The organism is Janthinobacterium sp. SUN206, assembly GCF_030587305.1.
GTDB classification, from domain to species: domain Bacteria; phylum Pseudomonadota; class Gammaproteobacteria; order Burkholderiales; family Burkholderiaceae_D; genus Janthinobacterium; species Janthinobacterium kumbetense.
The window spans coordinates 2,744,168-2,855,608 of sequence record NZ_JAPWIB010000001.1 but is presented as its reverse complement, the minus strand read 5'-3'; the positions used below and the strand labels follow the sequence as shown (position 1 = coordinate 2,855,608).

Below are 111,441 nucleotides of genomic sequence, written 5' to 3'. Positions count from 1 at the left end.
ACGTGAATACACGCACCGCGTGCAAGTCGGGATGGTGGGCGTCAACGTGCCGATCCCCGTGCCGATGGCCTTCCACAGCTTCGGCGGCTGGAAGCGCAGCCTGTTCGGCGACCACCATGCGCATGGCCCGGAATCGGTGCGTTTCTACACGAAACAGAAGGCCGTCACCCAGCGCTGGCCGGCATCGACGGCGGCAGGGGCGGAATTCGCCATGCCGACCTTGAAGTAAGGTGCGATGGCGGCGCGCAGCATCAGCGCGTCAGGGCGCCGCCACGTGGCCGTAGCAGCTTTTCAGCTTTGCGTAGTCATAGAAGATGCTGTCCGGCGCGATGCGGGCGCCGTCGCATGCAGGCTGGAAGCTGGTTTCCTTTTCGTTGTACAGCAGGCGCACGATCAGTTGTCCTGCGCTGTTGCGGTACACATCCCACTGCATGTTGGCCGCCAGCGGCGAGACGTTCTGGCCGCGCCATTGATTGCTTTGATAACTGTCGCTGGCCGATACCGGCAAGGGGGCCAGCGCCTGTTGCAAGCCCATGGCCGAAGCGAGCGGAATGATCATCTCGGCGTGCGTGAAGCGCAGCTTGGCCGCGTGGCGCAAATCTCCCCTGGCCAGCGCATCGACTTCCTTGAAAAAATCGTCGCGCAGGGCCAGCGCGAAGCGCCAGGTCACGCCGCTGCTTTCCGTGGTGGCCGGCCCTTTCTGGTAAAAATCCTCGTGGTCGGCGATATAAGCATAGTAGCGCGCATCCTCGGCGGGCATGTAGCGGCTGAAATCGGCCGGCATTTCATGGCGCATGCCGGCGGCGATCGCGTACAGCTCATACAGTTTCGTGGCGGCCGCATTCAGGCTGCGGATGATGGTCTTTCCGCTGCCCGTCATGGTGCGCGTGAGCTGGCCGTCCGCGCTGGTGAAAGTGTAGCTGCCCGTATCCGCAAAACTGGCGGCGCCGCGCTCAAGCTGGTCGAGGAAGGCGGGTGCAAACAGCCGTTCGAGCACCTGGCGCGCATGCGCGGCCGCTTCCGGTTTTCTGGCCGGGGCATCCATCAGGGCGTGCAGCTGCTTGGTTCTTTCATAGTACTGGTAGGCCTGGCTGGCGGCATAGGTGGCGTAATGCGGGTTGGCGCGATCGGCGACAAAATCCGTCTGCGGCGCCAGCTTGTGCGCATACAGCAGGAAGCGGTTAACACCATCGGACTGCGCCACTGCCTTGCGTCCCTGCGGATACGGCGCCGGCGCGGGCGGCAGGTATAGCAAGGGCGCCAGCGCGGGCGCGTGCTCCAGCAGCGACTGCGTAAAAAAGCGTGCACTGTCGCGCGCGCGGTCCACGCCGGAATGGATGGTGACGAGCTGGCGCGGCGCCGTCGCGGCGTCTTGCCCCACTTGCGCGAACAGGGTGGGCAGGCGCGCCAGCATGCGCACGGCCAGTTGTTGGTGTTCCTCGATGCCAGTCCGTGACAGATTGCCGTAGCCGGGCCGCTCGATGCCGGCCACGCCGTAACCGAGCAAGGCGTTCGCCTGCATCAGGGCCAGGATGTCGGGACCCAGTTCGCGCCCCAAGGGCGTGAGCGCATCCTGCGCGGCGGCCTGCCGCCACATCGCATACAGGGCCGCGTCGCTCTTCATGCCGGTCAATCCGCGCGCACCGTGGCGCGCCACCAGCTGCGTGAAGATGGGCTGGAAACCGGCCGGTGGTGCGGCATAGGTGGCCGGGTCCTGCTGCGGCGCATACGGCGCCTTGGTCTGGTAATGGCCTTCGGCGGCCAGGGCGGGAGCGGCGCAGATGGTGAGGGCCAGCAGCATGCTGGACAGGGGGAGCGGTGGGGGCATGGTGATCCGTAGGTGACGTGATTGGTTCTTACGTGCAAGCCTAGCAGCAAACGTCCAACAGGCGGGCACGGCTGCCCGCCTGCATTCGTACTTACTGCGCCACGTGGCCGTAGCAGGTCTTCAGCTTCGCATACACATAGAAATGGCTGCCGGCGGCAAAGCGGGCGCCATCGCAGGCGGCCTGGAAGTCCGTTTCCTTTTCGTTGTACAGCATTTTCACGAGCACATTGCCGCCGGCGTCGCGGTACACATCCCACTGCATGTTGGCCGCCATCGGCGCCACGTACAGGCCGCGCCAGCTGCTGTTGTCATAGCTGTAGGTCTGCGCCGCCGGCAGCGCGCCGACGACGTTCTTCAGGCCCATGGCAGTGGCCAGCGGAATGATGGCTTCCGCATGCGTGAAGCGCAGTTTGGCGCCGTGCGACAGGTCGCCGCGCGCGATGGCGTCCACTTCCGTGAAAAAGTCGTCGCGCAGCGCGCGCACGTAGTTCCAGGTGACGCCGGCGCTTTCCGTGGTACCGGGGCCCTTGTTGTAAAAATCCTGGTAATCCTGCACGAATGCCTGGTACTTGGCCGCGTCCGACGGCATGTACTGCACGAAATCGGCTTTCACTTCGTTCGTCAGGCCGGCCATGATGGCGTACAGGTTGTACAGCACCGAGGCGGCATCTGCCAGGCCCTTGATGGTGGTGCCGCCGTCGCCCGTGACGGTGTTGGTGAACTTGCCGTCGTCGCTGGTAAAACTGTAGGTACCCGTGTTGGCGAAGCGGTAAGTGCCGTTGTCGATCTTGTCGACGAAGGCCTTGGTGAACAAGCGTTCCAGTACTTCGCGGCCCAGGGTACGCGCCGTGGCATCCGTGTCGATGGCCGTGTATTTGGCCAGGAAGCCGGGGCTTTCCAGGTAGGCCTGATAGGCCTGGCTATCCTGGTAAGTCTGGTAATGGCGGTCGAGGGTATCGGTGACGAGGTCCGTCTTCGGCACCAGCTTGTGCGCATACAGCAGGAAGCGGTTGGTGCCATCGGGCTGCGCCACGGGCTTGCCGGCCGGGTAGCCGGTCGGGGCGGGCGGCAGGGTAATCAGCGGTGCGACGTTTGGTGCCGTGGCGGCCAGCGACTGCGCAAAGTACGCGGCGCTGTCCTTGGCGCGGTCCACGCCGGAACTGACGGTGACGATCTGGCGCGGTGCGCTGGCGGCATTGCTACCCAGTTGCGTGAACAGGGCAGGCAGGCGCGCGAGCATGCGCACGGCCAGCTGCTTGTGTTCATTGATGCCCGTCTGCGACAGGTTGCCGTAGCCTGGCGCCGTGATGCCGTCCACGCCGTAGCCGAGCAGCGCGTTGGCCTTCATCAGTTTCAGGATGTCGGCGCCCAGCTTTTGCCCCAGCGGCGTGAGCGCATCGTCGGCTGCAGCCCGTTGCCAGACGTTGTAGAAGGCGGCGTCATACTTCATGCTCGACAGGCCGCGCGAACCGTGGCGGGCCACCAGTTCGGTGAACACGGACGCGTAGCCGGCAGGTGCCGCTTCATACGTGGCCGCATCTTGCTGCGGCGTGTAGGGCGTCTTGGTCTGGTAGTAGGTGGCGGGGGCGGCCGGCGTCACGGGCGGCGTTACCGGGGGCGTGACGGGGACGGGCGGTGTATCGTCGCCGCCGCCACAGGCGGTCAGGGAAAGCATCAGGAGGGACAGGGGGAGATGGCGTGCGCGCAGCATGGTGTTTCCTTCAGGTGTGGTTAGCCCGGGCGCGCCGTGCAGATGGCGCACCCGGGACAGACAGGCAGGGGAATGGGTATTACAGCTTGAGGGCTTTGGCCAGGCTGTTGGCGCGCGCATCGCGCTCGCTCAAGGGCGCCAGGCCATGGCGTTCCTCGATGAACTTCAGGATCGACACGGTTTCATACTCGGTATGGTCGATATGCCCGCCTTCGCTGAAGGGCGAGATGACCAGTGCGGGGATGCGCGTGGCCGGGCCGAAGCGGTCGCCTTTCGGTGGCGCCACGTGGTCCCAGAAACCGCCGTTTTCATCGGTGGTGACGATGATGACGGTGTCCTTCCATTGCGGGCCTTCCATGATGGCGCTGATGATGGCCACGCCTTCGTCGTCGCCGGCCGCCACGCTCGATTTATCCATCCCCGGATGCATGTTCTTCTTGCCCATGGGTTTGTAGAACGAGACGGGCGGCAGCTTGCCTGCCTGGACGTCGGCGAGCATGTCGGAGCGGTCCTTCAGGTGCGTGGCGCGCTGCTGCGGGCTGTCGATGAAGCGCTTGAAGTAGGTGAACGGCTGGTGGTGATACGAGAAATCGTCGGCCTTCTTGCCTGACTTGGTCGAGGCGACGGCGATGTCGTAGCCGTCCGCATAATAGACCCAGGAGATGCCCTTGTCCGTCAGGCGGTCGCCGATGGTGGGCATGGTTTGCGGCGGCAGGAACGTCTGTTTTTTTGTCGGATCGAACAGCAGCGGGCCCTGCATGGTGTTGACGGCGTAGCCGTCCTGCGTCACTTCCGCTTCCTCGCCCTTCTTGTGGCCCGTGCCGCGCTCATCCTGGGAGACGATGGACTTGGGCGCGTTCGGGAACACGGGCGTGCAGGCGCAGGTCAGCCACATGTGGTTGAGGAAGGAGCCGCCGTAGGCGGACTGGAAGAAGCGGTCGGCCAAGGTGTAGCGCTGTGCCAGCGCCCATAGTTTGAGCTTGCTGCCGTCGAAATAGCCCATGGGCAGGGCGCCCGTATTGCCCTCGACGACGAAGCGGTCATTCTTGCCGTCGTTGATCTGGCGCTTGTGCGTCCAGAACGCGTGCACGGGACTGGCCGTCTTGTCGCCAAGCGAGACGCTCGGCTCCATGCGGAAGGGCGCGTTGGCGATGTCGGCCTTGAAGCGCTGGTCCAGGCCGCCCTTGTCGAGTGCCACGGCGGGCAGCATGGCATAGGGCTTGCCATCGGGGCCGGTCTGCGTGGTGGTGTCGGGCGAGTGGCCATTGGCGATGCCGTCGGCACCGGGGAAGGTGCCGAACAGGTGGTCGAAGCTGCGGTTTTCCATGTACACGACAACGATCTGACCGATCTTCGCCAGCTTCGGATCGGCGGCGACTGCTGCGGCCATATTGCGCTGCGTGCCGACTTGGGTGGTGCAGGCTGCCAGACCGATGGCCCCGGCGCCGAACAGGGCGATTCTTAGAACGTGGTTCAACATAACAGTCTCCTTGATGCGCCTCCGTGGACGGGGCGCTTTTTTTAGTGGTGTGGCCAGAACTGGCTTGTTTGAAGAAATTGCACACGTGTGCAGCGCGCGTGTGCAAACAGTAACCCGGATTTTTTTTGATGTCAACAAGTACAGGCGGGGGACGAAAAAGTGTGGAAAACGGGGAACGGCGGGCGGTGGCGGGCGGGCAGACGGCGTTGCGCCATCTGCCGCATCGAATGATTTAGCGCGTCGTGCCGCGCCGCACCAGGGTGACGGGCACTTCCTTCAATCGGCCCGGCATGGCAAATTTTTCCATGCGCTCGACCAGGCTCTTGACGGCGCGGCGCGCCAGTTCGCCCGCGTCCTGGCGGATGGTGGTCAGCTGGTAGGCATCCAGCGCGGCCATGGGAATGTCGTCGAAGCCGATCACCTGCAGTTGCGCGGGCACGTCGATGCCATACTTGCTGCGCGCCGCGTCGATGAAGCCGCAGGCGATCAGGTCGGTGGCGCAAAAGACGCCGTCAGGCAGCTTGCCCGAGGCGAGCAGGGCGTCGGCCGCTTCCTGGCCCGCCTGGTAGCCGATGGCGTCGGCCAGGTATTCGCCGGCCGTGCAGCGCTTCTTCGCCAAGGCCGGCGCCAGGTGGTCGAGGAAGGCCTGGCCGCGCGCGATGCCGCTGAAACTGCTGGCGCGCGTGTTGATGAAGGCCAGCCGTTTGGCGCCGCTGTCGAGCAGGGTGCTGGCCGCCAGTTCGCCGCCGTGGCGGTTGTCACTGTTGACCACGTCCACGCCTTTCAGGTCGCGCGCGCGGTTGATCATGGCCACTGGCACTTGCCGCTGCAGGTATTCCGTGGCGACGGCGGACGGCGGCGAGCCGGACGTCATGATGACGCCGGAAATCTTGTAGCTGAGGAGGATGCGCAGCAATTCGCTGAGGCGCTCGGGGTCTTCCGCATTCATCAGCAGCGGCACCAGCGCATGTTCGCTCAGGCTGCGCGTGACTTCGCCCAGCAGGGCCACGCGGAACGGGTCCGTGAAGCCCGTGATGACGACGCCTACCAGGTTGCTTTGTCCCTGGTTCATGCTGCGCGCCAGGATGTTGACCTGGTAGCCCAGCGATTGTGCGGCTTCCATCACGCGGGCCCGCGTTTCGGGCGCCACGCTGGCGCCGGGTGTGAACGTGCGCGAGACGGCGGAGCGGGAGACGCCGGCCCGTTTGGCGACGTCCACCGAAGTGACCCAAGACTTGTCTTTTTGTTCCATTGACGGTGTAGATGAATGAGAGGCCGATGCACGATGCGGTGCGGCGCAATGCCGCGCCATCATCTTAGCCGAAAATCCCGGCCGCGGCGCGAACTGAATGCCAGTTCCGCGCCATGGCCAGCGTGCCGGCCCTCAGCCTCTCGATCGCCTTACCACTTCGGCGTGTACTTCAGGGTGAACTGCACGTTGCGCGGGTCGCCATAGTAGTTATTCGACCCGGTGGTATTGTAGGCCGGGATGATGTAGCTCTTGTCGAAGACGTTGTTGACATTGAGCGACAGGGCCACTTGCGGCGTGGCTTGCCAGGCCATGCGTGCATTCCAGATCGAGACGCCGGCAACCTTGAAGGTGCTATTGGTATCGAGCGTATGGCTTTGCGTGTTGACGCCGGCGCCCACGCTGAATTTGTCCCAGGCGCCGGGCAGCGTGTAGCTGGACCACACGCGCAGCATGTGCTTGGGCGTCCAGGTGGAAAAGACCTTGCCCTGGTTGTCCGGGTCGTTCAGATAGGTCGTCGTCGTATAGGCGTAGCCGGCCGACAGCTGCAAGCCGCGCGCCACTTCGCCCGACACTTCCGCTTCCAGGCCCTGGCTGCGCACCTTGCCCGAGGCGCGCGAGCAGTACTCGTTATCGCACACCATGCCCGCGTCATAGTCGAACACGGCACGGTTCTTGTGGTCGTAGCGGAACACGGCCAGCGAGGTGTTGAGCTTGCCATCCATCAGCTCACCCTTGATGCCCGCCTCGTAGTTGGTGCCCGTGATGGGCTTGAGGACCTTGTCTTGCGCATCGCGGATACTTTGCGGCGTGAAGATGTCGGCATAGCTGGCGTAGGCCGACCATTGCGGATCGAGCGCGTAGATCAGTGCCGCCGATGGCGTGAACTTGGCGGTGGTGTTGAGTTGCTCTTCAGGACCTTCGGGTGTCGCATACACGAAGTCGTACCAGCTGAAGCGTCCACCCAGCACGGCTTTCAGCTTGCGGGTCAGCTGGCCGTTCCAGCTGCCATACAGGCCTTTCTGGCGTATTTCGTAGGTGCTGACGGGACGCACGCCCTTCGGGCGCGCGGCGATGCTGTCGAGGTCTTGCCATGGGCGGTTGTGCCTGATGTTGAAGACGTCCGCACCAGATTCCCAGGCGCGGGCGTAGACGTCGTCCGACGCCATCGTGACATAGCTGGCGCCCACGAGGACTTCCTGCGCGATGCCCAGGCCGTCGAATTTGCCGCGCACGTAGGTATCGATGCCGCGCTTGCGGTTGTCGAAATCCATGCCAAAGTCGGCATAGCTCGCGCCGCTGCCGTCGGGATTGATGGGCAAGGCCACGCGCTGGTGCACGGAGCCGGTGTTTTCCTTTATGTTCACGGCGGATGCCTTCAGGCTCCACTGGCTGTTGAAATGGTGTTCCAGATCGAGATACACGTTGGTTTGTTTGGCTTCGCTGCGGTTCCAGTCTGCGCCAGTGAAGGTGGAGCGGGGCAGGTTCAGCGCGCTGCCGTCCGCGTAGCGGGGCAGACCGATGAAGGTCGGGCGGCCATGGTCGTTGACGTTGCTGATGGCCAGGCCCAGGGTGGTGGCCGGTCCCAGGTCGTAGTCGAGCGCCGCGTACAGGGTACGGTTCTGGCTCCACACCTGGTCGACGAAGGAATGGGTATCGTCTTCATCGACGATGGCGCGTCCGCGCAGGCTGCCGTCCGCATTCAGGGGCATGCTGACGTCGAGCTGGGCGCCGTAATGGTCCCACGAGCCGGCGCGCGCCGTCATGCTGACACTGCGCGCGGCGGTCGGGCGCTTGCGCACCAGGCTGACGGAGCCGCCGGGACTGCCCGTGCCGACCAGCATGCCCGAGGCGCCGCGCAGTACTTCCAGGCGGTCGTAGATGACCATGTTTTCCTGGCCCCAGTTGCCCAGCGCATAGGTGTTGCGGTCGATGGGCACGCCATCGTATTGCCATTGATCGATCTGGAAGCCGCGCGCCGTGATCACCACGCCCGGTCCCACGCCATGCACGCCCACTACGCCGGTGACGTTGTTGACGGCTTCGCGCAAGTCCGTGATGCCCTGGTCGTCCAGGCGCTGGCGCGTCAGCACGCTCACGGATTGGGGGATGTCCTTCATCGATTGCTCGCCCTTGCCGATGGTGAGCTTGCGCGCCGTGTAGGAGCCGCTGCCTTCCGTGGTGGCGCCTTGCTCGGCCTGGCCAACGATGGTAATCGAGGGCATGGTGCGTTCGGCCGCTGAAGCCGCGCCGATCGCCGCCGTGGGCGGGGACGCCGGCGCGGCCACCAGCACATAGCCGGTCGGCGTCTTGCCGATGGCGTAGCCGCTGCCGCGCAGCAGGACGGCGAAACCGTCATCGATGGCGTAGCTGCCTTGCAAGCCTGCACTTGTCAAGCCCTGCACCCGGGATGCATCGATGACGATGGACACGCCCGCCTGCTGCGCATAGCGGTTCAGGGCGCCGGCCAGCGGGCCGGCGGGGATGGCGTAGCTGGCGACAGCCGGGGCAGCCTGGGCGACTGCCTGGGCGTGCAGGCAGTCGCTTGCCAGCAGCATGGCCGCCAGGGCGAGCGGACGCAGGCGCGTGCGCAGGGTGTTCGGGGAGGAAACGGCAACGACTTGAGCGTACATGGTGACAGCCTTTTTTGAATGATCTCAGCTGCCTTGACGCACGAGATGCGCAAAGTGGAACCGCGAACGCACAATTTCTTATTTATTTTTTGCGGAGCCGCTGGCGGGGACATCAACCATCACCAGGTAGCGCGTCAGCATGCGGATGCGCAGTTGCGGGAAATTGTCGATCAACAGCTGCAGCGCCTTGTCCGTGTCGTCCAGCGGCAGCACGGCGGCCACGCGGATGCCGGCGATCTGCGCGCGGTCGTAATGCAGCTGGCCCGGGCGGTGGCGCGCCAGCTCGTCGAGCACCTCGGCCAGCGGCAGGTCGTCGACCACCAGTTGGTGCGCGCGCCACGCTTCCTGCACGCTGGCTGCATCGATGGCCGTGATCGGCCCCACGCCATCGTCCGTGATGCGCGTGCGCTGGCCCGCCTGCACCACGACGGCCGGATGTTGCGGCACTTGCGCCAGCACCTTGGACTCCAGCATGCTCAAGATGGTGGCGCCGTCTTCCCTGCGCACGCTGAAACGCGTGCCCAGGGCGCGGATCGCCGCCTGCCGGCTGTCGATGATGAAGGGGCGCTGCGCATCTTTCGCCACGTCGACGAGAATATCGCCCTGCACCAGTTCCACATGTCGTTCGCCCGCATTGAAATGCACGTTGACGGCGCTGTTGCCGGCCAGGGTGATCCGGCTGCCATCGGCCAGGGTGTGCGTGGACCATTGTCCCGTGGGGCTGCGCAGGTCGGCCAGCAGGTAGGCGGGGCGCTCGCTGAAGACCAGCGCCCCGGTCAGCGTCAGCACGGCCACGGCGCTGGCCGCGGCCAGCTGGCGCAGACGCTGGCGGGGCTTGGGTGCGATGGCGGCCAGGGCGGCGCGCGCGGGGCGATGGTCGCCGCCGGCCGGCTCGCGCACGGCGTTCAACTGACGCAGCAGGTTTTCCATGCCGGCGGCCGCCGTCGCGTGCAGCGGATCGGCGGCCTTCCATGCTGCGAAGCCGGCCTGCGCGGAGTCGCGCTCGGCCGGGTCGTCGGCGCTCAGGCGCACGATCCACCGTGCGGCCTGTTCGGCGGCGATATCCGTGCGGGGACTATTCATGCCGCCAGGGCCGGGCAGGCGTGGCGGCAGGCCAGCAAGGCTTGCACCAGGTATTTTTGCACCATGCGCGTGGAGACGTTCAGTTGTGCGGCGACGGCGGCCTGCGGCTGCTCTTCCAGGTAGTGCAGCAAAAAGGCGTCGCGCGCCTTGGCGGACAAGCCGGCCAGCGCCGTGGCGATCTGCTCGAGCGCCTGCACGGCCATCAGGACTTCATCCGGCGAGGGCGCGCCGGGCAGGCTGTCGGCCAGCAGGGCCAGTTCCGCCAGGTAGCTGCGCTCGAGTATCTGGCGGCGCGCGCGGTCGAGCAGCAAGCGCTTTGCCGTCGTCGACAGGTAGGCGCGCGGCTCGCGCATGCCGAACAGCGCGTCGCGCGAGGCGATGATGCGCACAAATGTATCTTGCGCCACGTCGGCCGCGCCATGCGGGCAACTGAGTTTTTTGCGCAGCCAGCCGACCAGCCAGCCGTGATGCTCGCTGTAGAGCGACTGCATTTGCTGTTGCAGGCTGGGCTGGATGGCGGACATGGGCGACGAATAATATAAATGAGAATTATTCTCATTGTAAGCGCCAGCGGCGGATTGCCACAATCCCCGATTGCATGTGGATGGGGCTGGTGTTGCGTACAGGCCGCACGCGCGGTGATGGCGGAAATGAAAAAACCCGCCGCTGCACGGGGCAGAGGCGGGTTCTTCAATACTGCAAATTCTTGGTGGTGATAGGTGGACTTGAACCACCGACCCCAGCATTATGAATGCTGTGCTCTAACCAACTGAGCTATATCACCAAACAGACCGGTCAGACCGGATGCTCGTTTTGACCAGGGGAAACCTGATCGATGTTCTTTGGTGGTGATAGGTGGACTTGAACCACCGACCCCAGCATTATGAATGCTGTGCTCTAACCAACTGAGCTATATCACCCAACAGCCGAGCATTATCCAGTCTTCCCTTTTTCTTGTCAATGCCGGCGCAAAAAAATGTGCGTTTTTTTCACGCGCCGGCGCTGGCGTGATTATTTTTGTAACGCCGTCAGCAAGGGCTGGATTTGCGCCAGCATGGCCGCGGCCGGATCGGGCCCCAGGCAATCGATGACGATGCGTTCCGGCATGGAGCGTAGCCAGGTCAGCTGACGCTTGGCCAGCTGGCGCGTGGCGATGATGCCCGTTTCGCGCAAGGCGGCGCGGTCGATACGGCCGTCCAGGTAATCCCAGGCCTGGCGGTAGCCCACGCAGCGCATCGAGGGCAAGCCCGGATGCAGGTCGCCGCGGCGGCGCAGCTGCTCCACTTCATCGAGCAGGGCGTCGTTTTTCAGCATGAGGTCGAAGCGCGTGGCGATACGCGCGTGCAGCACGGCGCGGTCCGACGGTTCCAGCGCGAACGATTGCAATTGAAATGGCAGCACGGTTTTTTCGCGGCGGTCCAGCAGGGCCGACATGGGCTGGCCGGACAGCGCGATGATTTCCAGCGCGCGGCCGATGCGCTGCGCGTCCTGCGGCGCCAGGCGCGCCGCCGTGACGGGGTCTTGCTGCGCCAGGCGCGCATGCATGGCGGGCCAGCCGATGGCGGCCGCGTCCTCTTCCAGCTGGGCGCGCAAGGCAGGATCGGCGCCGGGCAAGTCGTCGAGGCCATCGGCCAGGCCCTTGAAGTACAACATGGTGCCGCCGACGAGCAGCGGCAGCTTGCCGCGCGCCGTGATCTCGGCCACCAGGCGCAGGGTATCGTTGCGGAACTGCGCCACGGAGTACGCGTCGAGCGGGTCGATGATGTCGATCAAATGATGCGGTACCTGGGCCAGTTCTTCCTTCGATGGCTTGGCCGTGCCGATATCCATGCCCCGGTAGACGAGGGCGGAATCGACGGAGATGATCTCGGACGGGATGGCTTGCGCGATGGCCAGCGCGCTGGCCGTCTTGCCGCTGGCCGTGGGGCCCATGATGGCGACGGCCAGGGGGAGGTGTGGGGTGTTTTGCATGTTGGTTTTGTATGATGTGGTGCAAAAGAGACTGGCAAAACGTTCAGGGCAAGGCGCATTGTCGAAGACAGTACGACCAGTACGGCGAGGCAGTGCAACGCCGCCATGGACGTTTTTCAGGTTCTTTTATTGGCCGCGCAGGAACAGTTTATCGAGCGCGTTGATCTCGACCTGCACCCACGTCGGCCGGCCATGGTTGCACTGGTCCGCGCGTTCCGTGCTTTCCATCTGGCGCAGCAGGGCGTTCATTTCCTGTACCGATAAAATCCGGTTGGCGCGCACGGCCGTGTGGCAGGCCAGGGTGCCCAGCAATTCGTTCTGGCGCTCGATCAGCACGCGCGAGCCGCCGTATTCGCGCACGTCGCGCAGTACGTCGCGCGCCAGCGTTTGCGCGTCGGCGTTTTTCAGCAGGGTCGGCACGGAACGCACGGCCAGGGTGGTGGGCGACAGGGCGGCGATGTCGAAGCCCAGCGCCTTCAAGGTGTCCTGGTTTTCATTCGCCGTCGACACTTCGATGGCGTCCGCATAAAACGTCACGGGGATCAGCAAGGATTGCACCTGCATGTCCTGGCCGGACACCTGCGCCTGCAGCGCGTTTTTCAGCTGTTCGTACAGGATGCGCTCATGCGCCGCGTGCATGTCGACCAGCACCAGGCCCTTGGTATTTTGCGCCAATATATAAATGCCGTGCAGCTGGGCCAGGGCAAAGCCCAGCGGATATTCTTCGCGCGCCATCGCTTCGGGCGAGGCGATGTAGGGCTCCGCCTGCGTGATCGGCGAGGAGGCGGCGCCGCCGAACAGGGCGCCGTAGGCCGCCGTGTCCTGGGCTACGCCTGGTGCGTCGGCAAAAAACGGGCGGGCCGCGCCGGGCGAGGCGGGCGCGAAGGTATTCGTGAATTGCGCGCCGAACGACGTTTGCGTCTGTTCGCGGCGCCAGATGCCAGGTCCACCCAAACCTGCGCCCGCGGTATCACCGCCGAGGCTGGAGGCGGCCGGCAGGGGCGCCGGCACGCTGCCGAAGGCCGTGGCTGACGTTTGCGCCAGCGCGCGCTGCACCGCGTGGAAAACGAATTGGTGCACGGAGCGGCTGTCGCGGAAACGCACTTCGATCTTCGACGGGTGCACGTTGACGTCAACCAGCGCCGGGTCGAGGTCGAGCGCCAGCACGTAGGAGGGAAAACGGTCGCCGTGCAGCACGTCCTGGTAGGCCATGCGCACGGCGTGCACCAGCAGCTTGTCGCGCACGAAGCGCCCGTTGACATAAAAGAACTGGCCGTCGGCGCGCGCCTTGGACGCCGTCGGCAAGCCGGCAAAGCCGTGAATGCGCAAGGTGCCGGCCGATTCGTCCAGCGCCAGGCGGGCTTCGGCGAAGTCATTGCCCAGGATGTGGGCGCTGCGCTTGGCCAGTTCGCTGATATTCCACTGGTCGATGGTGCGGCCGTTGTGCGACAGCGAGAACGATACGTCCGGCCGCGCCAGGGCGATGCGGCGCACGACTTCGGCGCAGTGGCCATACTCCGTCTGTTCCGATTTGAGGAATTTGCGCCGCGCGGGCGTGTTGAAATACAGGTCTTGCACGTCAACCGTGGTGCCGTGCGCGCCGGACGACGGCGAGACGCTGCCATTGTGCGAGCCGACGATTTCCCACGCGTGGGCCGCGTCGGCCGTGCGCGACGTCACGGTGACGGCGGCGACCGACGCGATCGAGGCCAGCGCTTCGCCGCGAAAGCCCAGGGTACCCACGTTTTCCAGGTCGTGCAGGGACGCGATCTTCGACGTGGCGTGGCGTGCCAAGGCCAGCGGCAGCTGATCTTTGTCGATGCCGCGCCCGTTATCGGTAATCGCGATGCGTTTCACGCCCCCTTCTTCCAGCCGCACCGTGATCTGCGTGGCGCCGGAGTCGAGCGCGTTTTCCAGCAGCTCTTTGACGACGGCGGATGGCCGTTCGACCACCTCGCCGGCGGCGATTTGCGAAATCAACTGGTCAGGCAGGGCCTGGATCGGGCGGTGGGGCGTGATGGGAGCGTTCATCCCCTGATTATAACGGGTTGCGAATTGCCGGGCACCGGCTACTTCGCCACCTCCCGCACCGGTATCGGCGCATTGCACACGTCGACATGGCCGGCCGTGACCTTGCTCCACGGGCCGCCGCGGTGGCGCTGGGCTTCCAGCACGGCCTGGTAGGCGGCGCTGTCGGTACGCATCACTTCCAGGTTGCTGCGCTGCGCCAAAGGCACGCTGGCGGCCAGGCGGATGGCCTTGATCGGCACGTTTTTCTCGGGGCTGTCATAAAAGCCCATGGGGCCCGTGCCGCGGGGCAGGGTGGACAGCAATGGCATGCCGGAGACGACTCTGCCGACGACGGTGATGTCGCGGTCCAGGTGGCGCGGCGATTGGCCGATGACGGCGTACAGCTCCGTGCCGCCGCCGCTGTCGCTGGCGCTGTCGCGCCCCACGCCCACGGTGGCATAACAATGCGTGAGCCAGGCCGTGCCGGTTTTCGGATCGCGCGCGGACGGGAAACCGTTCGAATGGCCGACTTGCGGCGCATAGCCATCGACGTCCGGCAGGCGCGTGAAGTTCTTGACGTTTGTCAAAGGTACCGTAAATTCGCCGGGCAGGGTGCGCTGGGCATGCTGGATCGGTTTTGGATTTTTCTCGTTCGGATCGCCCCACTGCGCCACCCAATTGTCCTGCGCGCGCGTGATGGCCAGGCCGTCGTAATACTGCTCGGCGACCAGGGCCTTGATGTTGGCCACGTGTTTCGGCGCGAAGTCCGGCGCCAGTTCGATCACCACGCGGCCGGCGGGAATGTCCAGGTACAGGGTGTTGTCCGGGTCCAGCGCACGCCAGTCGGACGGCTTCGAAGCCTTGATCACGTCGGCCAAGGTCGCTTTGGCGGGCAGTTCGGCGGGCGCCTTGATCTGGACGGGCGCCGCGTGGGCAGTCAGATGTGCAAGGCCCAGTACGGTGGCCATGGTCAGGCCGCTCAGTGGGTGTCGATACATGTTTTCTCCTGGTCGGCGCGGGTTGCGCCGTGCAGAAAGTGTATACCGGAATGCCAATATTTCGTTGGAAAAACATTGCATATGGTAATCCTGACAGTTGCCTGCCGATAAGGCGTTTCCTTAACCTTTACTTAAAATGCCACGCCGCCAGGGGCGCTGCCGAATTAATCACGAAATATCGGCCCGGGGACTGCCGTTGCGCTGGCCGGGTGGTGTATGATTCCGCCGCTACCTTTAGGGAAAAATATATGGATTTTGTGCAATTCCTCGACATGATCGTGCATGTCGACAAGACGCTGGGTCTCTTGATCGAGCAGTACGGTACCCTCGTGTATGCAGTGCTGTTTGCCATTATTTTTTGCGAAACAGGCCTCGTGGTGCTGTTTTTCTTCCCTGGGGATACCTTATTGTTTATCGCCGGCGCGTTTTGCGCGACGGGACAGATGCACCTGGGCTTGCTGATAGCCTTGCTGGTGACGGCCGCCGTCACGGGCAACACGCTCAATTACTGGATAGGCGAGGCCATCGGGCAAAGGGTGTTTACCCACGATTACCGCTGGATCAACAAGGATGCCATGCGCCGCACGCATGAATTCTTTGAAAAGCACGGTGGCAAGACCATCATCCTGGCCCGTTTCGTGCCGGTGGTGCGCACCTTCGCGCCGTTCGTGGCCGGCATTTCCGACATGACGCATGCGCGCTTCCAGATGTACAACGTGACGGGCGCCCTGTTGTGGGTGGTCGGTCTGGTGACGGCCGGTTACTTCTTCGGCAATATCCCATGGATCCGCGACCACCTGACCTTGATCGTGCTGATCGGAGTCGGCGCCGCCGTCGTGCCGGTGGTGTTGGGCGGCATGTGGAAACTCTACAAGCGTATGGTCGGCAAGTCGGCGTAAGGCCGCATGGATCCGGGGCCAGTGCGCTGCGGCACAGCCCGCAGCCGGCCCCGGATCCCGTTTTTCTCTGTCTTGTTTCTGTTTTGCTCCCGCCCTGATTCAAGTTTTGTTGCTTTCCAGCCGTAAACCAGAGGGTATTCTCACTTTCTGGATTTCCATGCGACATTTGAGCGCCCTGTTAGCTTGCAGCCTTGCCGCGATGGCGGCCATGGCAAGCGCCAAAGATGCCCCCGCTTCGGCGAGCGCCGCTGCATCCGCGCCCATGTCGGCGTCGGCGCGTGCGGCCGCCATGAAAACCCTGACCGAATCGGTGAAGGGCAAGGAGGCCAAGGCGCCTGTCGTCGTCGCGCCGACGGCGCGCGAGAAGGAAGAAGCGGCCGAAGTCGACTTGTCCGAACGCATCGCGGCGCGCCTGGCGGAAATGCGCGCCACCCAGGCGGCCCGCGCCGCCGCCCGCGCCAAGCGCGCCGCCGTGGTGAAGGCCGCGCCGCCGCCACCGCCACCCGTGCCGCGCGGTACGCACTGGTCGTACGAGGGCGACAGCGGCCCGTCCAACTGGAGCAAGATCAATGTCGACTGGGCCAAGTGCGGCAATGGCAACCGCCAGTCGCCGATCGACATCCGCGATGGCATGAAGGTGGAACTCGAGCAGATCAGCTTTGACTACCACCCGTCGTCGTTCAATGTAGTCGACAATGGCCACACGGTGCAGGTGGGCGTCAGCGGCGGCAATTACATCACGGTGCAGAACCGCATGTTCGAGCTGCAGCAATTTCATTTCCACCGGCCGTCCGAAGAGCGCATCAACGGCAAGGCTTTCGAGATGGTGGTGCACCTGGTGCACCGCGATGCGGAAGGCCGGCAAGCCGTGCTGGCGTTGTTGCTGGAGCGGGGTGCGCCGCAGGCGACCATCCAGACCGTGTGGAATAATCTGCCGCTGGAAAAATTCGAGACCATGCAGCCGACCATCCTGCTCGACCCGGCCGAGATGCTGCCGACGCGGCGCGATTACTACACCTACATGGGGTCGATGACGGAGCCGCCTTGCAGCGAAGGCGTGTTGTGGATGGTGATGAAGCAGCCGGTGCAGGCTTCGCCGGCGCAGATGGCGCTGTTCAGCCGTTTGTATCCCTTGAATGCGCGCCCGATTCAGCCTGCCAACGGCCGCATCATCAAGGAGTCGAATTAAGAGCGCCTGCGAAAAGCCCATGGCGTTGTTACCCCGCCTCGTCGTACATGCGTACTGCCTTCGGCGAGGCGCCTAGCCCTGGACTTGTTCAGTCACTCTTATGTAAATTCAAGGCGCTGGCGGCCGGTCCATTCGGCGCCGGCAGCCAGCAGATCGGGCTGGATCAGGGCTGGCTCGATGCAGAGGAAGCGCTGGTACTCGTCGTCGGCCAGGTCGGACAGGGCGGCCGCGTCTTGCGCACCGGGGTTCCACACGACGGCATCCGTAAAGCCCTGCTGTTCCAGGCGCAGGGTATGGCTGCCGGATTGCAGGCTCAAGGCGCCCGGCAACTGGTAGTAGATGCGGTCCAGTTTGTCCTCGAATTGCAGCACCTCTTCCGCCTGCAAGGCGTCTTGCGGCGTCTCGTCCGAATAGCGCACGCGTTGCAGGCCGCCAATGCGCGCCTCGCTCAATTGATCAATCGCAAAATAGCTGTGCAGGGCGGCCGAGAACGGAAACGCCTGTTCGCCCGTGTTGTGCACGGACAGGTGCAGTTCCAGCGATTGCGCCTTGACGGCCACGCGCAGGTGCAGGGTGAAGGCATAAGGCCAGGCGGCGGCGATCGCTTCCGGCAAGTCAGCCTGGGTCAGGACAAATTGCGCCCAGGCTGCGCCATCGGCGTCGCCCGTCGATTCCAGCTGCCATGTCGCCACGCGCGCAAAGCCGTGGCGCATGCCCGTGCCGCGCGCGCCGAACTGGGGGAAGATCACGGGCACGCCGCCACGGATGGCGCGGCTACCATCGAGGCTCGATGCACGGCTGCAGAACAGGCGCTCCTGGCCATCGCTGGTCCGCCACGAGACCAGGTGGCCGCCGTACAGGGTGACGGTCGCCTGCGCGCCGTCGGCGGCGCGGATGGTCACGGCTGGTAGCTGGCCAAAAGTGCTGTTGCTCATGCTAGGCTTTCATGTCAGGTCAGGCGGCTTTTCGCCAGCGGCGGATTCTTGGCAAAGTAATTCTTGATGCCCGTGACGATGGCGTCGGCCATCTGGTCCTGGTAGCCGTTGTCGGTCAGCTTGGCTTCTTCTTCCGGGTTCGAGATGAACGCCGTCTCGATCAGGATGGAGGGAATGTCGGGCGCCTTCAGCACGGCGAAGCCGGCCTGCTCGACGGAACCCTTGTGCAGGCGGTTGATGCCGCCGATTTCGCGCAGCACGGCCTTGCCCAGCTTCATGCTGTCATTGATCTGCGCCGTCGTCGACAGGTCGAGCAGCACGCTGGCCAGCTGCTTGTCGTGGTTCTTCACGTTGACGCCGCCGATCAGGTCGGCCTGGTTTTCCTTGTTGGCCAGCCAGCGCGCGGCCGTCGAGGTGGCGCCCTTTTCGGACAGCACGAACACGGACGAGCCGCGCGCCGTCGGCTGGATGAAGGCGTCGGCGTGGATGGAGACGAACAGGTCGGCCTGCACCTTGCGCGCCTTTTCCACGCGCATGCCCAGCGGGACAAAGAAGTCGGCGTCGCGCGTGAGCATGACGCGCATGTTGGGCTGCAGTTCCAGCTTGGTCTTGAGGCGCTTGGCGATGGCCAGTACCACGTCTTTTTCGCGGCTGCCCCGGCTGCCCATGGCGCCCGGGTCTTCGCCGCCGTGGCCGGGATCGAGCGCGATGGTAATCATGCGCACCACTTTCTGGCCCGGCAGCGGGCGCGCTTCGGGGCGCTGCTCCGGACGGACGTCGGGTACGGGCGGCACGATGGGCGCTACCGGCGGCGCCACGGCGGCCACGGGCGGCTTGCCGCTCTCGGGCAGGGGCAGCGCGGGCGGCGGCGTATGCGTGCCGGCCATGGGCGGCTTGGCCGGGTCGCTCGACCAGTCGCCCTTTTCGATCATCTGCGCGATCAGGTCCGGCTCGCGCACGGGATACAGGTCGAAGATCAAACGGTGGTTGTAGGAGCCGGCCGGCGGCAGGGTAAACAGCTGCGGCGTGACTTCTTCCTTCAGGTCGAACACCAGGCGCACCACGTTGGGCCGGTTCTGGCCCACGCGCACCTGCTTGATATACGGGTCGTTCGACTGGATCTTCGCCACCAGGCCCTTCAGGGTGGGATTGAGTTCCAGGCCTTCGATGTCGACCACCAGCCGTTCCGGATCCTTGACGATGAAGTGGGTCGCCTTGAGGATGCTGTCATTTTCCAGGGTGACGCGGGTGTAGTCCTCGGCCGGCCAGACGCGCACGGCGAGAATTTGCGCCGCCATCGCCGACATGGGCGCGAACACGGACAACAGCAGGGTGCCGCCGGCCTTGAGCACCGTGCGCCGGGTGATGGGCGAGGAGATCAAAGGTTCGGGGCGAATTTGAGACGGTGAAGGCATGACAGACCCAATTCAGAAGACGCTTGCAATTCTACATCACGTCCTGTACCCGCAACGTTCAAATAAATATTCAGGTCCGCCGGCGGCAGCACCGGTTCGGCTTTCTCCGGCCATTCGACGATGCAGATATTGCGGCCGTCGAAGTCTTCGCGAAAACCGGCGTCGAGGAATTCCTCGGCGCTGCCCATGCGGTACAGGTCGAAGTGGATGACGTTGACGCTCTGGCCATCGAGCTGCACCGTGTACGGTTCGGACAAGGTGTAGGTGGGGCTTTTCACGTGGCCAGCATGGCCTGCCGCGTGCAGCAGCGCGCGCGTGAGGGCCGTCTTGCCGGCGCCCAGGTCGCCGTGCAGGTAGATCGCCAGGCCCGGCGCCAGCGCGCGCGCCAGCGCGGCACCCAGCGCGGCGGTGCCGGCTTCGTCGTGGAGGTGGGCTTTGAAGTGTTCGGTCATTATCTTCTGTATCGCATAAAATGGAGGCTGCTGTCATTGTAACCGCCCGCGCGCCTGCCGTTTTCCGTAAAGTCCCCTATGTCCGCCACCGTCACCGATCTCGCCTCCTTGGCGCGCACCATTAAAGAATGGGGGCGCGAGCTGGGTTTTGCCGAGGTGCGCATCGCCGACGTGGACCTGTCGCACATGGAAGCGCCCTTGCAAGCCTGGCTCGATGCAGGGTATCACGGCGAAATGGATTACATGGCCAGCCACGGCATGAAGCGCGCCCGCCCGGCCGAACTGGTGCCGGGCACGGTGCGCGCCATCAGCGCGCGCATGAATTATTTGCCACCGGCGCTGGGGCCCGACTGGCGCGAACGCGAGGCGGCGCGCGACGCCGATCCCGCGGCGGCCGTGATCTCCGTGTATGCGCGGGGCCGCGACTACCACAAGGTGATGCGTTCGCGCCTGCAGCAGCTGGCCGAGCGCATCAAGGGCGAAATCGGCGACTTCGGCTACCGCGTCTTCAGCGATTCGGCGCCCGTGATGGAAGTCGAGCTGGCGCAAAAGGGCGGCTTGGGTTGGCGCGGCAAGCACACCTTGCTGATCAACCGCCAGGGCGGCTCCTTCTTTTTCCTTGGCGAGATCCTCATCGACGTGCCGCTGCCCGTGGATCCGCCGGAAACGCCGCGCTGCGGCCAGTGCTCGGCATGCATCACGGTGTGCCCGACGCAAGCCATCCTGGGGCCGCACAAGCTCGATGCGCGCCGCTGCATCTCCTACCTGACCATCGAATTGAAGGGCGCCATTCCCGTGGAGATGCGGCCTTTGATCGGCAACAAGGTGTACGGCTGCGACGATTGCCAGACCGTCTGCCCGTGGAACAAGTTCGCTCAGCGCGCCGTGGTGCCCGATTTCGACGAGCGCCACAGCCTGGGCAGCGCCGGCATGGTGGAGCTGTTCGCCTGGACGGAAGAAGAATTCAACCGCCGCATGGAAGGCAGCGCGATTCGCCGCATCGGCCACGAACGCTGGCTGCGCAACCTGGCCGTCGGCATGGGCAACGCGGCCGCCAAGGCCCGGGGCCAGGCCGACATCGTCGCGGCCCTGCTGTCGCGCCGCGAGCACCCATCGGCCATCGTGCGGGAGCACGTCGAGTGGGCGCTGGCCTTGCACGGCGTCGTTTAACCCCCTATCAAGCCTGCTTCAGGCGCAGCGCCGACCAGTTTGCATCGATGGCGATCATTGCCACGCTGTCGAGTCCCATGGTTTGCGCAAAATTGCGGATATCGTCGCGGTGGATGTCGCTGCCCGCCTTCACGCCACCCTTGCGGTACGCCACCCAGACCGCGCCGCCGGGCGCCAGGCGCGCCTGCGCCACCGGCAGGAACCGTTCCAGTTCCGCGCGGCTGCGCGCGAACAGCACGATCCAGTCGGCGCTTTCTCCTTCACTCACCCGCCGCTCGGCCGGCAGCTGCGCCAGCAGGGCATCGTGCTCGCCGCCGTCATTTAGCACGGCCAGGGCTTGGGCATTTTTCACATACATTTTGTCAGCGGTGGTTTTGTCAGGCATGGCAGGGACGTGTCGATTGAAGAAAGACGAGCATAACAAATTTCTCCTTGACTTATCGATATATCGTTATAAAATGTCGATACCTACTAACGATATATCTTTAAAGAGAAAACATGAGAAACTCACACCACGCAGAACACGGCCACGGCGGCCACCATCATCATCACGGTCATTGTGGCCAGCACCACCATCACGGCGAACACCGCCACGAACACTACCTGCACGGCCGCGGTCCGCGTGGCTTCGACGAGCGCGGCGACGGCATGGGCCCTGGCGGCCCCGGTGGCCGGGGCGGGCGCGGCGAACGGGCCGAGCGCGTCTTCGGCCGCGGCGACCTGCCCCTGATCGTGCTGGCGCTGATCGAGATCAGCCCCCGCCACGGCTATGAAATCATCAAGGCCATCGAAGAGCGTTGCGGCGGCGCCTATGCCCCCAGCCCGGGCGCCGTGTATCCGACCCTGACCCTGCTGGAAGAGCAGGACCACGTGACGTCCTCCGAAAGCGCCAGCGGCAAGAAGCTCTACACGATCACGGACCTGGGCCGCGCTTACCTCGACGAGAACCGCGCCCAGGTGGACGGCATCCTGGCGCGCCTCGACATGTTTGCCCGCGTCCAGGCGCGCAACGCCTTGCCCGAGCGCGTGCGCCAGGCCATGCACACCCTCAAGCATGCGCTGTTGCTGAACAAGACCAACTGGAGCGACGCGGAAGCCGAGCGCGTCTCGGCCGTGCTGGAACAGGCGGCCAACGCCATCGTCGACGGCCACTGAGCCTACTTTACAAGGATAAGCCATGACTACTGCATCACCAGCAACACCACGCCCGCATGTCATCGAGCGCGTGCGGCATGACTTGAAACTGCGCGTGCTCACCGTCGTGCGCACCGAGCAGCTGACGCCGCACATGCGCCGCATCACCCTGGCCGGCGACGACCTGGACGGCTTTGTCTCGCCGGCGCACGACGACCACGTGAAGCTGTTCTTCCCCGCCTCCGGCGAAACGGTGCCCGTGTTTCCCGTGCTGGGCAATGGTTCGAATCCCATCCAGTACGCGGAAGGCGCGCGTCCCATCGCTCGCAACTACACGCCGCGCCGCTACGACGCGGCGCGGCGCGAGCTGGAAATCGACTTCGTGCTGCATGGCGACGGCCCCGCAGCCAGCTGGGCGGCGCAAGCTGCACCCGGCCAGACCCTGGGCGTGGGCGGACCGCGCGGCTCGATGCTGGTGCCGCTTGATTTCGACTGGTATGTGCTGGTGGGCGACCAGACGGCCTTGCCGGCCATTGCCCGCCGCCTGGAGCAGCTGCCGGCCACGGCGCGCGCGACGGCCGTGATCGAGATCGTCGAAGACGGCGAACAGATCGCGTTGGAGTGCGCGGCGCAGCTGGATGTGCGCTGGGTGGCGCGCCATGGCCGCAAGGGACCGCTGCTGCTGGAAGCGTTGGCGCAGGTCGCCTTGCCGCAGGATGGCGATGGCTATGTGTGGGTGGCGTGCGAGCATGCGCAGGTGCAGGGCTTGCGCGGGCATTTCATCGACGCCGGGGTGCCGAAGCAGCATCTGCACGTGGCCAGCTACTGGAAGCATGGCGTGGAAGAGCACCATGAGCATCACGACGACTGATTAGATACTTGAAACCTCGATCCGGGGTCTGACCCCGGATTTCAGTCTACTTCAACAACCCCGCAAGCTCCACCGCCGTCTTGACCTGCATCTTGTCGAAGATATGCGCGCGGTGGACTTCCACGGTGCGCATGCTGATGCCCAGCTTGTCGGCCACCACCTTGTTCATCTTCCCCGCCAGAATCAGGTCCAGCACTTCGCGCTCGCGCGTCGACAGGGTGGCCAGGCGCGCGTGCACGGCAGCCAGTTCGCCTGCCTGGCGCGAGTTGGTCAGTCCCTGCTGCACGCGGTCCATCAGGTCGTTGTCGTTGAACGGCTTTTCAAAGAAATCGAAAGCGCCCCGTTTCAGGCTGTCGACGGCCATCGGCACGTCGCCGTGGCCGGTGAGGAAAATCACGGGCAGGCGCGCTGTCAGGTCGCGCTTGACCAGCTGGTCGAACAGGGCGATGCCGTTCATGTCGGGCATGCGCACGTCAAGCAGCACGCAGTCGCCGGCGGCGTCGAAGCTGCCGTCCAGGCTATCGAGGAATTGCTGGGCGCTGGCGTAGTTGCGCGCCTCAATGCTGCGCGAGGCGGCCAGCCAGGACAGGGAGTCGCGTACGACCTCTTCGTCGTCAATAATGTGCAGCATGGTGTCTCCGGATTGTCGTTATGCGTTATTCGTTAAGGCGAGTGCGGCGCGCGCGGCGCGGCCGGCACGCTGAATGTAAAGATCGTACCGCCAGCGGGGTTGGCGCCGAAGGTCAGCGCGCCGCCGTGAAATTCGATGGCGGTGCGGCAGATGTTCAGGCCCATGCCCATGCCTTCGGACTTGGTCGAGAAAAACGGCGAAAACAGCCGCTCGGCCACGTCCTGCGGGATGCCATGTCCATGGTCGATCACGTCCACCGTCACCATGCCTTGCTGCGCGTCGTGGCTGGCCCGCAGGCGCATGATACGCCGTCCCGGCGCCGCATCCTGCATAGCCTCGATGGCGTTGCGCGTCAGGTTCAGCAGCACTTGCTCGATCATCACGGGATCGGCACGCAGCAGCGGCAGGTCCGGCGGCAGCTCTTCCTGGATGGTGACATAGTATTTGCGCGCCTGCAGGTCGATCAGCGCGCGGATGCCGTCGATCAGGGTGCGGATGGCGATATCCTGGCGCTGCGGCTCGCTCTTGCGCACGAAATCGTGCACGCTGCGGATGATCTGGCCGGCCCGCTGCGCCTGCGCGCTGGCCTGTTCCAGCGCCGGCTTCAGGGTATTCGGCTCGACGGGCGCGCCGCTGTCGATGGCGCGGCGGATCAGGTTCAGCGCGCCCGTCGTGTAGCTGGAAATGGCCGCCAGCGGCTGATTTAATTCATGCGCCAGCATCGACGCCAGCTCGCCCATGGTGGCCAGGCGCGAGCTCGTTTGCAGCTTTTCCTGCTGCTGGCGATTCAGTTCCTCGACCCGCTTGCGGTCCGAGATGTCGAGCACGGAACCCATCCAGCCCGTCTGCTGGCCGTTCTTGTCCACCAGCGGGGCCTCGAAGATCAGCACGGGCACGCGCGTGCCGTCCGGGCGCTGGAAATAGGTCTCGAACTGCGGCGTGGGATTGCCGGCCAGCGCCTTGACGAAGCGCTGCTGATATTCTTCCAGCGCCTCGGGCACCCAGTAGGGCATGGGGGGCAGGCGCCCCAGGATTTCCTCGGGCGGATAGCCGACGATCTGGCAAAACGCGGGATTGACATAGGTGACGCGGCCTTCCAGGTCGCGCGCGCGCATGCCCGTCACCAGCGAGTTTTCCATCGCCGTGCGAAACAGCATCTGCTGGCGCAGCGCGCCTTCGGCCACCAGGCGGCGCGAGATGTGCCGCCACAGGGCCAGCAGACTCCATAATAAACCCAGCGACAGGGCGATGACGGAGCCGACCAGCAGATTGGGCAGCAGCTTGGGCTGGCTTTTCACGCTGTCGGTAAACAGGGTGATGGTGGCGCCGGGCACGTCGAGCGCGCGCTTGTGCGTGTACACGCCGTGGCCGGGACCGGCGGCGGCGCGCCGCGCCAGCACCTTGTCGTCGCGGTCGATCAGCGAAATCTGGTTATCCTGCGCAAACCACCACGGCACCATTTCATCGAGCAGGCTGCTGATCTGGTAGGTGGCCACCAGGCTGCCGACATAGCGCTGGCCGTCGAACAGGGGCTGGTGGTAATCCATCAGCATGGCGCCGGGCGGAGCGTCGGGAAAGCCGCTTTGCTGCGAAGGCTGGGCGTACTGTCCCCGGTGCAGGCGGCGCGCATTGTCGGCCGCCGTCAGAGAGGCCGGCGAAAACGACAACGCATGCGGCAGGCTGTTGTCGCTGGTAGCCAGCACCTTGCCGCTGGTGTCGAGCCACAGCACGCGCTGCAATTCGCGGCCATTGCGCAGCATCTGCTGCAGCCGTTCGTGCACTTTTTCCGCGCCCAGCGAGGCGCTGGCGATGTCCACGCCCAGGTTGAACAGGCTTTCCTCGTTGCGCGCCAGCTGGAAGCGGATGGTTTGCTCCACCCACAGGGTGTCGGCGATCAGCTGCTCCTGGCGTTCGTTGCTTTCCATCTGGCGCGCCTGCCAGGGCAGCCAGAACAGGATGGACAGGAACAGCAGCAGCAGGATGACGGGCAGCAGCCAGCGCATCGGGCTCGATAGCTTGAAGCGGCGCGCAAAGGTGGGGGGAGTCGGCATGGCTGGCAGGGTAGCGGCTTATCGGGAGCCGGCTATTGTGGTTAACCACAATAGCCGGAGTAGTTTCTTTGGCACAATATCCAAGTAGACAAAAAATAAAGTTTTTTAAAAAACCACTCAGGAGACAAAAATGCAACTGCCGCCAATGAAAACCCTGTTCGTCGCGCTGTGCGCCGCCATCGGCGCCACCGCTGGCGTCCACGCCTACGCGCAAGCGCCCATCGTCATCAAATTCAGCCACGTCGTGGCCACCGATACGCCGAAAGGCCAGGCCGCCGAGCGCTTCAAGCAGCTGGCCGAGAAAGCCACGAATGGCAAGGTCAAGGTCGAACTCTACCCGAACAGCCAGCTGTACAAGGACAAGGAAGAACTCGAAGCCCTGCAGCTGGGCGCCGTGCAGATGCTGGCGCCGTCGCTGGCCAAGTTCGGCCCCCTGGGCGTAAAGGAATTCGAAGCGTTCGACCTGCCCTACATCTTCCCCACCAAGACGGCGCTGTACAACGTCACCGAAGGCGAAATCGGCAAGAGCCTGCTGAAGAAACTGGAACCCAAGGGTATCACGGGCCTGGCCTACTGGGATAACGGCTTCAAGGTGATGTCGGCCAACAAGCCGCTGCATACGCCGGCCGATTTCAAGGGCCTGAAAATGCGCATCCAGTCGTCCAAGGTGCTCGACGCGCAGATGCGCGCGCTAGGCGCCAACCCGCAGGTGCTGGCCTTCTCGGAAGTGTATCAGGCGCTGCAGACGGGCGTGGTCGACGGTACGGAAAATCCGCCATCGAATATGTACACGCAAAAGATGCATGAAGTGCAAAAGCACGTGACCGTGTCGAACCACGGTTACCTGGGCTATGCCGTCATCGTCAACAAGAAATTCTGGGATGGCTTGCCGCCCGAAATCCGCGGCCAGCTGGAAAAAGCCATGCGCGAGGCGACCACGTTTGAAAAAGCCATCGCCCAGCGCGACAATGACCAGGCCCTCGACGCCATCAAGAAGGCGGGCAGGACGCAGATCTATACCCTGACGGTGCAGGAGCAGGCCGAGTGGCGCAAGGCGCTGGCGCCCGTGCAGAAGGCCATGGAAGGGCGCATCGGCAAAGATCTGATCTCGGCCATCAACAAGGAAAGCGCGAAGTAAGCCGCAGGCTGTAGCGCGCCGCGCCGCCTGGCGCGGCAGGCAGGGCACCCTGCCAGTCCGTTTGAACGACTCCTGCGCGTCCTGCGCGGGAGTGCGTGTACCCGCATTCTTTGAAAGTCCACCATGAAATTTCTGGATCACCTGGAAGAGTGGCTGATCGCGACCCTGATGGGCGCGGCCACCTTCATCATCTTCGTCGCGGTCGTGCACCGCTATCTGGCCGGCTTGCCGATACCGGTCGTGCAAGACTTCCTGATTCAAATCAATACCAGCTGGGCCCAGGAACTGTGCATCTACATGTTCGTCTGGATGGCCAAGTTCGGCGCCGCGTACGGCGTGCGCACGGGCATCCACGTGGGCGTCGACGTCTTGATCAACCGCATGAATCCCCGCTGGCGCGACCGTTTCATCGTCTTCGGCCTGGGGGCCGGCGCCCTGTTTACGGGCATCGTGGGCACCCTGGGCGCCAGCTTCGTGTGGTCGATCGGCCACACGGACCAGACGTCGGCCGACATGGAAGTGCCGATGTGGCTGGTTTACCTGGCCGTCCCGCTGGGTTCCTACCTGATGTGCTTCCGCTTCCTGCAGGTGATGGTGCATTTCATCAAGACGGGCGCCTTGCCGAAACACGACCATTCGCATGTCGAGGGGCTGGAAGACGAATTGACGGCTGAAGAAAAAGGAGCCAAGGCATGAACGCGCTGATCATCTTTGTATTGCTGCTGGCGCTGATGCTGACCGGCATGCCCATTTCCATTTCGCTGGGCCTGACGGTACTGACGTTCCTGTTTACCATGACCAGCGTGCCCATCGAATCGGTGGCCCTGAAAATTTTCACGGGCATCGAAAAATTCGAAATCATGGCCATCCCGTTCTTCATTTTGGCGGGCAACTTCCTCACGCATGGCGGGGTGGCGCGGCGCATGATCAACTTCGCCAGCTCCATGGTGGGCCACTGGCATGGCGGCCTGGCGCTGGCCGGCGTGATGGCGTGCGCGCTGTTTGCCGCCGTCTCCGGTTCCAGCCCCGCCACCGTGGTGGCGATCGGTTCCATCATCCTGCCGGCCATGGTCAAGCAGGGCTATCCGCGCGGTTTCGGCGCCGGCGTCATCACCACCTCGGGCGCCCTGGGCATCTTGATACCGCCATCGATCGTGATGGTGATGTATTCCGTCAGCACCAACACGTCCGTTGGCAAACTGTTTATGGCGGGTGTGATTCCCGGCATGATGCTGGCCATGCTGCTGGGCCTGACCACGTGGTTCTTGGCGCGCAAGCACAATTATCCGCGCATGCAGAAGGCCAGCTGGGGCGAGCGCTTTGTGACGTTCAAGAAAAGCGCCTGGGGCTTGTTGCTGATCGTCATCGTCATGGGCGGCATCTATTCGGGCGCCTTCACGCCGACGGAAGCGGCCGCCATGGCCGCCGTGTACGCCTTCATCATCGCCGTCTTCGTCTACAAGGACTTGAAGATCAAGCAAGTGGGCAAGGTCTTGCTCGATTCGGCCGCCATGTCGGCGATGCTGTTGTACATCATCACGAATGCCGTGCTGTTCTCGTTCCTGATGACCAGCGAAAACATCCCGCAAGCGATGGCCGAATGGATCACAGGCAAGGGCCTGGGCGTGATCAGCTTCTTGTTGGTGGTCAACGTGCTGCTGTTGTTGGCTGGTAACGTCATGGAACCGTCGTCCATCGTGCTGATCATGGCGCCGATTCTGTTCCCCGTGGCCATGAAGCTGGGCATCGACCCTGTGCACTTCGGCATCTTGATCGTGGTCAACATGGAAGTGGGCATGTGCCATCCGCCCGTGGGCCTGAACCTGTACGTGGCGTCCGGCATCACGAAGATGGGCATCTCGGAGCTGACCGTGGCCGTGATGCCGTGGCTGCTGACGATGCTGGGCTTCCTCGTGCTGATTACCTACGTACCACAAATCTCGCTGTGGTTGCCAAATTTAATTTACAACTAAAACAGTTGTCCCCGTCATGGTGCAAAAAAAGTCGATCCGGCCGAATAAATGCGCTATGATGGGCAGCCTTAAGGGGAAACACGTATATGCATATGCGCCCTGGTAGCAAGGCTGAAATACAGAATTGGTAACAAGGTTAGTGGGGGAGTGGTCTATAAAAACGGTATTGATACCGGGGATATATTGAGGAGACACACGTTTCACAGAAGTTGTTGAGTCATAGCTGTCTGCGGCCACAAGCCGGCACCGGCGGACCCAAACGACCGGGAACGTGAAGCAATATTTGAAGCGCACCGACTGGTGCGCTTTTTTTTCGTGCGGGGGAAACGTCCGCCGGCACGCCCAAAGTCGGTGCATAATCACTAGGGCGCAGCCAGATGCGCCGGCAGGTTGTATATATGCCACACTTGAACTTTGATCAGCAGATGAAAAAACAACAGGGCAGTGAACTGTTCAGCGCCATCGTGGCCGCACCGTTCGGCGCCATGGGCGTGCGTGCGCAGGAGGGCCAGGTATGCGAACTGGTGTATTTGCCGTCGCACTTCGCGGAAAAAGATGCGCAGGATGCCGTCTCCGAGCGGGCGTGCCGGCAACTGGCGCGCTATTTCCTTGATCCCGATTATGTCTTCGACCTGCCACTGGCAGACGCGGGCAGCGCCTACCAGCAGCGCGTATGGGCGGCGATTGCCGGCATTCCGCGCGGCCAGGTGCGCACGTATGGCGACGTGGCGCGCCTGATCGGCTCGGCCCCGCGCGCCGTGGGCCAGGCTTGCGGCGCCAACTGGTTTCCCGTGGTGATCCCCTGCCACCGGGTCACAGCCGCGGGCGGCCTGGGCGGCTTTGCCCACCACGACGATGCGACAGGCTTCCACCTGGGCGTCAAGCGCTGGCTGCTGGCGCATGAAGGTGTCGAGAGCATGGGATGGTCCAAACGATGATGAACAGCCTGCTGGCGCCCGACAACACTACCCTGATCGATGAATTTTGCGACAGCCTGTGGCTGGAAGACGGCTTGTCGAAGAACTCGCTCGATGCCTACCGGCGCGACATGCGCTTGTTTGCGCGCTGGCTGGAAGTGGCGCGGCCCGGGCGCGAGGGCCTGTACGAAGTATCCACGGCCGATATCGACGCGTATTTCGCGGCCCGCCACGACGAGAGCAAGGCGACCTCGTCGAACCGGCGCTTGTCCGTGCTCAAGCGCTTTTACCAGCTGGCCTTGCGGCACAAGCATATCGCGGCCGATCCGTGCCTGAAGATGGTCTCGGCCAAGCAGCCGGCGCGCTTCGTGCACACCTTGAGCGAAGCGCAAGTGGAAGCCTTGCTGGCGGCGCCCGACGTCAGCACGCCGCTGGGCCTGCGCGAACGCACGATGCTGGAGCTCATGTATGCGAGCGGCTTGCGCGTGTCGGAGCTGGTGGACTTGAAATCGGTGGAACTGAGCCTGAACGATGGCGTGCTGCGCATCACGGGCAAGGGCAGCAAGACGCGCCTGGTGCCGTTCGGCGAGCAGGCGCGGCTGTGGATCGAGCGCTACCTGAAGGAAGCGCGCGGCGTCATCCTCGATGGCCAGATGGACGATGCCCTGTTCGTCACGCGGCGCGGCGGCGCCATGACGCGGCAAATGTTCTGGGTCATCATCAAGAAACATGCGTTGAGCGCCGGCATCACGGCACCGCTGTCGCCGCATACCTTGCGCCATGCGTTCGCCACGCATTTGCTCAACCATGGCGCGGACTTGCGTGTTGTGCAATTGTTACTGGGGCACTCCGATATTTCCACCACGCAGATTTACACGCATGTGGCCCGCGAACGGCTGAAACTGCTGCATGCGCAGCATCATCCGCGCGGCTAAAAATTTTGTATTTGCTCCAACTGCGTCATAATGTGCCCTATGTGCTTATCTGTAACAATAAAAAACTAAAGAGGTAGTAAATGGCCAAGACAAATTTCCAATACGAAAAACGGCAAAAAGAGCTGGAAAAGAAGAAGAAAGCCGAGGAAAAAGCCAGACGCAAGCTGGAAGCGAAGAACAATCCGAAGCCGGCCGACGGCGGCGAAGGCGATGAGCCGGAAGCGGACGACGCCGACGTCGATGCAGATCCGGCCGCCGAGGGCGACGCACCCGCCCAGCCCCAGTAACTCCCCGTTCCTGATGACCGGTGCGGCATCGCCGCGCCGGTATCTCCTCGTTTCCCCTTCCCCCGCTACAAGTGCGGCCGCTGGCCAAGCGCCAGTTGCAGCTGCGTGCTGGCCATGGCCGCATCGGCGCGCGCCTGCACATAGCCCTGGTACGCGTCATCGGCCGAGCGCTGCGCCGCCAGCCATTCCAGCAGCGAGGCATTGCCGCTGAAGTAAGACAGGCGCACGCCGTCGACTACCTTTTGCGCATCGACCAGCACGCCGTCGCGGTAGCGCGCCAGCCTGTCCTGCGCCGCATGCAGCTGCCGCTGCGCCGTGCGCACTTGCGTCTCCGCCTGTAATTCGGCCTGGCGCAGGGCCAGCATCGCTTGCGTGACCCCCGCTTCGGCCTGCACCACGTCGCCCTTGTCACGCCGCGACAGGGGAATCGGGATGGCCAGCGAGATGGACAGCGCACGGGAGCGGGGCGCGCCATCGACGGGATTGCCGCTGGCGTCGATGCCGTCATGGTAGCCGCGCGCGGCGGCCAGGCCCACGGTCACGGTCGGATCGACGGCGCGGTTGGCGCGCACCAGCGCCGCACCGTCGCGCAGGTTGTCCAGCGTGGCGCGGGCGATGCGCACGTCGTTGCGGGCCTCGAGCGCCTGCGGCACCAGCACGCCGGCGTCGCCGCCCTCGTACGCGGCGAAGTCGCACGCCAGCTGCGCTTGCGGAAACAAGCCATCGAACTGGCGCCCCAGCGGCGGCGACAGGGCCAGCATCGCGCTATCTGCCTCGCTGCGCGCCTGCGCCAGGTCGGCCTGGAACTGGTCGCGTTCCACGCGCGACTGCAGCAGCTCGATGCCGCCCACGTCGCCCGCCTTGCGCCGCACGGTATTCGCCTCGACTACCTTCGACAGGGCCGCCATGGTCTGTTCCTTGCGCGCGAGGACCTCGCGCGTGCGGCACGCTTCCGTGAACGCGGCGGCGGCCGTGCCATACAGTTCGCTCCTGAAGCCGGCCACCGTTTCCTCGGCCAGCGCGACATTGCTGTGCGCCGCCTTCAGGCGCGCGGCGCGCTTGCCGCCCGTCTCGATGGCCATGCTGATGGCAGGGTTCCACGTGACGGGACGGTGCTCGACGCTGCGCACCGTCTCGCGCGTGGCGCCCAGGGTGAACTCGGGATCGGGACGCAAGCCGGCGATGCCGATGCCGGCCTTGGCCGAGGTGATGCCCTGCTGCTGCGCCTGCAGTTCCAGGCTGTGGCTTTCCACGGCGGACAGATAGGTTTCAAAGCTTAAGGGCGCGGCAATGGCGCATGGAGCAATCAGCCAGGCCGCCAGCAGTACATTAAAACGTGTCATGGGTCTCTCCTTCGGTGTCGGTCCGGCGTTGTTGCAGGTGCGCCTCGATCAGGTAATACAGGGCCGGCAACAGCAGCAGGGTGAGCGCGGTTGCCGTCACCAGGCCGCCCACCACCACGGTGGCCAGCGGGCGTTGCACGTCGCTGCCCAGGCCTGTCGCCAGCATGGCCGGCGTCAGGCCCAGGGCGGCCACCGTGGCCGTCATCAGTACGGGACGCATGCGGTCGCGCGCGCCTTCCAGCACGGCCTCGCGCAAGCTTTTCCCCTCGTCGCTGCGCAAGCGGTTGATCTGCGCCAGCATCAGGACGGCATTCAGGACGGCCACGCCGAACAGGGCGATGAAGCCGACGGCGCTCGACACGTTCAAGGTCATGCCGCGCAGGTGCAGCGCGGCCAGGCCACCGAGCATGGCCAGCGGCACGGCCAGCAAGACCAGCGCGGGCTGGCGCAGGTTGCGGAACTGGCCAAACAGCAGCAGGAACATGGCGCCCAGGGTCATCGGCAGAATCAGCGCCAGACGGCTTTGCGCGCGCTGCAGGTTTTCGAACTGGCCGCCCCATTCGACGCTGATGCGCTGGTGCTCGTCGGCCACGGCTTGCGCCACCAGCGGACGCGCTTCGGCCAGGAAGCCGGCCAGGTCGCGCCCGCGGGCATTCAGGCGCACGATGATGTGGCGCCGTCCCATTTCGCGCACGATCACGCTTTCGCCCGAGGTGGTGCTGATGGTGGCCACCTGCGCCAGCGGAATCCTCGCACCGTTGGCGGCGTTGAGCTTCAAGTTGGCGATGGCGTCCGGGCTGGAACGCGTGGCCGGCGGGAAGCGCACGGCGATGTCGTAGCTTTTCTCGCCGACATACACCTGGCCGATGGGCGCGCCGCCGATGCCGGTGGCGATCAGGTCGGCCACGTCGGCCGCGTTGATGCCGTAGCGGGCCGCCTTTGCCCTGTCCAGTTCCACCTTCAGGTTGGGCAGCGGCGGCTCCACGTCCACCGCCACGTCGGAGGCGCCAGAGATAGTCTTCAGGACATTTGCCACCTTGCCGGCGATGCCGCGCACCTCGTCGAGGTCATTGCCGAAGATTTTCACCGTCAGGTCGCTGTGCGCGCCCGACAATTTATCCTGCACGCCGTCGATCATCGGTTGCATGAAAGCCACGGTGACTCCGGGCATGCTGGCGAAGCGCGCGTTCATTTTGGCGATCAACTGCTGCTTGCTCATGCCCGACTTCCAGCTCTTGTATGGATGCAGGCCCACGCTCGCTTCGATGTGCGACGGCGTCCAGTAATCGGTGCCGTCGTCGTTGCGCCCCGTCTGCGTGACGATGGTCGACACTTCGGGGAATTCCAGCGCGGCGTGCCGCAGTTCGCTGGCCATCTCGGATGCCTTGTCCAGGGTGATCCCGGGCGGCATCTGCACCTGCAACCACAAGGAGCCTTCATCGAGGTAGGGCAGGAAGTCGCGCCCGATGCTGCCGCCCAGCAGCGCCAGGCACGCCAGCGAGGTGGCGCACACCATCGCCACCCAGCGCTTCCTGCCCACCATGCGTTCGAGGAAACGCCCGTACGCGCCCGCCAGCTTGTCCAGCGCGCGGTTATGGAAGGTGCGGCGCGGCTTGCGCAAGGCCAGCCAGGCCAGGCCCGGGATCAGCACCAGCGCCACCACCAGCGCGCCCACCAGCGCCGCGCCCACCGCATACGCCATCGGCGAGAACAGCTTGTATTCGATGCGCTGGAAGGCGAACAGGGGTAAATAAGCGGCGATGATGACGGCCATGCCGAACATGATGGGACGTGCCACCTGCAGGGTCGCATCGATGGCGTCCTGCAGGGTGAGAGGCCGTTCCTGTTCCCGTTCGCGGCGGCGCAGCATGTTTTCCAGCACCACCACGGAACCGTCGACGAGGATGCCGAAGTCGATCGCCCCCAGCGACAGCAGGTTGGCGGGAATTTTAAAATGGTGCATGAAGATGAAGGCGATCAGCAGGGCCAGCGGAATCGTCAGCGCGACGATGGCGGCCGCGCGCGGGCTGCCCAGATACAGCAGCAGCACGAGGGCGACGAGCAGCATGCCTTCGCCCAGGGTGTAACTGACCGTGTGCAGGGTGGCGTCGATCAGCGAGCTGCGGTCCAGGTAGGGCACCACTTTCACATCCTTCGGCAGCACATTGGCATTCAAGTCATCCACGGCAGCATGGATGCCGGCCAGCGCTTCGGACGGATTGAAGTCCTTCAGCAGCAGGGTGATGCCTTCGATAGTGTCGGGATTGTCGTCCTTGCCCAGGATGCCGCGCCGCTCCACGTTGCCGTAGGCGAGCTTGCCCAGGTCCTTCACCAGCACAGGCACGCCATCCTTGCTGCTGACGACGACGTTGCCCATGTCATCGAGCGAATGCAGCAAGCCCACGCCGCGCACCACGTACGATTGCTGGCCGCGGTCGATGACGCTGCCGCCGCCGCTGATGTTGTTGGCGTTGATGGCGTCCTTGACCTGCGCCAGCGAGAAGCCGTAGCTGTCGAGTTTTGCGGGGTCGAGTTCCAGCATGAATTGCGTCGTCAAACCGCCGAAATTGCTCACATCGGCCACGCCGCGCACCTGCTGCAGGCGCGGGATCACGGTCCAGAACTGCAGCTCGGACAGTTCGCGCAGGCTGCGGCTTTTCGATTCCAAGGTGTAGCGGTAGATCTCGCCCGTGGGCGAGGTATAGGGATCGAGTCCCGGCTTGGCGTCATACGGCAGGTTGACGCTGGCGAGGCGTTCCTGCAGCCGCTCGCGCGTGAAGTAGCCGTCGCTGCCATCCTCGAACACCACCGTGATCAGCGACAGGGCGAACAGACTGCGCGTGCGCAGCACGTGCATGCCGGGCGTGCCGAGCAGCGCGCGTTCGAGCGGAATGGTGATCTGCTGCTCGATTTCCTCGGCGCCCAGGCCCGGCACCTGCGTGACGATTTGCGAGGTGACGTCGGCGATGTCGGGATACGCTTCGATGGGCAGCTGCTTCCAGCAGTAGACGCCATAGGCGGCGACGAACAGCAGCACCAGCCAGACGATGCCGCGCCGCTGGCAGCAGGTGGCGATGAAACGGTCAATCATTGAGCAGCACTCCTTCCTTGACGACGATGCGTTCGCCCGCTTTCAGGCCGGAGACGATTTCCACCTGGTCGCCATGGCTGGCGCCCACTTCCACCGCGCGCGGCGAGAACACCAGCGCGCTGCGTTCGACCATCACGCGCGTCGAGGGCCCGCTTTGCAGCAGGGCGGACGCGGGCACGAGGAGGGCGCGGCGGCTGGCGCCGGCGAACCCCGCGTGGGCGAACATGCCGGGCTTGAAGGCGCCGCTGCGGTTGTCGATGGCCACGCGCACCCTCACCGTGCGCGTCTCGGGGTCGAGCACGGCGCCCACATACGCGACCTTGCCTTCGAAAGCCTTGCCGGGCCAGGCGTCGACGGTGATGCTGGTCGTTTGTCCCACGGCGACCTGCGCCAGGTCCCTTTCGGCCACGTTGGCCGACAGCCACACGGTGGACAGGTCGGCCACCGTCATGACGGGCGCGTTGATATCGTTCCAGTAGCCGCCCTGGGCGCCTTCCATGGCGATCACGGTGCCGGCGATCGGCGAACGCAGCACATAGTCGCGGCGCGACCCGCGCGCTCCTGCTCCGTACTGCGCCAGCTTGTCGGCGCTGGCCTGGGCGTCGCTGCCGGCTTGCGCAAAACTGGCCTGCGCCGCTTCGTACTCCTTGCGCGCGGCGATTTCCGCCTCGAACAGGGTTTTCTGGCGTTCCAGTTCCTGGCGTGCCTGCAGCAGGGCGGACCTGGCTTTGCTGTCGTCCGCGTAGGCGGCGCTCAGTTCCGCCGAGTCCAGCGTGAACAGCGGATCGCCCGCCTTCACGCTGTCGCCCAGGGCGCGCTGCAAGCGCGTGATGCGCCCGGCCAGGGGCGGCGTGATCTTCACCAGCTTCTCCGGCATGGCCTCGATGCTGCCCGGCGCCTCCGTCTGCGTGGCGATGTTCTGTTCCAGTACGGCGGCGATCTGCAGGCGCTGGCGCAGCGGCGACATCTTGTCGACGGCGATGCTGCCGTCGTCCTGATGCATCGATTGGGCGACAGGCGTGGCTGCCGCCGTCGGCTTGGCGCAGCCGGCCAGGGCCGAGCAGGCGAGAGCGAGGGCGCAGCTGGCGCCCAGGGCGTTGCGGGTGGTCGTGTTCATCCCGTGTTTCCTTGTTATTGATGGTGAAGGGGCATGCATGGATGCCGTGCCCAGGCGGGCAATGAGAGGGGCGCAGGTGGCGCAGGCAGCGTCACAACAGCGCCGGGAAAGCATAGCAATGTGGTCCTGAAGAAGCGCCCAAGAACGCCTGAATCATTCTTCAGGTTCCGTGCGCGTACGGTGCGGCGCGGTAAAATGCCAGCATGGAAAACACGGCGCAATGCGAAAGGCAGGCATGAGAATCCTCCTGGTGGAAGACGACCGCAAGGCGGCGCGCCTGCTGGCGCGCGGCTTGCAGGAAGAAGGCTTTGTCGTCGACGTGGCCCACAGCGCGGAAGAAGGCGAAGAGGAAAGCTACGCCGTCGATTACGACCTGATCGTGCTGGACTGGATGTTGCCGGGCAAGCAGGGCATCGATTTTTGCCGCGACTTGCGCGCGCGCGGCATCCAGACGCCCGTGCTGATGCTCACGGCGCGCGACGCCACGGCCGACCGGGTGACGGGCCTGAACACGGGCGCCGACGATTACCTGACCAAGCCGTTCGAATTCGAGGAGCTGCTGGCGCGCATTCGCGCCCTGTTGCGCCGCTCCGACATCAGCCGCCCGCTGGTGCTGGCGCTGGCCGACCTGACGCTCGATCCCGTCAGCCACCAGGCAACGCGGGCTGGCGTGCCGCTGGTGCTCACGCCCAAGGAATACGCGATCCTGCTGATCCTGCTGCGCCAGGCGGGCGAAGTGGTCAGCCGCGCGCGCCTGGCCGAGCAGATATGGCAGGCGGACCTGATCGGCATTGACAACCTGATCGACGTCCACGTGCGCAACCTGCGGGGGAAAGTGGATGCGCCGGGCTTACCGCCATTGATACACACGGTGCGCGGACGCGGCTTCCGCCTGGCGGAAAACAACGGTGGCTAGCTTTCGCAAGCGATTGCTGCTGGTGCACCTGGCCGTCATCCTCGCCATCGTCGCCTGTACGGCGCTGGCCGGTTACTGGGGCCTGTCGCGCGCCGTGCACGGCCAGCTCGATGCGGCCCTGCTGGCGCTGGCCGAGACGGAAATGGCCATGCTGCCGGCTGCGCCGCGCCAGCCCGTGCAGGTGCACGAGGTGGCGCCGGGCCTGGCGCCGCCGTCGTTGACGCGCCTGGACCGCCTGGTGCAGATCATCGATGGCGAAGGCCGCGTGCTGGCGCGCAGCCGCAACCTGGAGGCGGCGCAATTGCCGGCGCCTCCCGCCTTGCTGGCGCGCCTGGCGGCCGGCGAGACCATTTTCGAGACCCTGCCGAAGTTCGGCGAAGAGCCGCTGCGCATGGTCTCGATTCCCCTGCCTTCGTCCGGCGCGCGCCTGGCGGTGCAGGTGGCCGGTTCGCTCGACGATACCAATCACGTGCTGGCCGCGGCCACCGTGCTGTTTGGCGCCATGGCGCTGGCCCTGCTGGCGGCCGTGGGCCTGGCCGGCGAAATGCTCACGCGCCGCGTGCTGGGCGCCATCGACGACGTGGTGGACCAGGCGCATTCGATCGGCGAAGCCAGTTTGCACCAGCGCCTGCCCCATCCCGGTACGCAAGACGAGATCGGCCGCCTGGTCGATACCCTGAACGCCATGCTGGACCGCCTGGAACACGGCTACGATGCGCAGCGCCGCTTCACGGCTGACGCTTCGCACGAATTGCGCTCGCCCCTGTCGCGCCTGCGCACGGAAATCGAAATCACCCTGCGCCGCTCGCGCGAGTCGCCCGAGTATGTCGATGCGCTGGCATCGTGCCTCGATGAAGTGCAGCGCCTGACGACCCTGGTGGAAGAGCTCTTGATGCTCACGCGTCTGGACGTGGGCCAGGAGCGCAACGCGGTGGAAACCATCGAGCTCAATCCGCTCGTGCGGGCGGCAGCGCAGCGCCTGGAAAAGGCGGCAGCGCAGCGCGGCATCCGCATCGTCTTCGATGCAAGTGCAGACGTGCAGGCCAGGGTGGCGGCCGGCCCGGTCGACCTGGTGCTGGCCAATTTGCTGGATAACGCCGTGAAGTTCTCGCCTCCCGACAGCGTCATCAGCGTGCACGTGGCGCGCGATGGCGCGCATGCGATCGTCGGCGTGGCCGATGCGGGGCCGGGTATCGGCGTGGAAGACTTGCCGCACCTGTTCGAGCGGTTTTACAGGGGCGCCCAGGCGCGCGCGGGCGAGGCGCCCGGTTTCGGCCTGGGCCTGGCCCTGTCGCAAGCCATCGTGCACGCGTATGGCGGCAGCATCGAGGCGCAGAACCGCCCGCAAGGCGGCGCGCTGTTCCTCATGCGCCTGCCCGCCTCAAGCTGAAGGCGCGACGCCTTCCCAGCGCACTTGCCGCACCTGCGGCCAGGCGCCCGCGCGGTTGACGAAGCGCACCAGCACGGCGCGCTGCACGGCCTGGCACAGCACCGTGGCGATCAGCTGCACCACCTGCCTGGCCGCGTCCCAGCTGCGCAGCATTTGCGACGGCGCCAGGCCCGCGCCCTTGAGTTCGGCCAGCAGCAGGCGCACGACGTGGTCGGCCTGCGCTGCGGGGCAGGTGACGGTCAGGCGGTAGGTGGCGACAGCCGGACCACGTTTGACAAACCACAGCATCCATTTTTTCATCATCACACTCCCCGTTCGGCGACAAATTCCGCGTTGTTCACCAGCGCCCAGCGCACGGCCGAGACGCTGCCTTCCAGGCTGACCTGGCTGACGATCTGCTCCAGCAATCCCAGGCTGGACAGGGGCGTGAGCAGGTCGGCCCGCACTTCGATGCGTCCGGCGTGCGCGGTATCCTCGCTGTGCAAGGATTGCAGCATCAGGGCCGGCATGCCGCTGATCATGCGCAGCATCAGGTTGCGCACGAGGATTTCCTGCTCCGCCTCGCATACGGCCGTCACGCGGTAGATGCTTTCCGTCTCGATGCCCGCTTCGCCGCCGTGCGCGTTGATGCGTTGCGCCAGGTGGCGCAGCACCAGGTTGGCCACCAGGACAAATCCCGTGCCGATGGCCGCTTCCAGCGCGAACCCCAGGCCGCACAGGATGCCGATGGCGGCCGAGCACCACAGGGTGGCGGCCGTGTTCAGGCCGCGCACCGTCATGCCTTCGCGCATGATGACGCCGGCGCCCAGGAAGCCGATGCCGGAGACCACCTGCGCGGCGATGCGCATATGGCCGGCGCTATCGCCTTCGAGCACGGAAACCATCACGAACAGCGAGGCGCCGACGGACACCAGCGCGTTCGTGCGCAGGCCCGCCATGCGCTGGCGCAGCTGGCGTTCGGCGCCGATCATGGCGCCCAGGGTCAATGCCGCGGCAACGCGCAGCGCAAAGTCAAATACCACCATCAGTTTCTCCCGGCTGGGGAGGAACAGGCGAGTGCGGGGGCGAAGACAATTCGCCCCGAAAGGGGGCAGCAGACGATAACGGTGGAACGATGAGGAGGGAAGTGGCGGCGAGAGAGTACTGCCGCTGATAAAACCGCACCTTGCCATGGGCAGGGCGGGCGGAATGCGCGCGTCTTGCCTAAGGCCGATCGCCGATGGTCAATCGACTACTGTCACTGGAACAAGCACCCACGAGTCACTCCATATCATTGATAACGGGGACAGTCTAGCCAGTGGGGCAGCTTTGGTCAACTGAAGCTCTCTTCAGGAAGCCGCCGCGTCGTCCCCGCCAATGCGGGGACGGTGAAGGCGACCGGTCAATCAGTGGGCGTGTGCTTTGCCGTCGTCGGCGGATTCGGCGTGCTCGCCGCTGCCGCCGAAAAAGCGCGCGGCGCGCTTGCCCAGGCTATCGAGATAGGTGTAGGCGACGGGCACCACCACCAAGGTCAACAAGGTCGAGGTGATCACGCCGCCGATGACGGCGCGGCCCATCGGCGCCTGCGATTCGCCGCCGTCGCCCATGCCGATGGCCATCGGCAGCATGCCGAAGACCATGGCCAGTGTCGTCATCAGGATGGGGCGCAAGCGCACTTGCCCCGCTTCCATCAGCGCCTCGAACTGCCCCAGGCCTTCGCGCTGGCGCTGGTTGGTGAAGTCCACCAGCAAGATCGCGTTCTTGGTCACCAGGCCCATGAGCATGATGAAGCCGATCACGGAGAAGATGTTCAGGGTGCTGCCCGTAATGAGCAGGGCGGCCAGCACGCCGATCAGCGACAGCGGCAGGGACACCATGATGGCGATCGGCTGCAGGAAGCTGCCGAACTGCGACGCCAGCACCAGGTAGATGAAGATCACGGCGATCCCCAACGCCATCATGGCGCCACCCATGGTTTCGGCCATCTGCTGCGCATTGCCGGCCACGTCGAAGCGCACGCCGGGCGGCAAGTCGATGGACTTGATGGCTTTCTGCACGTCGGCGTCGACGTCGCCGGCAGGGCGGCCCTGCGTGCCTGCATAGATGGCCACCCGGCGCTGCAAGGCCTGGCGTTTCAGCACCTGCGGGCTCGATGACGGCACGAAGTCGACCACCTGGCGCAGCGGGATCATGACGGGCTTGCCGTTCGCGTCAAGCTTGCTCGAGGCCAGCGACAGGTCGGCCAGGTCGGCCACCTTTTGCCGGCCCGACTTGGGCAGCTGCACGTTGACGTCGTAGTTTTGCCCGTCGCTGGCTAACCAGTGGCTGACCGTGTCGCCCGCCACGAACGGGCGCAGGGCGTTGCCGATCTGCTGCACCGACAAACCCAGGTCGCTGGCCAGTTCGTTATTGATCTTCACGGTGGTCGACGGATTGGCGCCTTCCTGGCTGTATTCCATGTCGGCCAGGCCCTTGATGCCGCGCATCTTGTCCATCAGGGTGTGCGCCACCGCATCGAGCTTGCCTTCGTCCGTGCCGAGGATGGCGATGAAGATGGGGCGCTGTCCGACGGACAGGGTGATGCCGGCAATCGGCGCCAGGCGTTCGCGGATCAGCTTTTCCAGCTCCTGCTGCGAGCGGCGCTTGTGCTTCTTGATGTCCGTCAGCTTCAGGTTCACCTCGGCCGTGTTGCGCCCGTCCTGCGTACCGATATTGGCCACCAGGCTGTCGATTTCAGGAAATTCCTTCAGGGCCGTTTCGATCTGGCGCACCTTGGTATCCGTGTATTCGAGGCTGGAGCCGACGGGCGTCTTGAAGCGCAGGTTGACCCAGCCCTGGTCCGTCTCGGGGAACATCTCGCCGCCGATCATCGGCACGAGCATCAGGCTGCCCGCGAACAGGGCGACGGCCGTGGCCAGGGTCGTCTTGCGCCAGCGCAAAGCGACAGCCAGCACCTTGCCATACCATACATGCAGGCGGTCGATGCCCGTCTCGATCCAGGCCATGAAGCGGCCCAGCCACGGCGCGTACTTGAAGCGGTCCTTGATGGGGTCGCGCCAGACGGATGACAGCATGGGGTCGAGCGTGAAGCTGACGAACAGGGAGACGAGAACGGCGACGGCCACGGTGATGCCGAACTGCAGGAAGAAGCGGCCGATGATGCCGTCCATGAAGGCGACGGGGACGAACACGGCGACGATGGCGAACGTGGTGGCCATCACGGCCAGGCCGATTTCATTGGTGCCGTCGTTGGCCGCCTTGTAGTGGTTCTTGCCCATGCCCAGGTGGCGCACGATGTTTTCGCGCACGACGATGGCGTCATCGATCAACAGGCCGATGCACAGCGACAGCGCCATCAAGGTGAGGAAGTTCAGGGTGAAGCCGAAGGCCTTCATGGCGATGAAGCTGGCCAGCACGGAGATCGGCAGGGTCAATCCCGTGATGATGGTCGAGCGCCACGAATGCAGGAACAGGAAGACGATCACCATGGTCAGCACGGCGCCTTCGATGATGGTGCGCTTGACGTTATCGAGCTGGCTTTGCACGCGCTCCGATTCGTCGTCCAGCACGCGCAGGGTGATATCGGGCGGCAGCGTTTTTTGCAGGTCCGCCGCCACTTTCAGGATGCCGGTGCCCACTTCGACCACGTTGGCGTCCTGCACCTTGGTGATTTCCATGGTCACGGCCTGCTGGCCGTTCATGCGCGAGATCGACAGTTCTTCCTGCTCGCCGTCGACGACGGTGGCCACCTGGTCCAGGTAGACGGGGCCGACGGCGCGGCGCGCGACGATGATCTTGCCGAATTCGCGCGCATCCTTGATCTTGCCTTCCACGCGCACCAGCTGTTCGGCCGCGCCATGGCTGATGGAGCCGGCCGGCAAATTGGTATTCGTCGCCTGGATGGCGCGGATCACTTCATCGACGCCGATGCCCTGGGCATTGAGTTCGATCGGCTTCATGCTGATGAGGATCTGGCGCGCGCGCAGGCCGCGCAGCTTGACTTGTCCCACGCCGGCCACGCCCTGGAAGCGCTTGCTGATGATCTGCTCCGTCATGGTCGACAGCGAGCGCAGGTCATGCCCGGTGGACGTCAGCACGATGGTGGCGATGGGGCGCTCGTTGTCGCCCTCGGCGCGGGCAATGAACGGGTCCTTGGCTTCCTTTGGGAAGCGGGGGCGCACCAGGGCCACCTTGTCGCGCAAGTCCTGCATGGCCTTGTCCATGTTCGTCGACAGCTCGAATTCCAGGTAGACGCCGGCGCGTCCTTCCCACGAGTTGGCGCGGATGGTCTTGATGCCGCTGACGGTGTTGACGGCGTCCTCGATGGGGCGCGTGATGTCGTTTTCCACGGCTTCGGGCGAGGCGCCCGGGTAGTTCACTTCAATGGCGGCGAACGGGAACTGCACGCTGGGCATGCTTTCCACGCCCAGGCCCCGGTAGGAGAAGATGCCCAGTACCACCAGCGCCACCATGACCATGGTGGCGAAGACGGGGTTCTGGATACTGACTTTGGTCATCCACATGGCTCAGTCCTTCCGAGCCAGCACGGCTGCCGGCGCGGCAGGGGCGGCGGCTGGTGCGGCGAAGGCCACGCCATGGCCCGGCTTGACGCCATCGAGCCTGGCGATGATGACTTTCGCGCCCGGCACCAGGCCGGATTTGACTTCCGCATAGCCTTCGTCTTCGTTGCGCAGGCCCAGGGTAACTGGCTGGGCGACCACCTTGTTGTTCACCAGCGCATACACGACGGGGCCCTGCTTTTCATTGCGCACGGCCGTCAACGGCACCAGCGGCGCCACGTTTGACCGTTCGGTGACGATGCTGCCCTTGGCGAACATGCCGCCGCGCAGCGCGCCGTCGCCATTGTCGACGGCGATGTAGACCAGCATGGCGCGCGAGCCGCTCTCGGTGGTGGGGTTGATGCGCGTGACCTTGCCGGCGAAGTCGCGCGCGCCGAAGCCGTCGACCTTGAAGTGCACGTCCTGGCCCAGCTTGATGCGGGGGATTTCCGCGCTGGGCACGGGCGCTTCCAGGGTCAGCTGGGCCAGGTTGACGATGGTGTAGACGGGCATGTCGGGCGAGACTTTTTCCCCGGCCTGCAGGTGGCGCTTGCTGACGATGCCGGCCATCGGCGCGCGGATCACCGCATCGGCCAGCGCGATGCGGGCGATATCGACCATGGCGGCGGCGGACTTGACGTTGGCGCGCGCCAGCTCGACCGAGTTTTGCGTTGTGTCGTACGCCGTCTGCGAAATGTATTTTTGCTTGAGCAGGGCCTGACTGTTCGCTTCATTCTTGCTGGCCATCGACAAGCGCGCCTGGGCTTCGTCGAGCATGGCTTGCTGCTGCGTCAGGCGGGCGCGCAGGTCGGCCGCATCCAGGCGCACGAGGATTTGCCCATTCGCCACTTGCTGGCCTTCCTGCAAGGTCGTTTCCTGGATCACGCCGGAAACCTTGGCCTTGATGGTGGCCTGGGTCACGGGCGCCAGCGAGCCGGACAGGGGCAAGCTGATGCTGAGCGCGCGCGCCGCGATGGCGGCCACGTCGCCCTGCGCCAGTTCATGCACGGGCGTCTTGGCCTGCTCCTTCTTCTTGCTCGCTTGCAGTTCGGCCGCCTTGGCGGCTTGTTGCTTCGATTGCATCACCGTCCAGCCGCCGCCGGCCAGGCCCAGCACGACCAGGATCAGCACGGGGGTGCGCCAGCGCCGGCGGCGCGTGGCTGCAAGGGGAGAGGCGGGGGGCAGGGTCTCGTTTTTCATAGGTATTTTTGGTCAGGAGCGGCGCAGGGGTTCGGCGCCAGGTCTCGGTGCGGACCCGGCCTGTCGCTGGCCGGGGGAATTCGGGTAGCGCATCACCGTGGCGGCCGCAGACAACACGCCTGCCGCTGCAGCCGTTCACGGCGATGCGCATGTTGCCACTTTAGGAAGAATCCAGCCCGGCCGCCATCGCCGTGCGACAGATTGCACAAAATCGGGGCTGGAATGCAAAAAACGGCGACCAAAGACACTGCCGGCATCGACGCCTTGCACGTCACGATGCTTGCGCATCCTCAAGAAGCCGATTCGCCGGCGCGCAAGAATGGGTGGGATGGTTGCGCCACCGGACAGGCCATTCGCCCGCCGGTTGCCGTGCGGCCGCGCCACGGGGGGCTGATGTCTGAACGGATTGCCGGAGCCGCCCCGTCGCCGGGCCGTTTGCTGGCCGCTGCCGAACCGCAGGCGGGAGCGGCCGGCAAGGCGCTCGATCTGCTGGCCATCATCGTCGCCGCCGTCGAGCAGGCACCGGGCCTGGCCGTGCGCGGCATCGACCGCGATGGCATCGTGCGCTACTGGAGCTTGGGTGCGGCGCGCCTGTATGGCGTCACGGCCGAGCTGGCGCTGGGCCAGCCGTGGGCCAGGGTGGCCGCCTCGCTGCCGGATGCCACCCTGGCCGAGGAGGTTGCCGGCGAACTGGCGGCCGTGTGGGACAGCGGCAAGGCGCGCAGCACGCGCCTGTGGAAGCTCGGCGCCGATGGGGCCGCGCCGCGCTGCATCTGTTCCACCGTGTTTCCTGTCATCCAGTCCGGGCGAGTGCGGCAAGTGGTCTGCATCGACGTCGACATCACGGCCAGCGGCCAGGATGGCGCCGCGCAGGGCGCCTTGTTGCTGATGGGCGACAATTTCCGCCAGTTGTACGAGAAATCCGCCGATGCCATCCTGCTGCTGCGTGACGAGCATATCGCCGACGCCAATCCCGCCGCCATCGTCCTGTTTCAATGCGAGGACCGGCCACGGCTGCTGGGGCGCCGCCTCAGCGATTTTTCGCCCTTGCGCCAGCCCGATGGCGAATTGTCAGCGTTGCGCGGCACGCAACTGGCGGCGCAGGCCCACGCGGACGGCAATTGCCGCTACGACTGGCGCTACCAGACGTGCGCGGGCGAGCTGTTCTGGGGCGAAGTGCTGCTCACTTCCGTCACGCTCGACCACACCTATCTGTTTTACGCCGTGATCCGGGATATTTCCTCGCGCAAACTTGCCGAGCGGGCCCTGTACCTGTCGGCGCAGGTGGTCGAGCATGCGCGCGAAGCCATCGTCGTGCTCGATCCGCAGCAGCGCGTGGTCAGCATGAATCCCGCATACAGCGAGATCAGCGGCTACAGCCTGGACGACATGCTGGGCAAGCCCTTCGTCCTGCACGGGGCGGAGCCGGACGCGCCGGCGTTTTTCGACCACGTGTGGGACGAAGTCGGGGACAACGGATATTGGCAAGGCGACATCGTGGGCCAGCGCAAGGCGGGCGGGCGCCACCCGGCCTGGCTGTCGCTGACGGCCATCCGCGATTCGCAGGGGCAATTGAGCAATTACCTGGCCATCCTCAGCGATATCAGCGAGCGCAAGAAAAACGAGGAGCACACGCGCCACCTGGCAGAGCACGATTTCCTCACCGACTTGCCGAACCGGGTGCTGTTGCTGGACCGGCTGTCGCTGGCGCTGGCGGCCGCGCGGCGCAAGCTGAGCATGCTGGCCATTTTGTACCTGGACCTCGACCACTTCAAGCACATCAACGACAGCATGGGCCACCACGTGGGCGACTTGCTGCTCAAGGAAGTGGCGCGGCGCTTGGTGCGCTGCGTGCGCGGCGTCGACACGGTCAGCCGGCATGGCGGCGACGAGTTCGTCATCATCCTGGCTGAGGTGGGCGGCATCGACCAGGTGGCCCACGTGGCGTCCAGCCTGCTGCATGCCGTCACGCAGCCCTATCAGCTGGGAGAATACGAATTGCATGTGTCCACTTCGATCGGCGTGGCCATCTTTCCCAGCGATGGTGACAGCATCGATAGCCTCGTGCATAACGCCGACATCGCCATGTACCACGCCAAGGAAAGCGGGCGCAACAATTTCCAGTTTTTCAATGCCGAGATGAATGCGCAGATCGTCGAGCGGGCCAGCCTGGAGCAAGGCTTGCGCGAGGCGCTGGGTCGCGAGGAATTCGTGCTGGAATTCCAGCCTGCGCTCGATGTCGCCAGCGGGCAGATCGTCGGCGCCGAAGCGCTGTTGCGCTGGCGCCACCCGCAACTGGGCGTGCTGTCGCCCGAGCGCTTCATCGCCGTGGCCGAGGAATGCGGCTTGATGGTGTCGATCGGCAACTGGGTGCTGCGCCACGCCTGCCTGCGCGCGCGCGCCTGGCACGACGCGGGCCATGCCTGGCGCGTGGCCGTGAATCTGTCGCCGGCGCAATGCCTGCACAATAACTTGTTGCTCAGCGTACAAGAGGCGCTGGCCGTGTCGGGCTTGCCTGCCGGCTGCCTGGAACTGGAAGTGACGGAGTCCTTGCTGATGAAGGGAGGTGCGCGCCTGGCCGGCGTGCTGGCGCAACTGCGCGCGCTGGGCGCCAGGCTGGCCATCGACGACTTCGGCACCGGCTATTCGCGCCTGGCCAATCTGCGCCATTACCCGGTGGATAAGCTCAAGATCGACCCCTCGTTCCTGCCCGCCGCGGCGGACGGCGCGGCAACCGAATCCGACACGGCCGTGGCCGCCACCATCATCGCCATGGCGCGCGAGCTGCAATTGACGGTGATCGCCGAAGGCGTGGAGACGGCGCAGCAGCTGGCGTATCTGCGGGGGCAGGGCTGCCAGCAATACCAGGGGCGCTATGCCAGCGCGCAAGTGGAGGGCAGCGCGCTGGCGAAGTTGCTGCACTAGTGACTGAGTTAGTCAATATTTCCCAGCAGCTTGATGCGTGCCAGCACCTGGCCATGGTCGGAGGCGTGCCGCAAGCCCAGCAGCAGATGGTCGTTGAGATAGGTCACTTCCTGCAGCACGCCGATGGCGCGCGGCGAGGCGGGATGAAAATGTTCGGACACGAGGATGTGGTCGATCGTCATGTAGGCGCTGTCGTGGATATTCGTGTAGCCCACGTGGCGCAGGGCGTCCTGGCGCTGCTGGATGGCATTGGCGTCGTACAGGCGTTCGCGCATCTCGGCACCCGCTTCGCACGGCGCGCCCGCGCCCATGACGATGGCCGTGGTGACGGCATTGGCGATGTCGTTGAAGTCGCCCAGCACGATGCGGGGACGGCCGCTGTGGCCCAGTTCGCTTGCCAGCACGCGCAGGGCCACGGCTTCCGCGCCGCGCCGCTGCAGCGAGCGCAGGTTGGCCAGCGCGTAGGCGGTGGCATCGTTGCCGTCGCCATGGCGGTAGTCGGGGCGGCGCGATTTCAAATGTATCACGACCACATCCGTGAGTTGTCCGCCAGGCAAGATGACCTGGACATGCAGGGGCGCGCGGGCGAAGCGGCCAGCATCGTCTTCGGCAGGCACGCTCACGCCGGCGGGGAAATTCGCCCAGGCAACACCGGCGCCGGCCAGCGGCAAGCGCGACACGAGCGCCACCGTGGGCAGCATGCGTCCGGCAGCATCGATGGCATCGTAGCCGGCCAGGGTGGCTGCGCGGTAATGGCGCGTGCGCGACAGCACGTCGCGCAGGGCCGCTTGCGAGAAAATTTCCTGGAAACCGATCACGTCGGCGTCGAGCAGGTCGATTTGCCGCGCCGTCCATTCCGCCTTGGCTTCGTATTGCGCCGGGCTCAACGGTTCCAGGTTGTCATACAATTTCGCCCCGGCGGGGGCAAGGTTGCAGACATTGAATGTGGCAAAGCGGATTTCTTCCTGCATAATTAGCACTCCTCACTGAACGATCAGCGTATCACGCATGGCTAAAAAAGAGCATATTTCCGAAACCCAGGCGACGCAGTTGCTGCGCAAGCATCAAGTTTCCTTCGAAGAACATCCGTATCCCTACGAGGAGCACGGCGGCACCAGCGTCTCGGCGCGCGAATTGAACGTGCCCGAACATGCGGTGATCAAGACCCTGGTGATGCAGGACGAGGCGGCCAAGCCGATGATCGTGCTCATGCATGGCGATTGCAAGGTGTCGACCAAGAATCTGGCGCGTGGCATCGGCTGCAAGTCCGTCGAGCCGTGCAAGCCCGAAGTGGCGCAGCGCCATTCCGGCTACATGATCGGCGGCACCTCGCCGTTCGGCACGAAGAAGGCCATGCCCGTGTACGTGGAGCAATCGATCCTCGCGCTCGAGCGCATCTATATCAATGGCGGGCGGCGCGGTTTCCTCGTCTCGCTGGCGCCGCAGGTGCTCGTTGATTTGTTGCAAGCCAAACCGGTGCAGTGCGCCTTGCAGGATTAAGAGAGCAAGAAAGCGGGGCTCCGCCCTGTCCCTGGACGGGGCGCTGGTGTATATTCTGCTGCGCCAGCCTCGATGCTGGTGTAATAAACACAATAAAGGGAAGAAATGAATCCAGTAATCACAACCGTGGCAATGACAGTGGCCGCTTACTTGCTCGGCTCGATATCGTTTGCCGTGGTGATGAGCAAGGTCTACGGCATTGCCGATCCGCGCACCTATGGCTCGAAAAATCCGGGCGCCACCAACGTGCTGCGTAGCGGCAACAAGGGCGCCGCCATCATGACCCTGCTGGGCGATGGCGCCAAGGGCTGGCTGGCCGTGTTCCTGGCCGACCATTTTGCCAGCGCGCTGGGCGTGGGCGACACGGCCGTGGCCCTGGTCGCCATCGCCGTCTTCCTCGGCCATTTGTGGCCCGTGTTCTTCCGCTTCGTCGGCGGCAAGGGCGTGGCCACGGCCCTCGGCGTGTTGCTGGGCATCAATCCCTGGCTGGGCCTGGCGACCCTGGCCACCTGGCTGATCATCGCCTATGCCTTCCGCTATTCCTCGCTGGCAGCCCTGGTGGCGGCCCTGTTTGCGCCGTTTTACTATGGCTTGCTGTTCGGCGTCGATCCCATCTTGCTGGCCGTCATCGTCATGAGCGTGCTGCTTGCTTACCGCCACAGCCAGAACATCGCTAACTTGCTCTCTGGCAAGGAAAGCAAGATCGGCGGCAAAAAGGATGGGGCCAAGGCGCCCGCCAAGAAAAAGTAAGCGCTTGATTTCCCGCGGGCCGCACGCATATGCTGTGCTTGCGGCGCCGCGCGGTGCGGCCGCCACCGACTCGCGCAAAGGCTGCCCACCATGAGTTCCACTCCCGCCACACCTACCCCCATCCGTATCGATTTCGTGTCCGACGTTTCCTGCCCCTGGTGCGTGGTCGGCCTGAAATCGCTGGAGCAGGCGCTGGACACGCTGCAAGACACCGTCCAGGCCGATATCCACTTCCAGCCCTTCGAACTGAACGCCAACATGCCGCCCGAAGGCGAGGATGTCGGCGAACACATCGCCCGCAAATACGGCTCCACCCCGGAACAGATGGCGCAGTCGCGCGAAGCCATCCGCGCGCGCGGCGAACAGCTGGGCTTTACCTTTGCCATGGACAAGCGCGGCCGCATCTACAACACGTTTGACGCGCACCGTCTGCTGCACTGGGCCGGACTGGAAGGGCGCCAGAAGGCATTGAAAATGGCGCTGTTCGATGTGTATTTCACGCAGGGACAGGATCCGTCCTCGCACGCGGTGCTGCTGGCCGTGGCCGGCAAGGTGGGGCTCGATGGCGTGAAAGCGGCCGAGGTGCTGGCCTCCGGCGCGTATGCGGACGAGGTGCGCGCGCAGGAACAGTTCTACCAGCAGAACGGCATCAATTCGGTGCCCGCCGTCATCATCAACGAGCGCCACCTGATTTCCGGCGGCCAACCTCCCGAAGTGTTCGAACAAGCCTTGCGCCAGATCATCGCCGGCGCTTGAGCGGGGCGCCAATGGCGCGCGCCATGGCGGACTTTTTGCGCTACACTCGGCGCAGAAGGAGGATAGTCAAATGCCAACAGCCAGCTGGAATGGCGCCGTCATCGCGCAAGCCACCGATGCGCAGGTGCAAGTCGTTGAAAACAATGTATATTTTCCTTTAGCTACCGTGGCGCAGGAATACCTGCGTCCCAGCAGCCACACGAGCATCTGCCCATGGAAGGGCACGGCCAGCTATTACGACCTCGTCGTCGATGGCGCCGTCAATGCCAACGCGGCCTGGTATTACCCCCAGCCCAAGGATGCCGCCAAGCAAATTGCCGGCCACGTCGCCTTCTGGCGCGGCGTCAGCGTCGAGCGCTGACGCTTTCTTACGACCAATCAACCTGAAAGCAGACGATGGATTTACGCCTCGCCGTGTACCAACTCGCCTCGGACTATGCGCTCGATGCCCAACAAACCCGGCAGTTGCAGGAAGTGGCCGGCTTCCAGCGCGAACCGGCGCGCCTGGCCTACTGGCTGCCGCGTGGCGTGGCCGTGCTGGGCGCCGTGCTGCTGGGCATGGGTTTGATCTGCTGGGTGGCCGCCAACTGGGAAGACTTGGGCCGCATGGGCCGCTTTGCCCTGCTGCAAGGCGTGCTGGCCGCCGCCTGCGTGGGCGCGTTTGCCGTGCCGAAAGCGCGCGTGCCCTTGCTGCTGCTGGCCTTGCTGGCCATCGGCGGCCTGTTCGCGTATTTCGGCCAGACCTACCAGACGGGCGCCGATCCGTGGCAGCTGTTCGCCCTGTGGGCCGCGCTGGCCTTGCCCCTGTGCCTGGTGGCGCGCAGCGACGTGCTGTGGACGCCGTGGATGCTGATACTGTCGACGGCCGCCACCCTGTGGATGCAGGCGCATGCGCACAACAGCTGGCGCGTCGATTCGGCCGATCTGCCCATTTTCATCGGCGGCTGGCTGGCCGTGCTGGCTGGCTGTGCGTTCGTCTCGCCCCTGCTGGCGCGCTGGACGGGCGCGGGCAACTGGGCCTTGCGTCTGGGCCTGGTGCTGGCCACCATCCTCATCACGGGCACGGCCGTCAGCGCCCTGTTCGGCAGCGAGATCGAATCGCCGTACTGGGCCGGTCTCGGCTTGCTGGCCGTCGCCGGCGTCCTGCTGTCCACGCGCCAGTTCTTTGACGTGTTCGGCCTGAGCGCCGTCGCGCTGGGCCTGAACACCTTGCTGGTGTGGGGGCTGGGGCACGTGCTGTTCCATGGCGGCGGCAATGGCGATGGCATCGGCAGGCTGGTGATGCTGGGCTTGTTCGCGGCCGTGCTGCTGGCGCTCACCGTGCAAGGCATTTTGTGGCGCACGCGCCGGGAGGCGGCATGAGCCATATCAATAGTCAGCGAGCCGATGCGCTCGCCACCCTGATCGACGACGCCACGCGCGCCGGCCTGTTGCCGTCCGGCGCCGCCCGTCCCGTGCAGGATGTGCGGCCGTGGCCGCTGGTGCTGATGACGGCCCTTGGCGCCTGGCTGGCCGCCATCCCTCTGGTCCTGGCACTGGGCGCGGGACTGGAAAGCGTCGTGCGCCACGGCCCCGGCGCGTATGTCGTGGCCGCCATCGTGCTGGTGGTGGCCGTGCTGCTGATCCGCACGCGCGGCGTGGCGTTGTTTGTCGAGCAACTGGCCGTGCCATGCCTGCTGGTGGGCGGCAGCCTGCTCGGCTATGCCCTGTTCCGCGACTATGCCACGCAGACGGCGTCGCTGTTGATGTGCCTGGCGTGCCTGCTGACGGCCGCCGCCTTGCCGCGCGACTGGCTGCGCGTGCTGCTGGGACTGGTCGCCTGCGGCTTGCTGGGGCTGGGCATCATCGATAGCACGCGCGACTGGATTTTCGAGAACGACCCCACGCAGCTGTACAGCGCCTGGATGCTGGCCCTGGCACTCTGGCTGGGCGCCCACTGGCTGCAAAAGCAGGCGTTCAACGATGGCCGCGGCGCGTCCATCGCCGCCTTCCTGGAATCGCTGTCGACGGGGTGGGTCCTGGCAATCTTGCTGGGGCTGGTTTTCTGGTCCGGCATGACCTTCATGCTGGGCGGCGCGCTGGGCGGCGGTATTGTCGGCGACGTGGCGCGCGAAGCGACCCGGCACCAGGCCGTTGCCTGGTATGCGCAAGTGTTGAATGGGGTGTCGCTCGTGCTGGCCACGGCGGCTGCCGCCTGGACGGGATGGCGCTGGCCGGCGCTGCGCCAGTTGCCCGCCATCGGCGTGGCGCTGGTGTTGATTGTGCTGGCGTGGTTCATGCCGGCGCTGGGGCCCGTGCTGCTGATCCTCGCGTATTGTTTGACGAGCGGGCGTTCGCGCGTGGCCGTGGCGGCCGCGCTGGCGGCGGCGTGGATACTCGGCAGCTTTTATTACCAGCTTGCCTGGCCGCTGGCCAGCAAGGCGGCGCTGCTGGCCATGGCCGGCGCGCTGCTGTGCGCCCTGTCGTGGCTGGCCACGCGGGGCGCCGTGCTGCACCTGGTGGAAAGCAAGCCGGCGGGCGTGGTTCTTGAGCACCGCGCCGCGCGCCTGGGCGTGCTGGGGGGCTTGCTGCTGGTGTTGCTGGTCGCCAATGGCGGCATCTGGCAAAAAGAGCAGCTGATTGCCAAAGGACAAGCGATCTTCGTGGCGCTGGAACCCGTCGATCCCCGCTCGCTGATGCAGGGCGACTACATGCGCCTCAATTTCGTCAACCTGGGCGTCCTGTCCACCCTGGCCAGCGTGGACCGGGCGCCTGGCCGGCCCCTCGTGGTGGCGATGCGCGATGCGCGCGGCGTGGCGGAATTGCTGCGCCCGTACACCCAAGAGGCGCTGGCGCCCGGCGAATTCCTGCTCGAACTGACGCCGAAGGATGGGAACTGGGTGCTCGTCAGCGATGCCTGGTTCTTCAAGGAAGGCGAGGCGGCGCGCTGGGAAAAGGCCCGCTATGGCGAGTTCCGCGTGCTGCCCGACGGCCGCGCCTTGCTGGTGGGCATGCGTGGCCCGGAGCTGGAGAAGCTGTAGCTTTGACGCGCAGGCAGTCGTGTAAGAGCACGCCAGGGCGGGCATCCTGTAAAATTGCCCTATGGATAATATTACGCATTCGGTCATCGGCCTCGGGGTCGGCGAACTGGTACACCGCAGCCTGCCGCCCGAGCCGCAGGCCCCTGCACAGCGCACCCGGCGCGCGCTGTTTTTATTTTCGGCATGGTTTGCCAGCAACGCGCCCGACCTCGACCTTGTGCTGACCAGGCTGTTGCCGCGCCCGTTCGGCTACATGTTGCACCACCGCGGCCACACGCACACCTTGCTGCTGGCCTTGCCGCAGGCGCTGCTGTTGCTGGCCATGCTGTGGCTGCTGTGGCCCGGCGCGCGCCGGCTGCTGAAAAGCAGCGTACCCGCCCGCATCGGCCTGGCCGCTTGCCTGCTGCTGGGATTTTGCTTGCACATGGGCATGGATTTCCTCAATTCCTATGGCTTGCACCCGTTCTATCCGTTTGACAGCCGCTGGCTGTATGGCGACATGGTCTTCATTGTCGAGCCCATGTTCTGGGTGCTGCTGGGCGTGCCCGTGATCATGTCCTTGCACTACGGCATCGTCAAAAGCGTGCTGCTGGCGGGGTTGGCGGCGGCCCTGTGTTTCTTTACCCATAAAACCTATCTGGCGCCCGCTTCGCTGGTCATCCTGCTGGGACTGGGCGCGATCCTGGCCGTGCTGCAGGGACGGGCCGGCGAGCGGGGGCGCGGACCGCTGCTGCTGGCCTTCGCGCTGGCCGCCACGTTCATCGGCACGCAGGGCGTGGCGTCGGCCCTCGGCCGTGCGCGCATCGAGGCGGCCGTGCAGCGCCTCGATCCCGGCACGCGCGTGTGGGATGTGGCGATGACGGCGTTTCCCAGCAACCCGCTGTGCTGGATCTATGTCTCGCTCGACAGCAAGACGGACGTGTACACCTTGCGGCGCGGCACCCTGAGCCTGCTGCCGGATGCGCTGGCGCCCGCCGCCTGCCCGGCCGGCCTGGTGGAAACGGGTAAGCAAGGCCAGCAACTGGCGCCCGGCATCGCCGTGTCGGCCAAGGCGGAGGGCAGCCTGGCCGCCTTGCGTGCCTTGCAGGAAGACAATTGCTATGTCGACGCCTGGTTCCGCTTTGCCCGCATGCCCAGGTTGAATGCGGACAAGCTGACGGACGTGCGTTTCAACCCCGGCATGCTGCCCAATTTCACGACCGTCGAACTGCAGCAGTTCCGCAACCGGCCGTGTCCCGCCTACGTGCCGGGCTGGGGCCGCCCCCGCGCGGACATGCTGGCGCCGCCGCAAGAGGTACGTCCGTAGCGAATTTGTTGCCTTGTGGCAAAATATCGTGTGTGCACTTACTTTGCCATGGCCGCGCATGCGACACGACCAATTCAGCATGAATGATATTTAGTTAGGATTATTTTGGAAGAGCAACACGCCTTACCGTATTTGCGGGAAACCCTGCTGTTTCTCGCCCTGGCCGGGATTTTTATTCCGTTATTGCAACGCCTGAAGGTCAACCAGGTCCTCGGTTTCCTGGCCGTGGGCGCCCTGTTCGGCCCGTTCGGCTTCGGCCTGTGGGCGGGCGACTTCACGTGGCTGACGTATTTCTCGTTCGTGCGTGCCGAGCAGGTCAGCGGCCTGGCCGAGCTGGGCGTGATGTTTCTGATGTTCATGATCGGCCTGGAACTGTCGACGGAACGGCTGTGGGCGCTGCGGCGCTGGGTATTTGGCGCGGGCGTGGGGCAGGTGGCCGTCAGCGCCTGCCTGATCGGCGGCGTCGCGTATTACTTTGGCCTGTCGCTGGAAGCGTCCATCGTGCTGGGCCTGGTGCTGTCGCTGTCGTCCACGGCCGTCGTGATGCAGTTGCTGACCGACCAGCGCTCGCTGCAGACGCCGGCCGGCCAGGCGGGCTTTTCCATTTTGATGTTCCAGGATTTGATGGTGGTGCCGCTGTTCATCCTGATCGACGTGTTCGCCAGCGGGCGCAGCGACGACCTGGCGTATCTGCTCAGCTTTGCGGCCGTGAAATCGGCCGGCGCCATCCTGCTGATCTATCTGCTGGGGCGCCGCGTGATTCGTCCGCTGTTCCAGTTTTTCGTCAAGAAACGCCAGCCCGACGTGTTCATGGCCTTGACCCTGCTCAGCACCCTGGGCATCGCGGGCTTGACTTACCTGGCGGGCCTGTCGATGGCACTGGGCGCCTTGCTGGCCGGCTTGCTGCTGGCGGAAACGGAATTTCGCCACGAAGTGGAAGTGACGATCGAGCCCTTCAAGGGCTTGCTGATGGGCTTGTTCTTCATGTCGGTGGGCATGCAGATCGACGTGCGCGAAATCCTCAAGTCGCCGGTCTTGATTCCCCTGGCTGTGCTGAGCCTGTTTGCGCTGAAAACCCTGGTCATCAGCGTGATTTTCCGCATCGGCGGCTTTCACTGGGGGCGCGCCGTGGAAACGGGCGTGCTGCTGGGGCAGGGCGGCGAATTCGCCTTCATCGTCGTCGCGTATGCGCTGGGTACCAAGCTGATCGGCCCGCAGGTGGCGCAGTTCGTCATGCTCGTGGTGGGCCTGAGCCTGTTTGCCACGCCGGCGCTGGCCAAGGCGGCGCGCGCCTTCGGCAACTGGTGGGAGCAGCGCCACCACCATCAACTGGCCGACCTGGCGCACGGCGCGCCGCCGCCCCAAGGCAGCACCGTCATCATCGCCGGGTTTGGCCGGGTGGGGCAGTTGCTGGCCAAGGTGCTGACGGAGCAGGATATCGCGTATGTGGCGATTGAAAATGATGCGCGCCTGGTGACGACCCTGCATCCGCGCGGTTTCCCCGTGTATTTCGGCGATGCGTCGCGCGCGGAATTGTTGCAAAAGGTCAATGCGGACCGGGCCGCCGCCGTGGTACTGACGATGGATCATGCGGCGTCCGTGCTGCATGCCGTGAAATCGATCCGCCGCGAATATCCGCAGCTGCCCGTGTATGCGCGGGCGCGCGACGAGGCGCATGCCGTGGCCCTGATACAGGCGGGCGCTACCCTGGTCGTGCCCGAGGCGCTGGAATCGGCGCTGCAACTGACGGCCACCGTGCTGCACACGGTGGGCCTGTCGGAAGCGCGCACGGCGGACATCGTGCAAGCCGAGCGCGACCGGCGCAATGCCGTGCTGCTGGCGAAAAAGCTGTCGTAGTGTTGTTGTAGTGAAACCTGTAGCGCAACCGTGCGTGTCGCCGTGCTTTGTAAATTATCTATACAATAATAGTATATGAGCACATTACCCACATGAAAGCCGCGACGAAGAGCGGAGCGGCACCCTTGACGCCGCAGCAACTGGCGGCGCAGGAAACGCAGCAGAAATATGGCAAGCCCGAGCGGGGCTGGCGCGAGCAGGTGTACACCGTCATTTTCGAGGCGGAAACGCGCACGGGCCGCGCCTTCGATTTGCTGCTGATCGCCGCCATCCTGATCAGCGTGACGGTGGTCGTGCTCAGCAGTGTCGCCTCCGTGGCCGAGCGCTATGGCACCTGGCTGACGGCGCTGGAATGGTTTTTCACCATTTTATTTACCATCGAATATTTCGCCCGCCTGTCTTGCCTGCAGCATCCGGTGCGCTATGCCAAGAGTTTTTTCGGCATTATCGATTTGCTGGCCATCGTGCCCACCTACATCGGCTTGCTGTTGCCGGGCGCGCATGTGCTGATCGACGTGCGCATTTTGCGCCTGCTGCGCATGTTCCGTATCCTCAAGCTCACGTCGTATGTGCATGAATACACGGTGCTGGGGCGGGCCTTGCTGGCCAGCCGGCGCAAAATCCTCATTTTCTTGTCTTTTGTCATGATGGTGGTCTTTCTGTTGGGTACTGTGATGTACGTGGTGGAAGGACCGGAGAACGGTTACAGCAGCATCCCCACGTCGATTTACTGGGCCATCAGCACCATGACCACCGTGGGTTTCGGCGATATCACGCCGAGGACCGACATCGGGCGCACCATCGCTTCCCTGATGATGTTGCTCGGCTGGGGCATCCTGGCAGTGCCTACCGGCATTATCAGCGCGGAAATGACGGTACAGCGCAGTTCCAAGCTGGTCACCACGCGTACCTGCCCCACGTGCCTGAAGGAAGGGCTCGATGACGATGCCAGTTTCTGCAAGAACTGTGGCGTTGCATTGCCGCCGCTGGCACGCGATTAGCGCATAGACCCTTCATCAACCGTATTTATTTTATTTTGTTAAGGCCAACATGATTCCAGTTCGCCTGATCGCGACGGGCAAGGCCGTGCCGTCGCAGAGTGTGACTTCCGCCAGCCTGGACCTGACTTTGGGCCATCCGGCTGGCTATACCCTGCGCAAGAGCGGCGTGCTGTCGCGCTTTGTCGCCGCGCCCGATGAATCGCAAAGCCAGCTGGGCGCCGCCGCCCTGCTCGACGCGCTGAAGAATGCCAGCCTGCGTCCGGCCGACATCGACTTGTTGATCTGCGCCAACGGCGTGCCCGAGCAAGCGTTGCCGAATACGGCTTGCTTCGTGGCCGAACATGCGGGATTGCCGCCAGGCACGCAAAGCTTCGACGTCAACGCCAGCTGCCTCAGTTTCATGGCCGCCTTCCGCGTGGCCGCGTCCATGCTGGCGGGCAGCGCCTACCGGCGCATCGCCATCGTTTCGTCCGACCTCGCCTCGCGCGGCGTCGACTGGAGCGAGCCGGAAGCATCGATGATTTTTGGCGACGGTGCCGCCGCCGTCATCGTCGAGCGCGGCGATGGCAGCGCCGGCATCCGCGCCTACAAGATGGGCACGTATCCGGAAGGGCGGCGCTACTGCGAAATCCGCGGCGGCGGCACCGAGCGCAACCCGCGCAACGGCTGCGAGCCGGGCGATTACCTGTTCCGCATGGATGGCAAGGCCGTGTTCCGCCTGGCCGTCAAGGTGATGCCGGATTTCCTGGCGGAATTAATGCTGGAATCGGGCGCGGGACTGGAAAAAGTCGACGTGGTCGTGCCGCACCAGGCCAGTCCATTGGGACTCGCGCATGCGGCGCGCATCCTCGACGTTCCCGATGCTAAAATCATCAAGATCTTTGAAACGCATGGCAACCAGGTGGCAGCGTCCTTGCCCACCGCCCTGCACGAGGCGGTGATGACGGGGCGGGCCGTGGCCGGCCAGCGTTTGCTGATGATGGGCACGGCCGCGGGCCTGACCATCGGCGGCATGATTCTTGACCTGTGAAGGTGGTGCGATGAGGCGGATACTGGTCACGGGAGCGACGGGCGGCTTGGGGCGCAATGCCGTGCGCACCCTGCTGGCGCAGGGCGTGGAAGTGCGCGCCACGGGCCGCAACGCCGCCGTCGGCCGCGAACTGGAACGCATGGGCGCGCAATTCGTCGCGCTCGACCTGGCGCAGGCATCGCCACGCCAGGTCGATGAACTGGTGCGCGGCATGGACACCGTCTGGCACTGCGCCGCGCTGTCGTCGCCGTGGGGGCCGGAACGCGACTTCATCGCCGCCAACGTCACGGCCACGGGCCAGTTGCTGCGCGCGGCCGCCAGCCTGCACGTGGCGCGCTTCGTGCACATCTCCACCCCGGCCATCTATTTCGACTACCGCAACCACCTTGAAGTGCCGGAAACCTTCCGCCCCGATGCCTTCGTCAACGCGTATGCGCGCAGCAAGGCGATGGCGGAAAAGCTGGTGCAGGATTGCGTCGACCGCCACCGCGGCATGACGTGCGTGATCCTGCGCCCGCGCGCCATCTTCGGACCGCACGACCAGGTCTTGATCCCGCGCCTGGCGCGGGTGCTGCAGGAGCGCGGCGGCAAGCTGCCCCTGCCCAACGGCGGCGCGGCCACCATCGACATCACCTATGTCGACAATGTCGTGCACGCGATGTGGCTGGCCACCGTGCACAAGACCATCGCTTCCGGCGCCGCCTTCAACATCACGAATGGCGAACCGGCGCGCCTGTGCGACATCTTGCGCACCCTGTTCTGCGATCATCTGCAGCAGCCGTTCGAGATCGTCAGCGTGCCTTACCGCGTGCTGGCGCTGGTCGCGCGCCTGATGCAGTTCGCCTCGCGCTTTACCCGCCGCGAACCATCGCTCACGCCCTACAGCATCGGCGCGCTCAGTTTCGACATGACGCTCGATAATGCCAAGGCGCGCAAGGTGCTCGGCTACCGTCCCATCGTCAGCCTGCAGGAAGGCATCGCCCTGACGGCGCAGTGGATGCGCCAGGAAGCGGCGGCGCACAAGGTGGGCAAGGAGCGCAATGGCTAGCATCACCGCGTTTCGGGTCGGCCACTGCACCCATCCTTCGTGCATGGTCTTGAAAGGCAGCGGGCTGGCCAGCCGCTGCTTCCCCTCGCGCGCCTACCTGATCGAAACGCGCGCGGGCCTGTACCTGTGGGACACGGGCTACGCCGAGCACTTCCGCGCCGCCACGTCGAAGGGCGTGTACCGCATGTATGCGTGGGTGACGCCGATTTCCTTCGATGACAGTGAATCGTTGCAGGGCCAGTTGCGCGCGCATGGCGTGGCGCCCGGCGATATCCACACCTTGCTGCTGTCGCACTTCCACGCCGACCATATCGCGGGCCTGCGCGACTTTCCCGGCGCGCGGCTGATGGCCTCCCAAACGGGCTGGGATGCCGTGCGTCGCTTGTCCGGCGTGGCCGCCGTGCGCCAGGCCTTCGTGCCCGAACTGCTGCCGAATGACATCGCCGACCGCCTGGATTTCGTGGAAAGCGTGCCCGAGACGGCCTTGCCGGCGGCCTTGCTGCCATTTACGCACGGGCGCGACGTCAGCGGCACGGGCGAAATCTACATCGTCGACCTGCCCGGCCATGCCATCGGCCACCTGGGCGCCTTCGTGCTGCAGGATAGTGGCTGGACCTTGCTGGCGTCGGACGCGGCCTGGGTACCGGAAAGCTTCCAGCAGCTGCGCGGACCGTCCGAACTGTCGTTCCTCATCCAGCACAAGCGCGCGCCGTACTACGCCACCCTGAACCGGCTGCACCAGCTGCACCAGTCGGGCAATGCGCACATCCGCATCACGCATGAAGACACGGCGGACTATGTTCCTGTGGCGGGCCGCCCGTGAAGCGTCTTTTCTGGCTGTTATTGTCGTACTGGCGCACGCGCCGCCTGCGGTTCACAAGCCGCCCGCAGCTGGGCGCCTACCAGCACAAGCAACTGGCGCGCTTCATCGAGGTGCTGTGCGCGCGCAGCGCCTACTTTGCGCCGTTCCGCGATCTGCCCCTGGCGCAGTGGCCGACGATGAACAAGGCGCTGATGCTCGAGCATTTCGACGCCATGAACACACAAGGCATCACGCTGGCGCAGGCGATGGACGCGGCCATGGCGGCCGAACAGAGCCGCGATTTTACCCCCGCCGTGGGCGACATCACGGTGGGCCTGTCGTCGGGCACTTCGTCGCGGCGCGCCGTGTTTACCGTCAGCCCCCGCGAAAAGGCGCAATGGGCGGGCGTGATGCTGGCCAAGGCGCTGCCCGACGGCCTGTTTTCTGGCGAACGGGTGGCGCTGTTCCTGCGCGCGAACAGCAATCTGTACACGGCCGTGCGCTCGCCGTGGCTGACCTTTGCCTTCTACGATTTGTTCGAACCGTTCGACAGCCTGTGCGCGCGGCTTGCGCAATATCAACCTTCCGTCATCGTCGCGCCGGCCCAGGTGCTGCGCCAGCTGGCCTTGCGCGTCATCGATGGCAGCCTGGCGCTGGCGCCGAAAAAAGTCATTTCGGTGGCCGAAGTGCTGGAAGCGCAGGACCGCGCGCTGATCGTGCAGGCGTTTGGCGCCGTGCATGAAATCTACCAGGCCACCGAGGGTTTCCTCGCCAGCAGCTGCGAGCATGGCGTGCTGCACTTGAACGAAGAGTACGTGCACATCGAGCCGCAGTGGCTGGACGCTGAACAGAGGCGCTTCGTGCCCGTGATTACGGACTTCACGCGCATCACGCAGCCCATCGTGCGCTACCGCCTCGACGACATCCTGCTCGCGCGCGCCACGCCATGCCCGTGCGGCCGCGCCACGCGCGCCATCGACGGCATCGAAGGGCGCTGCGACGACATGCTGTTCTTGCCATCCTTGCCGTCGGCGAACGGCGGCGCCCCCGTCGCCGTGTTTGCCGACGTATTGACGCGCGCGTTTGCGCAAGCCTTGCCGCCGGACGCCGATTACCGCCTGGTGCAGTCGGGCGACGCCTCCTTGCAGCTGCACGCGGCCCTGGATGCTGCCGGCCTGGCCGCCTTGCGCGCGCACCTGGCAGCGGTGCTGCGTGGCTTGGGCGTGGCCGTCGACGGCCTCGCCTGGACGGTGAGCGGCGAACTGCCTCCCTTTGACCCCACCATGAAACGGCGCCGCATCCGGCGCCTCGCAAGCGCATGAATCCTTCTTCCATGACCGTACGCGGCCGCCTGCTGCACCTGCTGGCCGGCTGGGGCAGCGTCGGCCTCGTGTATTTTTCCAGCGACCTGCTGCAAGGGCAGGGCGTGCTGCTGCCGGAAACGGCCATCGACCGCGCCATCCCCTACACGGATGCCGCCATCTGGCTGTACCTGTCCTTCTTCATCCTGATCCCGTACGCCTATCTGGCGGCCGATGCGGCGAAGGTGCGCTGGCTGGCGCGCGCCATGGCGCTTTCCGCGCTGGCCTGCGGCGTGGTCTTCCTGCTGTACCCGACCACGCTCGCGTATCCGCCCGTGGGCGAGGGCAGTGCCTGGAGCACGCAGGCGTTGCGCCTGCTGCAGGCGGCCGACTCCGCGCAAAACTGCCTGCCGTCGCTGCACGGCGCCCTGACATTGCTGTGCGTGTGGGCCTTGTGCGGCAGGCGCCACCTGCTGCGTTCCGCGCTGGCCGTGGTGCTGGGCGTGGCCATCTGCTATGCCATCATCGCCCTGCGCCGGCACGTGAGCATCGACCTGGCCGCCGGCCTGGCCGTTGGCGTCGCTGGCGGCATCCTGGCGAAAATGCAGGTATCCTTGGCTGCCCGCCGCGCCGTTTCCATAAAAACCGCATCATGATGAATCCCTTTGCCCTGTCGTTTTTGATCATGCTGGCCTTCGTGCTGGCCGAACTGCTGATCCTGAAATGGGTGCGCAAGACCCCCGTGCCGTGGAAGGACGTGATCTTCAACCTCAATTCCGGCCATATCCTGATGTGGGTGTTCCGCGGGGTGGAGGTGGCGGCGTTCGCCCTGCTGCTGCGCCATGCGAACCTGCACGTCGTCGACCAGTGGCCCGTGGCGGCGCAATGGGTCTTCGCCTTCTTTGCCTGGGACCTGTGCTTTTACTGGATGCACCGGCTGCATCACAAAATCCCCCTGCTGTGGGCCGTGCACGTGGTGCACCACCAGGGCGAGCATTTCAACCTGTCGCTGGGCGTGCGCAATTCCTGGTATTCGTCGCTGACGAATTTCCCCTTCATCGCCATCCTGGCCGTGCTGGGCGTGCCGCTGGAAATCTTCCTCGTCGTCTCGTCCCTGCATTACACGGTGCAGTTCTACAACCACAATGCGCTGGTGAACAAGTCCGGCATCCTGGATAGCTTCATGGTCACGCCGTCGCACCACCGCGTGCACCACGGCACGGATAAACGCTACATCAACCGCAATTTCGGCGGCACGCTGTTGATCTGGGACAAACTGTTCGGCAGCTTTCAGCCTGAACTCGAGGGCGTGGAAATGCGCTATGGCGTGAAGGGCATGACACCCACGCACAACCCGCTGTTGGCCAGCAATGGCAAATTGTTCACATGGCTGCGCGCGCGTTTCCCCCACTGGCAGTCGCGCGGCACTTTCCACGTACCCGAGCTGTTCATCGGCACCGGCGGCGTGATCCTGTTTGGCCTGGTGATTTATTACGTCAACCATGAAGCGCTGCTGGCGGGCGCGCAGCAAGCCATCCTGTTTACGCTGATCTTCGGCGGCACCCTGGCGCTGGGCGGCCTGTCGGATGCAAGACGCTGGGGCGCCATCGCCTGGGTCGCCATCGCGCTGGCCATGCCGGCCCTGTATCTGGGCTGGTATGGCGCGCGCGATGCGTGGGGCATGGTTTTCCTGGCCGCGCTGCTGGCGCATGGCCTCGACGGCGCGCGCCGCCTGTGGTGGCCGGCAGCGGCGGGGACGCGCGCGTGACGCAGCCTGTACCTTCGCTACCGCCGCTGCGCTTCCGGCCCGCACGCGATTCCGCCTTCCGCCGCGAATTGCGCGCACGCGCCGACGCCTACCTGGCGGACGAAGGAAAACACCGCTTCGGCGACGCGCGCCTGCATGCGAAAACCGTGTTCCTGGCCGCGCTGACGGTGGGACTGTATGCGCTGGCGCTGCGCGCCGAAAGCACTTGGCCGTTTGTAGCCAGCTACGTGGCTTGCCTGGTTGTGGCCATGACCTTGGCCATGAATACCCTGCACGATGCGGCCCACAGCGCCGTCTTTCGCCAGGGAGCCTGGAACCGCGTGCTGATCCGCCTGGTGGGCTTGCCCGTGGGCGTGGATACGGATTTCTGGACCATCCGCCACGTGCATTTCCATCACACGTATGCCAACGTGGAGGGCTATGACCTCGACACGGAGCCGAATCCGTTTTTGCGCCAGACGCCGTTCCAGCGCTGGTCGCCGCAGTACCGCTATCAATACCTGTACTGGCCCGTGGTGGCGGCCCTGTCGCTGCCTTATTTGAACTGGTATGGCGACTGGCTGGACCGCTTCGGCAAGACGCCCGTGGCGGCGCACAGCCGGCTGCAGGGCTGGCGTGGCTGGCTGTCGTTCCTGGGCTGGAAGCTGGGCCATGTGGCGCTGGTGCTGGCGCTGCCCATGTGGGTGCTGCAGCAGCACGGCATCGGCTGGGGCGTGGTGCTGGTGGCGTATTTCGTGGGCCAGATGATCGCCTCGTGCGCGCTGGTGGCGCTGATCCTGGGCACGCACTGGGCCGAAGTCGAGTTTTTCCAGCCTGGCGCGGACGGTACGCTGCCGCACGACTGGTACCAGCACACGTTTTACACGGCTTGCGACTGGACGCCGCAGCCGCGCCGCCTGCGTTGGCTCGGTTATTGGCTCGGTGGCTTGAATCTGCACCTGACGCACCACTTGTTCCCCACCTGGAACCACCGCCACTACCCAGCGCTGGCGCGCATCCTGGCCGAACTGGCGCCGCGCCACGGTCTCGTGTACCGCGAACTCGGTTACGGCCAGCTGCACGCGTCGCAGCAGCAATTCCTGCGCGCCATGGGCCAGCCGCCCGCCGGCAGGGACCTGTAACGAATCGCACTTGACTCGGTTTCCGTTCCGTCTTACATTTCTGTAACGACAGAAATAAGAGAAAATCATGAAATCAAGAACGCCGAACAGAACCGTAGCGAGCGGCAGTGATTTGTGGCCGAGAAGCGCAGCTGTGCTTGAGCACAGTGAGCATCGCAGACCGCAAAGCGCGACGCGGAGTAGATTATGGTAGGCGTTCTGAGTCCGACCACGCAAAAATACATTTTGCACTGGGGCGAGATGGGCACCCGCTGGGGCGTCAACCGCACGGTGGCGCAAATCCATGCGCTGCTGTTCCTGGCCAACGAACCCTTGACGGCGGAAGACATCGCGGCCAGCCTGAATGTGGCCAGGTCCAACGTCAGCAACAGCCTGAAGGAATTGCAAAGCTGGGGCCTGGCGCGCATCACGCACGTGATGGGGGACCGGCGCGACCATTTCGTCGCCCTGCAGGATGTGTGGGAAATCTTCCGCGTCATCATGGAAGAGCGCAAGCGGCGCGAGATCGACCCCACCCTGACGGTGCTGCGCGAATGCGCGATCGAGGGCGAGCACGATGCGGCGATACCGCCGGCGACGCTGGAGCGCATGGGCGAAGTGCTGGCGTTTCTGGAAATGCTCTGCAGCACCTACAGCGACTATAAGAACCTGCCGCCGGCGACCCTGCAGCGCATGCTATCGATGGGCGGCAAGGTGGCCAAGTTCCTCAGCCCGGAAGACAAACCGGGCAAGCGCGGGGAATCATGAACGGCCCCTCGGAAGGAGAACTGTTCAAGAAGGTGATGGGCGAGCAGTGGCTGACCCTGCACCCGGACATCCGCCGCCGCTTCGAGAAAAATCCCGCGCCGGGCCAGCCCCTGTATTACCGCGGTGAACTCAGTGAGCTTACCAGTTCGCGCCTGGGAAAATGCCTCGGCTGGCTGACGCGCCCCTTCATCGATGGCGCCCTGATTCCGCATGACGACCACGACTTCCCCGTGGATATCGAAGTCTATTCGCGCCCCGGCTGCCCCTTCATCTTCAAGCAGCGCACCTACCGTTTGCATGGGCGCGCGCCGATCCGCTTCACCTCCTATATGGCCGAAAGCGCCAGGGGCGAAGTGCTTGAATACGTGGGCATGGGCCTGGGCATGAAGCTGCTGCTCCACGTCGAGGATGGCAATCTGCACTTCACCAGCGACGGTTATTTTTGGGACCTGTTCGGCTGGCGCATGCCGCTGCCCGGCGTGCTCACGCCCGGCAAGACCTATCTGTGCCACCGCAACGAGACGCCGCAGCAGTTCAACATCCGCATCGAGATTCGCCACGCGCTGTTCGGCACCACTTTTACGCAAGCGGGCGTGTTTCGCGAGTCCGCCGCACCGGAAATGAAGGAAACACCATGAATACGCATCTGCTGGCCCTGCAACTGATGGCGGCGCAAGGCTGCCTGGGCGCCTTCGACACCATCTACCACCATGAAATCACGGAGGCGCTGCCGCAAAAGGCCTCCGCAAGGCTGGAACTGACCATCCATGCGACGCGCGCCCTGATCTACAGCCTGCTGTTCGTGGGCCTGGCCGCCTGGGAGTGGCATGGCGCCTGGGCCTGGGTGCTGGTCATCGTGTTTGGCGTGGAAATCGTGCTGACCCTGTGGGATTTCGTCGTGGAAGACCAGACCCGTCTCTTGCCCGCCACGGAGCGGGTCACGCACACGGTACTGGCGATTAACGCGGGCGCCTTCATCGCCTTGCTGGCCCTGAACAGCAGCGAGTGGGCCACGTTGCCGACGGCCCTCGTGTGGCAGCCGTATGGCTGGCTCAGCGTCTTCCTCGCCCTGTGCGGCGTGGGCGTGGGCTTGTCCGGCTTGCGCGACGCGTATGCCGTGTGGCAGCTGGGCCGGCGCAAGGTGCAGGAAAAGCAAGAGCAGGAAGAGCACCTGCGCTTTGCCGCCGCGCCGCAGTCCGTGCTGGTGACGGGCGCCACGGGTTTCATCGGCCAGCAACTGGTCAGCGCCTTGCTGGCCGATGGCCACGCGGTGACGGTGCTGACGCGCCAGCCGAAACAGGCCGCGTGGACCTTCGATGGCCAGGTGCGCTGCATCGATTCGCTGGACGCATTGGCGGATGCGCAGCGCATCGACATGGTGGTCAACCTGGCCGGCGCGCGCATCGTCGGGCGGCGCTGGACGGAGGCGCGCAAGGCGGCGCTGCGCCGCAGCCGGGTGGCGCTGACGCAGGAACTGGTGGCGTGGATCGCCCGCGCGCAGCACAAGCCGCGCGTACTGCTGTCGGCATCGGCCATCGGCTATTACGGCGTGCAGCCGCAGGGCGACGCCACGGAATTGACGGAGGAGAGCGCGCCGCAAGCCATCTTCATGTCGCAGCTGTGCCAGGAATGGGAAGCGGCCGCGCGCCAGGCGGAGGCATTTGGCGTGCAGGTGGGTTGCATGCGCTTTGGCCTCGTCTTCGGCCACCAGGGTTCGCTGCCGCAGATGCTCTTGCCGATCCGCTTCGGCGTGGGCGGCCCGCTGGGCAGCGGCAAGCAGTGGGTCACGTGGGTGCACGTGCGCGACGTGATCCGCGGCATCGCCCACCTGGCGCGCCGCAGCGAAGACCACGCGGTGAGCGGCGCCTACAACTTCTGCGCGCCGGAAGCGATTGAACAGCGCCGTTTCGCCCGGGTGGCGGGCGCCGTGCTGCACTGCCCCAGCTTCCTGCCCACGCCGGCCTTCGTCATGCGCGCCATGCTGGGCGAGCAGGCCGACTTGCTGGTGGAAGGCCAGCGGGTCGCGCCGCGCCGGCTGCTGGGCGAAGGCTTTGCCTTCCGCTACCCACAGCTGGAAGGGGCGCTGCGCAGTTTATAAGTTGGCGTAAGATGGGGATGGGAGGAACCGAACCATGCCCCGCTTCAGCCATACGATAGACCACCATACCTATGCCTTCGCCAGCCTGAAGGAGCTGCTGGCGAAGGCCACGCCGCCCCGTTCGGGCGATGTGCTGGCCGGCGTGGCGGCAGCCAGCGCGCGCGAACGGGTGGCGGCGCAGCTGGCGCTGGCGGACGTGCCCTTGTTGACCTTTCTCAATGAGGCGCTGGTGCCGTACGAAGACGATGAAGTCACGCGCCTGATCATCGACAGCCATGACCGTGCCACCTTTGCGCCCCTTTCCCATCTGTGCGTGGGCGATTTCCGCGACTGGCTGCTCGACGACGCGACGGATACGCCAACGCTGTCCCAGGTCGCCGCCGGCATCACGCCGGAAATGGCGGCCGCCGTCTCAAAAATCATGCGCCTGCAGGACCTGGTGCTGGTGGCCCGCAAGTGCAAGGTCGTCACGGCCTTTCGCAATACCCTGGGCCTGGAAGGCCGCCTCTCCACGCGCTTGCAGCCGAACCATCCGACGGACGACGCCACGGGGATTGCCGCCTCCATCCTCGATGGTTTGATGCTGGGCAGCGGCGACGCCGTGATCGGCATCAATCCGGCCACCGACAATGTGGCGCAGGTGGCCGCGCTGCTGCACTTGCTCGATGCCGTCATTGATCAATATCAGATTCCCACGCAGTCGTGCGTGCTCACCCACATCACCAATACGCTCGAGGCGATACGCCGCGGCGCGCCCGTCGACCTGGTATTCCAGTCGGTGGCGGGCACGCAGGCGGCCAACCGCAGCTTCGGCATCGACCTGTCCCTGCTGGCCGAGGGCCAGGCGGCGGCCCTGTCGCTGGGGCGCGGCACGGTGGGCAACAACGTCATGTATTTCGAGACGGGGCAGGGCAGCGCCCTGTCGGCCGGCGCCCACCACGGCATGGACCAGCAAACGTGCGAGGCGCGCGCGTATGCGGTGGCGCGCGCCTTCCAGCCGCTGCTGGTCAATTCCGTGGTGGGCTTCATCGGCCCGGAATACCTGTACGACGGCAAGCAGATCATGCGCGCGGGACTGGAAGACCATTTCTGCGCCAAGCTGCTTGGGCTGCCCATGGGCTGCGACGTGTGCTACACCAACCACGCGGAAGCGGACCAGGACGACATGGATGCCTTGCTGACCATGCTGGGCGTGGCCGGCTGCAATTTCATCATGGGCGTGCCGAGCGCGGACGACATCATGCTCGGCTACCAGAGCACCTCGTTCCACGACGCTCTGTATGCGCGCCGCGTGCTGGGCCTGCGTCCCGCGCCCGAATTCGCGGCCTGGCTGGCGCGCATGCGGATCACGGATGCGCAGGGCCGTTTGAACGCGACCCTGGCGCCAGCCTTCCAGGCGGCCCTGCTGCGCCTGGACGGCTAGGGAGGATACATGGACGAGAAAAGCCCGTGGCAGGCGCTGCGCGCGCATACGGCGGCGCGCATCGCGCTGGGGCGCCGCGGCGTCAGCGTGCCGACCAGCGCGCAGCTGGCGTTCCAGCTGGCCCACGCGCAGGCGCGCGACGCCGTGCACCTGGCGCTCGATGGCGAGGCCCTGGCGCAGGCGCTGACAGAACAGGGGCAAGCCTGCGTGCAGCTGCACAGTGCCGCCGCCACGCGTGCCGACTATCTGCAGCGCCCCGACCTGGGCCGCCGGCTCGACGATGCTTCGCGTGCGCGGCTGGCCGCCTTGCCGCAAGGCGTGGATCTGGCGCTGGTGGCGGCCGATGGCCTGTCGGCGCTGGCCGTGCAGCGCCACGTGGCGCCCTTCCTGGCCGCCTTGCGCGCACGGCTGGCGCTGGAAGCCTGGACGCTGTCGCCGCTGCACATCGTGGCGCAGGGACGGGTGGCCATCGGCGACGAAATAGGGGAGTTGCTGAAGGCGCGCGCCGTGCTGGTGCTGATCGGCGAGCGGCCGGGATTGAGTTCCCCGGACAGTCTGGGCCTGTACCTGACGTGGGCGCCAAAAACAGGCTTGCTGGACGAGCGCCGCAACTGCATCTCGAACGTGCGCCCGGAAGGGCTGGCGTATGCGCAGGCGGCGTACCGGCTGCATTATCTGCTGTCGCAGGCGTTCAGCCGGCAGCTGTCGGGCGTGGGCTTGAAGGATGAAACGGTGGCGGAAGGCGCGGCCCTGGCGGGCGCGCGCAACTTCCTGCTGGAGTGATCAGACTTCGCGGATTTCGTCCAGCGGCCAGCGCGGGCGCACGTTGAACGAGTAATCGTGCTTGGCCGCCTGCGGGTTGATTTGCAGGCGCATGGCGCCGGCAAAGGCGATCATGGCGCCGTTATCGGTACAGAATTCCAGCTCCGGGTAATACACCTTGAAGCGCTTCTTGGCGGCGGCCGCGTTGAGCGAGGCGCGCAATTGCGCGTTGGCGCCCACGCCGCCGGCGATCACCAGGCGTTTCAAGCCCGTGTGCTTGAGGGCCGCCACGCATTTGGCCGTCAGCACGTCGACGATGGCGTCGACGAAGCCGCGCGCGATATTCGCCTTGTCCTGTTCGCAGATATTCGCGATGACTTTTTCTTCATGGTTCTTGACCACGGTCAGCACGGCCGTCTTCAAACCGGAGAAACTGAAATTGAAATCCTTCGAGTGCAGCATCGGGCGCGGCAGTTTATAGGCCAGTGGGTCGCCGAATTCGGCCAGGCGCGAAATGGCGGGGCCGCCCGGATAGCCCAGTCCCAGCAGCTTGGCCGACTTGTCGAACGCTTCGCCGGCCGCATCATCGAGCGTTTCGCCCAGCATCGTGTACTGGCCCACGCCATCGACGCGCATCAGCTGCGTATGGCCGCCCGAGACCAGCAGGGCGATGAAGGGGAATTCCGGCGGTTCCGACGCCAGCAATGGCGACAGCAGATGGCCTTCCAGGTGGTGGATGCCCAGCACCGGCTTGTTGATGGCCAGGCCCAGGCTGCAGGCGACGGACGACCCGACCAGCAGCGCTCCGGCCAGGCCGGGACCCTGCGTGTAGGCGATAGCGTCGATCTCGGGCAGGGTGATGCCGGCCTTGGCCAGGGTTTCTTCGAGCAGCGGGATGGCGCGGCGGATATGGTCGCGCGACGCCAGTTCCGGCACCACGCCGCCATATTGCTCGTGCATGGCTACTTGCGAGTAGAGGGCGTGCGACAGCAGGCCGCGTTGCGTGTCGTACAAGGCCAGGCCGGTTTCGTCACAGGAGGATTCGACGCCAAGAACAATCATGAAGGTACTGAATAGGGAGGAGTAATCCGCCATTGTAAAGGAAAGCCGGCTGGTCCACCGTGCGGCGGGCGCACCATTTCGGCGGCAGTGTGCACTTGCGCAGTGCGCCGCGCTGGGGTTTTTCCCCGCATGTTGGCCATTTTTCGCCCGTGCGGCACTGGCACCGCTCTTGCTTAGAGAGGCGTGTGCCTTTCTCGAGGGAGCTAGCGATGTCGGAACAATGGAAAATGATTTGCCGCCTGAAGGACATGCCGCCGGCGGGCGCGCGCATGGTGCAACGGGGCCTGGCCTGGCAGGATTTGCCGGGCGTGGCGCTGTTCCGCGCGGCTGACGATACGGTGTATGCCTTGCTCGACACGGTACCTTGTCTGGGCGGCCCGCTGGCGCATGGGGTGCTGATGGAGAAAAACCTGATGGGGCCGAAGAACAGCTGGATCATCGAACTCGATTCGGGCCGCCTGGTGGCGCCCGTGCAGGGCATGGTGCGCACGTACGCCGTGCGCATCCTGGACGGGCGCATCTACCTGGACGTCAATGAACTCAATATCCCGGCCAGCAAGGCGGAACAGGCGCTGGCGGGATCGTTCGCCGTGCTGCCGCATGTGCAGATGGCAGTGTGAAAAAAAACGGCGCACAGGGCGCCGTTTTTCGTCTCCGCGAGAGGCTTACGCCGGGCGGTTCAACAAGTGCGCATGCGCGTCGCGCAGCATGGTCGCCGTCGTGTCCCAGTCGATGCAGCCGTCGGTGACGGAGCAGCCGTAGGTCAGTTGCGACAGGTCTTGCGGGATCTTCTGGTTGCCGCCGACGATGTTCGATTCGATCATCACGCCCACCAGCGAGCGGTTGCCCTGGCGGATCTGGTTGACCACGTCGGCCATCACCAGCGGCTGCAGTTCCGGCTTCTTGTAGCTGTTCGCGTGCGAGCAGTCGACCACCAGGTTGGCGGGCAGCTTGGCCTTGGCCAGCGCCTGTTCGGCGATGGCGATCGACACGGAATCGTAGTTCGGGCGGCCGTCGCCGCCGCGCAGCACGACGTGGCCGTACGCGTTGCCGCGCGTGCGCACGATGGCCACGTTGCCTTCGCCGTTAATGCCCAGGAAGGAGTGCGGGTGCGCCGACGACAGGATGGCGTTGACGGCGATGCTGATGTCGCCATCGGTGCCGTTCTTGAAGCCGACGGGCGTCGACAGGCCGGACGACATTTCGCGGTGCGTCTGCGATTCCGTGGTGCGCGCGCCGATGGCGGTCCAGGCGATCAGGTCGCCCAGGTATTGCGGCGAGATGGGGTCCAGCGCTTCGGTGGCGGTGGGCAGGCCCAGTTCGCACACGTCGAGCAGGAACTGGCGCGCCTTTTCCATGCCTTCGTTGACCTTGAACGAGTCGTCCATGTACGGGTCGTTGATATAGCCCTTCCAGCCCGTGGTGGTACGCGGTTTTTCGAAATACACGCGCATCACCAGCAGCATCGTGTCCTTGACTTCCTCTTGCAGCGCTTTCAGGCGGCGCGCGTAATCGAGGCCGGCGACGGGGTCGTGGATCGAGCACGGGCCGACGACGACGAACAGGCGCTGGTCTTTGCGGTCGATGATGTTGCGCAGCGCTTCGCGGCCGCGGCTGACGGTGTCGAAGGCGCTTTCCGACAGGGGCAGCTTGGCGTGCAGTTCGGCCGGTGTCGGCATGGGCGCGAAAGAGGTGACGTTGATATTTTCGATGTCTGGCGTATTCATGATTCTGGCTCGGCTTTCGCTATTGCGTTCTTTAAGAGGCAATAGTGTAGCGGAAATGCGGCCTGGCGGCGGGGATGGGGCCAAAACGGGAATGGCTGAGTTGTTTTTATGGCAGGGCCGGCACGCCGCCGGCCCCTTGCTTCCGGGCGCTCAATGACCGCCGGCCAGGCTGGCGCCAACGCTGTAGCGGGCGATGCGCGGGTAATTGCCGGCCAGCTCGGGTGGCCGGGACAGGCCGGGATGGCGCCGCACATGCGCAAGAATGGCGCTTTCGTGCTGGCGTATCTGCGTATCGAGGCAGGCGATCTGCTGGCGCAGCAATTGATGCAGCGCAATCTGGCCCGCATGGAAATGGGTTTCCAGGCGCGCCATTTCCTGCTGGCGCAGCTGCCGCACGGCTTGCAGGCGGCGCAGCCACTGGCGCAGCTCCACGTAGGCGGGCGAAGGCGGCGTCCAGGGGGCAGGGCGTGCCGCCGCGCAATACTTGGCCAGCACCACGGCGCCGCGCACCGCGCCGCCGGGCAGGCCGCAGCCGCGCGCATACGCTTCCAGCCGCCCGGGCTCGGCATCGCAGACCATCATGCCCATGCCGGCCAGCGCGCTGGCGGCCGCCTCGCTGTGCGGCTCGTTCACGCGCATGCAGACGCGCAAGCCCATGACGGACACGTCGTTCCTTTGCAGCCAGCTGCGCAGCCAGCGGTAGCCGGCCACGTCGTTTTCCAGCACCTTGCACAGCACTTCGCCACCCGAGAGCAGCACGGCTTTCAGCAGCAGCTTGCTCGTTTCGATGCCGACGAAGGCCGTTTCCTGTTTGCTTGCGTGTTCCATGATGAGTCCTCCTGTGCAGTCTTATACGCAGCGGTGGCGCGTTTGGATGCAGTTCCATCCAAGAAATAGCTTGAAAGACTGTTGCATTGGCGTCCATGGCGGCTTCCAGCCCGTCTGCAAGGGGGAGAATCCGTGTAAACTGGCGCCATGACGACTGTTTCCATCCCCCATACCGATGTGGCCGGCGAGCCATTCCCCGCAGCACGTTTCATCAAGGAAATAGGGCGCGGCAAGAACGGCGCGCGCAGCATGACGCGCGATGACGCCCGCGCCCTGTACCGCGCCATGCTCGAGGGCCGCGTGTCGGACCTGGAATTGGGCGGTATTTTGTTGTCCATGCGCATCAAAGGCGAGTCCGTGGACGAGATCGCCGGCTTCCTCGACGCGGCCGAAGCGTCATTCGTCCCGCTGGCCGCGCCGGTCGGCGAATTCGCGCCCATCATCATTCCCAGCTACAACGGCGCCCGCAAGATGGCCAACCTGACGGCCCTGCTGGCGCTGCTGCTGGCGCGCGCGGGGGCGCCCGTGCTCGTGCATGGCGTGACGAGCGACCCGGGCCGCATCACGACGGCCGAAGTGCTGGCCGCGCTGGGCGTGCCCGCCTCGCCGGACCATGCGCAGGCCGAGGCCGCCATGGCGCGGGGGGAAGCCGCCTTCCTGCCCATCGCCGCGCTGGCGCCGCGCCTGGCGCACATGCTGTCCCTGCGGCGCGTGCTGGGCGTGCGCAATTCCACGCACACCCTGGTGAAAATCATGCAGCCGTTCGCCAGTCCCGCCCTGCGCCTGGTGTCGTACACGCACCCGGAATACCTGGAAATGCTCGGTGAATATTTTCTGACGGCATCAGATCCTGCGCGCGGCGACGCTTTTCTGATGCGCGGCACGGAAGGCGAAACGGTGGCCAACGCCAACAAGGCGCAGCAGATCGACTGGTTTCACGGGAGCGAACGCACGGTGCTGGTGGAAAAGCAGTTGCTGGTGGAAGAGTTGCCGCACTTGCCGGCCGAGCGCGATGCAGCCACCACGGCCGCCTGGATCGCCGCCGTGCTGCGCGGCGAGGTGCCCGTGCCGCCGTCGATCGCCGAGCAGGTGGAGCAATGCCTGATGGCGTCGCGGCAGATTGCAGCACGGCCGCGCTAGCCGCGCCGCCGCAGTTTACAATGGCGTCTTTGTAATCAGCGGTGACCGGAATTCTTATGGCAAAACAATTTGATGTGGCAGTGATCGGCGCGGGCGCGGCCGGCATGATGTGTGCGGCTGTTGCCGCCCAGCAAGGCAAGCGCGTGGTGTTGATCGATCACGCGGCCAAGCTGGCCGAAAAGATCCGCATCTCGGGTGGTGGACGGTGTAATTTCACCAATATTAACGCCACGCCACAAAATTTCCTCTCGGAAAACCCGCATTTCTGCAAGAGCGCCCTGTCGCGCTACACGCCGCAGGACTTCCTCGCGCTGGTGAAAAAATACCGGATCGGCTACCACGAAAAGCACAAGGGCCAGCAATTCTGCAATGAATCGGCCGAGCAGATCATCGACATGCTCAAGGACGAGTGCGCCGCAGGCGGCGTGCATTGGCGCATGCCGTGCAAGATCGACAATGTTATCCAGCAAGAAGATGGCGGCTTCGTGCTGCAGACGGACAGCGGCGACATCGAGACGGCCAGCATCGTCATCGCCACGGGCGGACTGTCGATCCCGAAGATCGGCGCCACGGATTTCGCCTACCGCATCGCCAAGCAATTCGATTTGATGATGGTCGAGCCCCGTCCGGCCCTGGTGCCGCTGACGTTCGACCCGGCCAGCTGGGCGCCGTTCGCGGAACTGTCCGGCATCGCGCTGGAAGTGGATGTGGAAACGGGCAGCCTGAAAGGTCGCAAGGCCACGGGCGCGCGCTTCCGCGAAGATTTGCTGTTCACCCACCGCGGCTTGTCGGGCCCGGCGATTCTGCAGATTTCCAGCTACTGGCTGCCGGGCGAGCCCATCGTCGTCAACCTGTTGCCGGAAGTGGACGTGGCGCAGACCTTGATTGAAGGCAAGGGCACCTTGAAGAAGCAGCTGGGCAATATCGTCGCGCAATGGCTGCCGCAGCGCCTGGCGGACTGTTTGCTGGCCGTCAACGGCCTGGCGCCGGATGCGCGCATCGCCGACATGCCCGACGCGCAGCTGCGCAAGCTGGGCCAGGCCATCAATGCCTGGTCCATCGTGCCGAACGGTTCCGAAGGCTACCGCAAGGCCGAAGTGACGCGTGGCGGCATCGACACGCGCGAACTGTCGCAGCAGACCATGATGGCGAATAAGGTGCCGGGTCTGTATTTCATCGGTGAATCGGTCGATGTGACGGGCTGGCTGGGCGGTTACAACTTCCAGTGGGCCTGGGCTTCCGGCGTGGCGGCAGGTATTGCCTTGCAGTAAGCAAGTCTGTAGGATGGGGTTCTGGCGCCCGGTGCGCCGACCCCGGTGCGTGGTTTACGCCACATTCCGGCAGCGACCGCAGGCTGCATGCCGCACGCAAGTGGGGGAGGGGCTTCCCTTTCCGAATAAAAGCTGCTACTATCTATCTCTTCCTATACACCACCTCAACGGTTTGAATTTTACATGACCACTATTCGCCTTAAAGAAAACGAGCCGTTCGAAGTCGCAATGCGTCGCTTCAAACGCACCATCGAAAAAACGGGTCTGCTGACCGAATTGCGCGCACGCGAATTCTACGAAAAGCCAACAGCTGAGCGCAAGCGCAAGCTGGCAGCTGCTGTCAAGCGTCATTACAAACGCATCCGCAGCCAACAACTGCCGAAAAAATTATTCTAAGACTGTTCAGTCAGAACCAACCCGGGTAGTTCGGCGCATTGTTCGCCACGGGTTTTGTTTTGATTCGCCTGAAGTGATACTTCAGATGAGTCGCATACCCGCTCCGGTTCGCCGCAGCGGGTTTTCGCTTTTGTGGCTGCCTGCTTGGAGTACACAGATCAGCATCGAGCCCCACTTACCAACACGAGGATTGCCATGAGCTTGAAAGAACAAATTACCGAAGACATGAAAAACGCCATGCGCGCCAAGGAAGCGGGCAAGCTGGGCACGATTCGCCTGTTGCTGGCGGAAATCAAGCGCAAGGAAGTCGACGAGCGCATCGAATTGACGGATGCCCACGTGACGGCCATCGTGGAAAAGATGATCAAGCAGCGCAAGGATTCGATCACCCAGTTCGAAGCCGGTGGCCGTGCCGACCTGGCCGACATTGAAAAAGCCGAACTGGTGCACCTGATCGGCTACATGCCTGCCGGCCTGTCGGAAGAAGAAGTGGCGGCCGAAGTGGCTGCCGCCGTGGCCGCCTCGGGCGCCGCCGGTCCGCAAGACATGGGCAAGGTCATGGCCATCGTCAAGCCGAAGCTGGCTGGCCGCGCCGACATGACGGTGGTGTCCGCCCTGGTCAAGAAAGCCTTGACGCCGGCAGCGTAAGCATACAATAGTAGCAAGGGCTGCCAGCCGTCGCGCTGGCAGCCTGTTAACAGCCCACACGTTGACCTGGCTCAACCTCAGGCCGCGTGCGGTAGTATAGTCTGACCTATAACAAGACCCGCCCTAGCCAGTGATACCTCAATCCTTCATTTCCGATTTGCTCAACCGCGTCGATATCGTCGATGTCGTGGGGCGCTATGTGCAACTGAAAAAAGGTGGCGCCAATTTCATGGGCTTGTGCCCGTTCCACAGTGAAAAATCGCCCAGCTTTACCGTCAGCCCCACCAAGCAGTTCTATCACTGCTTCGGCTGTGGCGCGCATGGCACCTCGATCGGCTTCCTGATCGAGTACTCGGGCGTGGGCTTTGTCGACGCCGTCAAGGACCTGGCGCAGAACGTGGGCATGGTCGTGCCGGAAGCGGACGATAAAATTCCGCCAGCCCAGCGCGCGCAGATCCAGGCGCAAAGCCTGGCCCTGTCCGACGCCATGACGCAGGCGTGCGATTATTATCGCGGGCAATTGCGCCACGCACCGGAAGCCATCGCCTATCTCAAGAACCGGGGCTTGACGGGCGAAGTGGCCGCTCGCTTCGGCATGGGTTTCGCGCCCGGCGGCTGGGACAACCTGCGTTCCGTCTTCCCCGACTACGATGTGGTCGCCCTAGCCGAAGCGGGCCTGGTGATCGACAAGGTCGATGAAGAGGGCAACAACCGCAAGCGTTACGACCGTTTCCGTGAACGCATCATGTTTCCGATTCGCAATACCAAGGGCCAGGTCATCGCCTTTGGCGGCCGCGTGCTCGACCATGGCGAACCGAAATACCTGAACTCGCCGGAAACCCCCTTGTTTTCCAAGGGTTTCGAACTGTATGGCTTGTTCGAGGCGCGCCAGGCCATCCGCGACGCCGGCTATGTGCTGGTGACGGAAGGCTATATGGACGTCGTTGCCTTGGCGCAGATGGGTTTCCCGCAAGCCGTGGCAACCCTGGGCACGGCGTGCACGCCCACCCACGTGCAAAAACTGCTGCGCCAGACGGATAATGTGATTTTCAGCTTCGACGGCGACAAGGCCGGCCGCCGCGCCGCGCGCCGCGCGCTGGAAGCGAGCCTGGCCCACGTGTCGGACAATAAAACCATCAAATTCTTGTTCTTGCCGTCGGAACACGATCCAGACAGCTACATCCGCGAATTCGGCGCCGAGGGTTTTGAGCAGCAAGTGCATGAAGCCATGCCGCTGTCGCAATTTTTGCTGAAAGAAGTGTCAGGCGAGCATGATCTGTCGGAGCCGGAAGGGCGCGCCCGCGTGCAGTTCGACGCCAAGCCGCTGCTGCAGCTGATGGCGCCGTCGTCCCTGCGCCTGCAGATCGTGCGGGGGCTGGCGCAGCTGACGCAGTCCACGCCGGCCGAGATCGAAGCCCTGTTCGAGCTGGCGAAACCCGTTGCCGTGGCGCACCGCGCGCCGCCGAAATCGGGCCGCCCCGTGCCTGTCGGTCTGGAATTGAAGATCATGCGCATGCTGGTGGCGCATCCGCCGCTGACGATGCGCATCGACGAAGCCGCCCTGGCCGCCTTCCAGCACCTGGGGCCGGATGCGGCGCACAGCCTGGGGCAACTGGTGGCCGTGGGCCAGGCTCTGGGCGAGCACGGCAGTTTTGCCGCGCTGGCGCAGCAGTTGAAGGAGCTGGGCAGCGAGTATGACGAGATCATCGGCGAGATCGCGGCCGGTACGGAATCCGATTACGACAGCGAATTGTCGTGGCTGGTGAGCACCATCCGCGAGATCAAATTGAATGCCTTGAAGGCGGAATTGCAGCAATTGTTTGCGTCGGGTTTGCCATCCGAGAAAATTGGTGTACGCTACCGCGAAATCATGCAGGAGCAGGGGGCGCTGGAACGCGAGCGCGATGCCGAGTTGGTGAATCGCTAACCTTGCCTTGAGGGTATGGCGCGCACTGGAAAAACATTTTTCGCGTGCTATAATTAAATGCTAAGTATTGTGTGCTTTGGCAAGCTAGTTCTGTTTCGTAAATAGTATTTGTTTTCAGTAAGTTAGGCTCTTGATCGGCGCGGTGGATCGTGTCGGCAGCCAGGGCCAACTGGCGTTTTCGGCGTTGCGGGCAAGGCTCGCAGACGCTGGCAAGCCGCGCCAGGCTCTCGCTCCCAACGCGGTCGATGCAGGAATTTTTGCCGAGGCGGCTGGCAACAGCCGGTGGACAGGAATTGCTGCGCTTCCCGCGGATCGTGGCCGATGAGGTGTAAGTAACGTAACAGTGTCGAATTTGCGTAGTCGGCAGGTTCGAAGATGGTGGTTCCCGCAGGTAGACAGGGAACTGGCAGCAAACTTTATCCTAATCCACCGTAAAGCAAGTCGTTGTGTAATCGAAAGCGCCTGTGCCAATCAAGAAACCCGAATCCAAAGCGGCTGCAAAGCCCACTAAAGTTACCACGAAAGCCGAAAAGGCGCTCGACCGGCCAGAAGCGCGCGTTACCAGCGCGCCCGTGGTCAGCCAGACCACCGACGCTGCCACCCTGGCAGCCATCGATACGTCCGGTTATGTCTTGCCGTCGGTAAAAGTGCCAGGCCGCCGCGGCCGCAAGCCAAAAGAATTCCAGCCAGAAAATGATGAAGTCGCCGCCCTGAACGCCGTCGAGCGGGCCGAACTGAAGGCCGTCGACAAGGCCAAGGCCAAGGACCGCAAGGCGAAAGAGCGCGCGCTGCTGAAGGACGCTTTCTCGTCCGACACGGAAGCGAGCGAGGAAGAACTCGAGCGCCGGCGCCAGAAACTCAAGACATTGATCAAGTTCGGCAAGGAACGCGGTTTCCTCACGTACGCGGAAATCAACGATCACTTGCCCGAAAACATCGTCGACCCGGAAGCCATCGAAGGCATCATCGGTACCTTCAATGACATGGGCATCGCCGTCTACGAGCACGCGCCCGATGCGGAAACGTTGTTGCTGTCCGATAACGTTGCCGTCGTCACCAGCGATGACGAGGCGGAAGCTGCGGCCGAGGCCGCATTGTCGACCGTCGATTCCGACTTCGGCCGCACCACCGACCCCGTGCGCATGTATATGCGCGAAATGGGCTCGGTCGAGCTGCTGACGCGCGAAGGCGAGATCGAGATCGCCAAACGCATCGAAGATGGCTTGAAAGACATGATCCAGGCCATTTCCGCCTGTCCCGTGACGATCGCCGAAATCATCGCCGCCGCCGACCGCATCGCCAACGAAGAGATCAAGATCGACGAAATCGTCGACGGTCTCGTCGATGAAAACGAGCCGGTCGCCGCCGCCCCTGTCGTCGCCGCTCCCGTCGAAGAAGACGAGGAAGAAGGCGAAGCGGAAGAAGAGGAAGAAGAAGAGGAAGAAGAAGCGAGCGCGTCGGGCGCCGCCGGTTTCTCCGCGGAACAGCTGGAAACCCTGAAACGCACGGCGCTGGAAAAATTCGCCGTCATTTCGCAGCAATTCGACAAGATGCGCCGCGCCTTCGAAAAAGAAGGCTACAACTCGAAACCGTACGCCAAGGCGCAGGAAGCCATTTCGCAAGAATTGCTGGGCATCCGCTTCACGGCCAAGGTGGTGGAAAAGCTGTGCGACACCCTGCGCGGCCAGGTCGACGAAGTGCGCCATATCGAGAAGCAAATCCTCGACGTGGCCGTGAACCGCTGCGGCATGCCGCGCGCCCACTTCATCAAGGTCTTCCCGGGCAATGAAACCAACCTGGACTGGGTCGATGGCGAAGTCAACGCAGGACACGCGTACAGCGCCATCCTGGGCCGCAACATTCCGACCGTCAAGGAACTGCAGCAGCGCCTGATCGACCTGCAGGCGCGCGTCGTCTTGCCGCTGCCGGACTTGCGCAACATCAACCGCCAGATGGCGGCCGGTGAAATGAAGGCGCGCAAGGCCAAACGCGAAATGACGGAGGCCAACTTGCGCCTGGTCATTTCGATCGCCAAGAAATACACGAACCGCGGCCTGCAATTCCTCGATTTGATCCAGGAGGGCAATATCGGCCTGATGAAGGCTGTCGATAAGTTCGAGTACCGCCGCGGCTACAAGTTCTCCACGTATGCGACGTGGTGGATTCGCCAGGCCATCACGCGCTCGATCGCCGACCAGGCGCGCACGATCCGCATTCCCGTGCACATGATCGAGACGATCAACAAGATGAACCGGATTTCCCGCCAGATTCTGCAGGAAACGGGCGCGGAACCCGATCCGGCCACCCTGGCGATCAAGATGGAGATGCCCGAGGACAAGATCCGCAAGATCATGAAAATCGCCAAGGAACCGATCTCGATGGAAACGCCGATCGGCGACGACGACGATTCCCACCTGGGCGACTTCATCGAGGACAACAACACCCTGGCGCCGGCCGATGCGGCCCTGCACGCGTCCATGCGGGGCGTGGTCAAGGACGTGCTCGATTCCCTGACGCCGCGCGAAGCGAAAGTGCTGCGCATGCGTTTCGGCATCGAGATGTCCACCGACCACACCCTGGAAGAAGTGGGCAAGCAATTTGACGTGACGCGCGAGCGCATCCGCCAGATCGAAGCCAAGGCGCTGCGCAAGCTGCGCCACCCATCGCGCTCCGACAAGCTGAAAAGCTTCTTGGAAGGCAACTAGAAGCCAATAGGGCTTGACGTGCGCCCCTGATACCCCTATCCTCGCGTGTCCGTTTCCAAAACGGCCGCGCGAGGCGGGTTTCAACAGCGCCGCCACGCCGCAATCCCCGGGCCTCTAGCTCATGCTTGGTTAGAGCAGCGGACTCATAATCCGTTGGTGCCGTGTTCGACTCACGGGAGGCCCACCAGAATTTGCAGCAATAGAAAAAGCCCCGGCGGGTGACTGCCGGGGCCTTTTTTATGCGCGAGACAATCACCTCATGGTTTTGTGATTCGGGCATGCTAGCCGGCATTGCCACTAACTTCATCTTTATAGCGGTACGGAGCGCGTAAGAGGCGCTGCGCACTTTGCCTGCCGTTCGACCTTGTGTTTGCAATTAAGTATGCTACAGGTCATCATCGTTGTTCAATGTGTTTATTGTTGAGCTTGTGTCTGAATGGCGGACTTGACCCTGTCACCCTCTGTGTAGGCTTTTCAAGAAGACAGTTCTCGGATTTTTCTTATTTTTCTTTCTGGCCTTGATTAAATTTATTTATTGTACTAAATTTACAAAGTTACCTTTTGGAGGTCAAAATGAGTGTTCCTACTGAAGTTGTTGTCAACCCATATCGACCCGGTGCTGGGCATCGTCCCCCATACGTTGCCGGTCGCGAGAAAGAGCAAGCTGATGTGGAGCAATATTTCAAGCAAGATCAAATTTTGACTAATATTGTTCTTACTGGGTTGCGTGGAGTTGGGAAGACGGTATTTCTTGATGAACTCAGGAAGCCGGCAGCAATGAATAAATGGTACTGGGTTGGAACCGACCTCTCCGAGTCCGCTTCAATATCTGAAGATAATCTTGCGACGCGGCTGCTTGCAGACCTAGCCGTTGTGACATCAGGTTTTACTTATAAAGATAAGTTGCCGGCTGGGCCGGGGTTCATGCAGCAGTCTACGACAATTATTCGCACACTTGATTTTCATTTTCTGAAAAATATATATGATACGACACCAGGCCTTATCGTAGATAAACTGAAGGCGGTGCTAGAGCTTTCTTGGGTCGCTATACAGAATTCTGATTCTAGAGGGGTAATATTTGCCTACGATGAGGCACAAAATTTAACTGATCATGCGGCTAAAGAACAATATCCGCTCTCTATGCTCCTAGATTTATTTCAATCGATTCAACGTAAAGGCATCCCATATATGCTTTTGCTAACTGGGCTGCCTACTCTCTTTCCAAAGCTGGTTGAGGCACGGACTTATGCAGAGAGAATGTTTCATGTTGTGACGCTAAATCGACTGGAAGTGCAGGATTGTCGTGATGCCATTACAAAGCCTATTGAAAACTTTCCTGCAAAATTTACCGAAAATGGGATTGAAAGAATTTGTGAGGTTTCAGGAGGATATCCTTATTTTATTCAATTTATTTGTCGAGAGTCATTTGATTTGGTTTTGCGAAAAGAAAATGTCGATGAATCTAGATTTCTATCGATTGTTGCGAAGCTCGATACGGATTTTTTTGCAGGACGTTGGGCCAGGGCGACAGACCGGCAACGAGACCTTATGCGACTGATTGCACAATTGCCGAATGCGGAAAATGAATTTTCGGTGCAGGAAATTGTGGAGGTCTCGAAGGAAACTGAGGAAAAATCATTCTCTAGTAGTCATGTCAATCAGATGTTGGTTTCGTTAGTAGGGGCGGGCTTAATTTTTAAAAATAGACATGGCCGCTATGCATTCGCAGTACCTCTGCTATCCCATTTTATCAATCGTCAATCATAACTAACATGATGAAGCCCCGGCGGGCAACTGCCGGGGCTTTTTTCGTGCTGTCGTACAATCGCGGCTTGGAGCTTTGATGAAGGATGAAACGAGATGACGACTGAAGTGAAGATGGACGATATCGTGGTCGGTGACGGCAAGGCGGCGGCGCGTGGTGCGCTGATTACGGCGCATTACCGGGGCTGGCTGGAAGATGGGACGGAGTTTGACTCGTCGCACAAGCGGGGTGAACCTTTTCGCTGCGTGTTGAGCAATAACAAGGTGATCCAGGGCTGGATTCTGGGTTTGCACGGCATGCAGGTGGGCGGCACGCGCAAGCTGTGGGTGCCGGCGGCGCTGGCGTATGGCGAGCGGCAGGTGGGCTTGATTCCGCCAAACTCCAATTTGGTCTTCGAGATTGAATTGCTGGAAGTGCTGACGCGCGATTGATGTTTGGATGGTGTCATCAGACCGATACGACGCCGGCTTTTTTCAGCAGCAGTTGCTCGACATCGGCGCGCAGCGCCTGCTGCGTGGGGAAGGTGGCATAGCGCAAGGTCACATAGCCGGCCAGCCTGAGCATGGCGTCGCGCTCCCTGTCCTGGCGTTCGCGGCCGTTGTGGCTGCTGTCATCAAGCTCGATCACGGCGATGACGTTCAGTTGCTGGCTGCACAGGACAAAATCGGCCACCTTGCGGTCGAAACGGTTTCTGTTCGCCCATCCCTTCGCCGTCACCAGCGCGGAAAACGCCACTTGCGCCAGCACCGTGCATTCAGGCAAGGCCGTTTGCAGCAGGTGGTACATCTGCTGCTCGCGCGCCGTCATGACGGGTTTTTTGTGCAGCCGCAGCGGCGCACGGGACTTCGCGTTTCCGCGCACGGCCAGCATGGCAAAGAGCAGGAGCAAGGCCGCGATGGCGAGCAGGACGGTATAGGAAGGCATGGGCTGGCATCAGGATGGACGAGTCATGATGGTACGCGAACAGCGGCGTGTTTTCGTGCCGCTGCCGGCGTATTTCAGGTGCAGCCTTTGTTGAAGATCAAGCCTGTTTCAAGTTGATCTGCATCACGTCCAGCGCTGGCACGATGTCTTGCAGGCTGGCCACTTCATAGGTAGGGATGGCGGCCGAGGTATTGGCCATGCTGTCCGGGTTGAACCAGCAACTGTCGATGCCGTAACGGTTGGCGCCCAGGATGTCGGCGTCCAGCCGGTCGCCGATGATGATGGTCGTGTCCTTGCTGCATGCGCGCGCCATGTTGGCCGCGTATTCGAAGAAACGCACATCCGGCTTGGCGTGGCCGCACGCTTCGGAGGTGGCGACGAAGGAAATGTAGTCGCCCAGGCCGGAGGCGGCGATGCGGCGGTTCTGGATGGACTCGACGCCGTTGGTGATGATGCCCACTTCGCCGATGCGCGACAAGGTTTCGCACACTTGTTTGGCGCCATCGATGAGCACGACCGTGTCCGGCAGGGAATCCAGATACAGCCGGCTGGCCAGTTCCGGGTCGATGGCGATGTCGTTCAGTGCAAACGTCTTGCGGAAGCGCTCCACCTTCAGGAAATCCTTGCTCACGTCACCCGTTTCGAAACGTTTCCACAGGTCGACGTTGATCGCCTGGTATTGGGAAAACAAGCCGTCGATGCCGTCGCGCAAGCCCAGTTCGTGCATGGTGTGCAGGAACGAGCGTTTTTCGGACGCACGGAAATCGAGCAGGGTATCGTCCAGGTCAAACAGGAATAATTTGTATTTCATGGCGTATTGTTGAAAGCGTGGAAATCTATCTTGCATCGTAGCACGTAGCGCTGAGTTCGGTTGGACGTGCCCTGCGCGGGCGATCCGCTACAATCGCTGCCACACCTGTTACCTTCATTCCATTTCCGCACATGACCCAGCTCTCCGTTAACGTCAATAAAATCGCCTTGCTGCGCAATTCGCGCGGCCGCAACTTCCCGGATCTGCTCGCATTTTCCGCGCGCTTTCTCGACCTGGGCGCCGCCGGCATCACCTTGCATCCGCGCCCTGACCAGCGCCATGCGCGCTACGACGATGTTGCCCCGTTGCAGCGCCTGTGCGCGGAACGGGGGCGCGAGCTGAATGTGGAGGGGTATCCGACGGCGGAATTTCTGGAAATAGTGAAAAGTGCGCGCCCGGCCCAATGCACCCTGGTGCCGGACATGCCGGGGCAATTGACGTCCGATCACGGCTGGGACATCGAGCAGCACGCAGCGCTGTTGCGTCCCGTCATTGCGGAATTGAATGACCTGGGCATCCGCGTCAGTCTGTTTGTCGACGCCGACTACCCGGCGCTGGAATGGGCGCGCGAAGTGGGCGCGGCGCGGGTCGAGCTGTACACGGAGCGGTTTGCCAAAAGCCATGGCAGCGGGCACGGCGATGCCGTATTCGATACCTATCTGCAGGCGGCGCGGCGGGCGCAGGCGCTGGGACTGGGCGTGAATGCCGGGCATGACCTGGATCTGCACAACCTGGCGCGCTTCCTGGACATTCCCGGCATCCTGGAAGTGTCGATCGGCCATGCGCTGGTGGTCGAGTGCATCGAGCAGGGCATGGACAAGGTGCTGGGCCGCTACCTTGAGATATGTCAATCGTAGGGGACTTGGGCGACGATGCTGGCCGGCCGCTGCAACCTGAAGCGGACTGGCCGTTTTTCGATGCCGATTTCTCCATCCCCGCACAGATGCGGGCGCAAGTGCAAGCGCTGACGCCCCACGCCGCGGCGCAGTTGTGGACGCGCCATGTGTCGGCCCAGCCCGATGAAACGCACCCGATGCAGTTGCGCGATGGACACCGCCTGCAGCCAACGGTATCGGGGCCGGACTGGCTGGCCGAGTTTGACGCCGTTTCCAGCGAGCGCCCGGCGCAATCGGGACGCGTGGCCGCGTTTCTCGCTTCCCACTTTCACGCTGCCGTGGCGGCACCCGTCCTGTTCATGGCCAGCCGGGCGCGCGCCTATGCGCTGACACCCGCCGCGCTTGCCGCATGCTGGCCTTGCTTGCTGGCCATTGCCGATGAAAGCCCCTTGCTGTACCAGCCAGTGACAGGCAAGTTCGTCTGGTGCCGGCCGCATGGGGCGCTGGCGGGTGGCGAGGACGGGCCGCAGTCCATTTAACGGGAACGATAGATTCATGCGTCCATTCGGTAGCGGTATCCACTGCGCTGAATGCCAGGTGCGTTGTCTAATTGCACTGAAACCTGACCATTTTCGTTCGCTGTGCAATGGCTACGACGCACTGTTTGACGCCTGGCAATGCCATGCGCAGGTAGCGTTCGGTACCCGCATACAGGCAGTCCACCTGAAACAGATACTCGGGCGCATCAAAATTGATGTCCCAGCGTTGATGCAAGGTGCCGTTGCGTGTCCATTCCTTGTCCGGGGCCAGGATAGGCAAGGCGTCGCCCGCTGCTGGCGGCTGATCCGCCGGATAGGACAGCACGCGTACGCCATCGAGCTTGCTGGCCGACAGGTTCCAGCTTGAGGGAGGTGCTTGCGGGCAAGAAAGGGGGACTGCGGCAGCTGGCCGCATCGCCGCGGCAGCGATGGTCAATGCCAACAGTGCGAGCGGCTTCATTCCACAACCGAATAGAGTTCGGGACGATTCGATGCCCCGGCCGCCGAACGCCCAAAGTAGATCACGCGGGCGCTGGGCTTGTGGTGACGCCACTGGTCGAAAATTTCTATGCCGCCAGGCACCTGGCGGATGAACAGCGCCGCATGATTGCCCTGCTGCAGATTCTGATAGCGGCCATTGACGAAGGTGGCAATCAGCGTGCCTTTCGCGATGCCGCCGTGTTCCAGCAGGTCCGGCACTTTGTCGCCTTCGCGCCAAAGCGAAGAGGCACGGGCGCCGGTGAGGCGCCTTGCCAGCGTGACACACTCGCCATTTCCCACGATTTCTTTTTGCTTCGCATAGTCGGCGCGCGCAATGTAGGGCATATCGTTGCTCTCTGTGGTTGACGATAGAGAGAGCGTATGCAATGCGCGGGCAAGCAGCTTGATGTGTGCCAGTGCAATACAGAACATTGACATGTGTCATGGCTCCGCCTGGCGCACGGGCATGCTTACATATCCACCCACCAGTTGAGCAAGGTTTCATCATCGTCGTCATCGAGGTTGACGTAGATATTAGCAAAGTACCATTCCACGCCCGTCGCTTCGCGGAAGGCGTCAAAGGGACCGTTGACGTTGTAGATGCCGTGGTGTCCCGGCACGCTGAAGGTGAGGTTGCCCTTGTACTGGCCATCCAGGGTGCCGCCCAGCTGGCTTTGCACGTCGCGCTCGAGCTGGTCCACTGCCTCTTGCGACACGTCGTCGGCGTCGTAGATATGGATGCAGAAGTTGCCGCCGCGCTTCAGTACTTCGGCGGGGGCGAGCGGGTCGGCGATGTTGACGATGTCGCCGCGCGCCAGGTTCAGGGTCAGGCCGGGCGAGGCCAGCAGTTCGTAGACGTGCTCGTCGATCTGGCGTGCCGGCAGGGTTTCATACACGGGACCGCTGGTGTTTTCGCCTGCCAGTACGCGGATGTGCGGCAAGCCTTCGCAATTGATGTCTTCCATTTATTCTTTCATAGTGCCGGCGGCACGCACTTTGGGCTGCGCCAGGGTGGGTTTATGGCAATATTGTACCGGGTACGTATCTGCAGGCAGGGCACGCAATGGTGCAAACGAGGAGAAACGATGGAGAATGTGGTGCAAACAGGCGGCTGTCTGTGTGGCGCGGTGCGCTTTGAAGCGACAGGCGAGGGCAGCAATCCGCACAGCTGTTCCTGCCGCAATTGCCAGCAGCATACGGGCGCGCCGACGGTGGCGTGGGTGGAGTTTGCGCGCGATCAAGTGCACTGGACGGGTACGGCCGGTGCACCGGCAACATACCGTTCTTCCGAGTATTCCAGCCGGGCCTTTTGCGCCGCGTGCGGCAGTTCCGTCGGCGCCATCGATGATGCGCCGACGGTGGCCTTGCTGGTGGGCAGTTTTGATGATCCTGCCCGGGCAGCCTTTGCGCCCGACTATCACGCGTTTGACGATGTCAGGCCGCTCTGGTGGCACTTCGATCCGGCCGCCGCTGTACCCGGGCCGGGCGGCGCAGGCAAATAGCCCCCGGCGCGTCAGACTGGCGGCGTGGCCAGGAAGGCGGGCAGGTTTTCCGCCGAGCGCGTGTAGGCGTGGATGACCGGGTAATCGCTGGGTTTGACGATATCGGGCGTTTCCAGCTGGGCGAAGCTCCAGCCGACGGCGATGGTCACGCCCGCCTGGTCGATACTGCCCGTCTCGCCAGGCAGGGGCAGGTGCGCGCATTCCTGTTCCAGCGCGTTCCAGGCGGCATGCAGTTGCATGCTGACCCGTTCCAGCCACGGCGCGTATTGCTTGTCGAGCGGACGCAGCTTGCGTTCGTAGACGATCTGCACGGCTTTTTCATAGGCGGCCAGGGCCAGGCCCGTCAGGCGCAGCGCGCGCACGCTGTCGGCGAGGGCGGGGACGGCGGTGTCCGGACGCAGCAGCGACAGATATTGCAGGATCAAGGTGGAATCCATCAGCACTTGCCCGTCGTCCAGGACCAGGGTTGGCACCTTGATGACGGGGTTGATCTCGCGCACGGCATCCATGTTGCGGAACACGGATAGCGGCAAGTGCTCGTAGGAAATTCCCTGCAGTTGCAAACAGATGGCGACCCTGCGCACATAGGGCGAGTCGAGCATGCCGATCAGTTTCATGGCCAGTCTCCGGAGTAGTCAGGAGTATCTACGATACCCGCTTGCCTGCCCGCTGGCCAGCGTCGTGCTTAATTGTGTGCGCTGATGCCGCTGCGGAATTGTTCGAAACCGGCGCGGGCTGCCTTGTAGCAATTGCCGGCGGCCGCTTCCAGGCCTTCGCGGTCGAGCACTTCGACCGTACCGCGGCGGTACTGGATCAAGCCTTCGTCCTGCAGCTTGCGGGCCGTGACGGTGACGCTTTCGCGGCGCACGCCCAGCATGTTGGCCATGGTGTCTTGCGTCACCTTCAGCTCGTTCGACAGCGAACGGTCGAGGCGGTCGAGCAGCCAGCGGCACAGCTTTTGCTCGATGCTGCAATGACGGCCGCCCACCACGTTCTGTGCCATTTGCGCAAACATGGCGCTGGTATAGCGCATCAGCAATTGCGCCAGCGCGCCGCCTTCATTGAACACTTCCCGCAGGAAGGCTGTTTTCAGGCGGTAACCGTAGCCGGCCGTTTGCACGATGGCCGTGCAGGTGGCGCGCTCGGCTTCGTACAGCACCACACCGGCCACGCCTTCGCGGCCGATGACGGCGATCTCGGTGGTGGCGCCGTCTTCCATCACATACAGCAGGGAAACGATGGCGTTGGTGGGGAAGTACGTGTATTCAATCTTGCCGCCACAGTCGAACAGGTGCTTGCCGGCAGGCAGAGCGACCAGTTCCAGTTGGCAAAACAGGCGCTCCAGATCGGCGCGCGACAAGGCGCGCAGCAATTCGTTCTGTTGCGCTCCCGTGATGCTGATCATGGGCGTGGCGGGAGCGGCTTGCCAGTTGTGCTGGACGGCGGCGTGGCTATTCGTTGCTGGTGTCAGGTTGCTATAAGCTTTGTACATGGTAGGGCCTCGTCTTCTGATTTTGTTGGATGGCGCTGCTTTTCTGGCTTGCTAGCGTTGTGCTGAATCTTGTATCCACTATAGAACCGGGGGCTGCGGACGGGCATCGGATGAGCCGACGCGCTTATGTAGGCTAGGAACATTGCCTCGTGTCATCCGACTCCTACGCCTGTTCCTGCATTTTTCCCTGTGGAAACAGCCGTGCCTGGACAAAAATATGCCGCGTTATCCGCGAACTTTGGCCGCATGCCGCGATCAAACCACTCTGCGTCTGGTGCGACGGTGATAAAATGTTGCACTGCGGAAATTTGGTTTGTGCCGGTATGAGTTGCTGCACTTGCTCTCCAGCACCGCTCCCTTTCCCGCAGCCTGCCCTCACTGCGCGCGCCGTGCTTTTGCCAGCGTGCGGCTGTCTTGTCCCGCGGTCTTGTCCCGTTTACCCGTTTATGAAGGAAAGCAACGCATGAAATGGTTTTTTGATTTGAAAATTGCCACCAAGCTGATCTTGTCGTTTGGCGCCGTGCTGTTGTTGACGGCCGCGCTGGGCGTGTCGGCGATCTTTTCCATGGCGCGCATCAATACCGCGTCGACGGATCTGTCTGATAATTGGATGCCCAGCGTGCTGGCGGCCATGTCCATGCGCAGCGACGTCAGCGATTTCCGCCGCTGGGAACTGGCGCACATGCTGGCCGCACAGGATGCCGACATGGCGCAGAATGAAACGCGCATGACGGAAACGCAGGCCAAGCTGAAGGTGGACGGCGACAAGTACCGCAGCCTGATTTCGGAACCGGGCGAGAAGGAAGTGTTCGAGCGCTTCCTGGCGCTCAACGATGAATTCATGCGCCTGCACGCAACCATGCTGAGCCTGTCGCGCGAGATGAAAAAGGAAGAGGCGCGCGCGCTGGCCGTGGGGCCGTCGGCCCAAGTCATGACGGACATGATGACGGTCCTCGATAAACTGGTGTCGATCAATACGGATGGCGGCGTGCGCTCGAGCGCCAGCGCCGACGCAACCTATGCGGCCTCGCGCGCCAGCCTGATCGGCTTGCTGGTAGGCATCGTCGTCATCGGCATGCTGCTGGCGCTGTGGGTGGCGCGCAGCGTGGCGCGTCCGCTGATCGCGGCCGTCGGCGTGGCGCGCCAGGTGGCGGCCGGCGATTTGACGGCGCACATCGTTGTGCAATCGCAAGACGAAACGGGGCAATTGATGCAGGCCCTGAAAGACATGAATGCCAGCCTGCAGACGCTGGTGGGCCAGGTGCGCAGCGGCACCGATACCATCGCCACGGCGTCGAGCCAGATTGCCGCCGGCAACCAGGATTTGTCGTCGCGCACGGAAGAGCAGGCCAGTTCGCTGGAAGAAACAGCCTCGTCGATGGAAGAGCTGACGTCGACCGTGAAGCAGAATGCGGACAATGCGCGCCAGGCCAACACCATGGCGCTCACCTCGTCGAGCATCGCCATCGAGGGCGGCAAGGTGGTCGGCGAAGTGGTGGGCACGATGGCGTCGATCAATGCTTCATCGCGCAAGATCGTCGACATCATCGCCGTCATCGACGGCATTGCTTTCCAAACCAATATCCTGGCCCTGAACGCGGCCGTCGAGGCGGCGCGCGCGGGCGAACAGGGGCGCGGCTTTGCCGTCGTCGCCACGGAAGTGCGCAACCTGGCGCAACGCTCGGCCGCCGCGGCCAAGGATATCAAGGTCCTCATCGGCGATTCGGTCGAGAAAGTCGAGGCGGGATCGAAGCTGGTGGACCAGGCGGGCCGCACGATGGATGACATCGTTGCCAGCATCACCCGCGTGACGGACATCATGAGCGAGATCACGGCCGCCAGCAGCGAGCAGAGCGCCGGTATCGAGCAGGTGAACCAGGCCATTGCCCAGATGGACCAGGTGACGCAGCAAAATGCGGCCCTGGTGGAAGAGGCGGCGGCAGCGGCCGAATCCATGCAGGAGCAGGCCGCCAGCCTGAGCGCCGTGGTCAGCATCTTCAAGCTCGACGCGGCCAGCACCTTTGCAACCGGGCCGCGCGCGCCCGCCGCCGTCAAGGCGCCGGCAGCCGTGGAACCGGCAGCGGCGCCGCGTCAACTGGCCAGCACGGCGCGACGTGCCGCGCCGGTGGATGAGTGGGAAAGCTTTTAATTAAGTAATAAATTAAGCGCGCTTGCGCGCTTTCCTGACGCCCTGGGTGGCGGGTGCGGCCGCGGCTTGCTGACGCTGTTGCCACGCCCTCAGGGCCTCTTCGTAGGCGGCCAGGTCTTCCTGGTACATTTCCAGAATGCAAAAGGTGCAGCCGCTGTGGCAGCACTCGTCATTGCCCGGTTTGCTGGGCGCTTGCGGTGGCGGATCGTGGGGCAGAGGCGGGGTGGGCATGGTGAGGGCAGGGGGCGGCGGAAGAGGCATCGGAGCTGGCATCGAAGTTGCCATCATACGGCATCCCGGCGGGCCTTTGCTGGAACGCTTTTTGCTCAAAAATCACGGTTTCCGTGTACAGTTGCGGTGAATTAGGGTATCGTTTACAGCACTGATATTGTATCTTCTGCGCGCGATGTTCCGCCGGCGCGATCTCCGCCGCCATCGCAGCACATCTCTTCGACGCTCCCGCATACGCCCTACAGCATGTCCCGGAGCACGGAGGTGCCGCAAGAACAATGATCCATGGCTTGCAAGACGGAGCTGCCTGTGCCCCGAAATGTTGTTTATTGAGAAAGCATGGCTTCCGCAGTGCGGAGGCACACCAGAAAATTTATGTCTGAAACCGAATCGACTCCTACGCCCAGCCCGGCGATTGCCCCTGAAGCGGCGCCCGCCGCCGCTGCGCCTGCACCAGCACCTGCCGCATCCGCTGCTCCCAGCCTGACTTTTGCCGACTTTGGCCTCGCGCCTGAAATCCAGCGCGCACTGACCGACCAGGGTTACACCCATCCGACACCGATCCAGGAACAAGCGATCCCCGTGGTGCTGCAAGGCCGCGATGTGATGGGTGCCGCGCAGACGGGTACCGGCAAGACAGCGGGTTTCTCTTTGCCGATCATCCAGTTGCTGATGGCGCATGCCAGCAGCAGCATGTCGCCGGCGCGCCACCCGGTGCGCGCGCTGATCCTGACGCCGACGCGTGAACTGGCGGTGCAGGTGGCCGAAAACGTCAAGGCCTACGCCAAGCATACGCCGCTGCGTTCGACCGTCGTCTTCGGCGGCATGGACATGAAGCCGCAAACCGTCATCCTGCGCGGTGGCGTGGAAATCGTCATCGCCACGCCGGGCCGCTTGCTCGACCATATCGAGCAAAAGAACATCAGTCTGAGCCAGGTGCAGATGCTGGTCATGGATGAAGCCGACCGCATGCTGGACATGGGTTTCTTGCCGGACTTGCAACGCATCATCAACTTGCTGCCGAAGCAGCGCCAGAACCTGATGTTCTCGGCCACGTTCTCGCCAGAAATCAAGAAGCTGGCTGCCACGTTCCTCAACGATCCGCTGACGATCGAAGTGGCGCGCAGCAACCAGACGGCCGACAAGGTCACGCAGGTGGTGTACAAGGTGACGGAAGGCGATAAGCATGCCCTGGTCGCCCATCTGCTGCGCCAGCGTGACCTGAAGCAGGTCATCGTCTTCTCAAATACCAAGATCGGCGCCTCGCGCCTGGCCCGCGTGCTGGAACAGGAAGGCATGAGCGCCACGGCGATTCATGGCGACAAGAGCCAGCAGGAACGCATGGCGGCGCTGGAAGCGTTCAAGAAGGGCGAGATCGATGTGCTGGTGGCCACCGACGTGGCGGCGCGCGGCCTGGATATTTCCGACTTGCCTTGCGTCATCAACTTCGACTTGCCGTACAACGCGGAAGACTATGTGCACCGTATCGGCCGCACGGGCCGCGCCGGCGCCTCGGGCGACGCCATTTCGATCTACTCGGATAAGGACGAGCGCTTGCTGGCCGATATCGAGAAACTCATCAAGCAAAGCATCAAGCGCGGTGAATTGACGGGCTTCAATCCGGCTCCTGCCCGCAGCAGCGACAGCGAGCGCCGTCCGCCGCGCCGCAGCGAAGGCGGCGAGGCGCGTCCTGCGCGCGCACCCGAGAGCCGCCATGCCGGCGAGAGTCGCGATAGCCGCTCCGCCGAGCGCGGTGCGCGTCCCGCCTTTGGCCCCGGCGCCCGCCGCGAAAAGGCCGATCCCTGGTTCCTGAAGCCATATGAGCCCGCCAAGGCAGCAGCCCCGGCTGCCGCCAGCATGGCGCCTGCCGCGGCTAAGCCTAAGCAGAAGGTGGCCGCGTTGCTGGGTGGCTTGTTGAAGAGCTGACTGTCGCGACTGGCTGCTACCCATGGTCGTTCGGGTAGCAACAGTGCCTGAATTGATGAATGAAACCCAAAAAGTTCAATGCGCACTTTTTGGGTTTTTTTATGATGAAGAGGCGGAGACGCTACCGCCGGCCTTGAGATGGTCGTGGCCGCCGGATATTGACGGCTGTCGAACCAGTTGGTGGCGCCGGCGTGCGCGTTGTACTATCGCAATCAGCCTTGCAGCTGTTGACGGTTATTCTGCCACCAACGACGCCCCAGCACGAACAAGATGGAGATGCTCAAGCCTGCCAGCAGGCTGCCTAGCAGGGCAACTGAGGTACGGGTTGTCCGATTCTTGGGCAAGCTGGGGCCAGCAATAAAGCGTGTTTTTTCCAGATAGAGACTAATGGCGGAACTATTATCGACACTGATCTTGTTATAGACTTCCTTGATCGTTTCGTCTTCCATATCCTTGCCGCTAAAGACGGTTTTCTTGATTGGTTCCAGTCCGCGCAGAATAGCTTCGCCAGATTTTGTGCTCTCGGCCAATGCTTTCGCGCGATCATAATACTCTGCGAGTATCATATACTGCTTTTGTTCCCGCTTTGCCTTGTAGATGGCTTCATTCGCTTCAGTAATCTCGACTTCGCTGGTCATCAGCTGGCTGAGCGGCGACAGGTAGCGCGCCGTATCTTCGGTGATTGATACAAGCTGGCGGGAAGCCTGGCTGGCAGCGTCCGGATAGCGCGTCACGATTTGCTTGAGCCTGACGCCTTTGCGCTGATACGAGTCGATTTTTTCCTTGTTTTCAATGATTTTATTATCCAGCTTGGTAATGGCAGCGGAAATTTCGGAATTTTTAAAGCGCAAAATATCCGTATAAATCATGTAGACAATGGTGTCGACTGTATATCGGCCAAGCAAGCTCACTGCTTGTTGCGCGCTTTCCGGTGTCTTGGCCGCGTAGTTGATGGAAACGGCGATGACATTGTTGTCAGCATCCTTGGTGCTGCTCATCAATTCTTTGGCATCAAGCTTGGTGAACGGAAAGATCGGTTCGATCACCTTGGCAATCCCCCCGCGCGCGGCAAATGTCTGGCTCAACGCGATGACAGTAGGGTCATTCTCTATATTGTTTTGCCTGACAAATTCATTAAAGCGTTCGCTGGTGTTTAATGGCGATGAAAAGCGCTTGTAGTCAGCCAAAGCGATACCGGGCGCCTGTTCTTTGACTTCCTTTCCATCTTTCTCTATTTTTTTCTCGGGAATGGCGCCGCCGAACTGTAAAAAACCTTCACTTTGGTATTTTCCAAGGAATAAGGCACTGGACGTGCCGAGTATCGCCACCAAGGCGGTTCCCGTCAGAATAACGCCACGCGACTGCCATAAGATAGTGAGGAAATTTGTCAAATTGAAGTCATCATCTTCAACGTAAACTTCCGATTCATTCAATTCGTCATGCTTTTCCATAAGTTCTCTTTTTTAATTTTCCAGCTCGCCATTTTCAAGATAAAAGTGGCGAGGATGTTTCAAAGGGCTAGTCTGCCATGTCGCTCAGTCCTGCCTGAGGATGCCGGGCGAATATGATTTCGCGGTATGCATTACCTGAGGGGCATGAGTTCTCTACGGTTATTCTTGAGGAACAATTTGATTGCTATTGAGTGAAAAAAATGTGCCAAGGACAATAATCGATGTTGGTTCTTATATTGCGAGCTTCATTTTTCGGAGAGCAGATTTTTTCACAAAATATTATAGGGGAATAATGGGAGACGTGAAAATAGGCATTTGTTACAATTTGTTAGCTTTCTTGTCTCGTTACCCATATATTCCCCGCCCCATTGTTATTTGAGGCAGGCTTCAGTCAGTCGCCCGGATCATGTCAAAAAATTACTATCCTTGAGCGGTGGCGACTTATCTTCTGCGGTAGCCTGTCGACGCCGCTGCTCCGACCAGATCAGGTCTTCGATACCACATTGCGGTACATATTCGTGAACTGCCCGCAACAGCAGATTGCGTAGCGCCTCGAAATTGAAGTCATTGCATGCAAGATCCATTTCCTCCAAGATCTTTTTCAAATCTTGCCAAGGCACTTCCGATTCCTCTGCCCGCATGATGAGGGGATGTTCGGTGCCTTCCACATTGCCCCCAATCAATAGCTCTTCATAGAGCTTTTCTCCGGGGCGCAGACCTACATGCTGTATTTCAATTCCGTCCGGTGCCGACTTGCTCTTCACTTCCAGGCCACTCAAATGGATCATGCGTTCAGCCAGATCCATGATCTTCACGGGCTCGCCCATGTCAAGAACGAACACATCGCCGCCCGTGCCCATGGCGCCGGCTTGCAGCACAAGTTGGGCGGCCTCGGGAATGGTCATGAAATAGCGTGTGATTTCCGGATGTGTCAGGGTGATGGGACCACCGGCCTCGATCTGTCGGCGGAACAGGGGAACGACCGAACCAGACGAGCCCAGGACATTGCCAAAACGAACCATGCAAAAGCGCGTGTGGCTCTGTTCGCGTGTAAATGCCTGCAAAATCAGTTCCGCGAGGCGCTTGGTCGTGCCCATCACATTGGTCGGCCGTACCGCCTTGTCCGTGGAAATCAGGACAAAATATTTGACATGGGCTGCCATTGCCGCCTTGGCAATGCTGAGCGTGCCGAAGACATTGTTGCGTACCCCCTCTACGGGGTTATGCTCCACCAACGGCACGTGTTTGTAGGCTGCCGCATGATACAGCGTCTCCACCGAGAAGGATTGCAAGATGCGCTGACATTTTTCGGTATCGAGCACGCTGCCGAGGAAGGGCAGGATGTCGACGCCCAGCTCATATCCTTCATTGATGCCTTTTAACTCCTGCTTGATGGAATACAGGGCAAATTCGGACATGTCCAGCAAGACGAGGCGGGCAGGTTTCAATCGGATGATCTGGCGACACAGTTCGGAACCGATCGAGCCGCCAGCGCCCGTGACCATGACGGATTTGCCGATAATGCAACTGGATATCAGCGACAGATCGGGCGATACCTGGTCACGGCCCAGCAAATCTTCAATTTCGATGTCGCGGACATCTTGCACGCGTAACTCGCCACTGACAAGGCTTTCCACCGGCGGGGTAACCTTGATCTTGACTTTCAGGTGTTCAAGGCTATTGAGGATTTTTTTCTGTTCGCCTTTGTTCAAGGCAGGCATGGCCAGCAGTATCTCGTTTACCCCATATTTCTCGATCACGTCGGCCAGCGCATTGGACGGATGGACTTTAATGCCAGAAATAGTTGCATCGCGCAATTCTTTCATATCGTCGATGAACGCCACTGGCATGTACTCGCGGCCTGCGCGCAAGGCGCTGGCCAGTTGCACGCCCGCTTTGCCCGCGCCATAGATGGCGACGCGCGTATAGCGACGTCCCATCTGGTGCAGTAGCACGCCCCGTGCGAGAAAGCGGCTGGCCACCACGTAGGTCAAGGCACTCACCCAATAAATGCCGAATACGCCGCGCGAGACTCCGGCCATATGCGTCAATAGCCCCGCCAGTGCCAGTAAAACAGCGACCGACAGCGTGACACCGAAGACGACCACATACACGATTTTCTGATCGATGAAGCGGATGACGGCGCGGTACAGGCCAATTTTGATAAAGATGGGGATGGCGACGATGGGGGCCGCAACGATGATCCAGAAATAGCTGAGGAACAAGTTCAGGTTAACGACATCGTAGCGCAAAATAATCGCCAGACAAAAGGTCAATGGCAAGAATATCAAATCAGCAGTAACAGCAATGAGCTGTTTCTTGAATCGTGATAAATCAATAATTAGTTTCATTTTGACGAATAATTACTTTAGACAGGATAAGGGCAGCGTTGGCTTTGCTGCAAACCGTTGGAATATCGCAAAAACAATACTGTTTCCAATGTAAAACTCATCAATGCGTGACGCCATCGCGGCGTACTACCTTGAGCGCCGTCAGGAGGATAATTTTCAAGTCGAAGAAGAACGATTGCTGCTGCATGTAGGCCAGATCGAGTTTGACCTTTTCCGGAATCGGCAATTCATCGCGGCCATTGATCTGCGCCCAGCCGGTCAGGCCTGGCAGTATGCGGTCGACGCCGTATTCTGTCCGCAGCGCGATCAAATCCTGCTGGTTGAACAGGGCGGGACGGGGCCCGACAAAGCTCATGTCGCCGCGCAGGATGCTCCACAATTGCGGTAACTCGTCAAGGCTGGACTTGCGCAGGAAGGAGCCTATCGGCGTGAGGAACTGCCCGGGATTCGTGAGCAAGTGCGTTGCCACGGCCGGTGTGTCTATACGCATCGTACGGAACTTTGGCATGCGGAAAATCTTGTTGCGTACCCCGACCCGGTCCGACCAGTAAATGGCAGGCCCTGGGGAGGTGAGCTTGACAAGTATGGCGACGATGAGAATCGGGATGGCAAAGGCCAGCAGCACTACGGAAGAAAGGGCGAAATCAAATAATCTTTTCATTGGAGTATTTTTATTGTTTTGAAGTAAAAGAAGTCACCGTCTTGTCGATGGCGTCCTGCATTGCATGGGGGGGCTGCCAGTTCAGCATGCGTTTGGTCTCGCTAATATCTACTTGCAATGAGTCAAGCAAGCGGCTCGCATCCATCGATTTTCCTGCCAGGCGCGCCAACGCCACAAGCAGGCTGGGAGGAACGGGTATCAGCCAAATATGTTTTTTCATGCCGCTTGCCAACATGCGCAGTAACTGTGCAATGCTGACATCGTGGTCATCTGACACAAGGAATATTTTCCCCGGTGCCTGTGCATGCCATGTACTGAGCGTAATCAAATCAACAAAATTATCCAGTGCAACCATACTGCGGACATTGTGTACGGCGCCGAGTGGCAATGGTACACCGCGCTGTACCAAACGCATCAATCGTTCAAAATTTGCGCGTACGCCAGGCCCGTAGATTAGCGGTGGACGCAGTATAACGATTTCCATGCCCGTTTCGCGACCAATGGCCAGCAGGGCCTGTTCGGCTTCGTGTTTGGACGTGCCGTAGGGATCTTGTGGATTCGCTGCATCACTGGCCTGGAACGGGCGACCAGGGAGCGTTTGCTCGCCATTCACCTTTAACGAACTGATGAAGATGAATCTGCGGACGCCGGCATCCGCTGCCTGGCGGGCCAGATTGACGCTGCCTTGCACGTTGATACGACGAAATTCGTCCGCAGGAGACGCTGCCGTGTCGCGCATGACGTGAACCCTGGCCGCAAGATGAACGACCACCTCCACACCATCGAGCGCCGCGCGCCAATCCTGTGTTTCAAGCGCATCGTCGCACTGGAAGAACGTCATGTTTGGCGCCGCGCATGGGATGTGGCTACGGGCTGCGCACACCACGCGCGTCCCGGCCTGGACGCCAAGATGCTGTGTCAGCGCCCGGCCGACAAAGCCCGAGGCGCCCGTCACGAGAAAACTGCGGGGGTTAAAAGATGTCTGCATAGCCGCTCGAAATTCTGTTCCATGTATACAATTGATCCGCCAATTGTTTCATCTGATGTCCCAAGAGCGTCAACTTGGCCTCGGTCAGGCTGTTCAGCAGTTCAGTTAATTCTGCAGACGTGTCAAAAAAATAAGCCTGCTGGTTGGTGGTTTCGCGGTTGAAGATGCAGCCATAGGCAAGCACCGGCAAGCCCAGGCTCATCGCTTCGACCAGCGAAGGATTGGTTCCGCCAGCGCTGTGGCCGTGGACATACACTTGGCAGGCAGCGCGTAGCTGATTCAGGATAGTGTGATCGTAGATGGGGTCGAGCAAATGCAAATGGGCAATTCCGGCATATTTTTGCCGTAATTGCTTGCCATATTCGCTATTGTCCCAGTTGCCCACGATGACAAGATCCATCGTGGGTGCGCTGGCGAATGCCTCGATGATCATGTCGATATTGTTTTCAGGCTCGATGCGGCATACTTTAAATGCGTACTTCACGCGATCGAGCTCATATTTTGCCAATATGGCATCATCCCGCTGTGGACGTACAGCATGGTCGCCACCATAGGCGATCAGTGCGCTATCGCGTCCATATTGCGTTTTGACATAGTCCTGGATCGCTTTGTTGTCCGTCACGACCTGGTCGGCATAGCGTACGGCGGCCGATTCCGATAGTTTCAGGAACCATTTGGCAAAGCCGCTCCATTTGGCCCGGCGCCACTCGAGGCCATCAATATTGATGACAAATTTTTTGCGCGATATGAGCTTCAGCACAGGCATGAAGACGCAGCCGGAAACGCCCAAGACCACGATCGTATCGGCATAACGGATGGCTTTCAACATCGACCACAGGTCATAGATGATGCTTTGCATGCCGTTGGCATCGAGGTTGATGTAGACCAGTTTGGCGCCATTATAGGTTGCCAGCTTCTCCGGGTATTTTTCCGCACAGCAATACACGGTGAAATCGAAGGAAGTGGACAAGTGCGCCGTCAGGTGGTCGACAAGTGTTTCCCATCCTCCATATTTGGCTGGTAATCCGACGGAACCTACGATAGCGATTTTTTTCATATTAATGTGAACCTGTTTTTTTTGTTGCAAGAAAACTTGAGAAATAACCTAACACGATGTAACAAAATACGGATTCATTGCTGAAGATGCCGCAGATGACCATGTTGGACAGCAACAGTCCCGCGATGCTGCCGAGTATCATCATCCTGCCATGGGGGGCTGTGCAGTGTTTGGCACGCCTGAACATTTTCAGCAAAAAAATGAAATAACACAGCAGGCCAGCCAGGCCGCTCTTGACGAGAATGTACAGATAGCCATTGTGCATCCATGGAATTTCCGAATATTCGGCACCGCCCAATGGAACTGGAAAATCGAGATGCACTAATGCGCCGAATCCGCCGCCAAAAATCTCGTTAAGGACGGGATAGTTCTTGAATTCGCGAAATGACGCAAAAATTTCGTAGGCGCGATAGCTGGTGCCGATGTCCTCCTGAGTCCATTCTTCATTAAAATGCAGTTCTGAGATTGCCTTGTGCAGTGTTTCACCGATCAAATCATACAGGCCAAAGGCGCCTGCAACGGCAGCGGCAAGAATGAAAAGGGCCAAGGTGCGCCACATTATTTTGGCGTCGATGATTTTTCTGCCGGAGAGAAGAAAAAAAGCCGCCAGGATGAGAACATAGGTGCGCGAAAACTGAGCGAGAAAAACGGCATGTACCGCAATAAACCAGGGGTTGTGCAATACTTGTTTCCAGGACTTTCGTTTTTCATACAGCATGACAATGCAGTAAACCAGCAGGAAGCTGCCGGGGCTGACAAAATCACGTATTTGCAGCACCCCGATAAAACCCATCTCAAACCAGAAGAAACACAGCAGCAGCAAAAATATGACGCAGTATATTTTCGAATAACCAAAAATCAGCTGGCGGATATTCCCACCTTGCTTGAAAAATCTTTTCCCTGCCATGAAATAAATGTACGGAATCAGAAAGAATAGAATATCCCGAACCGTATCGGCCAGCTGGTTTTTCCATGCAAAGAGCAGGCCAATGATGCATGGTAGTAACAAGTAGAGTTCCAGCTTCTCACCGCGATAGCGCCATACTTTTTTTACCGGTAGCGCGATATACAGCGCCGTCAAAAACAGGCTGCCCAGTTTGAGATAGTTGGAACTGAAAAAGAGAGCAAGTACAGATAGCAGGAGGCCCCAGAACAGTAATTGCGAGGGTGCACCGATCTGACGTGGCGTGTGGATTATTTTACCGATTAACAAACTATTTCCCGTGATATTGGATGGAGCACGTCTTTACAGTGAAGGCAAGTGTATTGGTCGCATCATCTCAGCATCCCCACGAGCCCCCTGAGCGCCTGGGAAAACTTCTCTTGTGAAAAGTTCTCGGCCCTGGCGCGTGCCGCTTTCGACATGGCATGGCACAGGGCGGTATCGTCTGCAAGGGCCAGCGTTCTTTGTTTTAACAGTGCAAAGTCACGTGAGTCGACCAGAAATCCTTCCTGCATGTCGTTGACCAGCTCTGCCGGCCCGCCCAATGGTGGTACAAGCACGGGTAGGCCAAAAGCCATGCCTTCCAGCACCGTGAGTCCGAAGGTTTCAATCCAGCTATCCACGCGCGAGAGGTTGAGCAGCATGCCAGCGCGCTGATAAAACATGGCGGGATTGTCGGTGCGAGGATATACGCGCAGATTGGGCGTTATCGGCATATGGGCAAAATATTGCGTGATGGCCGCCTGATCGTCGTTGACCACCAATTCAAATTGCACGTCTTTGCGGCCGGCCAGCGCGGCGGCCAGCGCCACCATTTCCGGCACACCCTTGTAATCGCGCAGCGATGCCAGCATCAGTATCGTAAAGATGCCATCGTGACGCGGTTGATAGCTGGCTTGCGCCGCGACAGCCGTGAAGTCCGCGTCGAGCGTATTGTAGATTTGCACGGCCGGCACGTCGGCGATAGGCAAGGCTTCCGCGTGCGACTTCGACACATAAATATTGTAGGCCGAACACATGCGCGCGATCGTGCAGAGCAACAGACGCAAGGGCTTGGGTTCTATGGATATTTCATGGACATGATAGATGACCTTGCGCCCGGTGAGCTTGCCATATAGCGCTCCACCGAAAGGCAGCAGGGTATTCACATAAATCACAGCATCCTTGGCGATGTTGCGTTGGCAGAGCAAGGAGAACAGCAGAAATATCTGGCTGAGTAGCAGATTGCAGAGAGTAATGATACGCAACCGCGAACGGTGGTACCAATATCGGCTGAGGGGAATGCCGCACGTTTCCAGGACGCCACGGCCCTGGGAGCCAACAAAGAGCATCGCGCGAGCGGGATCGTCAACCAATGCCCGGATGGTACCTCGCAGTACCCGCGGACTGCCGGATGCGTCATTGAGCAAATGGCAGAACACCAGGTCGATTTTTACGGACTCCGCTGAGGAGACGGGAGGTATGTGCGTCATGCGATAAGTGATTTTAATTTACGTGCCGGAATGCCGCCATATACGGCGTTGCCTTCATACTTCCCCGCAGTGACGACCGCACCGGCGGCAATCACGGTATTGTCGCCAATCTCGGCACCGTCCAGGATGGTGGCCTTGGCGCCGATCCAGCAGTTGCTCCCTACGCGTATGCCTTGCTGAGTGACGCCTTGCAGACGGATGGGGACGCCGCTGTCCTCAAAATTGTGATTTTCAGAATGCATGCTGACAAAATTACCCAGTATGGTGTCATCACCGATGCTGATGCCGCCCGCACAGCCCAGGAAGCTGAAGGAACCAATTCCGACATTATTTCCTGCAGAAAACCCCTTGCCCAGGGTTGCCAGCGATCCTGTGCATTCAATGGATGCACCACGTCCCAGGGAAAAATTATTCCCCAGATGAATTCCATCGCGCGACAGGGCATCCACATGGCATTCGGATGCAAATTTGATGAAGCGGCCGGTACGGATTTTCGAGGTACACAAAATCGCTGTCTTCCTGCCGACAAAAATGCGCGCGTTCAGGCGTCGAAACACGAGAATGCCGCGCAAGAGGTCAATGACCTTGCCAGCGAAAAAACGCAGCAGATAGGCCTTGGGAACGTCCGGATCGATGGCGAATTTCTCTTTTCTTGCGCGTGACGCCAGCGTTGAAAAAAAATCACTCATGCGTCACCTTTTCATAAATGTCGCGCACCTGACGTATTGTCACATCCCAGTGCAGTTCCGCCTGGCGCTGCAGGACATTGGTTTTCATGTGATCGAGCGCTGCATGATTGTTCAGACAAAATGCCATGTGGTCCGCCATCTGCTCAATGATGCCCTCTACAGTGTTGAGCGTTACCTTGAAGCCAGTTTCTGCTGTTATCAGGTCACGTGCGCCAAACTGGTCGAGCGCGATACTGGGCAAACTCATTTCAAACGCTTCCAGCAATACGGTGGGATTGCTGTCCATCATAGACGGCATGACGTGGACATCGGCTTCACGCATGATGTCGAGCACCTGCTCGCGCGGCACCTGTCCATGCCACATGATCCGCTCATCGAGTTTCAGCGCCGTGGATTGGGCCTGCAGCACTGCTTTGCACGGTCCGTCACCGATGACGTGCAAGCGCCAGTCCTGTCGTCCGGACAAGTGCGCCAGGGCGCTCAGCACGAGGTTCAGGGCCTTGAGTTCGTCGATGCGGCCCGCCCAGACAAATTGCACCTCTGCACCTGTCGGCTTGATCGTCTCCCGTAGATTCAAGAGCGAGTTTTCACGAATGATCTGGCAATCCACATGCAGAAAATGCTGGAGATTATCGCGATCAGCCGAGGTAGCCGAAAAAATTGCCTTTGCTGCCATTGCCGCATTTTTGACGCGTGCCGAGTATTGCAGGAAGTAGCTATTTGTCCAGTTTCTTAACTTGTGCCGAAGAAAGTTTCCTTTACCTAATATAGGGAAAAATATATCGTTCAAGTTCGAACTTCCACCGACCGGCCCCCAGACAAAGGGGAGATCGAGTTTCCACAGAAAACCCGGATGCCGAAATCCTATCGTGTTCAGTTGGTGCACGAGGCTGTAATTTTCATTTGCCTGCATTTTTCTTGCGGTGGCTAGTACCTGGCGTTGCCACAACATGTAAGAAAATGAAAAGAACAGGGGGGTGATCGAACGGTTCATCCAGTCGAACAAACGCACTAATCGGTTCGGCTCGACATACACATAGTTGACGCCATCGTCTGGATTGCTTTGGCGATATTGAAGCATCGCCTCATGATTTCCCATGCAGACACCGGACGTTCCGTACAGCACGGTAATGTCGTAAAACGCGCTCAGCTTGGAAACGAAATTCCATCCTACGCCAAATTCGGAGCCTGAATACGGTGAGATGGCGTACGCGGCAATGAGTATCTTCTTCTTCGGTGTATTTATTTTTGTCATAAAAATATTATTGAATCATGTTGTTGAATTCGAATTCAAATTCAATTATTTTTTCCGAGAAAAGAGAAAGCACAGGCGCAATACAAGTCTGCTTAGGTGGAAAAATGGCGTGGCTGGCAGTTTGCTCAAGCCATGTTCCCGGCGCAGACGGGGGAGATCAAGGTCTATATTCCAGAAGTTTTTATATTGTTTTATCGTGACCAATGCATAGAACTGAGCATACTGACGTAGCAGCGATGGTGGTACATCGACGTGTTTTTCCAGCGCCCTACGCAATTGTATGTTTTTTGCAATAAACCCTTCGCCGGTGGCGGGATTGGCGGTTTCGTTTTCGTGAATGCGATAATACGCCAGGGTCTTGTTCAGTCTGCTTGCACCGAAATTCAGGAAATACATCGTGAAAAATACATAGTCTGAACTGGGAAAGGCAGACGCCTTGTAGCCACCAATTTGCATGGCGTGACTACGTTTGAAAATCAGGCCAAGGGCGCTCGATGGCGCATCCATATAGACGTGGGAAATCGGGATGCGGCTCAACTGCGGCAAAAACCATGTATTCTTGATATTTTTCAGACCTTGTTTGATTCTGTTTTTGAGCTGCTGGTTAAGACTGCCACGGGCATCCATAAAAATGGAGCGGCAGTATAGCAGGCTGATCGAAGGATCTTTTTTCAGCACCGAGAACATTTCAGCGACAAAATCCGGATGCAGTAAATCATCGTCATTCAAAATGGAAATCCATTCACTGCGCGCCAGTTCAATACAGCGGTTCCAATTGCCGAACATGCCCAGATTTTCGCTGTTGCGGAACAGGCGCAGGCGATCATCTGCAAATTGACGAATCAGTTCGTCAACTTGTTCGCTCATCGAATGGTCGTTATCCACGACGACGATTTCGAAGTCAATATCGCTTGCCTGGGCCAGTACCGAGCGAATCGCCTGCGCCAGCATGTCCGGGCGGCGATAGGTCGGGATCATGATGGACAGTGTCGGCATGAGGCGCTTGCCTCCATCAATGATGAGTGACGAAGGACGATCTGCACAAATGGCAAACTGGTCTTCAATATCGAGAATGTTCAAACGTTACACTTTCATTTGATGGGGCGAGGAGGTGGCAGGCGACGCTTTATTGCGATACAGTTCGAGCCAGACCATGTATGGCCATTTCCAATTGTTATAGACGAGTTGTACCGTAAATTGACTTGCTATGAGCCACGTCAGGCCCATCCCTCCCAAACGCAGGCCTAGCCATGAGAGCGTGACAATAGCCAGCCCGGAAACGAGCGCAGGTTTGACAAATGGCACACGGTTACCTGTGACAATGACGCTGGCTGCCAGCGAGTGGTTCAATTCCAGCAGAACCATGATCCCGACCCAAATCAGCAGTGGCAATGCCAGCAGCCCGGTTTGACCGCCGATCCATTTGATCATGGTCGGGCCAAAACACACCAGGATGATCGCGCCACAGAGAAAGATCCCGAGTGCACAACCGATGCCGAGCTGTATGGTGTGACGCAGGCGCCCTGGTTCATTCGCGACACGGTATTGCGCAAGTTTGGGTTGCTGGATATTGAACAGAACCATCGACATGTTTTGCAAGACGGAATAGACCTGCAGCGTCAGTGCATAAGCGGCGGTGGTGGCCAGGCCCAGATAAGCGGACGACAGCAGCGTATTGGCCCTTAGTATCAGGAAGGCGCCGATGACCCCCAGGCCCATGCGCCATGCGTTATGCCAGAGAATACCGAAAATATCCCGCGTGGAGATGCTGGAATGCGGCGCCTGACGCAGGGCTGCCTGGAAAGACTGGTCGTGAAAATAATACCAGCTGAGCCAGCGTCCAATGAGTGCCGAAGCAAGGTATCCCAGCGCCACTGCCACTAAGGTCAGTCCGCATTGCAAGAGTATGGCTGTCACAATCACGAAACCGAGATTGGACAGGGCACTCGATTTATAGAAGGCGGCATACAGGCCGCGTCCTTGCAGTAATGGCGTATAGTATTTGTAATACAGATTGATAACCGTAGCGACAACAAACACACCCCAGGCAAGCAATACCGCTTGCGTGGCGATCTGCCCTTGCGATACATGCACGATGTACCAGCTACCCAGGGTGGCCAGCAACAGGAAGGCGCAGCCGGCCAATACCATGAAGATGCGCCGTGCCGCATGAATGATGGCATTGAACAGGCTATAGTCGACTGGGGATGGTGTGCTCAGCACTTCGAAACCATCCTTGAGCAGGCGTTTCGCGCCGCCCAGGACATAACTGACATTGCGCGCCAGCGTGGGCGTGAATCCGAGGTCGAGCATCGTCACCAGCGCCGATATCGTCATGAAGACGTACCAGATGCCCAGCTCGGCACTGCTCAGTTTTCTCAGCAATAGTGGCAGAACCAGCAAAGCTGCTCCATACTGCAAAAACTGAGACAGATAGCCCCAGAGCATGTCTTTTTTCATTTACCTGGTCCGGCAAGCAAGCCGTCGATGAGCGTGTCGGCTTCCATGCGCGCGATCCCCTGTTGCAACGTAATTTGCGGCTGCCAGCCTGGCAGGCGAGGTTGGCGCGTACTTGGTTGCATGGTTTCACGTGGACGGTAGGGAAGGCCGCCCCATTCGATCTGCAGGTCTTTGCCTACGACGGCGCCATAGACCCGCACCAGATCTTTCAAGGTCAGACGATCAGGGTTGCTGACGGCATAGCATTCCGCTGCGCCAATTGAGGGGAGGCGCTGCATGGCCAGGAGGTAGGCATCGAGTACGTCATCGATGTACACGAGGTCGAGCAGTTGCTCTCCCGGCGACATGCGCAGGTTGACGCCGCTGCGGGCTGTCTTGCGCAACAAGCTGAACAGTTTTGCGCGAGTATCGCCGGGGCCGTAAGTGTCGAACAGCTTCAGTGTGATGGCTTGAAAACCGTGCGCGGATACATAGTAGGCCAGCAAGTCCTCAAATGCTTGCTTGGTGGCCGCATACAGGTTAACGGGATTGTATACCGCGTCCTCGAAGTGCTGCCAGGACGTGCCGGTATTAATCAGGCGACGCAAGCCCAACTGTTGCATAGCCTCAAGCAACTGCGTCGGCATGCCGAGATTTGACTCGATCAGGCGGTTCACATCTTCCGGCTTGTGCTGTGCCAGGAACAAGGAGGCAACGTGGCACACGACGTCTGGCCGAGTTTGCTCCAATGCCGCATATAAGGTGGAATAGCTGCCATCATGGATATGCACGCTAATCTTTGGCAAGGCATCCTGCAATACGCTGAGATCGGAATGCTGGCGTACCAGGATGGCAACCTCGTGATTATCGGCGAGCAGACGTTTGACCAGCTGACTGCCTATAAAACCGGTAGCGCCAGTAAGAAATACTTTCACGGAATATATCCTACTAAAACGGAGAAATGAAATCGGCAAAGGCGCCGTGCTGCTCATCGCGCGCCGACATGATCGGTGCTGTCACTTGCCAATCGAACCCGAAGCTGTCCCAGCGTATGCCGCAGTCGGCAGACGGCGTGTGCACCGTGCTGGTCTTGTACAGCATCAACGCTTCCTCTGTCAGCGCAACAAAACCATGAGCTACTCCCTTGGGAATAAAGACCATCAGCCCATTTTCTCCAGACAGGTCGACGGATGCCACTTTGCCGTAGCCGGGTCCTTTTCGCAGGTCTAACAGTACATCGCGGACGGTGCCGCGGGTACAGTAAACCAGCTTGTCGTGATCGTGCGGCGGCAGCTGAAAGTGCATGCCGCGAATGACGTCCTTGCGTGAAATAGAATAGAACTCCTCCTGGATATCCAGATTGGCGCCTAAACTTTTACAGATGCCTTCATGATAGGTTTTAACAAAAGTGCCTCGCGCATCTTCAAAGTGGCTAGGCTCAAGCAAAAAACAGGCGGGAAGGAGTTCTTTCAGTAGTTTCATAATATGATTTAGAAATTCACGCCAAAGAATTCTTCGATCTTGCTGATCGAGAAGTCCATCATTTCGCGGGTCAAGCCTGGGAAGACGCCGATCCACAGCGTGTCGTGCATGATGCGGTCGGTATTCGTCAGCTCGCCCGAGACACGGTAGTTACGCCCGATCATGTACGGCTGGCGCGTCAGGTTGCCGGCAAACAGCAGACGCGTACCGATCTTGTGCTGGTCCAGGAAAGTCAGCAGGCTGACACGGTCCACGTTCGCTTCCGGACGCAGGGTGATCGGGAAACCGAACCACGAGGGATCCGAGTTCGGCGTCGCTTCCGGCAGGATCAGGAACTCCGCACAGCTCTGCAGGCCATTTTTCATGTAGTTGAAATTGTCCTTGCGCGCCTGCACGAAACCGGCTGCGCGGTCCATCTGCGCCAGGCCGCAAGCGGCCTGCATGTCGGTAATCTTCAGGTTGTAGCCCAGGTGGCTGTAGGTGTACTTGTGGTCATAGCCGTCCGGCAACGTGCCCAGCTTGCAGCAGAAGCGCTGGCCGCAGGTGTTGTCCTTGCCTGGCGCGCAATAGCAGTCGCGGCCCCAGTCGCGGAACGATTCGGCAATCGCTTTCAGTTCCGGATTGTTAGTGAACACCGCGCCGCCCTCACCCATGGTGATGTGGTGCGCAGGGTAGAAACTCATGGTGCCGATATCGCCGAAGGTGCCGCACATCTGGCCGTTGTACGTGGCACCCAGGGCGTCGCAGCAATCTTCCACCAGCCACAGATTGTACTTTTTGCACAGCGCGACGATGACTTCCAGGTTGAACGGATTGCCCAGGGTATGGGCCAGCATGATGGCCTTGGTCTTGTCCGTGATGGCCGCTTCGATTTTGCTGGCGTCAATATTGTAGGTGCCCAGTTCCACGTCGACGAAGACGGGTACCGCACCATATTGCAAAATCGGATTGACGGTGGTCGGGAAACCAGCCGCCACGCCGATGACTTCGTCACCGGGCTGGATGGCGCGCGCGCCGAGTTTCGGCGACGTCAGCGCCGAGAAGGCCACCAGGTTGGCCGACGAGCCGGAGTTCACCGTGATCAGGAATTCGACGCCGATGAACTTGGCCAGGCGCTGTTCGAATTCGTCATTGAAACGCCCCGTGGTCAGCCAGGCGTCGAGCGAGGCTTCGACCATCAGGCCCATCTCGGGGGCGCCGACGACTTTGCCGGCCGGTGGAATCACCGTCACGCCCGGCTCGAAGGATTTCGGCACGCTGGCCAGTGCGCCGTATTGCGCCACCAGGGCAGCGATCTGCTCGCGGATTTGTTGTTGGGTCAGTTGTTCGCTCATGATACAGCCTTCAATTTATTAGGTAATTAATCAGGTATTTTGATAGGTGGCGATTTGCGCCAGCGTCATTGCCCGCATGTCCGCGCCTTGGTCGCAGGCCTTATGCCATTCGACGATCTTGGCGATGGTCTGGCCGATGTCCCAGCGCGGATGCCAGCCCAGCTGGCCGCGTGCCTTGGAACAATCGAGCTTCAGATAGGTCGCTTCATGCGGATGATCCTGGCCATCGAGCGACCAGGAGGCGCCCGCGCCCCATTCTTGCGTCATGCGCTCGATGATCCATTCGACGGGCTTGGCGTCGGTATCGTGCGGACCGAAGTTCCAGCCTTCGGCATGCATGGGGCCTGCCGTATACAACTTTTCCGCCAGGGTCAGATAGCCGCTGAGCGGCTCGAGCACATGCTGCCACGGGCGGATTGCATGGGGATTGCGGATCATTACCGGCTCGCCGGCGCCGATCGCGCGCAGCATATCCGGGATCAGGCGATCCAGCGCCCAGTCGCCGCCGCCGATGACGTTGCCGGCGCGGCCGCTGCCCAGAGCCACGCCGTGTTCGGCGTATTTGTCGGCATGGAAGAAGGAACTGCGGTAGCCGGCTGTCACCAGTTCGGCGCAGCCCTTGCTGTTGCTGTAGGGATCGTAGCCGCCCATGGCCTCGTTTTCGCGGTAGCCCCACGGCCATTCGCGGTTTTCATAGCACTTGTCGCTGGTGACGTTCACCACCGCACGCACGCCAGGCGTGGCGCGCACGGCTTCGAGCACATGCACCACGCCCATGACGTTGGTGGAATACGTTTCCACCGGATTGGCGTATGAGTAGCGCACCAGTGGCTGGGCGGCCATGTGAATGACGATGTCCGGGCGCGCAGCGGCCATGGCGCGCTTGACTGCGTCGCCATCGCGCACGTCACCGATGATCGACTGCATGCCACTGGCCACGTCGGCGACCTCAAACAGGCTGGGGGTGGTCGGTGCCGCCAGCGCATAGCCGGTCACGTCGGCGCCAAGCTGCTGCAGCCACAGGCTCAGCCAGCCACCCTTGAAGCCGGTATGGCCGGTGAGGAAAACACGTTTTCCTTGCCAGAATGCGGGATTCATCAAGCCGCCTTCCAGGGGGCCTTGCCCGATTGCCACAGTTCTTCCAGATGCACCTTGTCGCGCAGGGTATCCATCGGTTGCCAGAAGCCATG

The 111,441-nt window shown here is 62.3% G+C and carries 102 protein-coding genes and 3 tRNA genes (1 of these 105 running past the window's edge); 51 read left to right on the top strand and 54 right to left on the bottom strand.

Annotated elements, in window-relative coordinates; all coding sequences use genetic code 11:
• Window positions 1-229, top strand: a 229-nt coding sequence (locus O3300_RS12825; protein ID WP_305053116.1) for an aldehyde dehydrogenase family protein, incomplete at its 5' end; no start/stop codon positions are given.
• Between the two features lie 30 nt (window positions 230-259).
• Here O3300_RS12825 and O3300_RS12820 read toward each other — a convergent pair.
• From O3300_RS12820 to O3300_RS12765, 12 genes are all read right to left on the bottom strand, one after another.
• Window positions 260-1,828 (bottom strand): histidine-type phosphatase, encoded by a 1,569-nt coding sequence (locus O3300_RS12820; protein ID WP_305053115.1) that lies wholly within the window; start codon window positions 1,826-1,828, stop codon window positions 260-262.
• Between the two features lie 91 nt (window positions 1,829-1,919).
• Window positions 1,920-3,539 carry a histidine-type phosphatase gene (locus O3300_RS12815; protein ID WP_305053114.1) on the bottom strand — a complete coding sequence of 540 codons (1,620 nt, stop codon included), beginning with the start codon at window positions 3,537-3,539 and terminating at the stop codon, window positions 1,920-1,922.
• Window positions 3,540-3,618: 79 nt separating this feature from the next.
• Window positions 3,619-5,019, bottom strand: a complete 1,401-nt coding sequence (acpA, locus tag O3300_RS12810; protein WP_289903600.1) for an acid phosphatase — start codon at window positions 5,017-5,019, stop codon at window positions 3,619-3,621.
• Between the two features lie 232 nt (window positions 5,020-5,251).
• Window positions 5,252-6,238 (bottom strand): LacI family DNA-binding transcriptional regulator, encoded by a 987-nt coding sequence (locus O3300_RS12805; protein WP_354669647.1) that lies wholly within the window; start codon window positions 6,236-6,238, stop codon window positions 5,252-5,254.
• 182 nt (window positions 6,239-6,420) lie between these two features.
• Window positions 6,421-8,901, bottom strand: a complete 2,481-nt coding sequence (locus tag O3300_RS12800; protein WP_305053113.1) for a TonB-dependent receptor — start codon at window positions 8,899-8,901, stop codon at window positions 6,421-6,423.
• A gap of 78 nt (window positions 8,902-8,979) precedes the next feature.
• Complete coding sequence (locus tag O3300_RS12795; protein WP_305053112.1) at window positions 8,980-9,984, bottom strand: FecR domain-containing protein; 1,005 nt, start codon at window positions 9,982-9,984, stop codon at window positions 8,980-8,982.
• Window positions 9,981-10,508, bottom strand: coding sequence for a sigma-70 family RNA polymerase sigma factor (locus O3300_RS12790; RefSeq protein WP_305053111.1), 528 nt, complete (start codon window positions 10,506-10,508; stop codon window positions 9,981-9,983). Before O3300_RS12790 ends, O3300_RS12795 begins: the two co-directional genes overlap by 4 nt.
• A gap of 183 nt (window positions 10,509-10,691) precedes the next feature.
• Window positions 10,692-10,768 (bottom strand) — tRNA-Met (locus O3300_RS12785).
• Window positions 10,769-10,827: 59 nt separating this feature from the next.
• Window positions 10,828-10,904: transfer RNA gene (locus tag O3300_RS12780), tRNA-Met, on the bottom strand.
• 91 nt (window positions 10,905-10,995) lie between these two features.
• Window positions 10,996-11,955, bottom strand: coding sequence for a tRNA (adenosine(37)-N6)-dimethylallyltransferase MiaA (gene miaA, locus O3300_RS12775; RefSeq protein WP_289917201.1), 960 nt, complete (start codon window positions 11,953-11,955; stop codon window positions 10,996-10,998).
• A gap of 126 nt (window positions 11,956-12,081) precedes the next feature.
• Window positions 12,082-13,986 (bottom strand): DNA mismatch repair endonuclease MutL, encoded by a 1,905-nt coding sequence (gene mutL, locus O3300_RS12770; protein ID WP_289903609.1) that lies wholly within the window; start codon window positions 13,984-13,986, stop codon window positions 12,082-12,084.
• A 38-nt stretch (window positions 13,987-14,024) separates the two neighbouring features.
• Window positions 14,025-14,963, bottom strand: a complete 939-nt coding sequence (locus tag O3300_RS12765; protein WP_305053110.1) for a peptidylprolyl isomerase — start codon at window positions 14,961-14,963, stop codon at window positions 14,025-14,027.
• A gap of 248 nt (window positions 14,964-15,211) precedes the next feature.
• On the opposite strand from O3300_RS12765, the gene O3300_RS12760 reads away from it, so the two are divergent.
• Window positions 15,212-15,862 carry a VTT domain-containing protein gene (locus tag O3300_RS12760; RefSeq protein WP_071075583.1) on the top strand — a complete coding sequence of 217 codons (651 nt, stop codon included), beginning with the start codon at window positions 15,212-15,214 and terminating at the stop codon, window positions 15,860-15,862.
• Between the two features lie 99 nt (window positions 15,863-15,961).
• Here the strand turns inward: O3300_RS12760 and O3300_RS12755 are convergent, their stop codons facing one another.
• Window positions 15,962-16,153, bottom strand: coding sequence for a hypothetical protein (locus O3300_RS12755; protein ID WP_251351786.1), 192 nt, complete (start codon window positions 16,151-16,153; stop codon window positions 15,962-15,964).
• On the opposite strand from O3300_RS12755, the gene O3300_RS12750 reads away from it, so the two are divergent.
• A complete protein-coding gene (locus O3300_RS12750) occupies window positions 16,152-17,051 on the top strand; it encodes a carbonic anhydrase (protein ID WP_305055851.1) in 900 nt (299 codons plus the stop codon). The two genes, O3300_RS12755 and O3300_RS12750, sit on opposite strands and share 2 nt — an antisense overlap.
• A 98-nt stretch (window positions 17,052-17,149) precedes the next feature.
• Here O3300_RS12750 and O3300_RS12745 read toward each other — a convergent pair whose 3' ends face one another.
• The 3 genes from O3300_RS12745 to tsaE are packed head-to-tail and all read right to left on the bottom strand — an operon-like array spanning window position 17,150 to window position 19,853.
• Complete coding sequence (locus O3300_RS12745; protein ID WP_305053109.1) at window positions 17,150-17,986, bottom strand: D-hexose-6-phosphate mutarotase; 837 nt, start codon at window positions 17,984-17,986, stop codon at window positions 17,150-17,152.
• A 14-nt stretch (window positions 17,987-18,000) separates the two neighbouring features.
• Entirely contained in the window at window positions 18,001-19,401 is a 1,401-nt protein-coding gene (locus tag O3300_RS12740) for an N-acetylmuramoyl-L-alanine amidase (protein WP_289903617.1), read from the bottom strand.
• Window positions 19,365-19,853: a tRNA (adenosine(37)-N6)-threonylcarbamoyltransferase complex ATPase subunit type 1 TsaE gene (tsaE, locus tag O3300_RS12735; RefSeq protein WP_034780043.1), complete on the bottom strand. Its 489-nt coding sequence runs from the start codon at window positions 19,851-19,853 to the stop codon at window positions 19,365-19,367. The genes O3300_RS12740 and tsaE overlap by 37 nt, the downstream gene beginning before the upstream one ends.
• A gap of 78 nt (window positions 19,854-19,931) precedes the next feature.
• Here tsaE and queG point away from each other — a divergent pair, with 78 nt between their 5' ends.
• Window positions 19,932-21,023: a tRNA epoxyqueuosine(34) reductase QueG gene (queG, locus tag O3300_RS12730; protein ID WP_305053108.1), complete on the top strand. Its 1,092-nt coding sequence runs from the start codon at window positions 19,932-19,934 to the stop codon at window positions 21,021-21,023.
• 7 nt (window positions 21,024-21,030) lie between these two features.
• On the opposite strand, the gene O3300_RS12725 is transcribed toward queG, so the two are convergent.
• Window positions 21,031-21,375, bottom strand: coding sequence for a DUF3052 family protein (locus tag O3300_RS12725; protein WP_180278693.1), 345 nt, complete (start codon window positions 21,373-21,375; stop codon window positions 21,031-21,033).
• A 146-nt stretch (window positions 21,376-21,521) separates the two neighbouring features.
• On the opposite strand from O3300_RS12725, the gene O3300_RS12720 reads away from it, so the two are divergent.
• Both O3300_RS12720 and O3300_RS12715 read left to right on the top strand, forming a co-directional pair.
• Window positions 21,522-22,178 (top strand): PadR family transcriptional regulator, encoded by a 657-nt coding sequence (locus O3300_RS12720; RefSeq protein ID WP_099666601.1) that lies wholly within the window; start codon window positions 21,522-21,524, stop codon window positions 22,176-22,178.
• Between the two features lie 22 nt (window positions 22,179-22,200).
• The gene (locus tag O3300_RS12715; protein WP_305053107.1) at window positions 22,201-23,028 is read left to right on the top strand and encodes a siderophore-interacting protein; all 828 of its coding nucleotides are present in this window, start codon (window positions 22,201-22,203) and stop codon (window positions 23,026-23,028) included.
• A gap of 46 nt (window positions 23,029-23,074) precedes the next feature.
• Here the strand turns inward: O3300_RS12715 and O3300_RS12710 are convergent, their stop codons facing one another.
• Both O3300_RS12710 and O3300_RS12705 read right to left on the bottom strand, forming a co-directional pair.
• Window positions 23,075-23,659, bottom strand: a complete 585-nt coding sequence (locus tag O3300_RS12710; RefSeq protein WP_305053106.1) for a response regulator transcription factor — start codon at window positions 23,657-23,659, stop codon at window positions 23,075-23,077.
• A gap of 32 nt (window positions 23,660-23,691) precedes the next feature.
• Window positions 23,692-25,710, bottom strand: coding sequence for a PAS domain S-box protein (locus tag O3300_RS12705; protein WP_257218862.1), 2,019 nt, complete (start codon window positions 25,708-25,710; stop codon window positions 23,692-23,694).
• A gap of 145 nt (window positions 25,711-25,855) precedes the next feature.
• Between O3300_RS12705 and O3300_RS12700 the strand changes: the two genes are divergently transcribed.
• The 6 genes from O3300_RS12700 to O3300_RS12675 all read left to right on the top strand — a co-directional run bounded on the left by O3300_RS12700 (window position 25,856) and on the right by O3300_RS12675 (window position 30,960).
• Window positions 25,856-26,848: a TRAP transporter substrate-binding protein gene (locus O3300_RS12700; RefSeq protein ID WP_099668371.1), complete on the top strand. Its 993-nt coding sequence runs from the start codon at window positions 25,856-25,858 to the stop codon at window positions 26,846-26,848.
• Between the two features lie 123 nt (window positions 26,849-26,971).
• Window positions 26,972-27,544, top strand: coding sequence for a TRAP transporter small permease (locus O3300_RS12695; RefSeq protein ID WP_251351765.1), 573 nt, complete (start codon window positions 26,972-26,974; stop codon window positions 27,542-27,544).
• A complete protein-coding gene (locus tag O3300_RS12690) occupies window positions 27,541-28,821 on the top strand; it encodes a TRAP transporter large permease (protein ID WP_099666605.1) in 1,281 nt (426 codons plus the stop codon). The genes O3300_RS12695 and O3300_RS12690 overlap by 4 nt, the downstream gene beginning before the upstream one ends.
• Window positions 28,822-29,246: 425 nt before the next feature.
• Window positions 29,247-29,759: a methylated-DNA--[protein]-cysteine S-methyltransferase gene (locus O3300_RS12685; RefSeq protein ID WP_305053105.1), complete on the top strand. Its 513-nt coding sequence runs from the start codon at window positions 29,247-29,249 to the stop codon at window positions 29,757-29,759.
• On the top strand, window positions 29,756-30,673 hold the full coding sequence (gene xerD, locus O3300_RS12680; protein ID WP_305053104.1) for a site-specific tyrosine recombinase XerD: 918 nt from the start codon (window positions 29,756-29,758) through the stop codon (window positions 30,671-30,673). The genes O3300_RS12685 and xerD overlap by 4 nt, the downstream gene beginning before the upstream one ends.
• Before the next feature lie 80 nt (window positions 30,674-30,753).
• Entirely contained in the window at window positions 30,754-30,960 is a 207-nt protein-coding gene (locus tag O3300_RS12675) for a hypothetical protein (RefSeq protein ID WP_070257461.1), read from the top strand.
• A 65-nt stretch (window positions 30,961-31,025) separates the two neighbouring features.
• On the opposite strand, the gene O3300_RS12670 is transcribed toward O3300_RS12675, so the two are convergent.
• From O3300_RS12670 to O3300_RS12660, 3 genes are read right to left on the bottom strand one after another with little or no spacing between them, the layout of a single operon-like run.
• Entirely contained in the window at window positions 31,026-32,303 is a 1,278-nt protein-coding gene (locus tag O3300_RS12670) for a TolC family protein (RefSeq protein WP_305053103.1), read from the bottom strand.
• A complete protein-coding gene (locus O3300_RS12665; protein ID WP_305053102.1) occupies window positions 32,290-35,394 on the bottom strand; it encodes an efflux RND transporter permease subunit in 3,105 nt (1,034 codons plus the stop codon). The genes O3300_RS12670 and O3300_RS12665 overlap by 14 nt, the downstream gene beginning before the upstream one ends.
• Window positions 35,387-36,511: an efflux RND transporter periplasmic adaptor subunit gene (locus O3300_RS12660; RefSeq protein WP_305053101.1), complete on the bottom strand. Its 1,125-nt coding sequence runs from the start codon at window positions 36,509-36,511 to the stop codon at window positions 35,387-35,389. The genes O3300_RS12665 and O3300_RS12660 overlap by 8 nt, the downstream gene beginning before the upstream one ends.
• A 235-nt stretch (window positions 36,512-36,746) precedes the next feature.
• On the opposite strand from O3300_RS12660, the gene O3300_RS12655 reads away from it, so the two are divergent.
• Window positions 36,747-37,427, top strand: a complete 681-nt coding sequence (locus tag O3300_RS12655) for a response regulator transcription factor (RefSeq protein ID WP_305053100.1) — start codon at window positions 36,747-36,749, stop codon at window positions 37,425-37,427.
• Entirely contained in the window at window positions 37,420-38,817 is a 1,398-nt protein-coding gene (locus O3300_RS12650) for a cell wall metabolism sensor histidine kinase WalK (protein WP_305053099.1), read from the top strand. The genes O3300_RS12655 and O3300_RS12650 overlap by 8 nt, the downstream gene beginning before the upstream one ends.
• On the opposite strand, the gene O3300_RS12645 is transcribed toward O3300_RS12650, so the two are convergent.
• The 4 genes from O3300_RS12645 to O3300_RS12630 form a co-directional block, all read right to left on the bottom strand.
• Window positions 38,809-39,120 carry a hypothetical protein gene (locus O3300_RS12645; protein ID WP_305053098.1) on the bottom strand — a complete coding sequence of 104 codons (312 nt, stop codon included), beginning with the start codon at window positions 39,118-39,120 and terminating at the stop codon, window positions 38,809-38,811. The genes O3300_RS12650 and O3300_RS12645 overlap by 9 nt on opposite strands.
• The gene (locus tag O3300_RS12640; RefSeq protein ID WP_305053097.1) at window positions 39,120-39,842 is read right to left on the bottom strand and encodes an MgtC/SapB family protein; all 723 of its coding nucleotides are present in this window, start codon (window positions 39,840-39,842) and stop codon (window positions 39,120-39,122) included. The genes O3300_RS12645 and O3300_RS12640 overlap by 1 nt, the downstream gene beginning before the upstream one ends.
• A gap of 360 nt (window positions 39,843-40,202) precedes the next feature.
• Window positions 40,203-43,319, bottom strand: coding sequence for an efflux RND transporter permease subunit (locus O3300_RS12635; protein WP_305053096.1), 3,117 nt, complete (start codon window positions 43,317-43,319; stop codon window positions 40,203-40,205).
• A 3-nt stretch (window positions 43,320-43,322) separates the two neighbouring features.
• Window positions 43,323-44,555, bottom strand: a complete 1,233-nt coding sequence (locus O3300_RS12630) for an efflux RND transporter periplasmic adaptor subunit (RefSeq protein WP_305053095.1) — start codon at window positions 44,553-44,555, stop codon at window positions 43,323-43,325.
• A gap of 393 nt (window positions 44,556-44,948) precedes the next feature.
• Here O3300_RS12630 and O3300_RS12625 point away from each other — a divergent pair, with 393 nt between their 5' ends.
• Window positions 44,949-47,480, top strand: a complete 2,532-nt coding sequence (locus tag O3300_RS12625; RefSeq protein ID WP_305053094.1) for an EAL domain-containing protein — start codon at window positions 44,949-44,951, stop codon at window positions 47,478-47,480.
• An 8-nt stretch (window positions 47,481-47,488) separates the two neighbouring features.
• Here O3300_RS12625 and O3300_RS12620 read toward each other — a convergent pair whose 3' ends face one another.
• The gene (locus tag O3300_RS12620) at window positions 47,489-48,451 is read right to left on the bottom strand and encodes an endonuclease/exonuclease/phosphatase family protein (protein WP_305053093.1); all 963 of its coding nucleotides are present in this window, start codon (window positions 48,449-48,451) and stop codon (window positions 47,489-47,491) included.
• A gap of 37 nt (window positions 48,452-48,488) precedes the next feature.
• On the opposite strand from O3300_RS12620, the gene ybaK reads away from it, so the two are divergent.
• From ybaK to eutC, 21 genes are all read left to right on the top strand, one after another.
• Window positions 48,489-48,980 carry a Cys-tRNA(Pro) deacylase gene (gene ybaK / locus O3300_RS12615; protein ID WP_251351753.1) on the top strand — a complete coding sequence of 164 codons (492 nt, stop codon included), beginning with the start codon at window positions 48,489-48,491 and terminating at the stop codon, window positions 48,978-48,980.
• A 105-nt stretch (window positions 48,981-49,085) separates the two neighbouring features.
• Complete coding sequence (gene plsY, locus O3300_RS12610; protein WP_230539942.1) at window positions 49,086-49,730, top strand: glycerol-3-phosphate 1-O-acyltransferase PlsY; 645 nt, start codon at window positions 49,086-49,088, stop codon at window positions 49,728-49,730.
• Window positions 49,731-49,820: 90 nt separating this feature from the next.
• A complete protein-coding gene (locus O3300_RS12605) occupies window positions 49,821-50,486 on the top strand; it encodes a DsbA family oxidoreductase (protein WP_305053092.1) in 666 nt (221 codons plus the stop codon).
• A gap of 70 nt (window positions 50,487-50,556) precedes the next feature.
• On the top strand, window positions 50,557-50,847 hold the full coding sequence (locus O3300_RS12600; RefSeq protein ID WP_305053091.1) for a DUF427 domain-containing protein: 291 nt from the start codon (window positions 50,557-50,559) through the stop codon (window positions 50,845-50,847).
• A gap of 35 nt (window positions 50,848-50,882) precedes the next feature.
• The gene (locus O3300_RS12595; protein ID WP_305053090.1) at window positions 50,883-51,848 is read left to right on the top strand and encodes a DUF2157 domain-containing protein; all 966 of its coding nucleotides are present in this window, start codon (window positions 50,883-50,885) and stop codon (window positions 51,846-51,848) included.
• On the top strand, window positions 51,845-53,506 hold the full coding sequence (locus tag O3300_RS12590) for a GDYXXLXY domain-containing protein (RefSeq protein ID WP_143451464.1): 1,662 nt from the start codon (window positions 51,845-51,847) through the stop codon (window positions 53,504-53,506). The genes O3300_RS12595 and O3300_RS12590 overlap by 4 nt, the downstream gene beginning before the upstream one ends.
• 61 nt (window positions 53,507-53,567) lie before the next feature.
• Window positions 53,568-54,812: a metal-dependent hydrolase gene (locus O3300_RS12585; protein ID WP_305053089.1), complete on the top strand. Its 1,245-nt coding sequence runs from the start codon at window positions 53,568-53,570 to the stop codon at window positions 54,810-54,812.
• A gap of 105 nt (window positions 54,813-54,917) precedes the next feature.
• Window positions 54,918-56,669 (top strand): cation:proton antiporter, encoded by a 1,752-nt coding sequence (locus O3300_RS12580; protein WP_099666623.1) that lies wholly within the window; start codon window positions 54,918-54,920, stop codon window positions 56,667-56,669.
• Between the two features lie 92 nt (window positions 56,670-56,761).
• Complete coding sequence (locus O3300_RS12575) at window positions 56,762-57,670, top strand: ion transporter (RefSeq protein WP_099666624.1); 909 nt, start codon at window positions 56,762-56,764, stop codon at window positions 57,668-57,670.
• Between the two features lie 49 nt (window positions 57,671-57,719).
• On the top strand, window positions 57,720-58,700 hold the full coding sequence (locus O3300_RS12570) for a 3-oxoacyl-[acyl-carrier-protein] synthase III C-terminal domain-containing protein (protein WP_289903648.1): 981 nt from the start codon (window positions 57,720-57,722) through the stop codon (window positions 58,698-58,700).
• Between the two features lie 10 nt (window positions 58,701-58,710).
• Window positions 58,711-59,748, top strand: a complete 1,038-nt coding sequence (locus tag O3300_RS12565) for an NAD(P)-dependent oxidoreductase (protein WP_289903649.1) — start codon at window positions 58,711-58,713, stop codon at window positions 59,746-59,748.
• Window positions 59,741-60,571 carry an MBL fold metallo-hydrolase gene (locus tag O3300_RS12560; RefSeq protein ID WP_305053088.1) on the top strand — a complete coding sequence of 277 codons (831 nt, stop codon included), beginning with the start codon at window positions 59,741-59,743 and terminating at the stop codon, window positions 60,569-60,571. Before O3300_RS12565 ends, O3300_RS12560 begins: the two co-directional genes overlap by 8 nt.
• Window positions 60,568-61,872 carry a F390 synthetase-related protein gene (locus O3300_RS12555; RefSeq protein WP_305053087.1) on the top strand — a complete coding sequence of 435 codons (1,305 nt, stop codon included), beginning with the start codon at window positions 60,568-60,570 and terminating at the stop codon, window positions 61,870-61,872. Before O3300_RS12560 ends, O3300_RS12555 begins: the two co-directional genes overlap by 4 nt.
• Window positions 61,869-62,507, top strand: a complete 639-nt coding sequence (locus O3300_RS12550; protein WP_305053086.1) for a phosphatase PAP2 family protein — start codon at window positions 61,869-61,871, stop codon at window positions 62,505-62,507. The genes O3300_RS12555 and O3300_RS12550 overlap by 4 nt, the downstream gene beginning before the upstream one ends.
• Complete coding sequence (locus tag O3300_RS12545) at window positions 62,504-63,619, top strand: sterol desaturase family protein (RefSeq protein WP_305053085.1); 1,116 nt, start codon at window positions 62,504-62,506, stop codon at window positions 63,617-63,619. The genes O3300_RS12550 and O3300_RS12545 overlap by 4 nt, the downstream gene beginning before the upstream one ends.
• Window positions 63,616-64,740, top strand: coding sequence for an acyl-CoA desaturase (locus O3300_RS12540; protein ID WP_305053084.1), 1,125 nt, complete (start codon window positions 63,616-63,618; stop codon window positions 64,738-64,740). Before O3300_RS12545 ends, O3300_RS12540 begins: the two co-directional genes overlap by 4 nt.
• A gap of 186 nt (window positions 64,741-64,926) precedes the next feature.
• Window positions 64,927-65,487: a GbsR/MarR family transcriptional regulator gene (locus O3300_RS12535; RefSeq protein ID WP_305053083.1), complete on the top strand. Its 561-nt coding sequence runs from the start codon at window positions 64,927-64,929 to the stop codon at window positions 65,485-65,487.
• Window positions 65,484-66,125: a DUF4166 domain-containing protein gene (locus tag O3300_RS12530; protein ID WP_099666633.1), complete on the top strand. Its 642-nt coding sequence runs from the start codon at window positions 65,484-65,486 to the stop codon at window positions 66,123-66,125. The genes O3300_RS12535 and O3300_RS12530 overlap by 4 nt, the downstream gene beginning before the upstream one ends.
• On the top strand, window positions 66,122-67,585 hold the full coding sequence (locus O3300_RS12525; protein ID WP_305053082.1) for a TIGR01777 family oxidoreductase: 1,464 nt from the start codon (window positions 66,122-66,124) through the stop codon (window positions 67,583-67,585). The genes O3300_RS12530 and O3300_RS12525 overlap by 4 nt, the downstream gene beginning before the upstream one ends.
• A gap of 34 nt (window positions 67,586-67,619) precedes the next feature.
• Window positions 67,620-69,008: an ethanolamine ammonia-lyase subunit EutB gene (locus O3300_RS12520; protein WP_305053081.1), complete on the top strand. Its 1,389-nt coding sequence runs from the start codon at window positions 67,620-67,622 to the stop codon at window positions 69,006-69,008.
• A gap of 9 nt (window positions 69,009-69,017) precedes the next feature.
• Window positions 69,018-69,791 (top strand): ethanolamine ammonia-lyase subunit EutC, encoded by a 774-nt coding sequence (gene eutC, locus O3300_RS12515; protein ID WP_305053080.1) that lies wholly within the window; start codon window positions 69,018-69,020, stop codon window positions 69,789-69,791.
• On the opposite strand, the gene tsaD is transcribed toward eutC, so the two are convergent.
• Window positions 69,792-70,832 carry a tRNA (adenosine(37)-N6)-threonylcarbamoyltransferase complex transferase subunit TsaD gene (tsaD, locus tag O3300_RS12510; RefSeq protein WP_099666637.1) on the bottom strand — a complete coding sequence of 347 codons (1,041 nt, stop codon included), beginning with the start codon at window positions 70,830-70,832 and terminating at the stop codon, window positions 69,792-69,794.
• A gap of 209 nt (window positions 70,833-71,041) precedes the next feature.
• Between tsaD and O3300_RS12505 the strand changes: the two genes are divergently transcribed.
• Complete coding sequence (locus tag O3300_RS12505; protein WP_305053079.1) at window positions 71,042-71,452, top strand: nitrite reductase (NAD(P)H) small subunit; 411 nt, start codon at window positions 71,042-71,044, stop codon at window positions 71,450-71,452.
• 45 nt (window positions 71,453-71,497) lie between these two features.
• Here the strand turns inward: O3300_RS12505 and O3300_RS12500 are convergent, their stop codons facing one another.
• Window positions 71,498-72,559 (bottom strand): 3-deoxy-7-phosphoheptulonate synthase, encoded by a 1,062-nt coding sequence (locus O3300_RS12500; RefSeq protein ID WP_099666639.1) that lies wholly within the window; start codon window positions 72,557-72,559, stop codon window positions 71,498-71,500.
• Window positions 72,560-72,709: 150 nt separating this feature from the next.
• A complete protein-coding gene (locus O3300_RS12495; RefSeq protein ID WP_305053078.1) occupies window positions 72,710-73,387 on the bottom strand; it encodes a hypothetical protein in 678 nt (225 codons plus the stop codon).
• A 147-nt stretch (window positions 73,388-73,534) separates the two neighbouring features.
• On the opposite strand from O3300_RS12495, the gene ybiB reads away from it, so the two are divergent.
• The 9 genes from ybiB (at window position 73,535) to O3300_RS12450 (ending at window position 83,670) form a co-directional block, all read left to right on the top strand.
• Window positions 73,535-74,527: a DNA-binding protein YbiB gene (ybiB, locus tag O3300_RS12490; RefSeq protein WP_305053077.1), complete on the top strand. Its 993-nt coding sequence runs from the start codon at window positions 73,535-73,537 to the stop codon at window positions 74,525-74,527.
• Between the two features lie 56 nt (window positions 74,528-74,583).
• Entirely contained in the window at window positions 74,584-75,798 is a 1,215-nt protein-coding gene (locus O3300_RS12485; RefSeq protein ID WP_099666642.1) for an NAD(P)/FAD-dependent oxidoreductase, read from the top strand.
• 183 nt (window positions 75,799-75,981) lie between these two features.
• On the top strand, window positions 75,982-76,194 hold the full coding sequence (gene rpsU / locus O3300_RS12480) for a 30S ribosomal protein S21 (RefSeq protein ID WP_008451879.1): 213 nt from the start codon (window positions 75,982-75,984) through the stop codon (window positions 76,192-76,194).
• A gap of 195 nt (window positions 76,195-76,389) precedes the next feature.
• A complete protein-coding gene (locus tag O3300_RS12475) occupies window positions 76,390-76,842 on the top strand; it encodes a GatB/YqeY domain-containing protein (RefSeq protein WP_076567823.1) in 453 nt (150 codons plus the stop codon).
• Between the two features lie 130 nt (window positions 76,843-76,972).
• Complete coding sequence (gene dnaG, locus O3300_RS12470) at window positions 76,973-78,769, top strand: DNA primase (RefSeq protein ID WP_305053076.1); 1,797 nt, start codon at window positions 76,973-76,975, stop codon at window positions 78,767-78,769.
• Between the two features lie 464 nt (window positions 78,770-79,233).
• Window positions 79,234-81,474: an RNA polymerase sigma factor RpoD gene (gene rpoD / locus O3300_RS12465; RefSeq protein ID WP_099666644.1), complete on the top strand. Its 2,241-nt coding sequence runs from the start codon at window positions 79,234-79,236 to the stop codon at window positions 81,472-81,474.
• Window positions 81,475-81,582: 108 nt separating this feature from the next.
• A tRNA-Ile gene (locus tag O3300_RS12460) sits at window positions 81,583-81,661 on the top strand.
• A 386-nt stretch (window positions 81,662-82,047) separates the two neighbouring features.
• Window positions 82,048-83,241, top strand: a complete 1,194-nt coding sequence (locus O3300_RS12455; RefSeq protein ID WP_305053075.1) for an AAA family ATPase — start codon at window positions 82,048-82,050, stop codon at window positions 83,239-83,241.
• A gap of 93 nt (window positions 83,242-83,334) precedes the next feature.
• Entirely contained in the window at window positions 83,335-83,670 is a 336-nt protein-coding gene (locus O3300_RS12450) for an FKBP-type peptidyl-prolyl cis-trans isomerase (protein ID WP_305053074.1), read from the top strand.
• A 16-nt stretch (window positions 83,671-83,686) separates the two neighbouring features.
• Here O3300_RS12450 and O3300_RS12445 read toward each other — a convergent pair whose 3' ends face one another.
• Entirely contained in the window at window positions 83,687-84,163 is a 477-nt protein-coding gene (locus O3300_RS12445; RefSeq protein WP_305053073.1) for a DUF2726 domain-containing protein, read from the bottom strand.
• 97 nt (window positions 84,164-84,260) lie between these two features.
• Window positions 84,261-84,974, bottom strand: a complete 714-nt coding sequence (locus O3300_RS12440; protein WP_289903671.1) for a YjjG family noncanonical pyrimidine nucleotidase — start codon at window positions 84,972-84,974, stop codon at window positions 84,261-84,263.
• Between the two features lie 131 nt (window positions 84,975-85,105).
• On the opposite strand from O3300_RS12440, the gene O3300_RS12435 reads away from it, so the two are divergent.
• Complete coding sequence (locus O3300_RS12435) at window positions 85,106-85,831, top strand: pyridoxine 5'-phosphate synthase (RefSeq protein ID WP_305053072.1); 726 nt, start codon at window positions 85,106-85,108, stop codon at window positions 85,829-85,831.
• Window positions 85,819-86,349: a DUF2947 family protein gene (locus O3300_RS12430; RefSeq protein ID WP_305053071.1), complete on the top strand. Its 531-nt coding sequence runs from the start codon at window positions 85,819-85,821 to the stop codon at window positions 86,347-86,349. Before O3300_RS12435 ends, O3300_RS12430 begins: the two co-directional genes overlap by 13 nt.
• A gap of 67 nt (window positions 86,350-86,416) precedes the next feature.
• Here O3300_RS12430 and O3300_RS12425 read toward each other — a convergent pair whose 3' ends face one another.
• The 3 genes from O3300_RS12425 to O3300_RS12415 are packed head-to-tail and all read right to left on the bottom strand — an operon-like array spanning window position 86,417 to window position 87,794.
• Window positions 86,417-86,809: an STY0301 family protein gene (locus O3300_RS12425; RefSeq protein ID WP_305053070.1), complete on the bottom strand. Its 393-nt coding sequence runs from the start codon at window positions 86,807-86,809 to the stop codon at window positions 86,417-86,419.
• Window positions 86,806-87,267, bottom strand: coding sequence for a BPSL0067 family protein (locus O3300_RS12420; RefSeq protein WP_305053069.1), 462 nt, complete (start codon window positions 87,265-87,267; stop codon window positions 86,806-86,808). The genes O3300_RS12425 and O3300_RS12420 overlap by 4 nt, the downstream gene beginning before the upstream one ends.
• Window positions 87,268-87,299: 32 nt before the next feature.
• Entirely contained in the window at window positions 87,300-87,794 is a 495-nt protein-coding gene (locus O3300_RS12415) for a DUF4265 domain-containing protein (RefSeq protein ID WP_099666653.1), read from the bottom strand.
• Window positions 87,795-87,914: 120 nt separating this feature from the next.
• Here O3300_RS12415 and O3300_RS12410 point away from each other — a divergent pair, with 120 nt between their 5' ends.
• Window positions 87,915-88,331 (top strand): GFA family protein, encoded by a 417-nt coding sequence (locus O3300_RS12410; RefSeq protein ID WP_305053068.1) that lies wholly within the window; start codon window positions 87,915-87,917, stop codon window positions 88,329-88,331.
• An 11-nt stretch (window positions 88,332-88,342) separates the two neighbouring features.
• On the opposite strand, the gene O3300_RS12405 is transcribed toward O3300_RS12410, so the two are convergent.
• Window positions 88,343-88,948: a glutathione S-transferase gene (locus O3300_RS12405; RefSeq protein ID WP_305053067.1), complete on the bottom strand. Its 606-nt coding sequence runs from the start codon at window positions 88,946-88,948 to the stop codon at window positions 88,343-88,345.
• A 68-nt stretch (window positions 88,949-89,016) separates the two neighbouring features.
• On the bottom strand, window positions 89,017-89,736 hold the full coding sequence (locus tag O3300_RS12400) for a Crp/Fnr family transcriptional regulator (protein WP_035828139.1): 720 nt from the start codon (window positions 89,734-89,736) through the stop codon (window positions 89,017-89,019).
• Between the two features lie 550 nt (window positions 89,737-90,286).
• Here O3300_RS12400 and O3300_RS12395 point away from each other — a divergent pair.
• Window positions 90,287-91,972, top strand: a complete 1,686-nt coding sequence (locus O3300_RS12395) for a methyl-accepting chemotaxis protein (protein ID WP_305053066.1) — start codon at window positions 90,287-90,289, stop codon at window positions 91,970-91,972.
• Window positions 91,973-91,984: 12 nt separating this feature from the next.
• Here the strand turns inward: O3300_RS12395 and O3300_RS12390 are convergent, their stop codons facing one another.
• Window positions 91,985-92,203 (bottom strand): oxidoreductase-like domain-containing protein, encoded by a 219-nt coding sequence (locus tag O3300_RS12390; protein ID WP_099666657.1) that lies wholly within the window; start codon window positions 92,201-92,203, stop codon window positions 91,985-91,987.
• Between the two features lie 375 nt (window positions 92,204-92,578).
• On the opposite strand from O3300_RS12390, the gene O3300_RS12385 reads away from it, so the two are divergent.
• Entirely contained in the window at window positions 92,579-94,129 is a 1,551-nt protein-coding gene (locus O3300_RS12385) for a DEAD/DEAH box helicase (protein WP_305053065.1), read from the top strand.
• A gap of 212 nt (window positions 94,130-94,341) precedes the next feature.
• On the opposite strand, the gene O3300_RS12380 is transcribed toward O3300_RS12385, so the two are convergent.
• The 16 genes from O3300_RS12380 to rfbF all read right to left on the bottom strand — a co-directional run.
• A complete protein-coding gene (locus tag O3300_RS12380) occupies window positions 94,342-95,580 on the bottom strand; it encodes a lipopolysaccharide biosynthesis protein (RefSeq protein WP_099666659.1) in 1,239 nt (412 codons plus the stop codon).
• Between the two features lie 404 nt (window positions 95,581-95,984).
• Complete coding sequence (locus O3300_RS12375; RefSeq protein ID WP_099666660.1) at window positions 95,985-97,931, bottom strand: nucleoside-diphosphate sugar epimerase/dehydratase; 1,947 nt, start codon at window positions 97,929-97,931, stop codon at window positions 95,985-95,987.
• A 100-nt stretch (window positions 97,932-98,031) separates the two neighbouring features.
• Window positions 98,032-98,592 carry a sugar transferase gene (locus tag O3300_RS12370; protein WP_305053064.1) on the bottom strand — a complete coding sequence of 187 codons (561 nt, stop codon included), beginning with the start codon at window positions 98,590-98,592 and terminating at the stop codon, window positions 98,032-98,034.
• 10 nt (window positions 98,593-98,602) lie between these two features.
• Window positions 98,603-99,580: an SDR family oxidoreductase gene (locus O3300_RS12365; protein ID WP_305053063.1), complete on the bottom strand. Its 978-nt coding sequence runs from the start codon at window positions 99,578-99,580 to the stop codon at window positions 98,603-98,605.
• A complete protein-coding gene (locus tag O3300_RS12360; protein ID WP_099666663.1) occupies window positions 99,564-100,637 on the bottom strand; it encodes a DUF1972 domain-containing protein in 1,074 nt (357 codons plus the stop codon). Before O3300_RS12360 ends, O3300_RS12365 begins: the two co-directional genes overlap by 17 nt.
• 1 nt (window position 100,638) lies before the next feature.
• Window positions 100,639-101,850 (bottom strand): O-antigen ligase, encoded by a 1,212-nt coding sequence (locus tag O3300_RS12355; RefSeq protein WP_305053062.1) that lies wholly within the window; start codon window positions 101,848-101,850, stop codon window positions 100,639-100,641.
• Window positions 101,851-101,912: 62 nt separating this feature from the next.
• Window positions 101,913-103,052 (bottom strand): glycosyltransferase family 4 protein, encoded by a 1,140-nt coding sequence (locus O3300_RS12350; RefSeq protein ID WP_305053061.1) that lies wholly within the window; start codon window positions 103,050-103,052, stop codon window positions 101,913-101,915.
• Complete coding sequence (locus O3300_RS12345; RefSeq protein ID WP_251351713.1) at window positions 103,049-103,741, bottom strand: acyltransferase; 693 nt, start codon at window positions 103,739-103,741, stop codon at window positions 103,049-103,051. The genes O3300_RS12350 and O3300_RS12345 overlap by 4 nt, the downstream gene beginning before the upstream one ends.
• Window positions 103,734-104,996 carry a glycosyltransferase family 4 protein gene (locus O3300_RS12340; protein ID WP_305053060.1) on the bottom strand — a complete coding sequence of 421 codons (1,263 nt, stop codon included), beginning with the start codon at window positions 104,994-104,996 and terminating at the stop codon, window positions 103,734-103,736. Before O3300_RS12340 ends, O3300_RS12345 begins: the two co-directional genes overlap by 8 nt.
• A gap of 45 nt (window positions 104,997-105,041) precedes the next feature.
• Window positions 105,042-106,076, bottom strand: a complete 1,035-nt coding sequence (locus tag O3300_RS12335) for a glycosyltransferase family 2 protein (RefSeq protein WP_289898817.1) — start codon at window positions 106,074-106,076, stop codon at window positions 105,042-105,044.
• Between the two features lie 3 nt (window positions 106,077-106,079).
• Window positions 106,080-107,456: an O-unit flippase-like protein gene (gene wzx / locus O3300_RS12330; protein WP_305053059.1), complete on the bottom strand. Its 1,377-nt coding sequence runs from the start codon at window positions 107,454-107,456 to the stop codon at window positions 106,080-106,082.
• Window positions 107,453-108,370, bottom strand: a complete 918-nt coding sequence (locus O3300_RS12325; protein ID WP_305053058.1) for an NAD(P)-dependent oxidoreductase — start codon at window positions 108,368-108,370, stop codon at window positions 107,453-107,455. Before O3300_RS12325 ends, wzx begins: the two co-directional genes overlap by 4 nt.
• Window positions 108,371-108,383: 13 nt before the next feature.
• Complete coding sequence (locus tag O3300_RS12320) at window positions 108,384-108,917, bottom strand: dTDP-4-dehydrorhamnose 3,5-epimerase family protein (RefSeq protein ID WP_305053057.1); 534 nt, start codon at window positions 108,915-108,917, stop codon at window positions 108,384-108,386.
• A gap of 8 nt (window positions 108,918-108,925) precedes the next feature.
• On the bottom strand, window positions 108,926-110,251 hold the full coding sequence (gene rfbH, locus O3300_RS12315; protein WP_305053056.1) for a lipopolysaccharide biosynthesis protein RfbH: 1,326 nt from the start codon (window positions 110,249-110,251) through the stop codon (window positions 108,926-108,928).
• 30 nt (window positions 110,252-110,281) lie between these two features.
• On the bottom strand, window positions 110,282-111,349 hold the full coding sequence (gene rfbG / locus O3300_RS12310) for a CDP-glucose 4,6-dehydratase (protein WP_305053154.1): 1,068 nt from the start codon (window positions 111,347-111,349) through the stop codon (window positions 110,282-110,284).
• On the bottom strand, window positions 111,349-111,441 hold the 3' portion of the coding sequence (gene rfbF / locus O3300_RS12305; RefSeq protein WP_099666671.1) for a glucose-1-phosphate cytidylyltransferase. It continues 678 nt past the right edge of the window; only the last 93 of its 771 coding nucleotides appear in the window; its start codon lies off the right edge, out of view; its stop codon occupies window positions 111,349-111,351. Before rfbF ends, rfbG begins: the two co-directional genes overlap by 1 nt.

Coding starts and splice junctions, on each gene's coding strand:
- O3300_RS12645 (WP_305053098.1), bottom strand. CDS start 39,120: ATGATGAAAAAATGGATGCTGTGGTTTGTCAAACGTGGTCCGGCTGTC.
- tsaE (WP_034780043.1), bottom strand. CDS start 19,853: ATGACCGAACACTTCAAAGCCCACCTCCACGACGAAGCCGGCACCGCC.
- miaA (WP_289917201.1), bottom strand. CDS start 11,955: ATGCAAAACACCCCACACCTCCCCCTGGCCGTCGCCATCATGGGCCCC.
- O3300_RS12570 (WP_289903648.1), top strand. CDS start 57,720: ATGATTCCAGTTCGCCTGATCGCGACGGGCAAGGCCGTGCCGTCGCAG.
- O3300_RS12700 (WP_099668371.1), top strand. CDS start 25,856: ATGAAAACCCTGTTCGTCGCGCTGTGCGCCGCCATCGGCGCCACCGCT.
- O3300_RS12445 (WP_305053073.1), bottom strand. CDS start 84,163: ATGCCTTCCTATACCGTCCTGCTCGCCATCGCGGCCTTGCTCCTGCTC.
- O3300_RS12545 (WP_305053085.1), top strand. CDS start 62,504: ATGATGAATCCCTTTGCCCTGTCGTTTTTGATCATGCTGGCCTTCGTG.
- O3300_RS12390 (WP_099666657.1), bottom strand. CDS start 92,203: ATGCCCACCCCGCCTCTGCCCCACGATCCGCCACCGCAAGCGCCCAGC.
- O3300_RS12350 (WP_305053061.1), bottom strand. CDS start 103,052: ATGACGCACATACCTCCCGTCTCCTCAGCGGAGTCCGTAAAAATCGAC.
- O3300_RS12745 (WP_305053109.1), bottom strand. CDS start 17,986: ATGAGCAACAGCACTTTTGGCCAGCTACCAGCCGTGACCATCCGCGCC.
- O3300_RS12760 (WP_071075583.1), top strand. CDS start 15,212: ATGGATTTTGTGCAATTCCTCGACATGATCGTGCATGTCGACAAGACG.
- O3300_RS12415 (WP_099666653.1), bottom strand. CDS start 87,794: ATGGAAGACATCAATTGCGAAGGCTTGCCGCACATCCGCGTACTGGCA.
- O3300_RS12400 (WP_035828139.1), bottom strand. CDS start 89,736: ATGATCAGCATCACGGGAGCGCAACAGAACGAATTGCTGCGCGCCTTG.
- O3300_RS12365 (WP_305053063.1), bottom strand. CDS start 99,580: ATGCAGACATCTTTTAACCCCCGCAGTTTTCTCGTGACGGGCGCCTCG.
- mutL (WP_289903609.1), bottom strand. CDS start 13,986: ATGAACGCTCCCATCACGCCCCACCGCCCGATCCAGGCCCTGCCTGAC.
- O3300_RS12620 (WP_305053093.1), bottom strand. CDS start 48,451: ATGCAGGAAGAAATCCGCTTTGCCACATTCAATGTCTGCAACCTTGCC.
- O3300_RS12590 (WP_143451464.1), top strand. CDS start 51,845: ATGAGCCATATCAATAGTCAGCGAGCCGATGCGCTCGCCACCCTGATC.
- O3300_RS12640 (WP_305053097.1), bottom strand. CDS start 39,842: ATGGTGGTATTTGACTTTGCGCTGCGCGTTGCCGCGGCATTGACCCTG.
- ybiB (WP_305053077.1), top strand. CDS start 73,535: ATGACGACTGTTTCCATCCCCCATACCGATGTGGCCGGCGAGCCATTC.
- O3300_RS12720 (WP_099666601.1), top strand. CDS start 21,522: ATGAGAAACTCACACCACGCAGAACACGGCCACGGCGGCCACCATCAT.
- O3300_RS12625 (WP_305053094.1), top strand. CDS start 44,949: ATGTCTGAACGGATTGCCGGAGCCGCCCCGTCGCCGGGCCGTTTGCTG.
- O3300_RS12425 (WP_305053070.1), bottom strand. CDS start 86,809: ATGAAGCCGCTCGCACTGTTGGCATTGACCATCGCTGCCGCGGCGATG.
- O3300_RS12500 (WP_099666639.1), bottom strand. CDS start 72,559: ATGAATACGCCAGACATCGAAAATATCAACGTCACCTCTTTCGCGCCC.
- O3300_RS12385 (WP_305053065.1), top strand. CDS start 92,579: ATGTCTGAAACCGAATCGACTCCTACGCCCAGCCCGGCGATTGCCCCT.
- O3300_RS12665 (WP_305053102.1), bottom strand. CDS start 35,394: ATGATTGACCGTTTCATCGCCACCTGCTGCCAGCGGCGCGGCATCGTC.
- O3300_RS12795 (WP_305053112.1), bottom strand. CDS start 9,984: ATGAATAGTCCCCGCACGGATATCGCCGCCGAACAGGCCGCACGGTGG.
- O3300_RS12595 (WP_305053090.1), top strand. CDS start 50,883: ATGGATTTACGCCTCGCCGTGTACCAACTCGCCTCGGACTATGCGCTC.
- rpsU (WP_008451879.1), top strand. CDS start 75,982: ATGACCACTATTCGCCTTAAAGAAAACGAGCCGTTCGAAGTCGCAATG.
- O3300_RS12380 (WP_099666659.1), bottom strand. CDS start 95,580: ATGGAAAAGCATGACGAATTGAATGAATCGGAAGTTTACGTTGAAGAT.
- O3300_RS12430 (WP_305053071.1), top strand. CDS start 85,819: ATGTCAATCGTAGGGGACTTGGGCGACGATGCTGGCCGGCCGCTGCAA.
- O3300_RS12370 (WP_305053064.1), bottom strand. CDS start 98,592: ATGAAAAGATTATTTGATTTCGCCCTTTCTTCCGTAGTGCTGCTGGCC.
- O3300_RS12495 (WP_305053078.1), bottom strand. CDS start 73,387: ATGGAACACGCAAGCAAACAGGAAACGGCCTTCGTCGGCATCGAAACG.
- O3300_RS12670 (WP_305053103.1), bottom strand. CDS start 32,303: ATGACACGTTTTAATGTACTGCTGGCGGCCTGGCTGATTGCTCCATGC.
- O3300_RS12755 (WP_251351786.1), bottom strand. CDS start 16,153: ATGGCGGCCGCACGCGCCGACGCCGACATGGGCGCGGATGCAGCGGCG.
- O3300_RS12750 (WP_305055851.1), top strand. CDS start 16,152: ATGAAAACCCTGACCGAATCGGTGAAGGGCAAGGAGGCCAAGGCGCCT.
- O3300_RS12530 (WP_099666633.1), top strand. CDS start 65,484: ATGAACGGCCCCTCGGAAGGAGAACTGTTCAAGAAGGTGATGGGCGAG.
- wzx (WP_305053059.1), bottom strand. CDS start 107,456: ATGAAAAAAGACATGCTCTGGGGCTATCTGTCTCAGTTTTTGCAGTAT.
- acpA (WP_289903600.1), bottom strand. CDS start 5,019: ATGTTGAACCACGTTCTAAGAATCGCCCTGTTCGGCGCCGGGGCCATC.
- O3300_RS12690 (WP_099666605.1), top strand. CDS start 27,541: ATGAACGCGCTGATCATCTTTGTATTGCTGCTGGCGCTGATGCTGACC.
- O3300_RS12585 (WP_305053089.1), top strand. CDS start 53,568: ATGGATAATATTACGCATTCGGTCATCGGCCTCGGGGTCGGCGAACTG.
- O3300_RS12565 (WP_289903649.1), top strand. CDS start 58,711: ATGAGGCGGATACTGGTCACGGGAGCGACGGGCGGCTTGGGGCGCAAT.
- O3300_RS12820 (WP_305053115.1), bottom strand. CDS start 1,828: ATGCCCCCACCGCTCCCCCTGTCCAGCATGCTGCTGGCCCTCACCATC.
- O3300_RS12320 (WP_305053057.1), bottom strand. CDS start 108,917: ATGAAACTACTGAAAGAACTCCTTCCCGCCTGTTTTTTGCTTGAGCCT.
- O3300_RS12340 (WP_305053060.1), bottom strand. CDS start 104,996: ATGACAAAAATAAATACACCGAAGAAGAAGATACTCATTGCCGCGTAC.
- O3300_RS12655 (WP_305053100.1), top strand. CDS start 36,747: ATGAGAATCCTCCTGGTGGAAGACGACCGCAAGGCGGCGCGCCTGCTG.
- O3300_RS12575 (WP_099666624.1), top strand. CDS start 56,762: ATGAAAGCCGCGACGAAGAGCGGAGCGGCACCCTTGACGCCGCAGCAA.
- O3300_RS12685 (WP_305053105.1), top strand. CDS start 29,247: ATGAAAAAACAACAGGGCAGTGAACTGTTCAGCGCCATCGTGGCCGCA.
- O3300_RS12660 (WP_305053101.1), bottom strand. CDS start 36,511: ATGAACACGACCACCCGCAACGCCCTGGGCGCCAGCTGCGCCCTCGCT.
- O3300_RS12600 (WP_305053091.1), top strand. CDS start 50,557: ATGCCAACAGCCAGCTGGAATGGCGCCGTCATCGCGCAAGCCACCGAT.
- O3300_RS12695 (WP_251351765.1), top strand. CDS start 26,972: ATGAAATTTCTGGATCACCTGGAAGAGTGGCTGATCGCGACCCTGATG.
- O3300_RS12560 (WP_305053088.1), top strand. CDS start 59,741: ATGGCTAGCATCACCGCGTTTCGGGTCGGCCACTGCACCCATCCTTCG.
- xerD (WP_305053104.1), top strand. CDS start 29,756: ATGATGAACAGCCTGCTGGCGCCCGACAACACTACCCTGATCGATGAA.
- O3300_RS12790 (WP_305053111.1), bottom strand. CDS start 10,508: ATGTCCGCCATCCAGCCCAGCCTGCAACAGCAAATGCAGTCGCTCTAC.
- tsaD (WP_099666637.1), bottom strand. CDS start 70,832: ATGATTGTTCTTGGCGTCGAATCCTCCTGTGACGAAACCGGCCTGGCC.
- O3300_RS12450 (WP_305053074.1), top strand. CDS start 83,335: ATGACGACTGAAGTGAAGATGGACGATATCGTGGTCGGTGACGGCAAG.
- O3300_RS12740 (WP_289903617.1), bottom strand. CDS start 19,401: ATGCCTTCACCGTCTCAAATTCGCCCCGAACCTTTGATCTCCTCGCCC.
- plsY (WP_230539942.1), top strand. CDS start 49,086: ATGAATCCAGTAATCACAACCGTGGCAATGACAGTGGCCGCTTACTTG.
- O3300_RS12410 (WP_305053068.1), top strand. CDS start 87,915: ATGGAGAATGTGGTGCAAACAGGCGGCTGTCTGTGTGGCGCGGTGCGC.
- O3300_RS12395 (WP_305053066.1), top strand. CDS start 90,287: ATGAAATGGTTTTTTGATTTGAAAATTGCCACCAAGCTGATCTTGTCG.
- O3300_RS12715 (WP_305053107.1), top strand. CDS start 22,201: ATGACTACTGCATCACCAGCAACACCACGCCCGCATGTCATCGAGCGC.
- O3300_RS12405 (WP_305053067.1), bottom strand. CDS start 88,948: ATGAAACTGATCGGCATGCTCGACTCGCCCTATGTGCGCAGGGTCGCC.
- O3300_RS12485 (WP_099666642.1), top strand. CDS start 74,584: ATGGCAAAACAATTTGATGTGGCAGTGATCGGCGCGGGCGCGGCCGGC.
- O3300_RS12630 (WP_305053095.1), bottom strand. CDS start 44,555: ATGAAAAACGAGACCCTGCCCCCCGCCTCTCCCCTTGCAGCCACGCGC.
- O3300_RS12455 (WP_305053075.1), top strand. CDS start 82,048: ATGAGTGTTCCTACTGAAGTTGTTGTCAACCCATATCGACCCGGTGCT.
- rfbH (WP_305053056.1), bottom strand. CDS start 110,251: ATGAGCGAACAACTGACCCAACAACAAATCCGCGAGCAGATCGCTGCC.
- O3300_RS12550 (WP_305053086.1), top strand. CDS start 61,869: ATGAATCCTTCTTCCATGACCGTACGCGGCCGCCTGCTGCACCTGCTG.
- eutC (WP_305053080.1), top strand. CDS start 69,018: ATGGACGAGAAAAGCCCGTGGCAGGCGCTGCGCGCGCATACGGCGGCG.
- O3300_RS12360 (WP_099666663.1), bottom strand. CDS start 100,637: ATGAAAAAAATCGCTATCGTAGGTTCCGTCGGATTACCAGCCAAATAT.
- O3300_RS12635 (WP_305053096.1), bottom strand. CDS start 43,319: ATGTGGATGACCAAAGTCAGTATCCAGAACCCCGTCTTCGCCACCATG.
- O3300_RS12520 (WP_305053081.1), top strand. CDS start 67,620: ATGCCCCGCTTCAGCCATACGATAGACCACCATACCTATGCCTTCGCC.
- queG (WP_305053108.1), top strand. CDS start 19,932: ATGTCCGCCACCGTCACCGATCTCGCCTCCTTGGCGCGCACCATTAAA.
- O3300_RS12345 (WP_251351713.1), bottom strand. CDS start 103,741: ATGAGTGATTTTTTTTCAACGCTGGCGTCACGCGCAAGAAAAGAGAAA.
- O3300_RS12605 (WP_305053092.1), top strand. CDS start 49,821: ATGAGTTCCACTCCCGCCACACCTACCCCCATCCGTATCGATTTCGTG.
- O3300_RS12535 (WP_305053083.1), top strand. CDS start 64,927: ATGGTAGGCGTTCTGAGTCCGACCACGCAAAAATACATTTTGCACTGG.
- O3300_RS12765 (WP_305053110.1), bottom strand. CDS start 14,963: ATGTATCGACACCCACTGAGCGGCCTGACCATGGCCACCGTACTGGGC.
- ybaK (WP_251351753.1), top strand. CDS start 48,489: ATGGCTAAAAAAGAGCATATTTCCGAAACCCAGGCGACGCAGTTGCTG.
- O3300_RS12815 (WP_305053114.1), bottom strand. CDS start 3,539: ATGCTGCGCGCACGCCATCTCCCCCTGTCCCTCCTGATGCTTTCCCTG.
- O3300_RS12420 (WP_305053069.1), bottom strand. CDS start 87,267: ATGTCAATGTTCTGTATTGCACTGGCACACATCAAGCTGCTTGCCCGC.
- O3300_RS12440 (WP_289903671.1), bottom strand. CDS start 84,974: ATGAAATACAAATTATTCCTGTTTGACCTGGACGATACCCTGCTCGAT.
- O3300_RS12435 (WP_305053072.1), top strand. CDS start 85,106: ATGACCCAGCTCTCCGTTAACGTCAATAAAATCGCCTTGCTGCGCAAT.
- O3300_RS12675 (WP_070257461.1), top strand. CDS start 30,754: ATGGCCAAGACAAATTTCCAATACGAAAAACGGCAAAAAGAGCTGGAA.
- O3300_RS12705 (WP_257218862.1), bottom strand. CDS start 25,710: ATGCCGACTCCCCCCACCTTTGCGCGCCGCTTCAAGCTATCGAGCCCG.
- O3300_RS12505 (WP_305053079.1), top strand. CDS start 71,042: ATGTCGGAACAATGGAAAATGATTTGCCGCCTGAAGGACATGCCGCCG.
- O3300_RS12525 (WP_305053082.1), top strand. CDS start 66,122: ATGAATACGCATCTGCTGGCCCTGCAACTGATGGCGGCGCAAGGCTGC.
- O3300_RS12475 (WP_076567823.1), top strand. CDS start 76,390: ATGAGCTTGAAAGAACAAATTACCGAAGACATGAAAAACGCCATGCGC.
- O3300_RS12800 (WP_305053113.1), bottom strand. CDS start 8,901: ATGTACGCTCAAGTCGTTGCCGTTTCCTCCCCGAACACCCTGCGCACG.
- O3300_RS12710 (WP_305053106.1), bottom strand. CDS start 23,659: ATGCTGCACATTATTGACGACGAAGAGGTCGTACGCGACTCCCTGTCC.
- O3300_RS12375 (WP_099666660.1), bottom strand. CDS start 97,931: ATGAAACTAATTATTGATTTATCACGATTCAAGAAACAGCTCATTGCT.
- rfbG (WP_305053154.1), bottom strand. CDS start 111,349: ATGAATCCCGCATTCTGGCAAGGAAAACGTGTTTTCCTCACCGGCCAT.